The following is a 115,343-nucleotide window of genomic DNA, read 5'->3' on the forward strand; positions in this document are numbered from 1 at the left end:
AAATAACTTAAATTTTAAATTTATAAAAGATGACATATACGAAATTTTTCCAAATATTTTTATTTTTGGACCTTCTCCTATGGAAAATAACTTTGAATTTAATGACTATTTTAATGAAGAGATAAGTCTTGCTATAGATGAAGAAGGTTTAATTATAATAACTGGTTGTGCTCATAGAGGAATTGTAAATATTGTAAATCATGCAATTAATATTTTTAAAAAAAATATAAAGATTGTAATGGGTGGTTTTCATCTTTATAATGCCTCCAAAGAAAAATTGGAAAATATTGTTAAATTTTTTAATAGTATAAACATTAAAATTTTGATTCCCTGTCATTGTACAGGAGATAGAGCGGTTTTATTTTTTAAAAACAAATTTAATGGTGAATTAAAAGAGTGTTTAGCAGGTGATATATTAATTTTTTATTAAAAAGATCTTTAAATTTTAGTTCAGGATTGTATTACTTTGGTATTTAGAGCAATAATAGTTATTATGTAAATTAAAATTTAGAGAGGGTTTTAAGGAGTTTTAGTTTTTCAAGATCACCCAATTTTGCTTTTTCAACAGCAGATTTTAATATTTCAATAGATGTATCATAAGTTTTCTTATCAACTGGATAGGGATGACCATCTTTTCCTCCATGTGCAAAAGAAAATGTTACTGGATCTTTAAATGAAAGTTCTGAACCAAATATAAGATGGGAAATAAGTGCAAGTGCTCTCATAGATTTTTCACCCAATCCTTGAGTAAGAAGTAGTTCTTCAAAATTTTTTGGTTTATAATCTTTTATTTTACTTATTAAATTAATAAGTCTTTTTTCGTCATAATCTTCGTTAAAAATTGGATGATGAAAAGGAAAACTTAATTTTCTTTTATCAAGAATTTTTATTGCTTCTACACCTTTTATTTCATTTGCTACTTTTACAATATCTTCTCTTGTTTTTTCAATTTTTGAGTCAACAAGATTAAGTGGCTTAACGAAAATTTCAGATGCGATTCCTTTATGCGGATCTGAGACAAAACTTTTTATATTTTTTGAAAACCAATGATACCTCCTTGCCACTCTTTTTTCTTCATTCATTCCCTGTTCTATTACAGCCCATAAACCTTCTTTTGAATAAATAAAAAAGTGGTGATAAATTGAAAAATTGTCTTGGAGACAAACAGTATCTACTTTTGCAACAAGACGGGAATAATTTTTTAATAATTCTCCTAAATTCATTTCAATAATTCCTTTGTTAATCCAATCTTCTATCTCATTTGGAGTTTGAATTGCTCTTTTTCCTTTTCCACCAGCAAAAAATAAACCAATATTTTTTTGTTCATATTTTAAACCCTCTTTAAGAGCTTGCGTTACAGTTGTTGTTAAACCAGATGAGTGCCAATCAAATCCAAGAACACAACCAAATGCTTGAAACCAAAATGGATCTGAAATTCTATTTAAAAACTCTTTTGTTCCATATAAATAAATAATTGAAAGAGAAATTTCTCTTGCTAATTTAACCATTCTATCAAAAAGCCATTTTGGTGCTTTTCCAAAATGTAAAGGAAGATCAGCATAACCTCTTCTCATTCTGTTGATACCTCGATTATAAAATCTTCTTTTGAAAGTTCATTTAAAACATCTTTTATTTCTATATTTTGAGGTATTGATACTATAAATTCTATATTAAGCGATTTTTCATCTCTTTCAAATCTTACATTTCTTATATGAATTCCATGTTTTCCAAAAATTGTTCCAATTTTTCCAAGTTGTCCAGGTTTATCAGTTACTCTAACATTAAAAATTTTCAAGTTTTCTCCAGTTTTTCTTAATCTTTCATATTCAAAAGTTCTAACTAAAATTAAAATAAAGAAAGCAAATATTGTTGTTAAAATTGCTGGAATAAAAGAACCAATACCACAGGTTAAACCTATTGCAGATGAGATCCAAATTGTTGCGGCTGTTGTTAAACCTTTAATTGTTAAACCTTCTTTCATAATTGTTCCTGCTCCTAAAAAGCCTATTCCAGTTACAATGTTTGCAGCAACTCTAGATGGGTCAACTCCGTTTCCATAAATTTTTGAGAACTCAATTGATGATATTGTAAAAAGACAAGAGCCAAGTGAAACTAAAATATGAGTTCTTAGACCCGCAGGTCTATTCCTTCTCTCTCTTTCAAGACCAATTAAACCACCTAAAATGATAGATAAGAGAAGTTTAATAAGAATTTCTATATAATCTTTTATCATGAAAAAATTATATTATAAAATATCGAGAAAATAAATGAGGGTCTCTCTTTCTTCTTCAAGTGTAGTTGAATTACCATGACCTGGATAAATTATGTAATCCATATCACAAAGATTATTCAAAATCTTTAAAATTGAATTTTTCATTAATGTACTACTTGAATATTCAAAATCATATCTTCCAATAGTTCCTTTAAAAATTGTATCACCAGAAAAAATTAAATTTTCGATTATAAAAATTGAACTTCCAGGAGTATGACCTGGTGTATGAATTACCTTTACTTTCAATTCACCCAAATTTAACTCGTCTCCATCTTTCAATAAGATATCAGGTTCAACTTCTTCAAAATCAGGCCAAAAATTTTTATTTATTGCACTATTTGATATGAAAAAGAGATCTTTCTCATGAATTAAAATTTTCATATTATAACTTTTCTTTAAAAAGTTATCACAAAAGGTGTGATCCTCATGTCCATGGGTATTTAAAACATATTCAAATTTTATCTCTTTTAATTCATCCAATTTTCTTTTTAGTTTTTGACAATCTCCACCTGGATCTATTATTATTCCTTTATTATTTTTAAATACAAAATAACAATTTGTTTTATATGGACTAACTATTTCTCTCTCTATCTTTATCATCCGCCAATTTTCATAAGTTTTACTTTTGGTAAAAATATTGATCCATCCTTGGGCATAGTTATTTCTGTTAAATATGGAAGATAACCAGAAAGTTCAATTCTAATTTTGTATTTTTTAAGTGGAGTTAAATTTTTTATTTCAATAGGTGTGATTCCTTTAATTACATCATCAAGATAAACTGTTGCACCTTCTGGTTCAGTTTCTATTATCAATGTATGATTCAATTGAATTAAACTAAAAGAGAAAGTGTTTAATTCATTAGTAATGTCAATTGTTTTTGTCATCTCTTCATAACCAAGTGCTTTTAAAGTAATAAAATGTCTTCCTAAAGATATTTCTTTAATTTCAAGTGGTGTTTTACCTATTTCTTTTCCATCTATAATTACTGTTGCGCCTCTTGGATTTGAATTAATATATGCTTTGCTAACCCCTTTTTCCAAAATTTCTGAAATTTCAATAATATCTTCGCTTATTTCAATTTCTTTTGTGATACTCTTATACCCCTCTTTTGTTATTAAAACTTCATGTTTTCCAACTTCAATATCATAAATATCTAAAGGGGTTAAACCATAATTTTTACCATCAATATAAACAGTCGCCCCTTGAGGTTCTGTTTTAATTGATAATCCTCCAACTTTTCTTTCAAGATTTGCAATTATAATTGTTTCTCTTCCTCTTTTTATTTCAACCTCTTTTGTATAAATTTTATACCCCTCTTTTTTAACTTCTATTGTGTATTTTCCTATATTTATTTTTTTAGATAGAGGGGTGTTTCCAATATATTCACCATTTAAATAAACTTCAGAATCTGTTGGATATGAATCAACAGAAATAGTTCCTTTATTTGATATGCATGATAATGAAATTATTATCAATAAAAAAATAATTAAATAAATTAATTTTTTCATATAAATAGATTTTTGTATGGATAGATTACAATTTTTCCATTTTCAACAAGAGCAATTGATGCAATTTCTTTTCTTCTTTTTGATATATTCTCTTCCAAAACTATATCCCCTATTTGTAGTCTTTTTGGTCTTAAGTTTGTTGCAACAACAATAGCATCTTCACCGCTTTCTCTCCCTGCAATAACACTTCCTCTTAACGATCCAAAAACAAATAAACTTCCACCAGAGACTATTTCAGCATCTTCATTTACATCTCCAATTAATATTATATTTCCACTATAATTTAATGTTTGACCAGATCTTAATATTCTTTTAATCACAAGGAAATCTTTTAGAATCATCTTTTTATCTTTTTTAGAACTAACTTGTGTCTCCTCTTTTTCGAAAAACTCACAATCTATATCAAATTTATTTGACATTAAATTTTTTATTTCCAAAATTTCATTTTCAGAAAATGTCCCAGTTACTGGAAAAAATTTTATAGAACCTCCTCTAAAAAATTCTTCTCTTTCAGAAATTTTTTTCTCAAGAGCCTTAAGAATTGTATTAAATGAATATGAAAGATCAATATAGGCTATAATTCCATCTTTTGTTCCTTTAAAATTAACTGCATTTTTAGGAATTCTCAAAAATAACCTCCTTTAATTTCTTAATAAATTTTACCACAGGAAATCCAACAATAGTATAAAAACAGCCTTCAAATTTTTCTATAAGATAACTTCCCAAACCTTGAATTGCATATCCTCCAGCTTTATCAAATGGTTCATGGGTTTGAATATAGTTTAATATCTCCTCCTTTTTTAAATCTTTGAATTTAACTTTTGCAATACTATATCCCATTCCCTCTTTATTATTATAAATGAAATAAAAACCAGAACAAACTATATGCCACTTGTTTGAGAGTGTTTGAAGCATATTAAATGCATCATCTTCATTTTTAGGCTTTCCAAAAATTTTATTATCATAAACTACAACTGTATCACCTGAGACATAAATTTCATTTTGTTTTCTTTCAATAGATAAAACTTTAATTTTTGAATTTTCAATTGTTAGTTTTATATAATCTCCATCTTCTAATTCAAGACTATTTGGAGTTATTTTTTTTACTACAAAAAATTTTTTTAAAATATCAAACCTTCTTTTCGAATTTGAAACGAGATTTATTTTACCAGGGAGATTTTCTTTTTTCATCCTCATATTCTTTTAATCTTTTTAATAAAAATTTTGATATATAACCAATTATAAACCCAGAGACACCGCCAAAAATTATTAAAATTGGTAAATAATAGAAAAGATACTCGATTCTTGATATAAAATAAACCATAACGAATTGCCCAATATTATGCATAATACCGCCAATCATACTTACTCCAATGATTGAAATTTTATCTTTAAAAACTTTTTTAAAAATTATCATAAAGCAAGTCGCAAGGATTGAACCAACAAAAGATAAAATAAACTCAAGAGTAAAAAAGTTCCCTTTGATTAAAGAAACAAGAATTGGTCTTAATATACCAACTAAAAGAGAATAGGCTACATTAAAATAGTAAAGAGTAATTAATGTAGCAATGTTTGCAATTCCAATTTTAATACCAGGGGCTATGAAAAATAAAACTGGTGGTTCAATTAAATTTAATGCAATTCCACCTGCTAAAAAAAGAGATACTATTATTAAATTTCTTAATCTATTCTGATATTGCATCAATGATACCCCTTCCTTTGATTATAATAAAAACTTCATTTGGAAGACAGATAGAATATTCTCCAATATTTGAAATCCAGCCCTTTTTAATACATAATTTATCTTTACAATTAGATTCAATGACTCTTACTTTACCATTGTCAATTTCTACTTTCACTATGCCAAATTTTCCTTCACATTCTAAAATTCTTTTTTGGAACAATGAATATTCTCTTTGTCCATTTTTATCTATAATAATGAGTGTTTTATTATTAGTTTCAAATGAAAAATAAAAAATGGAAAAAAGAAGAAAAGGAATTAAAAAATATAAAATAATTTTGTCAATCTTTTTCATCTATTATCTCTTTATTTAAATTTTCATCAACAAAAAGAACTTTTATTTTTTTGAAGTAATTTTTAATAAGATCTTTCCCCTTTTCTTTTCCAAGAATAAAAAGAGTTGTTGATAAAGCATCACCATCAATTCCAGAATCTGAAACAACGCTTACCTCAATCACTCCGCTTTTTGAAGGTTTTCCTGTTTTAGGATCTATAATATGATGAAACCTAACACCATTTTTTATAAAAAAATTTTCATAATCACCTGAAGTTGAAACCATAAAGCCATCTTTTACTTCAAAAGTATAAATTATTCCTTCACCTCTTGGATTTTTTACTCCTACGTTAAAGTTTCTATTACCTATAACAAGAACATTTCCACCAAAATTTATAATTGCTTCTTTAACTTTATTTTCTTTTAAAATCTCTTTAATTTTATCAAGTGCATAACCTTTAACTATTCCTCCAAAATCAAGTGAACCAGAAATAATTTTGACTTCTTTTTTCTCTTTATCAATAAAAATATTTTCAATATTAATCTCTTTTATTAATCTGTTCAATATCTCATCATTGGGAATTTTATAATTTCCATCATAAAAACCCCATTCATTAACAATATCTCCTACTAAAGGATTAAATGCATTATTTGATATTTTGTTAAAGTAAATTGCTTTTTCAAGAACATAAATAAATTCATCATCAACCTTTACCCATTCACCTTTATTTTTGTTTATTTTTGATGTTAATGAATTTTCATTAAATCTTGAAAATTTGTTCTCAATCTCAATTATTTTTTCATTTATTTTGCTTATTACACCTTTATGATCTTTATCGACTGAAATTATTAAAAAAGTACCCATATAAAGACCCTTTGATGTATATAGACCACCTTTGCATGATATAAGTGAAATTATTAAAAAAACAAGAAAATAGATTATTACTCTTTTATATTTAAATCGAATCCACAAAACTTACATCTCCCATTAATAACATTATATTCAAGAACATCAAAACCTGCTCTTTTTATTACTAAACTTTTACAATTTGGACAATATGTATTTTCAAATGGATGTCCATAAACATTTCCAATGTAAACAAAATTTAAACCAATTTTATCTCCAATTTCTTTAATCATTTCAAGAGTTTTAATTGGTGTAGGCATAAGATGGGAAAAGTCCATATATGGATAGAATCTCGTAATATGCCATGGGGTTTTTGGTCCAAGATTTTCTTTTATCCATTTTGCAAGATTTTCCATCTCTTCAATAGAATCATTTACTGTTGGAATAACATTAGTAACCACCTCAACATGCATTCCAAGTTTTTTTGCTTCAATTGCTCTTTCAAGAATATAGTTTACTCCTTTTACATCTGTTAATTTTTTGAAACTTGAATCATAAAAAGCCTTTATATCAACTCTAAAAGCATCAAGATATGGAGATATTATATTTAAACCTTCTGAAGTTATGGTTCCATTTGTTACATAAACAGTGTATAAATTATTTTCTTTTGCAAGTTTAAAAACATCTAACGAATATTCAAACCAAATTGTTGGTTCATTATATGTAAATGATATTCCTTTTGAATTGTATGATTTAGCAAGATTTACAAGGTCTTTGGGACTAAAATATTTACTTATTGAAAAAAGTTTATCATGATATTTTTCATAAGAAATTTCCAAATTTTGACAATGTTTACATCTTAAATTGCACCCCCATGTACCTAATGAAAGAGTTTTACTTCCAGGATAAAAATGGAAAAGCGGTTTTTTTTCAATTGGATCTATCGCAATTGAAGATACAAGTCCATAAATTGTTGTAAAAAGTTTACCATCTATATTTTTTCTTACTCCACAAAAACCAAACTCATTTTCTTTTATTACACATCTTTTATAGCATAAATTACATCTAACTTTATTTTTTTCTAATTTTTCATATAATAAAGCCTCTTTTATATTTTCCAAAAAAACCTCCTAAATCAAATAGAAGCCCAAGCAAATTCCTTTTTGTAAATATATTTTTCCTTTAAATATCTATCCATATCTTGTGCTGCTTTTTTACCTGCACCCATTGCAAGAATGACAGTTGCAGCACCAGTTACAATATCACCACCTGCCCAAACTCCCTCAAGAGATGTTCTTCCATTTTCATCTGCTAAAACTACTCCATGTTTTCCAGTTTTAAGTCCGCTTGTTCTTGCAACAAGTGGGTTAGGAACAGTTCCTATCGCTACAATAACAGTGTCAACTTTAATTCTATATTCACTTCCTTTTATTGGAACAGGTCTTCTTCTTCCAGACTCATCTGGTTCTCCAAGTTCATTTTTTATAACTTCCATTTCTTTAACCCAACCATTTTCATCTCCAAAATATCTAGTTGGACATGTTAACCATAAAAATTCAACACCCTCTTCAATTGCATGATGATACTCTTCAACTCTTGCTGGCATCTCTTTTTCTGTTCTTCTATAAACAACAATTACTCTTTCAGCGCCCATTCTTAAAGCACTTCTTGCTGCATCCATTGCTACATTTCCTGCTCCTATTACTGCTACAATCTTACCTTTTTTTACAGGAGTATCATATTCAGGAAATTTATATGCTTTCATTAAATTTATTCTTGTTAAATATTCATTTGCTGAAAGTATTCCAAGTAAATTTTCACCAGGTATATTCATAAATTGAGGTGCTCCTGCACCAGTTCCTAAAAATATTGCTTTATAACCTTCGTTAAAAAGATCCTTAAGGGTAAAAGTTCTTCCAACTACAACATTTGTAACTATTTTTACTCCAAGTTTTTTAACATATTCAACTTCTCTATGGACAATAGACTTTGGTAATCTGAATTCTGGTATTCCATAAATTAAAACACCACCTGGTGCATGAAGTGATTCAAATATAGTTACATCATAACCAAATTTTGCTAAATCTGCAGCACATGTTAAACCTGCAGGACCCGCTCCAACAACAGCAACTTTTATATCATATTTTTCTTTTATCTCAGGAATAACCATACCTCTTTTTGCATCCCAATCTGCTATAAATCTTTCAAGCCTTCCAATTGCAACAGGTTCATATTTTTTACCTAAAACACATTTTTCTTCACATTGAGTTTCTTGTGGACAAACTCTTCCAGTTATTGCTGGAAGAGAGTTTGTGCTTTTCATTATTTTAATTGCTCTATCAAAATCTCTTTCTTTTATTGCTTTTATAAAACCTGGAATATCAACATTTACAGGACATCCTTCGATACATTTTGGAATTTTACATTGAAGACATCTTTCTGCTTCTAAAATTGCTTCCTCTTCAGTATAACCAAATGGAACTTCATCAAAATTTTTTATTCTCTCTTTTGGATCTTGTTCTCTCATAGGAGTTTTTTTAGGATTTATGGCCATAGAGTAACCTCCTTTTTTCTTCTAAAAAATTCATTGCAAGTTGCTCTTCACTTTTATACATTCTTAATCTTTCAAAGAGGAGATCAAAATTTACAAGATGTCCATCAAATTCAGGACCATCTTGACAAGTTAATTTTGTTTCATTGCCAACCTCTACTCTACACACTCCGCACATACCTGTTCCATCAACCATGATTGAATTTAAACTGACAATTGTTTTTATTCTATATGGTCTTGTAAGTTCTGCAACATTTTTCATCATTATTGGTGGACCAATTGCAGTAACTTGAGCAATTTTCTCCCCTCTATCAATTAATTCTTTTAATGCATCTGTTACAAATCCTTTTTTTCCATAACTACCATCATCAGTTGTTATTAGAACCTCATCTGAGATTTTACTGAATCTATCCTCCCAGAAAAGAAGATTTTTATTTCTTGCTCCTAAAATTGTAATAACTTTATTTTTAGCCTCTTTAAATCCTCTTAAAATTGGGTAGATTGGTGCAATTCCAACACCTCCTCCAACTAACACCACTGAGCCACTTTCATATTTATGTATTTCAGAAGGTGTGCCAAGAGGTCCAACAATATCATAAATTGTATCATGAGGTTCTTTATAAGACAAAAGATAAGTAGTAAGTCCAACTGTTTGGAAAACCATAGTAATTTCTTCATCATCATAATCAGCAATTGTCAATGGAATTCTTTCACCTTTTTCATAAACTCTTAATATAAAAAATTGGCCAGGCTTGGCACTTCTTGCAACATATGGGGCTTTAACTTTCATTAAAAAAATTGTGGGGCATAATTCCTCTTTGTGTGTTATTTCAAACATCTAATCCTCCTCATGAAAATCATACCTAAAATATTATAACATGAAGATATAATGATATAATTATTTTATGCAGAATCCATTTAACAATTTTTCTTGGATAGTTGAGGATTTTCTTGCTGCCTCTGAATATCCAGATAATGAATTAAAATTTAATTTTTTAAAAGAAAATAAAATTAGGTCAATTATAACTTTATCTGAAAGAAAAATACCTGAATCTTTAATTGAAAAATATAGAATGAGATATCTATATTTACCTGTTAAAGACTTTGATGTTCCTTCACTTGAACAAGTAAAAAAATTTATATATTGGATTAATTTAATGGAAGCATGGGAAGTAAGAACTTTAATTCATTGTGATGCAGGAATAGGAAGAACAGGAACTTTTGTGGCAATTTATTTTCTTTTAAAGGGTTATTCACCAAAAGAAAGCATTGAGCAATTAAAAAGAAAAAGAAATTTCGGTATAGAAACTTTAAAACAAGAAAGTTTTATATACGAATTATATGAAATTTTACCATTTTTGAAACCTAGTGAAGAGGAGTTAAATTTTAGAATATTTTTTGAGACAGTTAAAACTTTAAGAAAAGAGTGTCCATGGGATAAAGAACAAACAAGGGAATCTCTTGTAAAATATCTTGATAGTGAAGTTCAAGAACTTAAAGATGCAATTAATAGAAAAGATATTTTAAATATTTCAGAAGAACTTGGTGATGTTATGTTAGAAATTCTTTTTCAGATTATAATTGGAGAAGAGAAAGAAGAATTTACAATGAATGATGTTTTAAAAAAAGTAATTAAAAAACTAGTCTTAAGACATCCTCATGTTTTTAAAGATGAAATTGTTAATAATTCAAAAGATGTTGAGGAGAGATGGGAAGAATGGAAGAAGAGAGAGAGATTATAAGAGAGATAATTGATTTCCAGAATTATCTTAAAAATCAATATGGATTTGATTGGGATAATGCATATGGTGTTTTAGAAAAACTTGAAGAGGAGATTAAAGAATTAAGAGAAGCCATAAATAAAAATGATAATAAGAATATAGAAGAAGAGTTTGGAGACATAATAATTACAATTGTTAATTTATCAAGATTTTTAGATTTAGATATAATTGATTCTCTTAAAAAAAGTTTTGAAAAATTTAAAGATAGATTTGAAAAGATGAAAAAATTGGCAGAAGAGAAAAATCTGAATTTGAAAGAATTAAAAATCAATCAACTTGATTTGCTTTGGGAAGAATCAAAATAATTTTTTTTATATTTTTCTCAAATATTTATAAACTTCATAAAAATACTTTGAATCTTCTACAGGAAGTTTTTTGGTTTTGCCTATTATTTTTGAGAAAATTAAAGATTTTGAAAACTCTTCAAGAAGTTCTATTTTACTATAAGCATCAATTAAATTTTTACCAACTACGACAACTCCGTGATTTTCCATAAAAGATGCATCTCCATCTATTAAACTTTCACTTACTGCATTTGCAAGATCTTGAGTTCCAGGTTTTATATATTTTACAAAACCAATTTTCCCAAGATAAATTATTGTCTCAGGTAAAATTTCTCTTGTAATTTCTACATCACTTATGCAAATTGCAACAGAATAAGAGGGATGAGAGTGAATTATTGCTCCTATATCCTCTCTTTTTTTGTATATTTCTAAATGCATAAGTATTTCAGATGATGGTTTTCTTTTCCCATCTATAACTTCACCATTCATATTAATTGTAATGAGATCATCTTCTTTTAAAAAACTTTTATTTACTCCTGATGGAGTTATGAGAAGCAAGTCGCCTTGTTTTACTGATATATTTCCACCATAACCTCCAATTAATCCTCTTTTCCAAAGTAATTTAATTATTTCAATAAATTCTTTTTTATCAAACATCACATCCTCCATCAAAGAGTTTTTCTTTATTTAATAATTCCAAAATTTTTTTATAATTTCTAAAATTTATCTTTGCAACTTCATTTAATTTTTCAATCCCAAATTTTTTTACAAATTCAATACCACTTTTATCAACAATCTCTCCTCCACCTTTTGGAAAAGAAAAGCCCCATTTTCTCTCTAATATAGTTAAAGAAGTTAAAAATGAATCTCTAGCAACTATTGATGCACAAGCAATTGCAGGGTCTCTTTCTCCTTTTATAATTTCTATTCTTTCAACATTTATATTTTTATTTTTTAAAAATAGATCAATGTAATTTTTTGTTGTGAATTTATCTATCAAAATAAGAGAAACCTTTTCTATTTTAAGAAGATTTAAAATAACCTTACTATAAGCCCAAGCAAGAAAAACATTTATATTTTTAAAACTTTTATATAATTCATTAAATTTTTTTGGGGTAATAGAAACAATCTCATAAAATAAATTCTTTTTTATTTCTTTTGCTAAGAATTTTATCCTTTTATCTTCAATTTTTTTTGAATCTCTAACATTTAAATCTTTGAAGAACTCCTCTTTTGTTTTGTCAAAAATAACTCCTGCAACAACAATATTTCCAAAAAAATCTCCTTTTCCAGATTCATCTATTCCAATATATTTAGAAAAGTTCTCCAACTTCTTTTTCAACCTCTCTAATTATACTTTCATCAAAAACAACTTCTTTTACTTTTTCAATAACTCTTGTTAAATTTTCATCTTTTGTTATTGGTTGGTATATATCCCTTAAAATTTTATATGCTTCAGATGTGCCTCTTCCCAATTTCCCTCTTCTAAATGATAGTGCTTGAACTGCTGCTATAAATTCTATAGCAATTATTGTAAATAAATTGTCAACAATTTGCCTTAACTTTCTTGCTGAATTGCTTGACATACTTGTATCATCTTCTTGATCGCTTGAAACAGAAATAGAAGTAACCGATGCTGGATATGAAAGAATTTTATTTTCACTAACAAGAGACGCCGCAAGATATTGAAGTAGCATAAGACCTGTATTGAGTCCACTGTTTTCAATTAAAAAAGCAGGAAGACCATTTGATAGATTGGGATTAAGGAGTCTATTTATTCTTCTTTCAATATTATTGCTTAAAATTGTTAATTCTATTGATAGAAAATCACAATTTGTTGATATAAAAGAACCATGAAAATTTCCACCAGAAAGAATAAGATTTTCTTCAGGAAAAACAAGTGGATTATCTGATGCAGAATTAAGTTCTATTGTTAAATTTTTTTCAACAAATTTTAAGGTATTATAGATTGATCCATAAATTTGAGGTATACACCTTATTACATATGAATCTTGCACTTTTTCTTTAACTGAATTTATTAATGTACTACCTTCAAGAAGCGTATTTATTGCATAAGCAATAACTCCTTGTCCTGTTTGAGGTTTTGATTTATGAATCAATGGATGGAAAGGTGTAGTTGAAGCAAGAAGTGCCTCCATACTCAATGCACTTGAAATTATTGCATTTTTAAGTATTTGTTTTGCATCATATGTTGCAATTGAGGCTATTGCAAGAGAAAAAGAAGTTCCATTAATTAAAGAAAGAACCTCTTTTTCTAAAAATGTGAAAGGTTTAATATTCAATTTATTATGAATTTCAATTGATTTATATTCTTTTCCTTTATAAATACCCTTTCCCTCACCCATTAAAAATCCTGCAAGGGCTGCAAGAGGAATAAGATCCCCTGATGCCCCAAGAGATCCTTTTTGTGTAATATATGGTATCACATCTTCGTTTAAAAAAAGAATTATTCTTTCAATTATCTCTCTCCTTATTCCAGAATAACCTTTTGCTAGTGAATTTGCTCTAATAAGCATTGTTCCTCTAACAACCTCTTTCGAAGCAAATGGTTTTATATTTATGGTATGAGAGTGAACAATATTTTCCTGTAATTTTAATAAATTCTCTTTGCTAATTTTTATATTACATAGTTTTCCAAGACCTGTATTTATTCCATAAATAGGTTCATCCTTTTTTGATAGATTTTCAACAACTCTTCTTGCGTCATCAATTTTATCTATTGCATAGGGAGAAAGTTCAACACTTTTTCTAAATCTTGCTACAGATATAGTATCATCTATTGTTAAACTATTTCCATCAATAAGTAATTTAGCCATTATTCCTCCTTTTTAATTAACGCTCTTTCAACAAAGAAAATTACATAGATTATTAAAATTATATAAAAAATTAATTTAATTATGCTTGATACAATTCCAAAAATATGTGGAGAGGTGTAAAGAACTCTATTTAAATATAAAGAGATAAATATAAAAAATATTATTAAAAAGTTATATGCAATTTTTACTTTTATTTTAAATGTTGAGTTAGAGAAATAAATTATTAGAATTGAGAGAATAAAAAGTAAAATTAGATTTGGAATAAAATCAACTGAAATGAACAGACCTTTTGAAAGAAGAATAAAATAAATTTTTTCATTAAATATATAAATTACATTTAAAAAAACAATAATAAAAAATAAAATAGTTTTAATAAAACTTTTTGAAAGTAATAAAATAATAAAAGTAAAGAGAAGGTTTATAGTTAAAAATGTGTAGTCAATTTGTGGTAGATAAAAAGGGTTTCTTGTTGGATTTGAAATAAGAACTACAGTTAAAATAGTTAAAAAAATTATAATGTCATAAATTTTTTTCCATTCAAAATGGTGAAAAATGAAAATAAAAAGAGTTAACATAATTGAAATAAAGTATGTATTGTAAAAAATATAGTATGGTGGCGAAAAAATTATTTGACTTCCATTTAAAAGATAATAAAAAAGAGATGAAAAAAGAAAAACCAAAGAAAAGTTTAAAAGAAAACTTTTTTTGTTCATAGAAGAGAAGATAGATGCGAAAAGAAAGTATATTCCAAAAGATAAATAGATAAAAAATGGAGAAGATATTCCCAAAAAATAATTTAAAATTAAAAGAATAATAAATAAAATAGATATTACAAAAACTGGTTTTAATTTAAAATCAAATTTAATCTTTCTAAAAGAGAAATTTAATAAAATCAAAAATAGAATTACTAAAATAATTAAGTATGAAATATTTTTTCTTTCGAATTTAGAAGATGTTGAAATTGTCTTATTTTCTTTTTGAATTGCTTCGTTTTTACCTTTTATATTTAGAATATATAATCCATTAGAATCAATTACTATTTTTCCATTTTCTTCATAAAACTTAACTTTTTCATTATTTATTGGATTTATTATAGAAATATCTTCAATTGATTCAAAAACATTTTTATCAATTTTAATCTTTCCATATCCATCAAATGTTAAATAAAAATCAGGCAAATTACCAAATTGATAGATCTCACCATTTTCAATTGTTGCCACACTATTTCCCAAAAAACCTTTTACTTCAACTTTGTTTATTAAAGTATAAAAATCTTTGTATTTTGTCAAAATTTTTAATTTAGAAACATCATCCCAAATAGAAAATGGTTCATCTTTATGTTTTGAAAATGTTGGATATATTCCATAAATTAAAGAGTATTTAAAAATTTTATCAAGAGTCTCTTCATTTATTTCTTCATTTTTTAATCTAAAAGAAAAGAAAATAGGTCTATTTGGAACAAGCACTCTTTCAATTGGTAAACTATCCAAAGATTTTAAATCTTCAATTTCTTTGTATATAACATCTGAATTCATCATTAATTGGAAATATTTAGGATTAATCGAGAGAATATTTGTTTCTTTTTGTAAACTATTTAAAAAATTGTATAGATTTGCAGCATAAAATTGAGCGATCTCTCCATTAATAAAAGATTTGGGATTTTTATTGAAATGTTTTTTATCAAAATTAAAAAAATCTGAAATGTGAGAAAAATCTAACGCCAATCCATAATATTTTGCTTCATTTTCTCCTTTAATCTCAAGTTGTCTATTTAAAATTGTTATTGATATATTCAATGGATAGATATACCTTGAGTAATAAATATCAAATGAACTAATTCCTTTATTTTTAAGAAAAGAAACTTCTGGATTCAAAAAAATTATTGTGTCAATTGAATTTTCTTTATAATCTGGAATTTTTTCACCTGAAACAATTTTAAATGTTGCTTCACTCTTTTTTTCTATTTTAATTAAACTTTTATCTTTATTTTTAATAGATGATGTTAAAATTTGTATCCCTATCAATTTATTATATGGATTTTCATCAAAATAAAGCCTCTTTTCTATTTTATTTAATTCAATATTTTCAAACTTCAATTTTATTGGATCAAATAATATAAAGTTTTTTAATTGAAACTTTGCTCCTTCAAGTACTCTATCTGGAGCATACTCCTCTTTTGGATCTATAATTCTTCCTTTTACACTTAAATTTTCAATCCCAACATTGTTAACAATTGTTGTTAAAGAAATATTTGGTAAAATTAAACCATCCAAATCAACTCTTCTCTCTTTTATTCCATAAAATTTATAATAAGTCTCTATTGCATCAAAAATAGAATTTACTTCCTTTATTTTAAATTTAATAGATTCATTTTTTTCAACATAAAAATTGTAGATTATTTCGAAACCATCGTCTCTATTTTTTGTTTCAAAATAGTGAAGATCATGTGAATCAATTGAAAACATATAATATTTATTATCCTTATTTTTTAAGACATAAAATGGAGTTATAAATATTCCATTCTCTTTTGGAAAGATTTTTTCCATATTTTTAAAGAAAATTTTAAAAATAAGATCTCCCCTTCCTTTTATATTTAGATAAAAATTTTCATTTTTTTTCGAAAAGTTATAAGAGAAATTTTTAAATTTATTTTTTTCAATATTAACCAATTTTTCTTCTTTATCTTTAATAAATAAAAACTCAATATCTTTTAAAGTTTGTGATTTTAAAAATTTAACAGGTATAAATTGATTTACCAAAATTAAAAACAATAAAAATACTATAATTTTTTTCATTTAACTCTCCTTTAAAAATTATATAATAATAAAGTGAATTATAAAGAGTGAGGTTATTATATGATTAATTTAAACAAAGATAGTCTAAATATAGTTTCTATTTTATTAATAGGTATTGCACTTTCTATGGATGCCTTTGCTGTTGGATTATCATGTGGGATTACAAAAAGGAGATTTAATTTTAATTATCCATTTAAAATCTCTTTTTCATTTGGATTTTTTCAATTTGGGATGGTTGTGATTGGATATTTAATTGGAATTAGACTATTAAATTTTATAAAAGATTATGATCATTGGGTTGCTTTTTTTATATTATTTTTTGTTGGTATTAAAATGATTTATGAAAGTTTTAAGAATGAATGTGAAAAGAAAATAAATATTGATAATTTCATTACACTTCTTATTCTTTCAATCGCAACAAGTATTGATGCTTTTGCTGTAGGAATATCCTTATCGCTTCTAAAAATCAAAATTTTATTTCCATCAATTTTTATTGGAATAACAACTTTCACTCTAACTTTAATCTCAATTTATTCAGGTTTTTTTCTTGGAAAAATTTTTAAAAGAGGAGCAGAAATTTTTGGTGGATTGATATTGATTTCAATAGGTATTAAAATTTTATTAGAACATGTCTTTTAATGAAGGAGTTTTTAATGAATAAAAAGAAAGTATTATTTATATGTACCCATAATTCTGCGAGATCACAAATGGCTGAAGGAATTATGAATTCTCTTCTTAATGATAAATTTGTTGCATTTAGTGCTGGAACAAAACCAACTTCAGTTAATCCATATGCTATAAAAGTTATGGAAGAAATTGGAATTAATATTAAAAATCACAGATCAAAAAGCATTTTGGAATTCAAAGGAGAAAAATTTGATTATGTAGTTACTGTTTGTGATAGTGCTAAAGAAAATTGCCCTTTCTTTCCTGGTGCTAAAGAATATTTGCACCAAAGTTTTGAAGATCCATCTTCATTTGAAGGAAGTGAGGAGGAAAAATTAAATAAATTTAGAGAGATTAGAGATGAAATAAAAAAATTTATATTAGAAAAATTTGGAGGTTAAAATGAACAAGAAAATTTTAATTATATTTATTTTATTATTCTCAATTTTTATATGTGAGAACTCATTTTCAAAATCCTTTCCTGCAAAACCAATAAATTTAAAGGTAATTCAAGAAGATTATAAAGTTAGATTAACTTGGGAAATTGAAAAGAAAGATGAAACAATTCAATATTTTGAAATATATAAAGGGGAGAGCGAAAAAAATTTAAGTTTTTTAGGAAAAACTTATAATAAAGACCAAATGTATTTTCTAGATTACTCAATAATTCTTGATAAAACTTACTTTTATATGGTTAAATCAGTAGATAATAATGGAAACTATTCAGATCCCTCAAATGTAGTCTCAATTAAAATAGTAGATGATAAACCACCTGAATTGAGGTTAATTAAACCAGAACAAAACAATTATTACACAAATGATGAAAATCTATATCTTTTAATTGGTGTTAGAGATAGCATGAGTGGACTTAAAGATCTTCTTGTTAATGGAGTAAAAATAAATCAATGTGGTTGTTCAACTTTTGATGCAAATTATAAATTAATAGAAGGAAAAAATGAGTTTATTATAACTGCTGAGGACAATCGAGGAAATAGTTCGAAATATATTTTAGTGGTTTTTCTTGATAAAACGCCCCCAAAATTAATTACAAACATACCACTTGAAACATATGAAGATAATTTAAAAGTTGTTGGAAAGATTTATGATGAAGGGATAGGTGTAAAAACTGCATCACTTAATAATATTGAATTAAATTTAAATAAAGATGGAAATTTTGAAACATATGTACTATTAAAAGAAGGAATTAATGAATTGAAGTTTATACTTGTTGATAAATTAAATAATCAAAAGGAAGAGGTATATAAAGTAACCTATATTAAAAGAAAAATTTTAAAACTCCAAATTGGAAATAAAATTATGTATGTTAATGATTCTCCCCAAGAAATAGATGTGCCACCCCAGATAATTGAAGGAAGAACACTTCTTCCAATAAGGTGGGTAGCTGAACCATTAGGAGCAGAAGTTAACTGGGATGGAGTAGAAAAGAAAATAACTGTTAGTTTAAAGAGTAATGTAATTGAACTTTGGATTGGCAAAAACAAAGCAAGAGTTAATGGAATAGAAACTCCAATTGATCCAAATAATCCAAAAGTAGTACCTATGATTATTAAAGGAAGAACAATGCTTCCTGTAAGATTTGTAGCAGAAAATTTAGGTTGTAAAGTGGATTGGGATGGAGCAACTAAAACTATAACAATTACTTATCCAGGATATTAATTTTAAATCTTTATAGGTTTTGGTAAGGTCTCATCTTTTAATGACTCTATAAATTCAAATGCTTTCTTTACATTTTTCTCTTCACCTTCGATACCTAAAACAATTGAACCTTCATCTTCCCAAAGACCGCCTTTAGCAAGAAGAGTTGCATCAACTTCAAAAAGGATATCAAGTGCATCAATTTCTGTAAATGGAAAGGCATTAACAATGGGAAATATTGATAAAGGAAGACCCATTGATAAATCTATTTCTTCTATTTTTGCAAAATAAGATGCCTCAATAACATCTGGAATAAGTTTACCAATACTTACTGGAGAGATCCATTTTACTCCTCTTGAAAGAACTATTCCAATGTATCTTCCAACAGTTCCACCAGATTTATCTGCAACTATAACACCTATATTTCCATCAGGATCTATTGCATTTGCTCCTTTTATAAAAACATCACCTTTTCCCATTCTTTTTACAACTTCATCTGGATTTTCATCAGAAACTTTACCATCTATTAAAATAACAGGATTTAATCTATATTCTTTATCAAGAACAGAGAGTTTGCCATTGCCAATGTATCCTGCCATATACCTTTCTTTTTCAAAAATTTTTCCAAGTAATTCTTCTACTATAAAACTGTTAGTTGTACCTAAACTAATAAAAATTATTCCTTTATTTAAAACACCCATTGAATTTAAAAGTTCTTTTACACCTTTGGCAATTAATCTTTTTGACATTGATGGCCTTAAAACGACTACTCCTTTCATTTCTCCTCCTTTTATTCATTTATTAATATACTATAAATTTAGTGTATAATATTTACTATGAATTTAAAAGATTTAAATGAGATAAGGGAATTCTTCTATGAAAATTTTAAAAAGAGTTTAAATGATTCACATGTCTTTTTTTATTTTTGTTCATATATACCAGTTGAAATCATATATGCATCAAATTATAAACCAGTGAGGTTTATTACTGATTCAATTCAGTTTACTCATTCTGATGAAGTTTCTCCAAAATATATCTGTCCATATTTAAAGAGTACAATTGAATTTTTAATTAATAACAATTTAGATAGAAAAAATTTTATATTTACTGATGGATGTGATTCATCAAGAAGAATTTATGAAATTTATAAAGATTTAGGATTTTTAAATAATAGTTTTTACATAAAAATTCCATTTAATGAAAGTGAGAGTGATATAAATTTTTTAAAAATTCAATTTGAAAATCTTTTTAAAACAATTAATGGAAATATAGATAATGAGAAATTAATTAATTCAATAAATTTATATAATGAGGGAAGAAAAAAATTGAAAAGTTTAATAGTTAATTATAAAGAGGCAAGTATAAATATTTTCTATCTTAATTTGTTATTTCATATAATGGATATAAAAGAATTCTTAAATCTTAATCCAGAGTTTTATAAAGAAAGTAAAAAAGAAAAAGAAGGAAGTTTTTATTTACTTTCAACAATATTTCCGTTAAGTTTTATTGAATATCTATATTCTTTAAGATATGAAATTTATTACGATGATTCTTGTTTTGGTTATAAAAATTTAGAACTTGTAAAAGATTACTTAAAAGATCCAATTTATTCACTTGCGAAATATTATATAAAAAGAGAGGGCTGTGCAAGAAGAAGGGTTTTGGAAGAAAAAATTGATAGGATTATTCAAAGATTTAAAGAGTTTTCTTTAGATGGTGTTATTGTTTATAATTTAAAATATTGCGATCCACTAATTTTTTATCTTCCACTTATAAAAGAGAAATTAAATAGAGAAAAAATTCCCATACTTATAATTGAAGATGATTATTCTATGAATATAAAAGGACAAATTAGAACTAGAATAGAAGCATTTATGGAGATGTTAAAATGAAAATCGAAATTTCAAAAGTTTCTCCTACATTTCTTCAGAAAATTTTAAAAAAAAGGTTTATTTATCCTCTAATTTATGGTGTATTAAATCAAATTTTAAAACCTGATGAAATTGGAAAAGTTTCAATTAAGTTTTCGTTGGATCTATTAAAGAAAAACTTTAGTAAAAAAAGCAAAGTTATAATGACAAATGTTTTTACTCCAACAGAACCATTCTTTGCATTAAATACATTTCCAATTCTTCCTGAAGTTGCGTCTGCTGTTAGTGCAAATTTTGGAATAAGTAATTCAGCACTATTTGAAAGTGATGAAATTTTATTTTCAAAAGATAGTTGCAGTGTTCATAGAAATTTAATTGGCCTCATTAAAATGGGTTTTTTACCAAAACCCACATACATTGTTACTTCTGATAAACCTTGTCACTCTGCTGTTCACTCTTTTTATCTTATATCAAAAATTTTTGGTGGAGAGTATATTGTAATTGATATACCTGAAGATAATAGTGAGGAGAGTATAAATTACCTTTCTAAAAAACTTTCAGAAATATTTTTTTTACTTTCAAAAGAACTTAAGGTGAGAAATTCAATGAAAAACCTTGAAAGAGCAATTGAATTATCAAATGAGACAAGGAAATATTTAATTGAGATAAATGAGTTGAGAAAAAAGAGAGTTCTTATTGATGGAAGAAAATTTTTAGGATATGTTGGGATGATTTTTTCAGCATTTGGTTCAGAATATGGAAGAGACTTCTTTAAACTATTAAGAGATAAATTAAAATTTTTATATGAAGAAGGTTTTGAATTAAAAACAAAAAAAAGAATTTATTGGATGCATCTTGGACCATATTTCAAAGTTGATCTTTTTGATTTTTTAAATAGAAAAGGTGCTTACATAGTTTTTGAGGAAACAAGCAATGTTTATTGGGATGAATTTGATAAGAGTGATCCATTTAAATCTATTGCAAAGAAACTTATTAATTATAAAATTTTCTCTAATTTAGATGAAAGATATAAAATTGCATTAAAAAATATTGAAGAGTATAAAATTGATGGTGTTGTAATTTTTAATCAATGGGGATGTAGACAAGGGGCTGGTAGTTCATATCTATTAAGAAAAAAGTTAATAAGTTATGGAATACCAACTATAATTATTGATGGAGATTTAGTTGATGAAGCAAACTTTCCAAAGGAACAGATTAAAACAAGAGTCGAGGGCTTTTTGGAGGTGTTAGGATGAATTATTATATCGGTGTTGATATTGGTTCTGTATCAACAAAAGTAGTTCTTTTAAGAAAGGGAGGTGAAATAAATATTGTAAATTATAAAATTTCTCCTACAGGAGCAAATGGAAATAAAACCGCAAAAATTTTATTGGAGGAAATTTTAAAAGAAGAAAATCTAAAAATAAAAGATATTTATAAAATTCTTGCAACAGGTTATGGCAGAGTTAATGTTGATTTTACAGATTTAACAAAAACAGAGATAAGTTGTCATGCAAAAGGTGCTTTCTTTTTATTTCCTAAAACAAAAACAATAATTGATATTGGAGGACAAGATAGTAAAGCAATAAAACTTGCAAATAATGGTAGTGTTTTAGATTTTGTAATGAATGATAAATGTGCTGCAGGAACTGGCAGATTCCTCGAAGTTATGTCCAATGCACTTCAAATAGATTTAAAAGAGTTTGGTTCCCTTCACGAAAAATCAAAAAATTTAATTGAAATATCAAGCATTTGCACTGTTTTTGCAGAATCTGAAATTATATCTTTAATTCATGAAGGTGTTAAAAAAGAGGATATAATTAAAGGATTAAACTATTCTGTTGCAAAAAGAGCATTAACGCTTTTAAAAAGAGTAAATTATGAAGAAGAAATTACAATGACTGGCGGTGTTGCAAAAAATTTAGGTGTAGTTAAAGCACTTGAAGATTTATTAAAAGTAAAATTAAATGTTCCAGAGAATCCACAAATTATTGGTGCAATTGGTGCTGCATTATATGCAATTGAATCATAAATTAAGGAGGGAAATTTTATGGAAGAGATAATTGAAGTTAAAGGGAGAGAGATTTTAGATTCAAGGGGAAACCCAACCCTTGAAGTTGAAGTAACAACAATTTCTGGTTTTAAAGGAAACTCTCAAGTTCCTTCAGGTGCTTCAAAAGGAAAATATGAAGCAGTTGAATTAAGAGACGGAGATGAGAGATTTTTTGGAAAAGGAGTTCAAAATGCAATAAAAAACATAGAACTATGTATTGCACCTGAAATTTTAGGAATAGATGTATTAGATCAAGAAGAGATAGATAAGAGAATGATAAATTTAGATGGGACTAAAAATAAAAGTAAAATTGGAGCAAATGCTATACTTGGAGTTTCTCTTGCTGTTGCAAGAGCAGGAAGTTCATTTTTAGGTATTCCACTTTATAGATATATTGGAGGTCTTTTTGCAAATGTTCTTCCAGTTCCATATTTAAATATAATTAATGGAGGGAAACATGCTGAAAATAATCTTGATATTCAAGAGTTTATGATTGTTCCATATGGATTTTATTCTTTTAAAGACGCATTAAGAGCGAGTGCAGAAATTTATATGAAACTCAAAGAAGTTTTAAAAGAACGAGATCTTTCAGTAGGGATAGGAGATGAAGGAGGATTTTCTCCAATTTTAAAAAACAATGAAGAAGCAATTAAATTAATAATTGAGGCAGTTGAAAGTGCAAAATATAAACCACAAGAAGAAATTTTTCTTGCACTTGATGTAGCAGCATCGAGTTTCTTTAAAGATGGGAAATACCATTTTGAAGGAAAAAAGATAAATGGTGAAGATTTAATAGAATATTATATAAGATTGATAGAAAAATATCCCATAATTTCAATAGAAGATCCTTTTGATGAAGAAGATTATGATTCTTGGAAAATATTTACCAAGGAAGTTAAAGATAAAATTCAAATTGTTGGTGATGATATTTTTGTAACTAATAAAGAAAAATTTCTTTTTGGAATTGAAAATGGAATTGCTAATGCAATTTTAATTAAATTAAATCAAATTGGCACTATCACAGAAACACTAGAAGTTATTAATATTGCAAGAAAATATGGCTATAACTATATAATTTCCCATAGATCTGGTGAAACAACTGATACCTTTATTTCTGATTTTTCAGTTGCAACCCAAAGTTTTCAAATTAAAACTGGTGCCCCTGCAAGAGGTGAAAGAGTTGCAAAATATAATAGATTATTAGTAATTGAAGAAGAATTAGGAGATAAAGCAAGATATGGAAGAGAGTTTCTCAGAATTAAAAAATAAGATAAAAAATAAGGAATGTTTAATAGGTATAATTGGTTTAGGTTATGTTGGTTTGACTCTTGCAAGAACTATTTTAAATAAAGGATTTAAAGTAATAGGTTATGATATTTCTCTTGAAAAGATAAATTTACTTAAAAAAGGAAGATCATATATTGTTGATGTTAAAGATGGAGAGATTGAAACTTTTTTAAATAAAACTTTTTTTCCAACAAATAGTGTTTCAGATTTAAAAGATTTAGATATATTTATTGTTTCTGTTCCAACACCTTTAAATGAAGATGAATCTCCTGAATTAAAGTTTGTATTAAAAGCAATTAGAGATATAAGAAAAAATTTACAAGATAAAAATCTTATTATTTTTGAGAGCACTCTTCCCCCAGGAACTACTGAAGAAATTATCTATCCAAAATTAAAGAAAAGTGGTAAAAATTTTTATCTCTGTTTTTCTCCAGAAAGAATTAATCCAGGAAGTAATTATCCAGTTGATGAGATACCAAAAATTATAAGTGGAATTGATGATGATTCTCTTGCAATAGGAACCTTTTTTTATTCTCACATCTTTTTAAAAGTTATACCTGTTTCATCCACAAAAACTGCTGAATATATTAAACTTCTTGAAAATAGTTTTAGATTTATAAATATCTCATTTATTAATGAATTTGCTAAATTAACTTCAATGGATAATGTGGATATTTTTGAAGTAATAGAAGGCGCTAAAACCAAACCTTATGGTTTTGTTCCATTTTATCCAAATTGGGGAGTTGGTGGAGATTGTATTCCAACAGTTCCACTTTTTCTTGTTGAAAGAGGCAAAAAATTAGGTTTTAAATTTTCTTCTATTGAATATTCTAATATAATAAATAAAAGCATGCCGTATTTTTGGTTTGAAAAAATAAAGAAATACTTAAAAAAAGGCAAAGTTTTTGTAATAGGTGTTACATATAAAAGAGATGTGAATGATATAAGAAACTCTCAACCTTTAAAATTTATTGAATTGTTATTAAATAAAGGCATAAATGTTTCATATTTCGATCCTTTTATAGAAAAAATCAAAGTAAATAATAAAATATTAGAAAGAGAAGATATAAAAAAGACAAAACTAAAGAACTTTGATTTAATTGTTATTGGAACAAATCATTCAGGAATTGCATATGATATTCTATTAGAAATCAAAAAACCCATTCTTGATCCTTATGGAGTTCTTCCAAAAACAAAATACACTATTTCATTTTAAATGTGGTAAAATAAACTCATGATAAAAGAGGATGTAAAACTTTTACTTAAAAAAACATTAAAAGAAACATTTTCAGATGATATTGAAAAGATTATTAAAATCGATAAGAATACTTATTATGTAAATTCAAATTCATTTTTTATTTTATTAAAAACACATTCCATTATTAAAGGAATGAGCAAACATTTTAAATTTTTCAACACATATCATTTTGGTGATAAATGTATAATAATTGAAAATGATTATTTAAAAGATTTTATAAAGAAATTTGATGAATTAAAAAAGAAAAAACCAACAAAGGCATCTGTTTTATTTATTGATGAAAACAACGATATATATATGGTTTCACCATCTTTTATTCTTGAATTTAAAGAAAGATATGGAACAATAGGTAAAGGAGAAGATGGGAAAATTTTCATATTTGTGCCTACTGTTCTTTTAAATAAAATAAATAATGACATTGAAGACGAACAGGAATTAAAAGAAAAGAGAATGATTCAAATAATTCAAGACATAAATTCAATTCCTTATGAAAGTATAAATGATTATGATGACGACATAAATTTTAATTTGCCAATGATACCTGAACTTTATCTTGATACAACTTTAGAAGAGAAAAATGAATATCTTTTAAGAAAGATAGATGAACTTGAAAAGGAGATTAAAAAATTAAAAGAAAGTAAAAACAAAAGGAGGAGAAGAAATGGAAATAAAAATAGATAATGAAGATGAAAAAAAGATAATATCAGCAATAAGTTATATCCCATTTCTTTTTATAATACCACTTGTTCTTGTTAAAAATGATCCATTTGTTCATTCTCACGCAAAACAAGGATTTGTGCTTTTTATTTTCGAAGTGGCAATATGGGTACTTGGAAAGATACCTCTTATTGGATGGTTATTTAAATATTTTATAGGAGCCATTATTTTTATTATTGCACTTTATGCATTGATAGAGGCCCTACTTGGAAAATTTTGGAAAATTCCTATAATTGGTGATATTGCTGAAGAGATTAAAATTTGAATAAAAAAGAGTTTTTTAAAAAATTTAGATTTAAAAAGAGTTTAGGTCAAAATTTTTTTGTTGGTAATCGTGAAGAGTTAATAAATTTAACAAATTTTTGTGAAGATGATATTGTCATAGAAGTAGGAACAGGAACTGGAGATGTAACAAAGGAAATAGCAAAAAGGGTTAAAAAAATTATTTCATATGAAATTGATGAGAGATTAAAAGAAATAATAAATGAAAATATAATTTTTTATAAAAATATAGAAATTAAGTTTATGGATTTTTTAAAAGAGGAGAATTTTCCAGAAAAAGTGAGATTTTTTTCAAATCTACCCTATTGTTTATCAACTGAAATCTTAAAAAAATGCACAAAAATTAATGAATTAATAGATGGTTATTTTATGATTCAAAAAGAATTGGGAGAAAGGATTTTATCAAAAGAAGGTTCTAAAAGTTATGGTGCTATTTCTATATTTTTACAAACATTTTTTGATTTTAAAAATATCAAAGTTTTCAGTAAAAATAATTTTTATCCAAGGCCAGATGTAGATTCAATTTTTATCTATTTTAAAAGAAAAAGAACCTGGGAAGAAAAATTTGAAGAATATGAAAAATTTTTAAAAGAAATATTTTCAAAGAGAAGAAAAAAAATTAAGAAAGTTTTAACAGATTTAGTTGGTAATAATTTATCGATTGATTTAAACTTAAGACCTGAAAACCTTAAAGTAGAAAATTATATTGAATTATATGAAATTTTTATCAGAAGCAAAGATAAACTTAACACTTGATGTTCTCCTAAAACTCCCAGATGGGTATCACCTTATAAAAAGTCTTGTTTTAAAAGTTCCACTTTGTGATGAAATCTATTTTGAGTTTGGTAAAGATATGGTTATTTATGAAAATGTTTTAGTTGATAATGATATTATTGAAAGGACAAAAAAAAGATTTTTTGAAATAACAAAAATAAGCGATAAAATAACTATAAGAGTAAAAAAGAATATCCCAGTTGGAAGTGGTCTTGGTGGCGGAAGTTCAAATGCTGCAAGAGTCCTTCTTTCTTTAAATCAAATCTATGACTTTCCACTTGATGAACATACTCTTTTTGAAATTGGTAAAGATTTAGGATCTGATGTAAATCTTTTTTTAAGAGATGAAAAACTAATTTTAATTGAAGGTAAAGGAGAGAAAGTTTTTCCAATCTATGCAAAAGATAGAGAATTCTTTTTTTCAATTGTCTATCCGAATATTAAAATTTCAACAAAAGATGTTTATAGTGCTATAGAAAAAATTGAAAAAAGAGAGTTAATAACAGACAAGGTTTTAGACAGAATCTTATTAGGTGAAGACTTTATTCATTTTTTAAAAAATGATCTTGAAGAATTTGCTTTTAAAATAAAACCAGAGTTAAAAGAGATAAAAGAAATACTTTTAAAGCATTTTTCAATAAATGTTGTAATGTCGGGTAGTGGATCATCTTTTATTTGTTTTTTTAATTCACCGAATCATCTTTACTCTCACTTTGAATTTCTGAAGAAGTTTCACTTTCAAGTTTTTCTTTTTCATGCTTTAGGCTGGGAGAAGATTTATAGAATAGATATGCAAAAATAAATAAAACAAAAACTCCCCATTGAGATGGAGTTAAACCGAAAATAGGAGTGTGATCACCTCTTAAAAATTCTACAAAAAATGTTGAAATTCCATAAAACACTAAAAATAGAGAGAAAATCGCACCTTCAACTTTAACCCTTTTTCTTAATTTTAAAAGTACAAAAAATGTTATGAAACCTAAAATTGATAAAAGTGGTTGAGTCGGATATCTTGGAACTCCTATTGGTGCAAATGATTCTGGATCTGTGAATGTTATAGAAAAAGGAAATGGGAGACCTGTTGGTTTACCATAACAACATCCATTAAGTGTACAACCTATTCTTCCTATTCCCCACCCTAATGCTAAGGGAAGAGATGCAATATCGGTAATTTTATAGAAAAGATTTCCTCTTTTTTTCCAATAGTAATAGGAGAAAATATAACCAAATACAACTATTCCAAGATAACTTAAGCCACCTTCCCAAAAATAAAAAATTCTTAATGGATTAGAAAAGTAATAGAGAGGAGTATTAAAAAGAATATAAAATATTCTTGCACCTAAAACTCCAACGATAATTAACCAAATTACATAATCATAAAAGGTGTCATCATTTATTCCAATTTTTTTAAATTCCTTATGAGCATAAATAATTCCAACAATAACTGCAAGAGCAATCATTACTCCATACCATCTTATTGCAAAATCACCAATTCTAATAAAAATTGGATACATACCTTTATCTCCTTTTAAAAAGAAATCAAAATTAATTATACAATAAAATTTGATGTTCTAAATATTTATTATTCTTGAAAGGAATTGTTTTGCTCTTTCTGTTTTAGGATTTTTAAAAAATTCTTCAGGCTCATTCTCTTCAATAATTTCTCCTTTATCCATAAATATTATTCTATCTCCAACTTCTTTTGCAAAACCTAACTCATGTGATACAACTATCATAGTCATTCCATCTCTTGCAAGAATTTTCATAACATCAAGAACATCTTTAATGAGTTCTACATCAATAGCAGATGTAGGTTCATCAAATAACATAATTTCTGGTTGAAGAGCAAGGGCTCTAGCAATAGCGACCCTTTGCTGTTCCCCTCCAGAAAGTTGAATTGGATAGTGATACGCTCTGTCTTTAAGACCAACTTTTTCAAGATATTCAAAAGCAATTTTTTTTGCTTCTTCTTCATTTTTCTTTTTTACAACTCTGAGTGGAAGAGTAATGTTTTCAAGTGCAGTCAAATGGTGGAAAAGATTAAATCTTTGAAAAACCATTCCAATTCTTTCTCTAAGTTTATTGTAATCACTATATTTATCAATTTTTACACCATCAAAGTATATTTCACCAGATGTTGGTTCCTCAAGCCTATTTATGCATCTAATAAGTGTTGATTTTCCTGCACCTGATGGACCTATAATAACAAGAACTTCTTGTTTATGTAAATCTAAATTTATATTTTTTAAAACATCTATTTTTCCAAACTTTTTATATAAATTTCTAATTTTTAAAATTACACTATTTCCATTATATCCCACCTTTCGCCAACCTCCTTTCTAAAACATAAGCAATTCTTGTAAGTGGAAGTGTTAAAACAAGATAAATTAGTGCTGCTCCAATAAGAGGTGTCCAAACATTTGCTTTTGTTCCCATAAGTTGTCTTGCATTTCTTAAAAGTTCTGGAACAGCAATAATGGAGAGCAAAGAAGAATCTTTTAACATTGCAACAAATTCATTTGTCAATGGAGGGATAACTCTTTTAAATGCTTGAGGTAAAATAATATATCTCATTGCTTGTCCATATGTCATACCTACAGACCTTGCGGCTTCCATCTGTCCCTTTTCAATTGATTCAATTCCTGCTCTGAAAATTTCTCCACAATATGCACCTGAATTTATTGATAAAGCGAGAACTCCTGCTGTAAAATAATCAAGTTTTATATTAAATGCAGCAAGTCCATAATATGCAACCATAATATGAAGAAGAAGGGGAGTACCCCTTATTACTTCAATATAGGTACTCCCAATTGCCTTAAAAATTGGATTTTTTGAAATTTTAAGTAAGGAGGCACCAAGACCAATTATTATCCCAAAGAATATTGAAATTGTCGAAAAAAGAATCGTATATTTTGCTCCATTAATTAAAATTGGAATTGAATCAAGTAAAAGAGAAATTCTAAAATCAAGTCCTCTCATTTTATTTTATACTTCTTTACTTTTGAGGTGGTTCAACACCAAACCACTTTACATAGACCTCTCTATATTTACCACTCTCCCTTAAATTTTTAAGTGCTCTATTTATTTCATCAATTAAAGTTTGATCTTCAAGTCTTGCACAAATTCCATATTGTTCAACTGTCAAAAGTTTTCCCACAAGTTTAACATTTTTCCTTTCTTTTGCGAACCAAGCATTAACAGGTAAATCATTTAAAACAGCATCAATTCTTCCAAGTTCAAGATCCTGAAATGCTTGTTGAATATCATCATATCTTTTAATCTCTTTAATTCCTTGAATTTTTTGAGCAGTAAAATCTCCAGTTGTGTTTATTTGAACACCTACAATTTTTCCTACAAGATCGTTTTCATTATTTATTCTTGTATCATCTTTTCTAACTGCAATAATTTGTCCTGAATCATAATATGGGTCAGAAAAAAGCATCTCTTTTTTTCTATCTTCAGTTATAGTTACTGATGAAATAATTACATCAAACTTTTCAGTTTTAAGAGCAGCAAAAATTCCATCCCATGCTGTATCAATAATTTGAGCACCATTTAGTCCCATCTCTTGAGCAATTAAATTTATTAAATCTATATCAAAACCAACTGGTTTTCCATTTTCCATATATTCAAATGGAGGATATGTCACATCTGAACCAACTAATAGATAGCCTCTATTCCTTGCTTTAGTTAGTGTTGTCATTCTAAGTGTTAAATTGAGGTTATTTTCACCTTTTGATAGGTTAACAGTTTGACTAATTGGATAATATCCCTCAAAATTAACATTTAAATTATAGGCTCTTTCTTCTAAATTTTTGAATTCAAATTCTCCATTATTATTTGTAGTTGCAGAAAGTGAGTCAAGATTAACTACAACACCACTTAAAGGTTTACCATTTTCATCTTTTACAACACCTAATAAAGTTACTTCACTCCCTCTTCTACAACTAATAAAAATTACAAAAAAAGAAATTAAAAGAATCATTAATAAAAGTTTTTTAAACATCTGTAACCTCCTAAAAATGTTTTATAAATAATATTTATCTTAATTTTTCCATATGTCAATAATTTTGGCATCTTATATTTTGATATGTTAAAAATTAACTTTAAATAATTGTGAAAAGTTTTTATTTGTAATTTCAGATAATTTTTCCAAAGGTATATTAATTAATTTTGCCAAATATTCGGCAGTATAAATTAAAAATTTAGGTTCATTCCTTTTTCCTCTGAAATTTTGTGGAGCAAGATATGGAGCATCAGTTTCAAGTAATATTCTTTCAAGAGGTGCTCTTTTTATTGTTTCTCTTAAAACTTCATTTTTAGGATATGTTAATGTTCCACCAATTCCAATATAAAAACCTAAATTTATAATTTCTTTTAATTTTGATAAATCTCCACCAAAACAGTGAAATACCCCATTTATCTTTCCCTTATATTTCTTTAAAATTTCAACTGTATCCCAAAAACTATCTCTTTCATGAATAATAATTGGTAGATTCATTTCAATAGCAAATTCAATTTGATTTTTAAACACTTTAATTTGAGTCTCTTTTGGAGAAAGATTTCTATAATAATCAAGACCTATTTCGCCTATTGCGACTATTTTTTTATTTTCTTTAATCATTTTTTCAAAATCAATTAAAAAGATTTCTTTGAAATCTTTTGCATCATGTGGATGGAAGCCTAAAGATGCAAAGATAAAATTGTAATTTTTTGAGAGTTTATCTGAATTTAATGAAGATTCAAAATCATATCCAACATTAAGAAAATATTTAATATTATATAAAAAAGAATTTTCAAAAACCTTTTCTCTGTCTAAATCAAAAACTTTCATATCAAGATGGATATGTGAATCAACAAAAAAATAACTCATAATTTAATATTTTATCAAATAACTTGAAATAATGAATAAGTTTGGTATAAATAAACTTAGGTAAAGGCGGCATAGCCAAGTGGTAAGGCGACGGTCTGCAAAACCGTTATTCCCCGGTTCAAATCCGGGTGCCGCCTCCAATGCCGGAGTGGCGGAACAGGCAGACGCAAGGGACTTAAAATCCCTCGGACGATGAGTCCGTGTGGGTTCGATTCCCACCTCCGGCACCACTTTGTAACAAAAATTATTTTTCCTTTGTATAAATAGGTGGAGGTGAGGAATATGAGTAAAAAATTATTAATAACAATTCTTATTATTTTGATTTCAGGGTTAATAGTTTTAAGTGGTGTTTATGCAGGTAATTTATTTAAGGGTAAAGAAAAAGGGTTTCCACCACAATTAAAAAGATTAAATTTAACAGATGAACAAAAACAAGAAATTGAAAAAATACTTAAGGATTTAAGAGATAAAAGCGAAGAGATATTTAAGATAATAAAGGAAAATATTGAAAAAGAAAAGGAGTTACTTTCTGAAGAAGTATTAAATGAAAAAGATTTAGATGTTGTAGTTGAGTCACAAATTAAAAATTTAATAGATCTTTATTCTTTAAGAAAAGACGCATATATTAAAATTGTTTCTATTTTAAATAATGATCAAAGAAAAATATTTCCAACATTCATTGAGTTTTCGTTTATAAAATCACATTATTTTAAACCAAATTTTATAAATGAAATTATAGAAGATTTTAATGAAAGAATTAGAGATTATATAAGAATTGGTAGAAAATTAAATTTATCTGAAGAACAAAAAGAAGAACTCAAAATGTTAATAAGGGACGAAAATATTAAAAAGTATAAATTTATTTACCTTTTGGAGTTAAGATTTCTTAAAAAGATATTAAATTTAAGTGATGAACAAATTGAAAAAGTGAAAGAGATTTTCAAAAATGAAAAAGAGAAAGAAAAGGAATATTTTGAAAAAATAAGAGAGAATAATAAAAAGCAGAGAGAAATTCTTAAAAGTGAAAACTTTAATGAAGAGGAACTTACTAATTTAATTGACGAGTATATACTTATTGAAAGAGACATTTATTCCTTAAGAAAAAATCTTTATTTTGAATTTCTTAAAATATTAACTTTTGAACAAAGAAAAAATTCACCAACTTCAATATTTTTCTTAAAAGGTATATAAAAAATTAAAAAAGTGGAAGAGTACAAAACTCTTCCACTTTTTATTTTATATTAAGGATTTTTCTTAAAAGGTCACCAGTATATGATTTGTAATTTTTTGCAATTTCTTCAGGTGTTCCCTCTCCTACAATATAACCTCCTTCATCTCCACCTTCTGGTCCTAAATCAATTATGTAATCTGCAAATTTTATAACATCTGGATGATGTTCTATAACAACAACACTATTTCCTTTCTCAACTAACCTATTTAAAACATTCAAAAGTTTTTTAACATCATCAAAATGAAGTCCTGTTGTGGGCTCATCAAGAAGGTAAAGAGTGTGACCCTTAAAACTTTTTGATAATTCATATGCAAGTTTTACCCTTTGTGCTTCTCCTCCAGAAAGAGTTGGTGCTGGTTGACCAAGTTTAATATAACCAAGTCCAACATCTTTTAAAAGTTTCAACTTTCTTTTAATTGGTTCAATGTTTTCAAAAAATTCGTACGCTTCATCTACTGTCATATCCAAAACTTGAGAGATGTTTTTACCTTTCCATTCAATTTCAAGTGTTTCTCTATTATATCTTTTTCCATGACAAACTTCACATGTAACATAAACATCAGGAAGAAATTGCATTTCAATTTTTTTAATACCAGCACCTTCGCAAGCCTCGCATCTTCCACCTCTAACATTGAATGAAAATCTTCCCGGTGTATAACCCCTTTCTCTTGATTCTCTTGTTTTTGAAAAAAGTTCTCTTATAGGAGTAAAAACATTTGTATAAGTAGCAGGATTTGATCTTGGTGTTCTACCAATAGGAGATTGATCAACAAGCACTACCCTATCTATATTTTCTAAACCTTTAAACTCTTTAAATTTTCCTGGTTTTTCACTGGAATTATAAAAAATTTCCATTAATCCTTTATACAAAATATCATAAATCAAAGTTGATTTACCTGAACCAGAAACACCTGTTATACAGGTTAACGTATTTAAAGGAATTTTAACATTAATATTTTTTAAATTGTGTTCATTTGCACCAATTATTTCTAAATATTTTCCATTACCTTTTCTTCTCTTTGTGGGAATTTCTATTTTAAGTTTTTGAGAAAGATATTTTCCTGTCAATGAATTTTCATCCTTCAATATATCTTCATATTTTCCTTCAAAAACAACTTTTCCACCATTTTCTCCTGCACCTGGTCCCATATCTATAATCCAATCAGATTCTTTTATAACTTGCTCATCGTGTTCAACCACAATCAAGGTATTTCCAAGGTCTCTTAATCTTTTTAGTGAATCAAGAAGTCTTTTTGTATCTCTATAATGTAATCCAATTGTTGGTTCATCAAGAACATATAAAACGCCAGTTAAGCCTGACCCAATTTGAGTTGCAAGTCTAATTCTTTGTGCTTCTCCTCCTGAGAGAGTTCTCGATTCCCTATTTAGAGTCAAATAAGATAGTCCAACATCAATTAAAAATTTAAGTCTTCCTTTTATCTCTTTTAAAATTTGTTTTGCTATTACCTTTTGAGTTTCATTTAATTTAAGATTTTCAAAGAAATATAGACACTCTTTTATATTCATTTCTGTTATTTCAGATATATTTTTATCTCCAACTTTTACAGCAAGAGCTTCTTTTTTTAACCTTTTTCCACCACATAAAGGACAAGGAAGGAATCTCATAAATTTTTCATAATACTCTTTCATCTCATATGATTCAGTTTCTTTATATCTTCTTTCAATCATTGGAATTATTCCTTCCCAGTAGACATAACCTCTATATGAACTTCTTCTTATTTTAGTTAATGACCAATATCTACTTTTTGTACCATACAATAAAATATCTAAAACTTCTTCATCAATATCTTTAATTTTTGTATCAATATCATAGCCAAAATTTAAAAGAAGATTATCTAAAATTTCAATTGTATAACTATCTTCACTTTGGAATCCAGCAACTTTAATTGCTCCTTCTCTTATTGATAAATTTTTATTTGGAATTATTAAATCTGGATCAACAACCATTTTAAATCCTAAACCCTGACACTCTTCACATGCACCATATGGTGAATTAAAAGAGAATAATCTTGGTTCTATTTCAGGTAAAGAAATTCCACAATTTGGACATGCAAATCTTGATGAAAAAATTATCTCTTCGTCATTTTCAACATTTAAAACTTTAACTAAACCCTCAGAATATTTTAATGAAAGTTCAACTGAGTCTACCAATCTATTTTTAATATCATCTTGAATTATTAATCTATCAATAACAATTTCAATATCATGTTTTTTATTTTTGTCAAGATTAATTTCCTCTTCAAGCGTATAAATAGTTTTATCAACTCTTACTCTAACAAAACCATCTTTTTTAAGTTTTTCAAAAAGATTCCTATATTCTCCTTTTCTTCCAATTACAACAGGTGAAAGGATTATTATTTTACTATCTCTTGGAAGAGATAATATTTGATCAACAATCTCTTGGGGGGTTTGTTTTCTTATCTCTCTTCCACACTCTGGACAATGTGGGATACCAATTCTTGCAAAGAGGAGTCTTAAATAATCATAAATTTCAGTCATTGTGCCAACAGTTGATCTTGGATTATGAGTTGCTGCCTTTTGATCTATTGCAATTGCAGGTGATAAACCCTCAATAAAATCAACATCTGGTTTGTCCATAAGTTCGAGGAATTGTCTTGCATATGATGAAAGTGATTCAACATATCTTCTTTGACCTTCAGCATAAATTGTGTCAAAAGCAAGTGATGATTTTCCTGAACCAGATAAACCTGTTATCACAACCAATTTGTTTCTTGGAATTTTTACATCAATATTTTTTAAATTGTGTACTCTTGCACCTTTAACAAAAATGTAGTTATTATTCATCGGAATGGCGCGCCCAGCGGGAGTTGAACCCACAACCTGCGGATCCGTAGTCCGCCGCTCTATCCAGTTGAGCTATGGGCGCAAAATAAAGTGGCGGAGAGAGCGGGATTCGAACCCGCGAACGGAGTTTTCACTCCGTCACCTGCTTAGCAGGCAGGTGCCTTCAGCCACTCGGCCATCTCTCCGCAACTAAAATTATAAATTAATTTAATTTTAATGTAAAGTTAATTCAACTAAAAAATATTTAGTCTAAAATACCAATTTTCATTAGATCTACATAAAGAATTTTTAAAGCAGTGTTAACTGTTTTCGCAAAATTTGTGAGGTGTTTTTTAATAATTTCATCATACTCTGATTGGTATTCATTATCAGTTAGAGTTTTATACATATCTTTATTTATTGAAAAACCATTTTTACTATTAATCTCTTTTCCATAAAACTTTTCCTGTATTCTAAAAATTTTTCCACTATCTTTTCTTGCTCTAAAGGCATTTAAAACTCCTAATCTTCTTAGTGTTTTAACATTAAATGTTTCATCTGTTTTTAAGGCCTCAAGATAATCTTTTCTTAAAATATCAATTTGAACCTCCTGATAATCTTCAAGAGCATAATGGTGATTCTCTCCTATTTTAATAAGTCCGTTTAAATCTAAAATATTCTTTAAAACAATAGAGTATGGAAGAGGGAAAGAGTGAAGTGGTTGTGTTAAATCTTCAACATAATGAAGTGCCCTTGCAAAAAATCTAAAGCCCCAATAAAGATCACCTCTATCAAATGCTTTAAGGGAAAGGTTGTAAAAATATTGTGCTCTATCTGGTGCTTTTCCTAATCTTATAAGGCCAAAAAAGGTTATATAATATTGATGTCTCCAACCAGATGAACCACCGGCAAGTTTTTGAAAGGGTGATAGTTTCAAATTATCATCCATATCCCAGTCAGGTTCATCTGTATAAATTGACAAAATTGTTATTGCGTCTGTCCTGCCTCCTATTGGTCCATCTTTATATTCAATTTTAAAATCTGGGTTATAAGGTTCTGTTTCAATATCACCATAAGAATATTCTGTAATTGTTATATTTGAAAATTTATTTAGCCATTCGACATCATAAACTATTTGGTAAGTAATTTTTCCATGGCTTGACCATGCAAATGTATTTCCAATAGAACAAGAAAAAATTAAAAAGAAAATTGATAAAAACTTAATAAATTTTTTCATAAAAAACCTCCAAGAAAATTATACTTTTTTTATATTTTTATATTACATTAAAAAAATAAAATTAACAAACTTGACATTGACAAAAAAATGGTTATAATAATAGTATGAATTTTGCCGAAAAGAATATAATACTAGAAGGTGAAATAAAATCAGGTAAAAGTTATATTTTAAATTCAGTTTTAAAAAAATTAAATATAAAATATGGAGGATTTTTAACTTATCCATATTATTTGAATGAAAGAAGATTAGGATTTAAATTGAAAGATATCTTAACAAACGAAGAAAGTGTAATTGCTATTCATAATATTGATGGTAGTTTGATTATTTTTCCAGATGTTTTTGATGATTTGGGGGTTAGATCTCTTGAAAATGGATATAAAAATTGTGATTTGATCGTTATGGATGAACTTGGATTTTTAGAAGAAAATTCTTATAAATTTAAAGAGAAAGTAATTGAGATTTTAAACTCTAATAAAAGATGTTTTGTTGTTATCAAAAATAAAAAAAATACATTTTTAAAAATTGTTTCAGATTATGGTAAAGTTTTCAAAGTTAATAATGAAAATAAAGAGGAGTTGATTCAAATGATTTTAAAGGAGGTAAATCAATGGATCTTTATGAAGATCTAATTCTATCAGTTGAAAACGATTTTGAGACAAAGATAAATAAACTTTGCGTTGGAATCAGATGGATTGCTGTATTGTCTAAACGGACTGGAATTTCAATAACATACGATAATAATAAAAATCAAACTGGATTAGAAGATGCTGGAAATTTTGAAGGTAAAACAGCAGGCGAACTTCTTAAATTTCTTAAAACTTTTGATACTTTAAAAATTGGAATTGGTTTAGCAACTTTAAATTCATTAATTAATCCACCAAAAAATTTTGAAACAATAAATATTTTTGATTATTTAATTGAAATAGGAAAAGATAAAAGAATTGTTTTTATTGGACATTTTGATGATATAAAAAAACTTCAAGGTGTTGCAAAAGAGATAATTATTCTTGAAAGAAAACCAAAAGAAGATGATTATCTTGATACATTTCAAGAATATTTGATACCAGAAGGTGATATTATTGCAATAACTGGATCAACATTTGCCAATAAATCTATAAAAAGAATTTTAGAACTTTCAAGAGGTAAATATGTGATAGTTTTTGGTCCATCAACTCCCCTTTCTCCAATCTTATTTGATTATGGAGTTGATATGATAGGAGGAATTATTCCAAAAGATGATTTGAAATTGTTCAATATAATTTCACAAGGAGGAAGTATAAAAAATTTTAAAGAATATGTTGATTTTATAACAATTAAAAGGAGGCCATTATGAAAAAATTGTCTATTTTTTTGATTTTATTTATTATTTTTTCTACATTTTCATTTAAAAAAGTTTCAACACAAGAAATAAAATTTCCTGCTGAAATTTCTTTTAAAATTGATGAGAACTATTTTTATATAAATGGATATAAATTAAATTTTGATTCAAATAAAGGTGTTAAGCCAATAATAAAATATGGTAGAACTTTTGTTCCACTAAGATCAATTGTTGAAAGCATTGGTGGAGAAATTTTATGGAAACCAAAAACAAAAGAGATTGAAATAAGATATAAAGGAAATTTAATCGTTTTAACAGTTGATAAAAATACAGCATTTATTAATACAAAAGTAGTAAAAATTGATAGCGATGAGAGAGTAAAGCCTTTTATACTTTATTCAAGGACATATATACCTTTAAGATTTATAATTGAAAACCTTCAAGGAAGTATAAGTTATAATTCTTTGGAGAAAACGATTTTAATAAAAATTGATAGAGATACAAGAGAAATAATTGATTCAAATGGAAGAAAAATAATCATTCCAAAGAAAATATATAGAATTATATCTTTATATCCAATGTCAACTATAATTCTTTTTTCTCTTAAAGAAGAAGATAAACTTATAAATTCACATAAAGGTGCAAAAGTGATAAATTATGAGAATCTCAAAAAATTATATTCTGATTATGATAAACTTCCAGATGCAGGAAGTTTTAAAGATTATAACCCTGAGACAATCCTTTCTATGAAACCAGATATAGTTATTACTCCTCATTATACAAACATCAAAAAACTTGAAGAGATAAATATTCCTGTAATTCTCTTGAATCATGAATCACCAGAAGAACTTTTAAAATCAATAGAAATTCTTGGTGATGCACTTAATAAAAAAGAGGAAGCATATAAAATAGTAAGTTATTATAAGAATATTAAAGATCAAGTTGAAAAATTTCTAAAAGGTAAAGAAAAGAAAAAGGTATATGTTGCTGGTGAAACCATTTTAAAATCTTTTGGTAGTGATTTTTATCAAACATTTATGGTAGAAATTGCAGGAGGAGAGAGTGTAACAAAAATTATAAAAGGAGGAAAAATTGAAATTTCTCTTGAAGATTTACTTAAATTTAATCCAGAATATATTTTCTTTCCTCCATATTTTCTTGGAACTAAAAATGATATTCTAAATAAAAAAGAAATTCAAGAGGTTAAAGCAGTTAAAGAAAAGAGAATATATAAGTTTCCATCATTTATACTTTCATATGACCTTCCTTCAGTTGAATCAATTTTAGGAATAGTTTGGCTTGCTGAAAAGATAAATGGAGACATTTTAAAAATAGATATTGAAAAAGAGATAAAATGGTTTTATAAAAATATTTTTGATTACAATTTAAATGAAGAGGAGTTGAAGGAGATTTTAAAAGAATGAATAATAAAAAGATTATTATTAAAAATTTAAATTTTGGTTATTACGATTCTGAAATTTTTAAGGAGTTTTCTTTTGAGATTGAAAGTGGCGAAATTTTAACAATTCTTGGTCCAAATGGATCTGGTAAGACAACACTTTTAAAACTTATTCAAAAAATTCTCTCTCCAAAAGGAGGAAATATTATTGTATCAGGAAAAGATATTAATGAATATACATTTAAAGAATTAAGTAAAGAGATATCTTATGTTCCACAAATTCACACACCTAAATTTCCTTTTACTGTTTTTGATTTTGTTTTAATGGGTAGAAATCCATACATTGATAATTATTCACTTCCGACTGAAAAGGATATGGAGATTGTAGAGAATTCACTTAAAGATTTAGGGATACTTTACTTGAAGGATAGACCGTATATAGACATTAGTGGTGGGGAACTAAGACTTGTATTAATTGCAAGGGCCATTGCACAAGAAACTGATGTACTTCTTCTTGATGAACCAACAGCATTTCTTGATTTTAAAAATAAACTTTTTGTTCTTAAAAAAATAAAAGAATTAAAACAAAAAAGGAATTTAACAGTTGTTATAACATTACATGATCCAAATGAAGCGATTAACTTTTCAGATAGAATATTATTAATTAATAAAAATGAAATTGTATCTTTTGGTCCTCCAGAAATAGTTTTAAGTAAAGAGAATATTAAAAAAGTTTATTCAGTAGAAATAGAAATTTTTCAAATAAATGATAGAAAATTCATTGTCCCAAAAGAGAAAATTTAAGAATTCATTTTTATTAATTTTTATTTTTTTGATTTTTTTAAATCTTTTTTTATTTTTATTTTCTCTTTCAATTGGAAGATACTCAATTAAAATAGGTGATATTATTAAATTTTTTTTATCTTTATTTTCTCAAAAGAAGTATGATTTAGATCCAAATATAAAGTTAATTATATTTGACATTAGATTACCAAGAATTTTAATTTCAATGCTTGTTGGATCATCTCTATCAATTAGTGGATTATCACTTCAAGGAATTTTTAATAATCCTCTTATATCTCCTTATATACTTGGAATTTCAGGTGGTGCAGGATTTGGTGCAGCATTAGGTGTTTTAATTGGTAAAAACTTTTTTTATATAGAGATTTTATCATTTATTTTTGGTATTTTATCTGTATTTTTAACTATTTTTATCAGTGGGGGTATAAGAACTTTTTCAAATATAAATTTAGTTTTATCTGGATTTATTGTAGGAACTATTTTTCAATCTCTTCTTTCGCTTGTTAAATATTATTTAGATCCTCTTCAAAAACTTCCTACAATTGTTTTTTGGCTAATGGGCTCATTTAATTCAATCTCAAAAAAGGAACTTACTTTGACAATTCCTATATTTATTATGGGTATTATTTTAATATTTTTACTTAGATGGAAACTTAATATTATTTCTCTTGGAGATGAAGAAGCAATTTCTCTTGGTGAAAATCCAAAGTTACTTAAAGGAGTTATTATAGTTTTAACAACAATATTAACTGCAACATCAGTTTCAATATCAGGAATTATAGGGTGGGTTGGTCTTGCAGTTCCTCACATTGGAAGATTTTTACTCGGTTCAGACTTTAGAAAACTTGTTCCTTTTTCAATACTTTTTGGCTCATTTTATCTTCTTTTAATTGATAATATTTCAAGAACTTTAACTCCATCAGAAATTCCAATTGGAATATTGACCTCTTTAATTGGTGCACCAATTTTTATTTATGTTTTAAAAAGAAGAAAGTAGTCTTGTAATTCTATCAAGAATTACGGAACACGCAGATCTTACAGTTAAATGATTATAATTATTCTCCTTTGGAAAACCATAAATTGGTTCTAAAATATAATCATATTTAACTTTTTCAACAGCAATTCCCCAGCCTGTTCCAAAAATAATAAGAGTTGGATATTTTAAAATAATTTCCTTCAGCATTTCATAGTTTATATTATTTTCAAATCTTCTTGCGCTTGTTAAGACAATTTTGGGTTTCTCTTTTTCTTCTTTTTCAATAAATTTTACTACATCATCTAAATTTTTTTTAATAATCACAAGTTTTAAAGCCTCTTTTCTATCTTCGTTATAAAAACTACCTTTCTCTTTTGTCCAAAAATCAATTATTCTTTTAACAGTTTCTCTTTGTGCCTTAAAAGGGTGTACTATAAAATATTTTTTTACTCCGAATGTTCTTGATGCTCTACTTATATCAACAATATCATAAGGGACAATTGATGACACTATTATTTTTTTGTTTATATCATAAACTGGATAGTGTATTAATGCAATATAAAGTCTCATTCTATATTAAGTTTATTATAAAATGATAAAATTTCATTAAATATCTCTTTAAGAAGTTTTTTTTCTTCTTCTGTAAAAGTTTTTGTTAATAATAGATCTGGTCTTAACAAAAGAGTTCTTTTTAAGGACTCTTTTTTTCTAAACTTTTCAATCTCTTTATGATTTCCAGAAAGAAGAATTTGTGGTACATTTAGATTCTCGTATTCTCTAGGTCTTGTATATTGCGGATATTCAAGGAGACCATTTTCAAAACTTTCAATGAGTTTTGTATCTTCTCTTTTTAAAAAATTTGGTATTATTCTTAAAATTGTATCAATAATTATTAATGTTGGAATTTCACCACCAGAGGTTATAAAATCACCAATAGAAATTTCCTCGTCAACATAATTTTTAATTCTTTCATCAACACCTTCATAGTGTCCACATAAAAAAGTGAGAGATTTATAACAAGAGAGTTCTTTTGCTAATTTTTGATTAAATTTAATTCCTGATGGTGAAAGAAGAATAATATGAGTTTCTTTTGAAATTTCTTTTGCTCTATCTATGCTTTTTTTAAGTGGTGGAAACATAAGTAACATTCCAGGTCCACCACCATATGTATAGTCATCAACCTTTTTATGTTTATCTTCTGAATAATTTCTTGGATTTATTAAAAAATACCTTACAACACCCTTTTCAATTGCTTTTTTTGGAAGACTCAAAGAAAAATAGCATTCAAAGATTTGAGGAAAAATTGATATTATAATAAATTCCATTATAATTCTTCAACTTTTTTATTTAATTTTATATAATTTTTTTCTAAATTTATCTCTTTTATAAAAATTTTCATAAATGGAATAAGTATCTTTTCCTCATTTTTTACAACAATTACATCATTTGCAGAAGGATTTGAAATGAAATTAGTGACTTTACCTAAAAATTTATCATTTAAATCATAAACATCAAGATTCATTAATTGAAAGATGTAATACTCATCTTCTTTCAATTTTTGGAGTTCTTCTATTTTTATTACAACATATCTTCCAATATAATTTTCTAATGAATCTTTTGGTTTTTCTTTTAATTTAACAATAACTCTATCCTCATAATCAATTATTTCTAAAATCTCTATTTCTTCAGGTTCCTCATTTTCTATTTGAACTAAAATTTTATCTAAATTTTTGAATCTATTAGGATTATCTGTTTCTTTTTTAATAACAAAAGAAGGGGAGACCCCCCATAAAGAAACAATCTCCCCAATTGTTATAAATTTATTCATTCCTTATTTCTACAACCTTCCCATCCCTTAAAATAATCTCTGTTTCTTGAATCTTTTTCCAGAAATCGTCTCCAATGTTTACATCAACAAACCCTTCTACAACCCCATGAAGATAAAATTCACCATCTTTTAAAAGTTTTATATTCTCTCTTTCTTTGATTAAGTTTTCTTTTATTCTCTCTTCCTCCTCTTTTTGCTCTTTAATTTTATTTTTAACTGCTTGAAGATATGCTGGTTCAAGAGTTGGGGCTGTTAACAAAAGTTTTTTCTCTTCTGAGACGATTTCTGAAATCCTTTTTTCAGATAATTCAATTAATTTATTAAATCTTTCAATTAAGTCCTTTTTTAAATCCTCTGTAACAAAGGATTTAACAAGGACTTGCCTTTTAATTAACACTTTATTTTACCTATCCTTAAGAGAGAATTGATACTATCGTACTTTTTCCAGACTTTCTTGAAATTGCTTGAACAATTGTTCTTAATGCCTCTGCTGTTTTACCCTGTTTTCCAATAACCTTTCCAATATCCTCTTGACCAACTTTTACTTCATAAATAACTGTTGATGTACCCTCAATCTTTCTAACTTGTACTTTTTCAGGATAATCAACAATAACTTTTACAAGTTTTTCTAAAAGATTTGATGCATTTGTTGCATTTGCCATACTCTACCTCCATATTAATTTGTTTTGATGAACTTGAATGAACCCCGAAGAGCCTTATTTCTCTCCGGGGATTTTTGAAAAAGATTATCTCTCTTATTAAGAGAGAATGTTTACCATAGCATTCTTACCTGATTTACTGGCTGCTGCTCTTACTAATGTTCTTAATGCATTTGCTGTTCTTCCCTGTTTCCCAATAACTTTACCAATATCATCAGCACTAACTTTTACTTCATAAACAACAGCCTGTTCGCCCTCTACTGCTTGCACCTTTACTTCCTCTGGATGATCTACCAATGCCTTTACAATCTCTTCAAGTAAATCTTTCATTGTTTAACCTCCTTCAACTTTTTAATAAGGTTTTTAACTGATTCTGTAGGTTGAGCACCTTTGCTCAACCAATACTCCAACCGCTCCAAGTTAACTTTTAAATTATCTCCTTCGGAGCGTGGATTATAACTGCCCAAACTTTCTATATAAGAACTTTTGGGCTGTTTTCTGCTGTCAATGACAATAAGCCTATAGTATGGCTCTTTCTTCTTACCCATTCTTCTCAACTTTATCTTTACCAACCTTTTCACCTCCAAAGGAAACAGGTTATTATAAATTTTATATTATTAGAAATTTTTGTCAATATATTTTATAATTTTGATTAATCACAAAACAATGTGAGGAGGTTTATTTTGGAAAAAGAACAAAAATCTATGTTGATTAAAAACGCAAAGATTTGCAATGAAGATGAATTAAAGGATATATTAATTATTGAAAGTAAATTTAAAAAAATTGAACATCATATAGATTTTAAAGCAGATGAAATTGTTGATATTGATGGATTTATTGTAACTCCAACTTTTATTGATCCTCATTTACACATTGATAAAGCATTTACATTTAATGAAGTTATAAGAGAAGAAGATACCCTTGAAGAATCAATAAAATTAATGCATGGTATTAAAAAAAATTATACTGTAGATGATGTTAAAAGCCGCGCTTTAAAAGCAATAAAAGAATCTATAAAATATGGTGTAACAAAAATTAGAGCACATATTGACATAGACAATATTTGTGGATTAGTGGCTCTTGAAGGATGTTTACTTGCAAAAGAGGAAGTTAAAGATATTGTTGATATTCAGATTGTTGCATTTCCTCAAGAAGGTATTTTTTGTAATAAAGGAACAGATGAGTTAATGATTAAAGCAATTGAAATGGGTGCGAATGTTGTAGGTGGAATGCCTGCTGCTGAATGGATTGACGAAGATTCAAAAAAACATGTTGATTTTGTATTTGAACTTGCAAAAAAATATAATTTAGATATTGATATGCATGTTGATCAAACGAAAGACTTTTTCTCACGTTCTCTTGAGTATATAGCGTATAAAACAATAAAAGAAAATTATGAAGGAAGAGTTACTGCTGCCCATTGTACATCTTTAGCATATCAAAATGACTCTCATGCAAAAAAGGTTATGGAACTAATTAAAATTGCAGATATAAATATATGTGTTAATCCTTCTGTTCTTCTAATTATGGGTGTTGATCCTGAGCCAAGAACAAGAGGATTAACTAGAGCAAGAGAATTGATTGAAAAAGGAATCAATGTTGCAATTGCACAAGATACAATAAGCGATGGTTTTCACCTTTTTGGGACAGGCGACCCTCTTGATTATGGACTTTTATTTGCCTATGCTGCTCAATTTAATTCAACTGATAAAATTAGTAAAATTTTTGATATGATAACCTATAATGGAGCAAAAATTATGAAAATCGAAAATTACGGAATTAAAGAGAATAATCCTGCAGATTTTAATATTATTTTTTGTAAAAAAGAGAGTGAATGTTTAAGATTAAGGCCAGGAAGAATGGTTTTTAAAAATGGAAAACTGATATCAAAAATTGAGAAAAACGAAGAGATTTATTTTTAAAAAAATTTATAATATAATTTAATAGTATTTAATTTTTAAGGAGGTGTAGTACATGAAAAGATCAAAGATTTTAATGGGGGTTATGTTAATTTTAGTGTTATCTTTATTCTTTACTGCATCATGTAAAAAAGTTGAAGAACAGAAACCTGTTTATAAATTAGCAACTGTAATGCCAGGTTCAATTCAAGATGCAGATTACAACACTTTGGGTTACATTGCAACTCAAGAAATTGGAAAAGAGTTTAATATTGATGTTGCTTATTCTGAAAAAGTTGCAGTACCAGATGTTGAAAGAGTAATGAGAGAGTATATAGCAGATGGTTTTAACATCATTTGGGTACATGGAGGACAATTTAATTCTGCAGCATTAAAACTTGCAGATGAAAATCCAAATGTTACATTTGTAATTGAAGTTGATAGTGAACCAAGTGATAAAAAACCAAATGTATGGTATTTCCATAGAAATTTCCATACAGGTTTTTATGTTTTGGGTGCACTTGCTGCACTTAAAACAGAAACAGGAAAGATAGGTTATATTGGTGGACTTGAATTACCATTTACACATGGTGAAATAAATGCAGTAAAACAAGCAATAAAAGATTTAGGCTCAAATGCAACTCTTGACTATGTATATGCAGGAGATTTTAACGATCCTCTTAAAGCAAGACAAGCTGCAGAAAGTTTAATTGCAAAAGGTGTAGATGTTATTTTGAGTTCTGTAAACCTTGGAAATTATGGAATTTACAATGCTCTTGATGAAGCAAAAAGACCAGTTTATATAACAGTTAAATATACTGATAAGTATTCCCAGGCCCCACAAAATTATCTAACAGCAGACCTTTTTGATTTTAGAGTTCCTTTAAGAGAAGTTGTAAGTAGAGTTTTAAAAGGTGAGAAAGGTGGATTTTTAATGCTTGAATATGGTGAAGGTAAGGCTCGTTATACGCAATTTCCTATTAAAAATGTAACAGATGAGATTAATGCAAAAGTTAAACAAATTGCAGATGATGTTGCCTCAGGAAAAATTAAAGTAATTGAAAAACTTGACGTTATAAATCCATAAGTTATAAATTATTTCATTAAAGGGGAGGATATGTCCTCCCCTGTTTTTATTAATTATGAGAGAAATATTTGTTGAATTAAAAAATATAAGAAAAGTTTTTGGTGAAGTTATAGCATTAGATAATGTTAATTTTTCAGTTTTTAAAGGAGAAATTCATGGACTTTTGGGTGAAAATGGCGCTGGAAAATCAACTTTGATGAACATTCTTTATGGTTTATACTCTCCAGATGAGGGAGAAATTTATATTGAGGGAAAAAAAGTTAAAATTTCGTCTCCATTTGATTCAATAAAACTTGGTATAGGAATGGTTCATCAAGTCTCAACTCTTGTCCCTCAATTTAATGCACTTGAAAATATAATTCTTGGAACAGAATATGATAAATATAAACTTAATTATGAAAAAGAGAAAGAAAAAATAATTAAAATTTCAAAAGAACTTAATTTTGAATTTCCACTTGAAATTAAAGTTAAGGATCTCCCTGCTGGTATAAAGCAAAAGATAGAAATTGTTAGATCTCTCTTCAGAGGAGCTAAACTTTTAATTTTAGATGAACCAACAACATCTCTTGTTGAAAGTGAATTTCAACAACTTTTAAAAACTTTAAAAACTCTTGTCGAAAAAGGTGTAACAATAATTTTTATAACTCATAAGATGAGAGAAGTTTTACTTGCTTGTGATAGAGTAACGATTTTAAGAAAAGGAAAAGTTCAAGGCACTCTTACTAAAGAAGAAATGACAACTGAAGCAATTGTTAAACTTATGTTTCAAGAAAAAGATCTTAAAGTAACAGAAAGTGCACTTCCTAAAGTTGAGTTGCCACCGCAAAAAAGAAAAAGTGAAAAACCAATTCTTATTTTAAAAAATGTTTATGTTGAACCAACAGAAAAATCTGTAGGTTTAAAGAATGTGTCTTTTGAACTATTTGGTGGAGAAATTTTAGGTGTCGCATCAGTTTCAGGAAATGGAGAGAAAGAACTTGCTCAAGTAATTGTTAACCCTAAACTTATGAAAGACGGAGATATTATTTTTAATGGTGAATCAATTAAAGATTTATCAACAATTGAGGTTTTTGAAAAAGGTCTTTTTTATACGCCAGAGGATAGAATAAAAGAAGGTATTTTACCAGATGGATCTATAGTTGAGAATGTTTTATTAGGACACCATTTTGAAGATAGGTTTCTTGATAGAAGAGTTTTTGTAAAATGGAATGAAGTAAAAGAAATTACAAAAGATGTAATTAGAAAATTTAACGTTTATACTCCCTCTGAAGATTTACAAATAAGAAGACTATCTGGAGGAAATATACAAAAAGTGATAATTGGAAGATCATTTGTTAATCCAATAAAAGTTCTTATAACTCATAACCCAACATCGGGTCTTGATTTCTCTACAGTCGAATTTATTTTTAGAAAACTTGTTGAAACAAGAGAAAATGGAAGTGGAGTTCTTTGGATTGGAGAAGATTTGGATGAATTACTTATTCTTTGTGATAGAATAATTGTCTTACATAAGGGAGAGGTTAAAGGAATTTTTGAAAGGAAAGATTTTGATAAATTTAAGATGGGTCTTCTTATGATTGGAGGAGAAGCATGAAAGATAGTAAAAAATTTCTAAGAACCTTTTTCATATATTTAATCTCAATTATTCTTGCATTTATAGTTATCTCAATAGTTACAATTCTTTTTGGATATAATGTTTTAGGAGTTTTAAGAACTTTGCTTACGACTTCTTTTAAATCATGGTTTGGTTTTCAAGAAACAATTAAAAAAACAATTCCTCTTATTTTTACAACTTATGCATTTACAATTCCATTTATGATTAAATTTTTTAATATAGGAGCATTTGGTCAGATGTTATTTGGTGGAACAGTAACATCTATAATTGGATTAACTCTTTCAAATCAACTTGGAATTAATCTACCTTCATTTATTATGATTCCTCTTCTTATTATCTCAGGAATTTTGTCTGGAGGACTATTTGCTCTAATAGCAGGTTACCTTACAGCAAAATTTGATATAAATCCAATTATTTCAACAATCATGCTTAACTTTGTTGCAATGCAATTTTTAAATTTTATTGCAACAAATCCTCTATATAGAGATCCATATGAGGGTCATCCAATTTCACTTCCGCTACCAAAATCAGGAACTTTAGGATTTTTTTATGGAATTCCATACTCAATATTTTTTGCAATTTTTGTAATAATTTTTGTTTATTTTTTAATTACAAAAACAAGACTTGGATATGAAATTAAAGCAATTGGTTATAATTTAGATGCAGCACAAACATATGGAATAAATTTTCATAAAACTATTCTTATAACCTTTTTTATCTCTGGTGCACTTGCTGGCCTTGGTGGAACTCTTGAAATTATAAATATTCATAAAAAGTTAATTGAAGGTTTTGCTCAAACAAGTGGTGCTCAATATGGAATTTTTGGAATTTTAACAAGTTTAATAGTTTCAGGAAATCCTATTGGTGTCCCTATTGCTTCTTTTTTAATGTCTGTATTACTTGTTGGAGCAGATGCACTTCAAAGAACAATGCAAATTCCAGTTGAAATGGTTTTTGTTGCTCAAGCATTAATTGTTCTTTTTATTGTAGTTTTTAGAGAAGCATTTGAAAGGAGGAAAAAAATAAAATGATTGCTGCTATAAATTCTTTCATATCACAAACAATAACATATGCTGTTGTATACACATTAACTAGTCTTGGAATAGTGATTGCTGGAAGAGCAGGTATTTTTAATGTATCAGGAGAAGGTATAATGCTCGCTTCTGCTTCATTAGGTTTTATAGTTAGTTTCCTTTCACAAAATTCAATTTTAGGATTCATTGTCGGAGCAATTTTAGGTGGAATTTTTGGTTTAATTCTCTCTTCACTTCATGAAAGGTTTAAAGTAAATCAATTTGTTCTTGGTATTTCTCTTGTAATTTTAGGAACAGGACTTTCTGATCTATTTTATAAATTGATAATTGGAATAAGACTTACTGCACCAAGGGCGCCAAAGACACCAACAATTTCTATACCATTTTTAAATAAAGTTCCAATTATTTCTGCATTTTTAAATCAAGACATAATTGTTTACTTCCTTTACATTGTAATTATTTTTGCATGGTGGTTTTATTACAAAACAAAAATTGGTCTTGAAACAAGAGCAATTGGAGAAAATCCCAAGGCAGCAGATGTTGTTGGTGTTAATGTAACAAGAAGAAGAATTTTATCAACAACAATTGGTTCAATTTTAATTGGAATTTCTGGTGCATATTTACCAATAGTTATTACTGGAACATACACTCCTGATATTTCAGCAGGTAGGGGTTTTATGGCTGTAGGTATTGCAATATTTGCAAGTTGGAGACCTCAAAGAGCAATTCTTGGTGGATTTTTATTTGCTGCAATTGAAGTTTTAGCATTTAGATTACAGGTACTATCCCAAAGAATTCCATATCAATTTTTCTTAATGCTTCCATTTATTTCAGTTTTACTTGTAATGATGTTATTTAAGAAACAAATTGAATTTCCAGCATCAGTTGGTAAACCTTACAGTAGAGAGTAGTTAAATTATTAATTTGATTTTGTCACCTTTCTTTAATTTTGTTATATGAATTAAATTTCTATTTTTACTTAATGGAAAAATTAAATCTCCTTCTCTTGTCAATTTGCCAATAAAATACAAATTTAATTTATCAATTTCTTTTTCATTATTATTAATTGGAATTTTCAAAATTTTATTATTATTTAATTTTATAATTGCTTTATCATAATTTATAATTATATCTTTTATTTCATAATATCTTTCTTTAGGAACCTTATTTGAATACTTTACTTTACCAATAAATTTTGGAATTTTTTCTATATTTTTATATTTAAAAAGATCAAAATTATATTGAATAATTCTTGATATTGTTAATGGTTTTTTAAGAAAAACTTCGAAGGCAAGTTCATTTATATTAAACTTTTTCTTTTTCATCAAATCTATGAGATATTTAGAGAATTTGGATATTGAAGGAGGTCTTATTGGAGAAAGAGTTTTCATTAAAAATTTTTCTATATTATTTAAATTAAATTCATTTTTTTCAAATTTTTTTAAATAATTTATCCTTGACTCTAATTTTTTTAGTTCCTTTATTTTATTTTCTATTTCTTTGACTTTGCCACCTTTTTTTAGATTCTTTATATGTTTTTTTACCCCTTTAATTTTTATTTTAAGTTCATTTAACTCATTAAATCTTCCATAATTTATAATTTCTTGAGTCCCTTTTACCATATCTTGAAAAGTTAAATCAATGTCTTCTGGTATTTTAACAAAAATTGTTTTTAAAATTTTCTCTGGATTTAATGGATAAAAATATTTTTTCTTTGTTTTTTCTATATTTATTTCATCTACAAAATTTCCATCAATACTATTGATTTTTAAAAATAATTTATCAACCCCTTTTCCAACTATATAATATTCATAATCCTCAACTTCAAAAATAAGATTTCCAAAAGAAAGAGTCTCTTCAATTAATTTTTTAAATCCCTTTTTTGTTCTTAAAAATTTTGTTTCAACATCAAAAATAGAATTTGGTGGTTCAATTCCAAAATAAAAAAAGTCAAAGAGAATTGTTTTAAATATTGAAGAAACTGCCCTTGAGTGTGTATATAAATTTATATCATTTGCACCCTTTCTTGTTTCAGATAAGGCATTTTCCATAAAAAACTTTGATATTTTAAAAATTTCTTCTCTATTTAAGTTAAATATATAATAATCTAATAAATTTAAAAATTTTATTCTGAGCAAATCAATTTTTTTGAGTTCTAATTTTTTAAGATTTAAGAAAAAATCAGAAATATAAACTGAATAAAATGGTTGTTTTCCTCTATTTGGTGGATTTGATGAATCTAACCTATCACATATTTGTAGCATCTTTATAAAAAAGTTTTTGTCAAATCTTTTACATTTATCAATATATTTACATCTTTCACATCCATGATGAGAACAGATAAAATTTATTGGTGATATATCTTCTAATAGATCTGAAAAAGAAAAAAAGATTTTATTTAATGGTGTTCTTAAAAATTTATTTAGATTTTCTGGAATTTTATCCTCAAGAATAAGAATTGCATGTTGATCTTTTACATTTAAATCTCTATCTTTTGAAATTAAAAAATGAGATGAAATTTTTCCTATATCGTGAAAAAAAGATGAGATTTCAAGATATTTAATGAATTCACTTAAATTTTTTATATCCATTTATTTTGGTGGAGGCGGCGGGAATTGAACCCGCGTCCATGGAATCTCAGTTTAAACCTTCTACAGGTTTAGCCTGTTTTTTCTTTCTCCTCCTCTCTCTTCTGAACAGGCACAGAAGAGAGAAGCGTATCCTCATTTCTTTTTACCTTTATCCCTGAGGATGAGGATAAAGGCGAGTCTCCTTTTCGCCTCAGTTTGAGAGACCAAGGAGACAAGAATCTCTCAAACTGGCAGTAGACCTTATGCTACTGCAAAAGCATAATTTGTGTTGGCATTTTAAATCTTTTGAGAGTTTTAGGGTCCTCTCAAACCCACCTGCTGGTTTAAACCTCCATTCCATGTCGAACTCCTTTCGCCCCCGCTTTATTTATTATACCATAATTTTTTTCAAAAAAGAGTTGCCATATTTTGTCTTTAAACCAAAAATATCTCCTATTGTTGCTCCCAAATCTGAAAATTTATTAATATTAATATAATTGTCTTTTTTAATACTCTTTCCATATATAAAAATTGGGACATTCTCTCTTGTGTGATCTGTATGTTTTAAAAATGTTGGATCATTACCATGATCTGCTGTTATTATTAAAATATCTTCATCTTTTAACCATCTTAAATAATTTCCAAGAAATCCATCAAATTCAAGAAGTGCATTTGCAAAACCCCACAAATCTCTTCTATGTCCATAATTCATATCAAAATCAACAAGATTTGTAAAAATTATAGAGTAATCATTTTTTTCTATTGTTATCTTTAAAAGTTGAGCCATATTTTCAGTGTTGTTTTCAATGTGGATTGTATCTGTAAAACCTCTTTTTGCAAAAATATCATAAACTTTTCCAATTCCAAGAGTTTTATAACCATTTTTAATCATAATATCTAAAAGAGTATCTTCTGGTGGTTCAAGTGAATAATCTTTTCTATCAGGTGTTCTATAAAATTTACCAACTTCTCCTGCAAATGGTCTTGCTATAACTCTTGCAACAGCGTGTTCACCTTTTAATATCTCTCTTGCAATTTCACACATTTTATATAGTTCATTTAAAGGAATAACATCTATGTGTGCTGCTATTTGAAAAACAGAGTCAGCAGAAGTATAAACAATTGGATAGCCAGTTTTTATATGTTCTTCACCTAATTTTTTTATAATTTCTGTTCCAGATGCAGGTTTATTCCATAATACCTTTCTTTTTATTCTTTTTTCAAATTCTTTTATAATTTCATCTGGAAATCCATCTGGGTAAACTGGAAAAGGTTTTGATAATTTTACTCCCATAAGTTCCCAATGTCCTGTTGTTGTGTCTTTTCCGGGAGATTCCTCTTCTAAAACACCAAAACTCGTTTCTGTTTTATGATTTAAATTATAAAGTAAATTTAATAAACCAAAATTTGTTAAATTTGGAAATTTTATTCCCGTTTTTTCAATTACATGTAGTAAAGTATTACTATTTTCATCTCCATAACTTTTTGCATCTTTTGCACCACCAATACCTACTCCATCAAGAATTACTAAAATCACTCTTTTTATCATTTTTCCTCCACAAAGGATGTGTGTTTAAATATATTTCTCTCAAATAATCTTTTGTGAGATGAGTATAAATTTGTGTTGTTGATATATCAACATGACCTAAAAGTTCTTGAACACTTCTTAAATCTGCACCTCTTTCAAGAAGGTGTGTTGCAAATGAATGCCTTAACATATGAGGATGAACCCTTTTCTTTAGTTTTGCTTTTTTTGAATATCTTTTTAATATGTTGTTTATATGCTGCCTTAATAATTTTTCACCTTTTTTATTTATAAACAAAAACTCACTCTCTATTTTTAATTTTTTTCTCTCCTCAAGATAATCAACTATATAAGTTTTTGCTAATTCTCCAAATGGGACAATTCTTTCTTTACTTCCTTTTCCAAAACATTTTAAATAATTATTTTCAAAATCAAGATCAGAAACCTTTAAATTTATAATTTCCGAAACCCTTAAACCAGAACTATATAAAAGTTCAACAATTGCTCTGTCTCTTTTTCCTTTTAAGGTTTTATTATCTATTACATTGATTAATTTTTCTATTTCTTCAACTGTTAACACTTGAGGAAGTTTTTTCTCATTTTTTGGAAAAACTAAATCTTGAGTTGGATCTGTTAGAATTAACTCTTCTCTAATTAAAAATTTATAAAAAGATCTTATTGCAGATATTTTTCTTCTCAATGAAGATGGTTTTAGTTTCTTTTTTGAAAGAAAAATTAAATAATTAAAGGCATCCTTCTTATCAATTTCATAAATATCTTTTTTTATTAACTCAAGATATTCTTTAAAATCATCAAGATCATTTTTATAAGATAAAATTGTATTTTTAGAAAATTCTTTTTCAAATTCAAGATATGAAATGAATGTTTCAAATAGATCTAATGTTTTCATAGGCATAAAGTATCGAAAAAGCAGTTTTTAAATCTTCTATTTCTCCTTTAAGAATGAGTTTATATGCTTCTTCTATTGTTAAAAAAACTACTTTTTCTATTTCTCCTTCATGTTTAAATTTATCTGAAACAAAATATGAATTTTTACATAAAAAAATATGTATTATTTCATTTGAAAAACCAGGAGAAGAGGCAAATGAGCCTATTTTTTCAAAATCTCCTGAAAATCCAGTTTCTTCTAAAAGTTCTCTTTTAGCACATTCAAGAGGGTCCTCACCCTTTTTTAATTTACCTGCTGGAATTTCTAAAAGAATTTTTTCAAGAGGAGATCTAAATTGCTTTACAAGTATCAAGTTTTTTTCTTTCGTTATAGGAATAATTCCTACTGCCCCTGGATGAAGAACAATTTCTCTAAATGACTCTTTTGTATCATTTACTAAAATTTTCCTTTGAATGACTTTTATCAGTTTTCCATCAAATACTATATCTTCTTTTATCTTTTTTTCCATTAATTCTCGAAGTAGAAATCGATTATTCTTTCAACAACATCAATACTCTTCATTAAATCTTCAATTCTTATATACTCTTCCTTTGTATGAACATTCATCATTCCACAAGAAAGAACTATAGTTTTTATTCCTTTTTCATGAAATATATTTGAATCAGAACCACCCATTGTAGGTCTTACGATTGGCTTTATGTTTAAAGAATCAAAGACTCTTTTTATTAAAACAATCAATTTATCATCTTCAGAAAACTTGTATCCATTATATTCTCTATTTAAATAGTAATCTAATTTTCCTCCTCCTCCTTTTTCTGTCTCTTCAATAAATATTTTTATAATTTCATCTGTTAATTTTAAAAGTTTGTTTTCGTCTCTACTTCTTGCTTCACCATGAACTTCAACAAAATCTGGAACAACATTTGTTGCATTTCCACCCTTAATAATTCCTATATTTGCAGTAGTCTCTTCATCAATTTTTCCTAATTTAATTCTTCCTATTGCTCTTGATGCAAGCAGTATTGCATTTATTCCTTTTTCTGGCTCTGCTCCAGCATGTGATGCTTTTCCATAAATAAAAAATTTAAAAGTATTATGATATGGAGACTCACTAACAATTTCACCAGGAGGATTATGCATATCAAAAACAAATCCCTCTTTTGCATCTATATAGGAAAGATTAACATTCTTTGCCCCTTTAAGTCCTGTTTCTTCTTCAACAGTTAAGACTATATCAACAACTCCATTGAGTTTATCTTTTTTCCTTTTTACGCCTTCAAGAATTGCAATTACACCAGATTTATCATCTGCACCTAAAATTGTTTTTCCGTCTGTTTTAATTATTCCATTTTCAATAATTACATTTATAGAATCACCATCAATAGGGACTGTATCTATGTGAGCATTAAGTAAAAGTGCTTTGTTCCCTTTACCAACTTTAAGATACATATTTCCCAAGTCATCAATTTTCCATTCACCAAGATCTTTATAAAGTGTAAGTATCTTTTCTCTTACCTTTTCCTCATGACCAGAAGGAGAAGGAATTTTACAAAGTTCAATGAAATTTTTTATTGCATTATCCATCATTGACCACTCTCTTCTTTAACTTCTTTTTTCACCTCTTCTTCTATTTTTTTAACCTCCTCCTCTTTAATGCCTTTTTGAGATCTTATTTTTTCAATCTCTTCTTCTTTTTCTTTTATTTCATTCTCTATTTTTTTGATCTCCTCAAAAATTGATTGAACTGCCTCAAAAATTTCATCTTTTGATTTTCCTTGCTTGTATAAATCATAAACTTTTGTTCCAAGTTCCTTTAATTTTCCTCCTTTTTTACCTTCTAAAACAAGAATTGAACCTTTTAAATTTGCAATTTCAGCAAACTCTTTTGTTTTTTCTGCACTTACCTTTAATCCCTTTTTAATTTTTTCCCAAAATGATCCATTCATCTTTTTTACCTCCTTTTAATATATTTAAAATTTAACATGTTTTCTTATATCATTTATATCAAGATTTATATAATTTGGTTCACCTGTACTTTTAATTGCAGATTCAATATCTTTTAATCCATTACCTGAAACTATTACAACAATTTTTTCGTTTTCATCTATTTTTCCTTCTTTTTTCATTTTAATTAAGCCAGCAAGGGGTGTTACGCCAGCAGGTTCACCAAATATGCCTGTAAGTTTTCCAAGAAGTGGTATTGCACTAAGAATTTCTTCATCAGAAACAGAAATAAAATTTCCATTATATTCTCTTGCAAGTTTCAAGGCCATATTTCCATTTCTTGGATATCCTACACATATTGAATCTGCGACTGTTTTTGGATTATCAATTGGTTCAACTCTCTCTTTATTTTCAATAAATGCTTTAACAATAGGAGATGCACCCTCTGCTTGTACCCCAATTACTTGAGGAATTTTATTAATCAAGTTTAATTTATATAAATCATAAAAACCTTTATAAACTCCACTATAAATAACTCCATCACCAACAGAAACAAAAATTTTATCTGGCACTTCAAAATTCATTTGTTCCCATATTTCAAAAGAGACACTTTTCTTACCTTCAATTGTATATGGATTATAAGCGGTATTTCTATTATACCAGCCAAACTCATCACTTGCTTTAATGCAAAGATCAAAACATTCATCATAACTTCCCTTTACAGCAAAAACATTTGCACCAAAAGCAAGAAGTTGTGCAATTTTTGCTTTTGGAGCAGTTTCTGGAACAAAAATATATGTTTTTATTCCAACACTTGCTGCAATTCCTGCAAGAGATGATGCTGCATTTCCTGTTGATGCTGTTGTAATTGAGTTAAACCCAAGTTCCATTGCTTTTTTAACAACTATAAAAGATGCTCTATCTTTAAAGGAGGCTGTTGGGTTTCTACCGTCATCTTTAATCAATAAGTTGTTAAGTTTAAGATATTCATTTAATCTTTTTGATTTATAAAGTGGAGTCATTCCAACATTTAGAGGTGGAGAGTTTTGTATATCTTCTATTGGAAAAAGTTCATGGTATCTTAAAATATTGTTTGGTCTATCTTTTAAGTTTTCTTTTTTGAAGTTTAAATTTTTATAATCAAGTTCTACAAAAAGAATTCCATCTTTTCCGCACTTTGGGCAAGTATATTTTACTTCACTTTCTTCATATTCACTTCCGCAAAGAATACATTTTAAAAATTTAATTTTTTTCATGATTTTATTATAATACTAAAAACATTCCAATTGAAGCAATTATTCCCATAATTCCACCAAAAATAAATGTTGCTTGTGGAGAAATAAATTGCCAAAGTAAACCACCAATTAAAGATGCAGGGAAAAGTCCTATTCCAACGAGGGTTGCATGGAGTCCAATTAAACTACCTTTTATTTCATCTGGTGAAATATCTGCTACAAGGGCTTTCTCAACTCCCTCAGTAAAAGCAGAGTATAAACCATAAATTGAAAATAGAATATATATAAGAAGAGTGCTTTTAGCGAATGCGTAAGAAAGGTAAACTATTCCATAAATTAAATAACCTATAACAATTATCCATTTTCTTCCAATTTTGTCAGATAATCTACCTAATGGATATGAAAAAAGTGCATAAGTTATATTGTAGACAAGATATAGAGAGAGAACTGAAATAATCGAAAATCCTATACTTTTTGCTTTTAATAAAAGAAATTGATTTGATGAATTACCAAATGTAAAAATAAGAGTTATGAGAAGAAATCCCTTCAATTTTTTTGGTATAATTTTTAAATTTAAAATTAACTTTTTTCCAAGAGGCAACCCTTTCGCTGTCTCCTTAACAAAAAATAAAATAAATACACCCAAAATTCCAGGAATTATACTAAATAAAATAATGTACCTAAAAATAGGTAAATAATTAGCAACAATATTCGCTCCTTTTTCAATTGATAAAAGTTCAAATCTTTTAATTAAATATAAAGAGATTAAAACACCAAAAAATGCACCAAGTGTATCCATAGTTCTATGTATTCCAAATGCTCTTCCTCTTCTTTCATTTACAGATTCTGCAATTAATGCATCTCTTGGAGCAGTTCTAATACCTTTACCTATTCTGTCAATAACTCTTCCTAAAAAAACTCCTCCCCAACTTTGGGCAAAATACATAAAAATTTTTCCAATTACTGAAAATGAATAACCAAAAATTGCAAGTGGTTTTCTTTTTTTAATGATATCTGATAAATTTCCTGAAAATACTTTAAGTAAACTTGCTAAACTTTCAGCAATTCCTTCAATTAAACCAATAATTTGAGGTCCTCCTCCAAGAGCAACAATATAAAGAGAGAGTAAAGGATAAAACATTTCTGTGCTAATGTCTACTAAAAAAGAGGTTAAGCCAGTTAAAATAACATTAAACATAAAAACCTCCTAACTTTTTATCATTATTATTATTTTAGTCTAAAAAGTAAAAATCAATATATGATGATATTGTATTAATTTCGATAAAAATTTTATTTTTCCCTCCTTCCAAATAGTATATATTATGGTTTTTCTTTTTAAATCCTAAATCAATTAAATTAGATGTTATATTTTTTGATTTTAAATTCAATTCTACATTATAAATTTTTCTTAAACCAATTTTAATAAAAGATGGTTTAACATTTATTTTTATGAATAATTCATTTTGATTTTTTGGTAATTTTATTTCAATAAATGAAGACTCCGAATTTAAAAAAAACTCTTTTAATAAAATATTTGAAAAATCAAGTTCATAATTTAATGATTTACCTTTTATATTTAAATTTAAAATTTTATTCTCATTAACAATTAAATTGTATTCATCAGAATTATTAATATATCTTTTTATAACATTTTGTAATAAAAAGTAATTGGTTTTATCTTTTAAAATTTCACTGTATAGGTAAATCTTTTTATATGATGTATAATCAAAAATAAAATCTTCATTTATTTTTTCACCAAATATTTTAAAATATCCTGACTCAATTTTTAAATTTATATTTAAAAGTTTATTTAAACTCTCTTTTTTAAATGTCTCAGAAAATAAAATTCTTTTTTCAAGAAAATTTGGATAAATGTAAAAATAAAAAATGGTTGCTATTAAAGTTATTATAAGAAGAATGAATTTTCCTCTTTTTAAAATTGAATTTAAAATTAAATAAAAAGAGAAAATTAGTATAAGTTGAATTTTATAAATTTTAAAAAAACTTAACAAATCAATGGTTATAAAAAAATAAAAAATTATAAAAATGAAAATAAAAAAGATTATTAATTTAATTTTTTTCACTTCGTATGGAACTCAACAATGTCTTTATCTTGTAATATATAATCTCTATTTACTTGTTGACCTTCAAATCTACTTGAGCCCCAAAGTCGAGCATATTTTAAATTTTTTGCAATCTCTTTATGTAATTTATAAGCAGCATCTAAAACAGTTGATCCCTTTTTTAAAATTAGCGGATCTGTCATATCAGGTGGTTTACCAGGTTCTTTTGTATAAACTCTTATAATATTTAATCCTTCAAAGATTTTTTTCATAACAACTTCAATATTTATTATTGATTCACATGACCCAAAAGTAATAGGAATAGAAGTATTTAAATTTTTTAAAATATTATCAATTTCATCTTGAGTTAATAAATCAGATTTATTAATAAAAATTAATCCTCTTTTATTTAATGGACCAAAGAGATGATCTTCGCTTAATCCCTCACCAAGAATTTTTATTCCTTTATCACTAAGAATTTTTAAAATTTTATCTAATTCTTCATTTAAATTCATTTCAAATGATAAGACTATTAAAATAAGATCTGAATTTCTAATAATGTCAAAAATTGTATAATCACTATCTTGATCAATTGGTGGTAGATCAATAAATTGAATTTTTATATCCTCAAAAGGAACCATACCCACAACGGGTGTTTTTGTTGTAAAAGGGTAATCCCCTATTTCAGATGGAACAGAGGATAGAAGATAAAAAAGTGTTGATTTTCCTGAATTTGGTGGACCAACAAGTGTAACTTGTCCTGCACCCTCTCTCTCAATATAAAAAGAACTTCTCTTACCTTTATTTTTTCTTTGATATTCTAACTCTTCTTTTAATTTTGATATTTTTGCCTTAATCTCTGCTTGTAATTTATCTGTCCCTTTATGTTTTGGCATTATTGCATACATTTTTTTAAGAATTTCAATTTTTTCTTGAATTGTTTTTTTCTCTCTATATTCTCTTTCTAATTCATAAAATTGAGGTGGTAAATTAGCAGGCATATAAAAAATGGCGGATGGGGCGGGATTCGAACCCGCGAGGCAGGGTTTACCCACCTACCGCATTTCAAGTGCGGTGCCTTCAACCACTCGGCCACCCATCCAAATTAGAGGGGATTTCTCCCCTCAAAAAATAAAAAATTACTCCAATGTAATTGCTCCGGTTGGACAAGCGTCAACACAGAGCCCACATTCAATACATGCTTCTGGGTGAACAACATATGATTTTCTATTTTCACCTTCTCCTCTCATTTCAAAAACATTTGGATCTGCTGGACATACATTGTAACACTCTTCATCACCATTGCACTTCTCATGGTCAATAATTGGTCCAGGCATTATTCACCTCCTAAAAAATATCTATTGTTATTTTATCATATTTTATAATATAATTAAGAAAACTATTGATCTTTGAGGTTTATGATGAAAAAATATTTAAATTTTATATTAATTTTTCTAATATCAAATTTTTTAGTTTTGCTGTTTTTTTACATTTTTAAATATTCATATATTACTCACTTATTAATTGAGTTCTTCGCAATCTTTATGCAAATTTCATTATTCTTAATTCTTATTATCTTACCAAGATCAAGAATAACTCCGCTTATAGAAATATTAGGTATGGCATGTTTGAGTGGAGGTATTTTAGATATTTTTCATACAATTTATTATCCAGGTGGTCCTTCTAATATAAGTAATATTCAACTCTCTGTTGCATATTGGATGCTTGCTCGATTGATTCAATCTGTTTCTTTCTTTTCAAGCATCTTTTTTATAAAATATAAAACTATAAGATGGAAATTATTATATTTTAACATGATAACAATAACAATAATAGCAATTTTCTTACCACATTATCTACCAAAAAATATATTTTATGTTGAGGGAACAGGTACAACTATTTTAAAAAACATGTTAGAAATAATTTATGGTTTACTATTTATCTCTTCTGCTATTTATCTAATAAGATATCCATATATATTTTTTGGAAGACTATCTTTGGGTTTATCAGAATTCTGTTTCATAGGATATATTACTGGATTTGAGCCAATTGTATGGCTCGGTCATAGTTTAAAATTTACAGGTTTTTTATTAATTGCAATTTTTAGATACAAAGAGTTTTTATTTGAACCTTTAAAATCTATTAAAGAGATTGAAGAGAAATATATAAAAGAAGATATTGAATCAAAAGTTAATTTAAAAGAGATAACAGAATTAATAGAGTTAAATCTAAAAATAAGAGATGAGATTATAAAATATCAAGATTTAGATAGTATCTACAAAACTCTTGAAAAATATTATAGTAATTATTTTAAATCTATACCTTGTGCTTTATTTGAAAACAAAAATTTAATTTATAAGAGTGTTTCAGAATTACCAAATAATTATTTTGAATATAATAATAGCAATGAATTTAATAAATTAGAATTTGATGAATTAACTATTTTTTCAACAAAAATTGACGATAAAATAAAAGAAAATCTTCTTTTATCTTTGTTTAAGTTTATTTTGGTATATATTAAAAAATTAAAACTAATAGATGAATTGGAAAAAACTAAAAGTGAATTGATTAAAGTTGATGAATATAGAAAATTTTTTATAAGATCTTTTTCACATGATATTAGAACACCATTGAATGTTGTTTATGGTTATGTGCAACTTTTATTAAGCGGTTTTTATGGAGAAATTTCTAAAGATATTTTAGAAATCTTTAATAATATTAACTTTTCTTTGAAAAATGCTTTAAATTTTGTAGAAGATATATTAAATTTAACAAAACTTGAAACTGGAGATTTAAAATTAAAAATAAAAGAGATAAATATAAAAAATTTATTTAATAATATAATATATGAATTGAGTCATCTTGCAAAAGAAAAAGAACTCTATTTAAATCATAAATTTATAGGTAAAGAGATTGTTTTTACTGATGAGTATGCAATAAAATCAATATTGACAAATTTGATATCAAATTCAATAAAATTTACTAATACTGGCGGAGTTGATATTTTAGTTGAGGTTAAAGAAGATGAATTAATAATTAATGTAAAGGATACAGGTGTGGGAATTGAAAAAGATAAAATAAATGATATATTTAAACCATTTGTAAAGTTAACAGAAAATGGAAGAGGTTTTGGTTTGGGTTTAAGTTTAGTAAAACATTATGTAGATTTATTGAATGGAACTATTAATGTTGAAAGTGAAGTTGGAAAGGGTTCAATGTTTGTTGTAACTATTCCAATAAGAGTAATTGAAACAAAAGAAATTGAATTTAAAGAGAAAAAAGATATTTTAATAATTGATGAAAATGAATTAACAAGAATTTATTTAAAAAATATTTTAAGAAAATACAATATTATTGAAGCAAGTAATTATAAAGAAGGTATAATAAAAGCATATGAGTCATATCCCAATATTATGATTATTCATTATAATTTACCAGAATTAAATGGATTAGAACTAATAAGATATTTTAAAACACAAGAAGAGTTTAAAGATACAAAATTTATTTTATTTACAGTATCAAAAGAAATAGAAACTGATGAAGCAATAATTATCGATAAAGGGACAAATCCAAATGATATTTTGGAAATTATAAATAATTTAATTGGAGGAAAAAGTTGATATGAAAATATTAATCGTTGAAGATGATCCTTTAACGAGAAAAATGATGGAAAATATGATCAATTTGTTAAAATATGATTTTGAATCTGTTTCAAATGGAGTTGAGGCTATTAATGCTGTTAAAGAAAGAGATTTTGACATAATTTTGATGGATATAAATATGCCTTTAATGGATGGTATAAAAGCAACTGAAGAGATAAGAAAATTAGAGAAAGAGTGCTTTATTATTATGTTAACTTCTTATGGAGATGAAGAAATGATGAAAGATGCTGCATTAAAGGGCGCAGATGATTATATAATAAAACCAGTTGAATTAAATATATTAAAAACAAAAATTGAACTTGCAAGAAAAACCTATATTTTTTATAAATATAAACACGAATTTTTAAAAGAGACAACAAAAAAATTGACATTAAAAGAAGAAGAGATCGAAAAGTTAATAAATGAAAATAGTAAACTAACCTTTGAACTTTTAGAAAAATTATCAAAGATTTCTGAATATAGAGATGATGAAACATTTGAACATACACAAAGAGTAGGAACATTATCTTTTGAAATTTCATTGAAATTAAATCTTCCATATGATTTTTGTTATTATATTAAATATGCATCACCTTTGCATGATATTGGAAAAATTGGAATTCCAGATAGAATTTTATTAAAACCTGCAAAACTTACAGATAGTGAATTTGAAATTATGAAACAACATACAATAATAGGTGCTGAAATTTTAAAAGGTTCAACATCAGCAATATTAAAAATGGCAGAAACAATTGCTTTAACACATCATGAAAGATGGGATGGTAATGGTTATCCCAATAAACTCAAAGGATTGGAGATTCCTTTAGGAGGGAGAATAGTAAATATAATTGATTCAATTGATGCTATGGCAACGAAAAGACCTTATAAAGAAAAATATAGTGAAGAAAGGGTTTTAGATGAGATTAAAAATAATAAAGAAAAGAGATATGACCCACTTTTAGTTGATTTAGTTATAAACTTTTGGGATGAAATAAGAGAGAATTACTATTAAGGAGGTTAATATGTACACAAGAACACTTGAAGAATACTTAAACCTTTTATCTTCTCCTTCACCAACTCCTGGAGGTGGTAGTGTAGGTGATTTGATGCTTTCATTTTCAGCAAGTCTTCTTTCTATGGTATGTGGATTATCAAAAGGAGTTGAAACTTATATTGAAGATTTAAAAAAACTAAGAGATGAATTTTATAATTTATCAATTGAAGATGAGGAGTCATTTAATTTAGTAATGAATGCTTATAAATTGCCAAAAGAGAGTGATGAAGAAAAGAAAATTAGAAAAGAAAAGATACAGGAAGCACTAAAAAAGGCAACAGAGACCCCTTTTAAAAGTTTAAAACTTGCTAAAAATTTAATTCCATTTATTGAAATTTTATTGAAGGAAGGTAATAAAAATGCAATTTCTGATATTGGTGTTGCTATACTTTCATTAAAAAGTGGTGCTTTATCTTCATATTTAAATGTAAAGATAAATTTAAATTCTATTAAAGATGATAATTTTGTAAATGAAATTAGTAATGAATGTGAAAAAATAAAAAATGAGATTTTAGAATTTGCCGAAAGAAGTTTTAAAGAAGTCTTAAATATTTTAAATCAATAATAAACCCTATCTCCTCCTAAAGATTTTGAAAAGTAAGCATATTTATCTGCTTTTTCTAAAAGTTCTATTGAATTAATTGCATCTTCTGGATATGTAGATATGCCAATGCTAGCAGTTATTTTTACACCTTCAATTTCACTTGCATTTATTTCCTCTTTTAATCTATCTGCAATTTTTTTTGCACCTTCTTTATCTGTCATAGGCAAAACTATTACAAATTCATCTCCACCATATCTAAATGCATAATCTGATTTCCTTATAATTCTTTGAACTATTCTTGCAATATTAACAAGAATTAAACTACCAACTTGATGGCCTTTTGTATCGTTGATTCTTTTAAAATTATCAAGGTCAAAAAATATAATAGATAAAGGTAAATTATATCTTTTTGCCTTTTCAAACTCCTTTTCAACTGTTTCTTTTAAAAATCTAAAATTTCCTAATCCAGTTAACTCATCAATTAAACTTAACTTTTTTGTTTCCTCATAAAGTTTTGCATTTATTATTGCAACACCTATAGTATTGGAAAGTGTTTCAATTAAAAGAACATCACTTTCTGTAAATCTATTATAAACTTTTGATTCAATATTAATAACACCAATTGGTTCATTTTCATAAAATATAGGAACTGCAAGTTCAGATTTTGTGCCTAAATCTTCTATATAATCAGGATCTTTTGACACATCATTAACAACAATTGTTTTTCTTTCTCTAAACGCCTTTGTTATTATGCCTTTTGGATAATCTATATCTATTTCAAAATTTTTTATATGGAATCCAAAATTTACCAATTCTTTCAATTTATTATCAACTTTGAGCAAAATACCAACCTTTTCATAACCAAAATTATTAACGAGAACATATACAATTTTCTCTAAAAGATCAATCGTATTTAATGATGAAAGAAAATAATTTGATATTTGATTTATTATATTAATTAATTTTAATTTTTCTTCAATCTCTTTTATTGAATAAATTCTCTCGATAGATATATTTAAAAGATTTCCAATTGTAAGTAATGAATCAATTTCAGTTTTACTCAAACTTTTTTCACTCTCAACCCCCAAAACCCCCTTAATTTTATTTTTTATGAATATTGGATAAACAAATTCAGATTTAATGTTCTCAACAACTTTTAAATAAGTTTTTTCTTTTGTTACATCATCTATATAAATCCAATTTTTTGTTTCAAAAACTTTAGATAAAATACCTTCTCCAAGTTTTATCCTTCTTTTGTCAATTTCGTATGTTCTTAAGTTATAAGTTCCCTTTAACACAAGTTCATTAGTCTCTTCATCAAGAAAATAAATAAAAACATTTTTAAAACCAAGAATTTTATAAATATAATCTGAAATTTTAATTAATAATTTGTCTAAATCAGTTTCTTTTATTGTTAATTCTGATAATTTATAGATATTTTTAATTTTATTCTCATAAAACTCTATTTTTAGAGCAATAATATTCTTAAAAAAAATAAAAATAATTAAAAAAATTAATATAAAAATTAAACTAATTAATAAAATTTGCATTTTACTTCCTTAAATAAAATTATTCAAAATAATTTTCAACTATTTTCATTATACTATATTTTATGGCTTCATAAAAAAGTCCACCTTGTAGATACCCAATATAAGGCTCTTTTAGTGGTGCATCAAAAGAAAATTCGATAGATGAGCCTTGTGTAAATGTTCCTGCTGCCATAATTACTTCATAATTGAAGAAATCTTCTTTTATTGGTTCTAAAAAAACATCTGAATCTATTGGTGAAAATTTTTGAACAAGTTGTGCAAATTTTATTAATTTATCTCTACTTTCAAATTTGATTCCAAGAAGTGTATCTCCTCTTTTTTCATACCATTGCGGGAAAACCTCAAAATTATATTTTTTTAATAAATTTGATGCAAATGTTATTCCTTTAAGTGTTTCACATACAATATGAGGTGCAAAATATAAACCTAAATAAGCAAATCTTTTAAAGTTTATTTGAGCACCTCCATATTTTCCAATGCCAGGAGATGTTAAAAGAGAAGCACATTTTTCAATAAGTTTACCTTTTCCAGCAATATAACCTCCAAATGGCGTTATTCCTCCTCCAGGATTTTTTGTCATTGAGCCAGCAATAAGATCTGCTCCATATGTGGTTGGTTCTTTTTCTTCAACAAATTCACCATAACAATTATCAACAAAAACTATAATATCTTCCTTTATTTCTCTAATTTTTTTAATATATTCACCAATCTCTTCATTTGTTAAAGTTCTTCTATTTCCACTATAACCCATAGATTTTTGAATAAAAACCATCTTTGTTTTTTTAGAAATAACTTTTTTTAAATCTTGTGGATTATTTATTAAATCAATTTCTTTGTAAAGAACATTCATATCTTTTAATGAAAGAGGAGATTTTTTAATTCCAATAATTCTTTGTATTGTGTCGTATGGTTCTCCTGTTATTGTTAAAAGCTCATCATCGGGTTTTAATAAGGAGAATAGAACAATAGAAATTGCATGAGATCCAGATGAAATTTGAGATCTAACAAGAGAATCTTCAGCATCAAAGACTTTAGCAAATACTCTTTCAAGTTTTTCTCTTCCAATATCACCAAATCCATAACCAGTTGAATCACAAAAATCGCTCTCTCTAACCTTAAATTCTCTAAATGCTTCAATCACCTTTATAAAATTTTTTTCTTTTATTTTTTCATATTCTTTTATCTTATTTTGAATTTCATCTTCAACCTTTTTTATGATATCTTCCATCTATTCCTCACAATTTCTAAAATCTCATCAACAACTTTTTCACTATCTTTATTCTCAATATTAATAAAAATTATATCTTTTTCTTTTCTTAACCATATAATCTGTTTTCTTGCATATTCTTTTGTTTTTTTAATAATCTCATTTTTACATGTTGTAATATTTATTTCTCCTTTTAAATATTTTAAAACTTCTTCATAACCTATTGCTTTAATTGATGTTTTGGAAAAACCAAATTTTTCATTTATATATTTAACTTCTTCAACAAAACCTCTTTCAAACATTCTTTCAACTCTATCTTTTATTTTCTCATAAAGAAGTTTTCTATCCATTATTAAGGCAATTTTTATTGAATCAAATCTTTCTATCATATTTTGAAAAGTTGAAAAAGGTTTATTGTAAATATAAAAAACTTCTAACGCTCTAACAATTCTCTTTTTATCATTTTTTGAGATTTTATTTGCATACTCTGGATCAACTCTTTTTAATTCTTCATAAAGAGAATCTAAGCCCTCTTTATTTACTCTTTCTAATAAATTTTTTCTTATTGTATCATCTTTTTCAGGTGGATCAAAATATAAAAGAGTTCTTAAATATAAGCCTGTTCCCCCAACAATTATTGGCATTTTTCCTTTATTTATAATCTCATCAATCTTTTTCAATGCAATCTCTTTATATAAGCCACTTGAAAACTCTTCATTTGGATCAATTATGTCAATAAGGTGATGAGGTATACCTTCCATCTCATCTTTTTTTATTTTATTTGTTCCAATATTCATATATTTATACACTTGAAAGGCATCACAAGAGATAATTTCTCCATTAATTTTTTTTGCGAGTTTTACTCCTATTTCACTTTTTCCTACTCCTGTAGGACCTCCAATATATATTACCTTTTTCATCTATTTTATAATACAATGAATTTAAGAGATATGAAATGGCCAGATGATCTTAAAAAAGTACCCTCTGCTTCTGGAGTTTACATTTTTTACAATGATAAAAATGAAGTAATTTATGTTGGAAAAGCAACCTCATTGAAAGAGAGGTTAAGAAGTTACCTTGACACTAAGAGTGTTATTTTTCCAAAAGATAAAATTTTAAGAGAATCAATTTCTAATTTTGATTACATTGTAACATCTTCACCCTCAGAAGCACTTCTTCTTGAAGCAAATTTAATTAAAAAACATAAACCAAAATATAATATAAGATTAAAAGATGATAAATCTTATCCATATTTAAAAATTGTTATGGATGATTTTCCATATATTGAAGTTAAAAGAGGATTAAAACAAGATAACGCTCTTTATTTTGGTCCTTTTGTTGATGTTAAATCATTAAGAAGAGTTGTTTCTTTGGGAAGGAAGATATTTAAATTAAGAAGGTGCATAAAAAAACTTCCAAATAAAAAATGTATCTATTTTGATATTGGGGAATGTAGTGCACCATGTATAGGAAATATATCAAAAGAAGATTATCAAAAGAAAGTTAAAGATTTTATTTTATTTATTAAAAATGATTATAAAAAATTAAAAGATTCTCTTATAACACAGATGAATGAATATGTTAAAAAACTTCAATTTGAAAAAGCAGCAGTAATAAGAGATTCAATAAAGGCAATTGATAAAGTTTTTTATTCTCAAAGAGTATTAACAAATGAAGATATATCATTTGATGTAATTTATCTAATAAAAGAAAAAGATAGAGTTTTAATTGAGTATTTAGAAATAAGAAATGGAAGGCTTATATTTGAAAAACCTTATGAGATGATAGGAAATAGTGAATCAAAAGAAATTATTTCAACATTTATTTCATTATTTTATTCAAGAAAAATTGATGCTCCAGATTTAATAATTACAAATTATAAATTAGCCAAAAAAGATGAAATAAAGAAATTTTTACAAGAGAAGTTTAGAAAAGATATTGTCATAAGGTTACCTAAAAGTGATTTTGAAAAGAGTGTAGTTGAATTTGCGAGTGAAAATGCAAAAGAACATCTAATGAAATTAATTTCACCAATTAAAGATGAAACACTTAAAAAAATAAAGGAACTATTAAAATTAAATAAAATTCCAGAATATATTGAAGGTTATGATATCTCAAATATTAGAGGAAAATATGCAGTTGGATCTCTTGTTGTTTTTCAAAATGGAGTTCCAAAAAAAGATTTTTATAGAAAATTTAAAATAAAGTTCACAAAAGGACCAGATGATTATGGAATGCTTAAGGAGGTTTTTTTAAGAAGATTTTCTCATATTGGTGATAAGAAATTTTCTTGGGAACCAGATTTAATTTTGATAGACGGAGGTAAAGGACAACTAAATATTGCTCTTGAAGTTAAAAAAGAACTAAATTTACCCTATAAATTTATTTCAATTGCAAAAGAAAATGAAATTCTCTTTTTTGAAGATTTTGATTATGAGATTGTTCTTCCAAAAAATAGTGATGTTCTTCAACTCTTTCAAAAAATAAGAGATGAGGCTCATAGATTTGCTAAAAATTATTTTAAAAAACTTTTAAGAAAAGGTGAGTTAGATAGTTAATATTTAAAAGAACCATCTCCAATAAATTCTCTTAAAATTGATGTTTTGGGAACATCTGTTGGTTGTAGAGGCACAAAATGATCTAAAAAATTTAAAAGAATATTTGCTTTTACATATTCATCATCTTTTTCATCTATACTTAAAAGATTTCTCTCTGCATAATACTTTAATATTGGAAGTTCATATAAAAGAGAGGAGTTAAACATAACATCTACACTTTCTTGAAATGGAAATATATATTTCTCTTCACCCTGAATTACATTTTTCCACTGCTTTATAGTTTCTTTTGGTGAAATTTTTCTAAAAACTGCGTCTCTAACTATCCTTCTAATTAATCTTAAATCTCTTGTTGGGATTCTATTTAAATTATCAAAATTTATTTGAGTTAAAGCAGAGATATAAATTTTAAATTTTAATTTTTCATCAATCTCCTCAGTTAAAATAGGATTAAGAGAATGAAGTCCTTCAACTAAAATAATCATTCCATCTTGTGGCTCTATTTCATAACCTTTGACTCTTTTTCCAGTAGCAAAATTAAATTTAGGAGAATGAATTTTTTTTCCATTTAATAATTCACTTATATTTTTTTGAAGAAATTTATAATCAATAGAGGCTATTGATTCATAATCAGGTTCACCATACTCATTTAAAGGAGTTTTCTCTCTATCAAGAAAATAATCATCAGTAGAAATGGTAATTGGTTTAAAGCCAATTACTCTAAGATAAATTCCAAGTTTTTTTGTAAATGTTGTTTTACCAGATGATGTAGGACCAGCAATTAAAACTAACTTACTTTTTCTTTCATAAATCAAATCACCAATCTCTTTTATCTTTTTTTCATGAAGCACCTCTTGAATTAAAATCAGTTCTAAAATTTCATTTTTAATTATTTTTTCATTTAAATCACCAACAAATTTTACACCAAGAGTATTTATCCAGTTTTGAGACTCTTCAAATGTATTGAAAAGTTTTTCTCTTTTATCTATATCTCCAACTCTATATTTATCTTTTTTGTCTGGCAAAAGAATTAAAAAACCATTTCTATAGGGTTTAATGTCAAAAACTTTTATCATACCTGTTCTTGGAAGGAGAGGGCCTAAAAAATATGAATAATAATCATCAATTGAATAAACAGTTATTATATCTTTTGAAAGATATTTAAATAGTTTTGGTTCAAAATTTCCTCTTTTGATTGAGAGAAGTTTTATTGCATCTTCTTTTCTTAAGTCAAATTTCTTTAAGTAAACATCATTTTTTATTAGTTTTATTAATTCATTTTTTATTATTGGTACAAGATCTTTTATTTCTTTACTTTCTATAACTTCACCATAAATTCCATCGCCATATGAGTATTTAATTTGGACTGTGAGATTAAAAAGAGAATTAAATAGATATGAAATAAGAAAAGTTATAGTTCTTTCATAGGTTCTCATTCCCTCCATATCTTGAATATCAATAAGTTTAAAGGTTGAATTTTCTTCTATTTCATCTAAAAAACCAACTCTTCTATTATTTACTATTGCTGAAGTATAAGGATAATCTATGTCGCTAATTAAGTCTATTAACCTTATTCTCATCTATTTAATTTTAACATTTATGTTGTAAAATTATTAAGAGTCATAATTTTATGGAGGATAAAATGGTTGAATTTTTAAAGAAAGTGGATCCTGAAATTTTTGATGCAATTTACAAAGAAATAGAAAGAGAACATTCAAATCTTGAACTTATAGCATCAGAAAATTTTGTAAGTTATGGAGTTCTTGCAGCACTTGGTTCTCCACTAACTAATAAATATGCAGAAGGTTATCCAGGAAAGAGATATTATGGTGGTTGTGAATTCGTTGATATAGCAGAAGAATTGGCTATAAATAGAGCAAAGATGCTTTTTAATGCAGAACATGCAAATGTTCAACCACATTCTGGGACTCAGGCAAATATGGCAGTTTATTTTACTGTTCTAAATCCAGGAGATACTATTTTATCAATGGAACTTTCTCATGGCGGACACCTTTCTCATGGAAGCCCTGTTTCTTTTTCTGGAAGATACTACAGGGTTATTTATTATGGAGTAAAAAAAGATGATGAAACAATTGATTTCGATATGGTAAGAGATCTTGCTTTAAAAGAAAGACCTAAACTTATTGTTACAGGCTATTCTGCTTATCCAAGAAAAATTGATTTTGAGAAATTTAGAGAAATTGCGAATGAAGTAAATGCTTATCTTATGGCAGATATTGCTCATATTGCAGGATTAGTTGCAACTGGATTTCACCCATCTCCTGTTCAATATGCAGATTTTGTAACTTCAACAACACACAAAACTTTAAGAGGACCAAGAGGTGCATTTATATTAACAAAAGAGATCTATAAAAAAGATTTAGATAAAAATGTTTTTCCAGGAATTCAAGGTGGCCCATTAATGCATGTAATTGCAGCAAAAGCAGTTTGTTTTAAAGAAGCAATGAGTGAAGATTTTAAAAAGTATCAAGAGAGAATTGTTAAAAATGCAAAAAAATTAGCAGAAACATTAAAAAATGAAGGCGCTCGTCTTGTTTCAGATGGCACAGATACACATCTTATGTTAGTTGATTTAAGACCTTTTAAAATTACAGGAAAAGATGCTGAAAGAATTTTAGGAAGTGTGAATATAACAGTTAACAAAAATACAATTCCATTTGATCCTGAAAAACCATTTATTGCAAGTGGAATAAGACTTGGAACTCCTGCATTAACAACAAGAGGAATGGGAGAAGAAGAAATGGAAATTATTGGAAAATTAATAGCAAAAGTTCTTAAAAATCCAAATGATGATAATGTTTTAAATGAGGTTAGAAAAGAAGTTAAAGAACTTTGTGAAAGATTTCCTCTATATAAGGAATTAAGAGAGGAGTTTAAAAAATATCTTTAATTTGATAAAATTAAAAAAACATTTTAGGAGGGTGTAATGATTCAAGACTTCAATTTAATTAAAGAAAAATTAGTAAATTTAAAAGAAAGAGACAAAACAATTGAAACATTAATTGTTGTAAGCAAGGATGGTTTACCAATTTCATCAACACTTGAAACTGAGGACGAAGAAAAATTAGCAGCACTTTCTGCCTCTTTAATTATGTTAGGAGAGAGAGCAATTGAAGATTTTAATAAAGGGGAATTTGAAGAGATTTTAGCAAAAGGGAAAAATGGTTATATTGCAATTTATAATCTTGAACAAGGAATGGCTCTTGTTGCAACATTAAATAATGAAGCAAAACTTGGTTTAATAAGACTCGAATTAAAGAGTTTAGTAAAAGATTTAAATCAATTAATTCAAGGTTATTAAAATAAAATGTGAGGTAAATTTAAATCTTTAGTAGTATATAAACCAGGTTCCTTACTTAATAAAATTGGTATGTAATTACTTACAACTGCAGCAGTTCCAAGATCTCCTTGTATTCCATTTTTTATAATCAGTTCTACATTTGGCTTTCCAAATATCTTTACTCTATCAAAACTCTCTTTTTCATTTAAAGCCATAATTAAAATCAATTCTATTACTTTCCCATCTTTAGAAATTCCTTGAACCTTTTGATATTGTCCTCTTACTAATCCCTTTTTTACTTCCAAATATTCTGTTTTTATGTCTTCTTCTGCAATTAATGGTTCAAGGATTTCATTAAATTCTAATATTTCTAAGTTTAAAGTGTCAAAAATAAAGAAAAGAGATTCAAGAAGTCCAACATGTCCTATTTTATTTTCATTTTTTAATTTATTAAACTCCTCAACTGTCAAACCTGAACCTATTTTTATTTGAAGTTGTTTTCTTCTTTTACTTGCATCAAGGACTCTTTCAGCAGAAATTTTTTCTATTTGTGTTGAAAGAGTAGTTATAAAAACGACAAGAGTATCAAGAATAAAGCCAGGGTTTATTCCTGTCCCAAGAATTCTTACACCATTTTCTTTAGCAATTTTATTTAACTCCTCTGCTTCTTTTTTATGAAAATAATATGGATAAAAAAGTTCTTCGCAAGTAGAAATAATATTATATCCATTAGATAATAAAAATTTAAATTGTTCAAAAGTATCAGAGATTCTTGAGCCAGTTGAGTGAATGACAATATCACATTTTTCAAATTCTTTTATATCTTTTTTAATATACAAATTTAATTTTCCATAGCCTATTAATTCCCCAATATCTTTATTTAATAGTTCATCTTTAATATCCACAGCGCCAACCAATTTAAAATTTTTATTATTTAAAAGAACTTTTAAAATTTCAAGACCAATTGTTCCAAGACCATAGGATATAAATTTAATCATTTTTTACCTCCTTTTTGTCTAACTTTTTGAATCACATACACTAATGCGCCAATACCGATACCAATTAAATCTGTTTTTAAACCAGGAACAATTAATAAAATAGATGATAAAAATAACAAAACTCTTTCTAAAAAATTTAATTTGGTTACAAAATATCCAATTGATGATGCACCAAGAAAGATAACTCCAATAATGGCAGTTATATATGCAATAATTGCTTCACTCCATACAAAATTTACTCCAAGTAAAATTGGATTGTAAACAAAAACAAAAGGGACCAAAAAACCTGCAAGTGCTAATTTGAATGCTGTGAAACCTGTTTTAAATGGATTTGAACCTGCAATTCCTGCACCTGCATAAGCAGCAAGTGCAACTGGCGGTGTTACATCAGCAAGAATTCCATAATAAAAAACAAACATGTGTGCAATTAACATTCTTGTTGTTGGGTCGTATTTGGTTAGAAATGGAAAAAGTGCTGGTGCTGTAATAATTGCCATTATAATATAATTTCCTGTAGTTGGAATTCCCATTCCTAAAATTAAACATGCTATAACAGTAAAAATAAGAGTAAATGGCATTGGAGTATCAATTTTTATAAATGGCAAAAACTTAGCAAAAATTGAGTTAAAGAAATCTTTTACACTTGTTGCTAATGATACTACAGCAGTTGCAAATCTTAAGGCAAGACCTGTTAAAGTTGACATTCCTGCAATAAATCCTGCAGAAGCACATGCTGCAACAACTGATAGAGAGGTATATGCTCCTTCCTCAAAACCCTCAAGTGTTAAAAGAAGAGTATTTTTAAAAACTTTTATAATTCTATCTATAAAAATTTTATTTTTATTTTCATATTTAACTACAGATTTTAAAATAAATATTAAATAACAAAAAACTATAGATAAAAGCGCAGTTAAGAATGCTAAATAAATAATATTAATTGAACTTAAAAAGAAAAATATAAAAAAGAATATTAAAGGAATATAAATTGATATATATAGAAATAAAACTTTATTCCTTTCGTCAAAATCTTGTGTTACAGTTTTTGCAATTTCTGAGAGTAGACTTGTAAGAATTACAGAAATGATTGAAACAAATGCGGCCTCCATAACTGTGAAACCTGCCATAAGTTTGTAAACTAAAACTATAAATGGTGTTAATATATATCCTTTATATGTTAATTCATAAATTAAATTTGGTATCTCCTCCTTTCTTAAGCCTCTTAAACCTAATCTTTTTGCTTCAAAATGGAGAGAGAAGTATACACCCATAAAATATAAAATTGCCGGAACAATTGCTGCAAAAATTATTCTTACATAAGGAACCCCAATAAATTCAGCCATAATAAATGCTGCTGCTCCCATAACAGGAGGCATAATTTGCCCACCAGTTGATGCTGCTGCTTCTACTGCACCTGCAAAGTAATCTTTATATCCAGTTTTTTTCATAAGTGGAATATTAAATACGCCATCTGTTACAACATTTGCAACTGAACTTCCACTAACTGTTCCTAATGCAGCACTTGTTATTACAGAGATTTTTGCAGGACCTCCTGGTGCTTTTCCTGCAATTGCACGTGCAATATTAACAATAAGTTCTGAAACTCCTGTTCTCTCAGCAAGCGCACCAAAAAGTATAAAAGCATAAACAAATTTTGTTGAAACAGAAATAGGTATTCCAAAAATACCATCAAGAGTGTAAAATAAATGATCAACAACTCTTGTAATTGTAAATCCTCTATGAGCAAAAATTCCAGGAATTGATTTCCCAAATATAGCATATAAAACAAAAAGCAAAGCAATAATCATTAAAGGTAAACCAACAACCCTTCTTGTTCCTTCAAGAATTAAAATTATAGCAATTAAACCTATTACAATATCAATTTGAGTAGGAACTCCTGCTCTATATATGAGTTGTTCATAAAAAATTATTGGATAGAGAAAAACAATAACAACTAGTATGGAAATTACCCAATCATATAAAGGAATTTTATCTTTTTTCTCTTTTGATGTTGGTGGTATTAATAAATAGATAAGCAAAAATGCAAATCCAACATGAAGAGGTCTTTGGATCTGAGGAGGGAAAAATTTAAACCCGATTGTATAAAATTGAAATATTGAAAAAGCAATTGCAACTATTTTAACTAAATAAAGTTCAAAGCCTTTTAACTTTCTTCTTTTTCCACTTACTTCATACTTTTCAAGAATCTCTTTACCTTTTAATATTTCTTCTTCTCTTAACTCGCTCATCAAAGCCTCCTAATTTCGATTTTTAAAAATCTGTTCCCAAAAAGATTAGATAAATTAAATGTTTTATTTTTATATACTAAAGTAAAAGAGCCTTTTTCATAAATACCATAAATTATTTTTTCAAATTCTCTTTTCATATTTTTTAATTTAAATACACCATTTTCAAGAATTAAGGTTTCGTTCTCTTGTGCTTCTGTTGGAAGACCTGCACATTGATCATAAAAATGAAATTCATATAATAAAATTTTTCCATTTTTTATTTTATAAAACTCATAAACTTTAGTTAATGCAACAGAATGGATATAAGTTATACAAAATGTATCATTTTCTTTAATTAAAAAAGAGAAAAGATTTTTATTTGACTTATAATCAATAAAGTTTAAAATATATAAATTTTCAGAAAATAGGTATGAAGAGTTTAAAATAAAAATTAATATCAAAATTAAAGTTAAAAATAATTTCTTTAACATACTTAAAAGGGGTGGCATATCAACCACCCCTTAAATAAAAATCTATTTACTTTATTAATCCTAATTCTTTGAAATATTTTTCTGCTCCAGGATGAAATGGAATTGCTACTCCTTTTACTGCATTTTCAGGTGTTATATCTTTTCCTTTAGCATGTACTTTCTCAAGGTCTGCTTTATGTTCAAAAACTGCTTTTACAATATGATAAACAACTTCTGGATCAAGAGTTTCATCACAAACCCATTGAGCAAGACATGTTACTGTTTGAACATCTTTTTCCATTCCTTTATATGTTTCTTTTGGAATAACAAATTTTGAGTAATATGGAACTTTTTGAATAAGTTCATTTATTTTATCATCAGTAATTTCTACAATTGTTATCTCTTTAGTAGTTGAAAGTTCAACTATACTTGCTGTTGGTATTCCTGCGGTTGTGAATAATGCATCAATTCTCTCATCTTTTAAAGCATCTGCTGCTTCAGCAAATGACATAAATTGTTCTTCAATGTCATCATATGTTATTCCATGTAATGAAAGAATTGTTCTCGCATCTATTTCAGTTCCACTTCCTTTATCGCCAACTGCGACTTTTTTACCTTTCAAATCAAATACAGTTTTAATTCCAGATTTTTTAAGTGCTACAATTTGAATTGTCTCTGGATAAAGTGACATAATTACTCTTAAATTTTTCATTGGTGGTTTATCTTTAAAGGCTTCTGTTCCTGTATATGCCCAATAAACAACATTATTTTGAGCAAAACCAGTTTCAATTTCCTTATTTGTGATCATATTTACATTAGCAACTGAGGCTCCAGATGTTTGTGCTGTTGCAACAATATCCACTTTACCTTGTGGTGTTTCATAATCTGCAAAATTTGAAATAATTGAAGCAATTGCTCCTCCAACAGGGAAATAGGTCCCACCAGTTCCACCAGTTGCAATTCCAATAAAGACTTTTGTTGGGCCAACTGGTTTTTCTTCTGGTTTTTTACAAGATACAATACTAAAAGAAATTAAAATAATAATTAAAACTAAAATGAGAATAAATTTTTTAAAATACATATTAAACCTCCTTTTTAAAATTTTTTTCATTTTATTAAATTGTATAATATTTGTCAATAATTTAATATAACTTGACAAATATAAAACTTACTAATAGAATAAATTTGAAAATCCCGCTAATTTAAGGAGGTGTAAAGTGAGTAAAAAATTTATTTTTTTAGGGGTTTTAATTTTAATCGCACTTCTAATTTTCACTGCATGTGCAAAGAAGGAAGAAAAACCAGTGGAAGAAAAAAAGATTAAAGTTGTTGGAGTTTATGCTACTCCTCTTGAGGAACCATGGCCAAATGTTATTCACCAAGCATTGCTTAAGGCAAAAGAAACACTTGGAATTGAGTATGAATGGGTAGAGAGTGTAGGTTATACTGACTTTGAGAGAGTTTTAAGAGAAATTGCAGACACAAAGAAACCAGATATTATAATGGGAGATGCTTTTGGAAATGAAGAACCTGCAAGAAGAGTTGCAAAGGATTATCCAAACATTGCTTTTGCTTTTGGTTCAGGTGGTGGACCAATGAATCCAAATTTTGCAGTTTTTGACAACTGGATTCATGAGCCAGCATATTTATGTGGATTAATTGCTGGCAAGTTAACAAAAACAAATGTTGTTGGTGTTGTAGGAGGTTATCCAGTTCCAGAAGTGAATAGAATTGTTAATGCATTTATTCAAGGTGTAAAAGAGGCAAACCCAAATGCAAAAGTAAAAGTAACATTTATAGGAAGTTGGTTTGATCCACCAAAAGCAAAAGAGGCTGCAATTGCACAAATTGAGGCAGGGGCAGATGTAATGTATGCAGAAAGATATGGTGTAATAGATGCATGTAAAGAGAGAAATATTCCATGTTTTGGTAGTTTGTTAGACCAATGGGAACTTGCACCAGATTTAGTAATTACAGGTCCAGTTTGGGATATGTATCCAACAGTTGAATATGTTGTTGAACAAGTTAAAAAGGGCACTTTTGAAGCAATTGATCTTAAAGATTTTTCTATGATGGCAAAAGGTGGAGCAAAACTTGCACCATATCATAATTGGGAAACAAAACTTCCACAAGAAATAAAAGATTTAGTTGAAAAGAGAAAACAAGAGATACTTTCAGGTGTATTTAGAGTAGATGTTAATGAAGGAGTTCCAAAATCTGATTAATTTTTAATTTTTTAAAACATATGGGGGCTTTTGCGCCCCCATTTTTTAAATAAATCTATATTTATACAAGGTGTGATGATATGGAAGAATATATTGTTTTAATGAAAGATATTAAGAAAAGATTTCCAGGTGTTAATGCAAATGATGGAATAACATTTTATGCAAAAAGAGGAGAAATTGTTTCTCTACTTGGTGAAAATGGTGCAGGTAAAACAACTTTAATGAAAATTTTATATGGTTTATATAGAAAAGATTCAGGAGAAATATATATAAAAGGAAAAAAAGTTGAAATAAATTCACCAAAAGATGCAATAAAGCAAGGAATTGGTATGGTTCATCAACATTTCACTCTTGTTAATCCATTTACAGTGACAGAAAACATTATTTTAGGATTAGAAGATAATAAATTTGTTTTGGATATTAAAAAGGCAAAAGATAAAGTTTTAGAAATAATGAAAAGATATGAATTATATGTTGATCCAGATGCAAAAATAAATGAATTATCTGTTGGAGAAAAACAAAAGGTAGAAATTTTAAAAATTTTATTTAGAAACATAGATATTTTAATTCTTGATGAACCAACAGCAGTACTTACACCTCAAGAGGTTAGAGAACTATTTAAAACCTTAAAAATTTTAAAAGAAGAAGGAAAAACAATAATATTTATCTCTCATAAGTTAGATGAGGTTCTTGAAATAAGTGATAGAATCGTCATTTTAAGAAATGGAAAAGTTTCTGGAGAAAGAGATCCAAAAAATACAAATAAGAAGGAACTTGCATCGCTTATGGTTGGAAAAGAAGTTTTTGACATATTTGACCTAATACCAACAAAACAAGAGGAAATTATATTAAAAATCGAAAATTTAAAAGCAATAAGTGATAGAGGTCACATTGCTTTAAAAAATTTAAACTTTAATGTTAAAAGAGGAGAAATAGTTGGACTTGCAGGTGTTTCTGGTAATGGACAAAAAGAATTAGAAGAAATTATAAGTGGAGTAAGGTTTCCTTTAGAAGGGAGAGTTATTTATAAAGGTGTAGATATAACTTACCTTACACCAAAAGAGAGAATTAATAGAGGAATGGGAAGAATTCCTGAGGATAGAATGGAAATGGGTCTTGTTTTAGATTTACCTGTTTTTGAAAATTTAATAATTGAATATTTTGACAAAAGCCCATTATCAAAAGGAACATTTTTAAATTATAAAGAAATTTTTAATTATTGCGACAATTTGATTAAAACTTATGATATTAAAACACCAAACCAATTGGTAACAACAAAAAAACTTTCTGGAGGGAATTTACAAAAGTGCATTCTTGCAAGAATTCTTTCAATGAATCCAGATTTTGTTCTTGCATCTCAACCAACAAGAGGACTTGATGTTGGAGCAACAGAATTTATTCACAAAAAACTTATTGAATTAAGAGAAAAAGGTGCTGGCATTCTTTTAATCTCTGAGGATTTAGATGAGATATTAAATCTTTCAGATAGAATTTTAGTAATTTATAATGGTGAAATTATGGGAGAGATTAAAAGAGGAGAACTTACAAGAGAAGAGATTGGTTTGATGATGACTGGTACAAAAAAGGAGGATTTACATGCCTTTGCCTAAATTTAGATTGGTTAAACGAGAAAAAATTTCGCCAATATTTAGAATTGTTTTACCATTTATTGCAATTGGAGTTTCTTTTATTTTTTCTTCTATAATTATTTTATTAGCAGGAAGAAATCCAATTATTGCAATTTATAGTATATTTTATGGTGCACTTGGTACAAGGCTTGGTTTATTAGAAACAATTGTAAAAGCAATTCCATTAATTTTAACAGGTATAGCAGTTGCTCTTGCTTTCACTGGAAAATTTTGGAATATTGGTGCAGAGGGTCAATTTTATGCAGGTGCTCTTGCAGCAACATATATTGGAATAAGTTATCTTAATCTTCCTAAATTTTTATATATACCTCTTTTATTATTAGTTGGTTTTCTTGCAGGAGGACTTTGGGCACTTTTGCCAGGTTTTTTAAAAACATATTTAAAGGCAGATGATGTGGTTACAACACTTTTATTGAATTACATAATGATTTATTTTGTTACTGCTATTCTTGAAGGACCATGGAGAGATCCTGAAACAATGTGGCCACAATCGATAAGAATTTCTGATAATGCTATATTTCCTAAACTAATAGAGAGATCTCGAGTCCATTTTGGATTAATAATTTCAATTTTAGTTGTTTTTGTAGTTTATATATTAATTAAATATACAAAACTTGGATTTAGTATAAGAGCAACTGGGGCAAATCCAAAGGCAAGTAATTTTTTAGGTATTGATATTAAAAAAACAATTTTAATTACATCAATTATTAGTGGTGGAATTGCTGGTCTTGCAGGAGTAGGAGAAGTAGCAGGTTTACATTATCGTCTTACAGAAAATATTTCTCCTGGTTATGGTTATACAGGAATTGTTGTTGCAATGCTTGGTGGATTACATCCTTTTGGGGTTCTTTTATCTGCTTTCTTTTTTGCAATAATTATAACAGGTGCACAATATATGAGTAGGGCTACAGGAGTTACTATGTTTATGGCTGATGTTATACAAGGAATTACACTTTTAGTTTTGCTCGCTATGTTAATTTTCTATGAATATGAAATAAGGAGGGCAAAATGAAAGACATATTAACAATTGGTTTTTTAATAGGTCTTCTTTCAGCAACAATAAGAATGGCAACCCCCCTAATACTTGCAACTTTAGGAGAAGTTATATGCGAAAGAAGTGGTGTTTTAAATCTTGGAATTGAAGGCATTATGCTTTATTCATCTCTTATTGCTTACTTAACTGTCTATTTTACAAATAATCTATGGTTAGGTGTAGTTACAGCAATAATTGTTGGGATTCTTTTTGGTATTCTTATGGCATTTTTTTCTGTTTCATTAGGTGTTTCTCAACATGTTAGTGGTCTTGGAATTACTCTTTTTGCTACTGGTCTCTCATTGTTTACATATAGACAAATAATTGGTGCTCCAACAATTCCCCCAACAATTGAAACTTTTAAAACCCTAACAATACCAATTCTTTCAAACATTCCAATTTTAGGTCCTATTTTATTTGATCAATATATTTTAACTTATATTGCTTTAATTCTTGTTCCTCTTTTTTCTTTTCTTTTATATAAAACAAATTTTGGTTTGTCTTTAAGAGCGGTAGGTGAAAATCCTGAAGCAGCAGACGCTTTAGGAATCAATGTTTATAAAACAAGATACATTGCTTTAATAATTGGTGGTGCTCTTATGGGGCTTTCTGGTTCTTTTTTTACTTTAGCATATTTCAATATGTTTTTATATGGAATAGTTGGTGGAAGAGGTTGGGTTTCAATTGCTCTTACAATTTTTGCAAATTGGGATCCAAAGAGAGTGCTTTTAGGTGCACTTTTGTTTGGAGGAATTGATGCATTCCAGTTAAGACTTCAAGCAATAGGATTTAATATACCTTATCAATTTTTCTTAATGATGCCATATGTTTTAACAATAATTGTTCTTGTTCTGGTTGCAAGAAATGCTTTAGCACCATCATCTCTTCTTAAGCCATATAAAAGAGAGTGAATATAGAAAAAATAATTGAAAAGTTAAGAGAGTTTTATAAATCAAATAATAAAACATTAATGGATAAAGTTTCTCAAAGAGAAGACCCATTTAAGGTTCTTATTGCTTGTATAATTTCCCAAAGAACAAAAGATGAAACAACAGATAAAATTGTAGATAATCTTTTTAGAATAATTAAAAATCCTTATGATCTACAAAAATTTGAATTAGAAGAATTAGAAAAATTAATTTATCCATCAGGATTTTATAGAGTTAAAGCTAAAAGATTAAAAGAACTTTCGAAAGTCTTAATTGAGAAATATGGTGGATTGGTTCCAGATAGTATTGATGAACTTTTAAAACTTCCTCAAGTTGGAAGAAAAACTGCAAATATTGTTATTACAAAAGGTTATAAAAAACCAGGAATTGCAGTTGATACTCATGTTCATAGAATTGCTAATAGAATTGGAATAGTAAAAACAAAAAAACCAGAAGAAACAGAGTTTAAACTAAGAGAGATTGTTCCAAAAAAATATTGGATAGAATTAAATGATTATCTGGTTAAATTTGGAAAAAATATTTGCACTCCAATATCCCCAAAATGTTCCATTTGTCCAATTGAAATGTATTGTCAAAAAGTAAATGTGAAAAAATTTAGATAAATTTAAAACTCATCAAGTAATTTTTTATTAAAATTAGATTTGTGATTTTTGAAACTCCATGAGGTACTGGTGTAATTCCAAGGCACTTTTCTAAAACAGAATTTAAATCTACATCTCCAACAATTTTTCCATCAGCCCTTTTGTTTATTCCTATGTCAATAATAATTGAATTTTCTTTTATCATATCTTTTTTTATTAATTCTGGAACTCCTGCACAAGCAAAAATAATATCTCCAAGAATTAAAAAATCTTTTAAATTTTTAACTTTAGAGTGTAAGTTTAAAGGAACAAGATTATTCATAAGAGAGATAATGTAAAGTGGTCTTCCAACACCTATGCTTCTTCCAACAATTACTGCTAACTTTCCTGTAAGATAATTTAAATCATTAAATTTTTTTAAAACAAAATCCTTTAAAATTTCAAAAGATGCAAGAACAACCGATGGAATAAATTTAGGTTTAAATGAGAAAAGTTTTCCAAGATTAATATATGTTAAACAATCTATATCTTTATTTGGATCTATTGAAGAAAAAACATTAAATTCATTTAAATCTTCTCTTAATGGTCTAATTGGTAAAATTCCCATTGCATTTTTGTCATTATTTAATTTTTCTATTTCATTTATTATCTCTTTCTCATCCATATCATAAAAATTAAAATTTTTATAATTTAAAGAGAAGGAATCAAATAGTTCATTTAATCCTTTTAAAAATAATATTGCATCATGTCTTTTTGTAAAAATCAAAAAAGAGATAAATTTATTTTTTGTATCTAACCTTTTTAATTCTAATTTTATTTCATTTTCTAATCTTATCTTTAATTCATCAATATTTATAATTTCGCCCATCTATTTTAAACCAAATACATTTCCATTTTCATCAATATCAATATATCTCCCAATTGGATCTGATGGAAGAGAGGGCATTGTGCTTATTTCTTGAGTATATGCTACAACAAATCCTGCTCCATTTGATATTTTTAAATCTATTATAGGAATCACAAAGTCTCTTGGTCTTCCCTTTAAAGTTGGGTCTGAAGAAAGAGAGAGATGAGTTTTTGCCATACATATTGGTAAAGAAGAGAATCCTAAATTTTCAAAAAGTTCAATTTTTTTCTTTGCTTCAGAAGAAAATGAAACATCTTTTGCTCCATAAATTTTTGTTGAAATTATTTTTATTTTTTCTTCAATTGATAAATTTAGATCGTATAAAAAGTTAAAATTAATAGAATTGTCTTCAGTTAATTTAATAATTGATTTAGCAAGTGAGATTCCACCATCTCCTCCTTTCTGATATACTTCAGAGATAACAAAATCATCTGCTCCATTTTCAATAGATATTTTTCTTAACAATTCAATTTCCTCTAAATCATCATTATCAAATAAATTAAGATTAACTATAACTTTAACTCCATGTAATTTTAAATTTTCAATATGTTTTTTAAGATTTTCTGCTCCCTTTAACACTGCATCAATATTTTTCTCAATTAACTCTTTTGGAAGAGGTTTTCCAGGTGCTACTTTTATATTTTCTCCATGCATTTTTATAGCCCTTATACTAACTACTAATACAGCCAAATGTGGTTTTAAATTTGAATATCTACATTTTATGTTAAAAAATTTTTCTGCACCAAGATCAGTTCCAAAACCTGCTTCTGTTATTAAATAATCAGAAAGTTTTATACCAATTAAATCTGCAATTATAGACGAATTTCCATGAGCAATATTTCCAAATGGTCCTGTATGAACAAAAACAGGTGAATTCTCAATTGTTTGAATTAAATTTGGCATTAATGCATCTTTTGTTAAAAGTGCTAAACTTCCAGCAACTTTTAAATCTTCTGCAAAAACTGGTTTTTTATCAAAGGTAAAGCCCACTATGATTTTTCCTAATCTCTCTCTTAAATCTTTAAGGTTTTTTGAGAGAGCAAGAATTGCCATAATCTCTGATGCAGATGTTATTTCAAAACCACTTTCATGAAGAACAAAATTTTCATTTACACCACCTATAATTTTTCTTAAACTTCTATCAGAGATATCTATTACTCTTTTTATATTGATTGAATTTAAATCTATATGTAATGGGTTTTTATGATAAATAGAGTTGTATAAAAAGGAGACAAGCAAATTGTGGGCAGTATAAACAGCATAATTATCTCCTGTAAAATGTGTATTAAATTCAACCATTGGATAAACTTGAGAATATCCTCCACCATGTGCTCCACCTTTTATTCCAAAAACTGGACCTAATGATGGTTGTCTTATTGTAATAATTCCTGCTTTTCCAAGTTTTTTGAATGCTTGTCCCAATCCAATTGTTGTAGTTGTTTTTCCTTCTCCAAGTGGTGTTGGATTTATTCCAGTTATTAAAATATATTTTCCATCTTTTTTATCTTTTATTTTTTCTAAAACAGAAAGTTTTATTTTTGCAATATAATCTCCATATTTTATTAAATCGTCTTGTTCTAATCCAATACTTTCTGCAATTTCTTCAATTTTTTTTGGTTTACATTCTCTATTTATTTCTATATCACTCTTCATACTCTTCTCCTTTCAAAGAGAATATAACAAGATTTTCACTATCAATACACGGAACATCAATTTCATTATTAATAGACCAAGGAATTTTGCCATCCATTCTTAAAACCTGAATCCAGGGATAAAGAACATAAAAAGCATGCATACATATACCAAATGGTACATGAATATCATCTTTTATTTCCCAACTATCATTAACATTATGATTGGCTGCGCAAAATCCTTTTTTACTTTTAACCTTTATAATAACTTTCCTCATAAAATGCTGCTCCTTTTATTTAAAATATAGAACCCTCAATTTTCCATCCATCATCATAAAGAATTAAAATATAAGCGCCTCTGTACTCAACATCTTTTCCATTCTCATTTATTGTTAAAACAAAATGAACTCTTGCTCTTTTTTTATCTGTTGACATTACAACATCTTCAACTCTAACTCTTGTAATTTTTCTATTATTTTTTTTCATCAATTCGAATGAATTTTTAAAATCTTCAAGAGTCCCCTTTTCTTTTAACATATCACCAGATAAAAGTTTATATGCTTCTTCATAATTTTCTCTCATTATAAGTTTAAAATATCTAATTAAAGTTCCCTCTGGTGTTTTTGTACTTGTACAAGAAATAAAAATCAATGAGATTAAAGTAAACAAGATAAAAGTTAAAATAATTCTTTTTTTCATAATTTCACCTCTTTTCTTCAATTCTATAACATTATAATATATAATTATAAAATTTTTAATGATAAAATTTATTTGATGAACAAAACAAAAGATTTTGTTATAATTACAGGTGTTTCTGGTGCAGGAAAAACTAAAGCATCTGAATTTTTAGAAGATATTGGTTATTTTTGTATAGATAATTTGCCATTAAATTTAATTGAAAAATTTGTTGAAATTTTTAAAAAAGGAGGCTCTCAAATAAAAAGGGTTTCAATTACTCTTGATTTAAGAGAAAGTGAATTTGAAAAAAAATTTCCTATAATTATTGAAAAATTAAAAAGGGATGGAATTAATCCATTTATAATTTTTCTTGAAGCAGACCAAGAGACACTTATAAAAAGATATAAAGAGACAAGAAGAAAACATCCTTTATATTCAGAAGAAGGACTTTTATCTTCAATTAAAACTGAAAAAGAGAAATTAAGTATTATAAGAGATTTAAGCGATGTAATAATTGATACAACAGAAATGTCACTTTCAGATTTAAAGAGAAAATTAACAGAAACTCTTTTAGAGACAAAAGAGTCAATATTTTCGATAACAATAATAACTTTTGGTTATAAATATGGTATTCCAATAGATTCTGATTTAATTTTCGATGTAAGATTTTTACCAAATCCATTTTATTTAGATAAATTAAGGAATACAACTGGTCTTGATGATGAGGTTAAAAATTTTGTTTTATCACATGAAACAACAAAAGGATTTATATCAAGATTTAAAGATTTAATTCTATTTTTAATACCAGAATATATTAAAGAAGGAAAAGTCTCACTTATTATATCATTTGGATGCACAGGTGGAAAACATAGATCTGTTGTTATTGGAGAAGAAGTTAAAAAAATATTAGAAAATTATGGTTATAAATCAACAATTTTTCATAGGGACATAAGGAAAGAATGAAAGAGAAAATTAAAAGTTTTTTAAAGTGGTTTTATCCAGGAATGAATATAAAAAGATGGATCCTACTAATGATCCTTGGACTTGTTCTTCTTGCTCTTGGTTTGATGGTAATAATAGATTTTACAACTCTTGGTGCAATAAAAAGGCTAATTATTAATTTCATAATTGTTTTTATGAAAGGAAACTTTACATTTCCAAATTGGCTTGTTAAATTAATTGCTCTTCTTTATTTCTTTGTTGGTATATTTTGTATAATTTTTGGTTTTCAAAGATTACTTAACTCTCTTTTTACTGCATTACTTAAAGAAAAAAGAAGTGAAGTTGTAAATATTGTTCATAAATATAGATTTAAAGAGAAGTTAAAGAGAGTTGTAACAATTGGTGGTGGAACTGGAATGTCAACAATATTAAGAGGTCTTAAAGAGTATCCATTTTATCCTATTGCAATTGTGACAGTAACAGATGATGGAGGAAGTTCAGGTAGATTGAGAGAAGAATTGGGTATACCACCACCTGGAGATATTAGAAACTGTATTGTATCTCTCTCAGAAAGTGAAGAATTTCTAAAAGAACTTTTCCAATATAGATTTAAAGAAGGCGAATCACTTCAGGGCCACTCGATGGGTAATTTATTAATTGCAGGTTCAATTAAATTAAAAGATAGTTTACTTTATGGAATAAAAAAACTTGAAGAAGCGTTAAATATTTATGGTAAAGTCATACCAGTATCTGAAAGTTTTCTTACTTTAAAAGGAGAGTTTGAAGATGGAGATGTTCTTTATGGTGAAACAAATATTAGAAATAAAAAAGGAAAAATAAAAAAGATATCATTTGAACCTTTTTATGCAAAACCAACATATGAAGCAATTGAAGAAATTCAAAATGCTGATTTAATAGTGATTGGTCCAGGTAGTTTATTTACATCAATCATTCCTCCTTTACTTTTTTCACATATTGTTGAAGCGATTAAAAATTCAAAAGCAAAGAAAATCTATATTTTAAATTTAATGACAGAAAATGGTGAAACTGATAATTTTACTGCATCAATGCATGTTGAAAAGATTTATGAATATACAAATCAAAAATTATTTGATTACATAATAGTAAACACTGGAAAAATAAGCGATTATTATCTTAATAAATATAAAGAGTATAACTCTTATCCTGTTGTTATAGATGAAGATAAATTAAGAAAATTAAATTTAAAAATAATAAAAGATGACTATGTATATGTTGAAAGTGGATATTTAAGACACAATCCTAAAAAAATATATGAAACTCTTAAAAAGTTATTGAAATGGAAAATTTAGATCTCTACTCAATTACTGTTAAAAGAGACTTATTAAGAACAAAAATAAATGATTATAATGAAGTTATTGCTGAAATTCAAGGTTTTTTAATTACTTGTGGGAAAGTAATTTTAAGCAAAGATTATACTAAAATTGTTTTTCTTCTATCTTCACCAGAAATATCAAGAAGGGTTATTACTGATTCTAATAAAATTTTTAAAACAAAAAAAGATATAAAACTAGTCAAAAAGAGAGGAAAAAATTTTATTGAGATTTCTTATGAAATTAAATTAGATGATTTAATAAAATCTGAAATTATTGATGAAAATGATCTTAAAGTTCATTTTAAACCAAAGGGTGAAAATGCTGTAAAGAGTTTCTTGAGAGGTGCTTTTTTAGGTTCAGGTGTAATAAGAAATCCTAAAAAGGGTTATTATCTTGAAATAAGATTTAATAAAGAATCTTCATATTATGAGTTTTATGAAATAACAAAAATATTTCATTTTAATTTTAAAGAAAGAGAGAAAGATGGTTATAATATTTTATATTTACAAAACAAAGATGATATTAAGGAGTTTTTATTATTTATTGGTGCATCCTACTCATATTTTTCTCTTTTTGAAAATTTAATTATGAAAGATATGAAAAATGAATTAACAAAAAACTTAAATTTTGAATTAAAAAATTTAAAGAAAACAGTTGATGCTTATGTGAAAGCAAGAGATGCTATAATTTATATAAAAGAAAAAGGTTATTATAAAAAATTAACTCCTGCACTTAAAGAGATTGTAGATTTGAGATTAAAGTATCCTGAGTTAAGTTTAAGAGAACTTGCATTAAAACTTGGAGTATCAAAATCTTGTGTTAATCATAGATTAAGGAGAATTATTGAAATTGCAGGAAAATTAAAGAATGAAAAGTAAAGGAGAGTTAAGGAATTTAATAAAATTATCACAAAATTTATATTTAAAACAGAACTTAATTCAGTTGATGAATATTCTTTATTATCCTGCAATTGAATTAAGAGAAATTTTGGTTAATAAATATGAAGAAAACCCTTTTTTAGAAATTGAAAATATGGATTTTGATGAATTACCAGAAGATATTGATTTTGAGGATATAGAGGATGGTAATTCAGGTGGGTTTTTAGAAAGTTTTATAAAAGAAGAAAAGAAATTTAAAGACTATCTTGAAGAACAGTTAATTTTATTTGATTTTGATGAAGTTGAAAATAAGATTGCAAAATATCTTATTTGGAATATAGATGAGAGAGGACTTTTAAAAATTAATCTAAATGAAATAGAAAAAGATTTGAATATTAAAAAAGAAAAAATTTTAAAAGTTTTGAATATTTTAAAAAATGAACTTCATCCTCCAGGGGTTCTCGCATTTAACGAAAAGGAGAGCATTTTAATTCAATTGTTAAGAAACAAACTTATTAAGAAGAATGAAATTGATGAATGGGAAAAAGTTATTGATAAATATTTAAAAAATGAGGAGATAGAGGAAAAGTACTTTAAAAAACTTTCTAAAGTTTATATTTATCCAACTAAAATTTTTGAGAAAAGTTTAATTATGTATATTTCACCTGAACTCTACTTAGAAAAAGAGGATGGCTCTTTGAAAGTTGTGTATAATAATTCTATAATTCCAAAAGTTAAATTTAACATTAATCTTTATAATAACATGAAATCGAGAATATTTGAGTTAACAAAAGAGGAGAGAGAGTTTTTTAAAAATAAAGTTAAAGATGCTAAAGATTTGATTTATTTAATTTCAGAAAGAGAGGAGAAAATATTAAAGGTTGCAAATTTTTTAATTGAGAGGCAAAAAGATTTCTTTTTGAATAATGGTTATCTTGAGAGTATAACACTAAAAGAAATTGCTCGTGAATTAAAAATTTCTATATCAACAGTTTCAAGAATTTTAAATGAAAAGTATATAGAGACTCCAAAAGGAGTTTTTCCTTTAAAATTCTTTTTAGGTAAGGAGAAATTAAAGAAGGGGGTTTTTGGAACAAAAATAAAAATGATTATTAAAGAGTTAATAGATAAAGAAAATAAAGAAAAACCTCTTTCAGATTCTGAAATTGCAAAAATTTTAAATGAAAAAGGGATTTTTATAAAAAGGAGAACTGTTGCTAAATATAGAGAAGAGTTAAAAATTCCACCTAAAAATAAAAGAAAGACAAAATGATTTTAAAATTAGTAAATAATCTGATATATTTAATAAAAAGAAAGGAGGAATTAAATGAGAGTAGCAATTAATGGTTTTGGAAGAATTGGGAGACAAGTCTTAAAAGCGCTCAAGAAAAAATATAATGGGATTGAAATTGTTGCTGTAAATGATCTTTTTGATTTAGATATGTTGGCTTATTTATTAAAGTATGACTCAAATTATGGTACTTATAATGTTGATTTTCAAATTAAAGATAATAAATTGATTTTAGATAATAAAGAGATATTATTTTTTAAAGAGAAAAATATTGAAAATTTACCTTGGAAAGATTTAAATATTGATATTGTTATTGAATCAACAGGTGTTTATACAGATGGTGAAAAAGCAAGATTTCATCTTAATGCAGGTGCAAAAAAGGTTATAATTACAGCACCTGCAAAAAATGAGGATATAACTATTGTTTTAGGAGTTAATGAAGAACTATATGATCCTAAAAAACATAATATAATTTCAAACGCATCTTGTACAACAAATTCACTTGCACCAGTTGTTAAGGTTTTACATAAAAATTTCATTATTGAAAAAGGTTTAATGACAACTGTACATTCATATACAAATGACCAAATGCTCCTTGATGCTCCTCATAAAAAGGATCCAAGAAGGGCAAGAAGTGCTGCAACAAATATTATACCAACTACAACTGGTGCAGCAAAAGCAGTGGCAACTGTTATACCAGAACTTAAAGGAAGATTAAATGGAATTGCTTTAAGAGTTCCTACACCTACTGTTTCAATAACAGATTTTACATGTGTTGTTAAAAAACAAACAACACCTGAAGAGGTAAATAAAGTATTAAAAGAAGCATCTGAAACTTATCTATTTGGAATTCTTGGATACACAGAAGATCCAGTTGTCTCTTCTGATTTTAAAGGAAGTGAATATTCAGGAATAATTGATGCATCATTAACAGATGTAATTGATGGAAATCTTGTTAAAGTATTTTCATGGTATGACAATGAATGGGGATATGCAGTAAGGGTTGCTGATCTTACAAAATTTATTTTTGATAAGGGGGTTTAAGATGAAATTAAGAACACTAAAAGATATAGATTTAAAAGGAAAAAGAGTTCTTTATAGAGTTGATTATAATGTTCCATTAACAGATGATTTAAAAGTAAGAGATGATACAAGAATTAAAGAGACACTTCCCACAATTGAGTACATGAGAAATAATGGCGCAATAATAATAATTCTTACACATTTAGGAAGACCAAAAGGTGAGAGAAAAAAAGAACTATCTTTAAAACCTGTTAGAGATAAATTAAGTGAATTGCTGAATTTAGATGTTAAATTAATTGATGATATTTTCAGTAATGATGCTAAAACTCAAGTTTTATCTCTTAAAGAAGGTGATATTGTTATGTTTGAAAATTTAAGATTCTATCCCGAAGAAGAGAAAAATGTTGAATCTTTTGCAGAATTATTAGCAGAATTTGGAGATATATATGTAAGTGATGCTTTTGCTGTTTCGCATAGAGAAAATACATCGGTTTTTCTTTTACCAAGTATGTTACCTTCATATGCTGGATTTTTAATGGAAAAAGAGGTAAATACTTTATCAAAACTTATTGAAAATCCAGAAAGACCTTATGTAATTATTATTGGTGGTGCAAAAGTATCTGATAAAATTGGTGTATTAAAAAATCTTGTTAATAAAGTTAATTCGATTTTAATTGGTGGTGGTTCAGCATTTACATTTCTTAAAGCAGAAGGATATAATATTGGATCTTCTATTTATGAAAGAGATATGGAAAATGTTGCAAAAGATATAATTGAACTTGCTTCTAAGAAAAATGTAAAATTTTTACTTCCTGTAGACATTCATGCAACTGAAGAATTAAAAGAGGGAAGAGATCATATGATTGTTCCAATTGAAAAAATTCCATATGATTGGTATGGAGTAGATATTGGTCCTAAAACTATTGAAATTTTTAAAGAAGAGATAAAAAATGCAAAGACTATTTTTTGGAGTGGTCCTCTTGGAGTTTATGAAATGGAATTATATTCTACTGGAACAAAAGAGATTGCAAAAGCTGTCAGCGAAACAGAAGGAATCAAAGTTGTTGGTGGTGGTGATACTATTTCAGCGTTAAATAAATTTGGTTTATTGGATAAAATGACTCATGTTTCAACTGGAGGTGGTGCTCTTCTTGAATTTTTAGAGGGAAAAATATTGCCAGGAATAAAAGTTTTAATGGAGGAGTAATTTATGTATGATTTAATAATAATAGGTGGAGGACCAGCAGGTCTTACTGCTTCAATCTATGCAAAGAGATTTGGTTTAGAAACTTTACTTATTGAAAAACTTGGAACTGGTGGTCAAGTGCCACTAACAGATTTAATTGAAAATTATCCAGGTTTTCCTCAAGGTATTTCTGGTGTTGAACTTGCAACAAATATTACTGAACAAGCAAAAAAATTTAATGTTGAAATAATAAATGATGAAGTTGTTAATGTTGAATTTAATGAAATAAAAAAGGTAAAAACAACTTTTGATGTTTACGAATCAAGAGGAGTTATTATAGCAACTGGAGCATCTCCAAAAAAACTTAATATTCCAGGAGAAAAAGAGTTTACTGGAAGAGGTGTATCTTATTGTGCAGTTTGTGATGCTTATTTTTATAAAAATAGAGATGTTGTAGTAGTTGGTGGTGGAGATTCAGCATTAACTGAGGCTCTTTATCTTACAACATTTGTAAATAAACTTTATCTTGTTCATAGAAGAGATAAATTTCGTGCTGCCCAATATTTACAGGAGAAGGTCTTTAATAATAAAAAAATAGAAATTATTCTTAATTCAGAATTAAAAGAGATTAAAGGCTATAAGAGAGTTGAGAAAGTTTTGATTTATAATAAAGAAAAGGGTGAAAATATTGAATTAAATGTGAGTGGGGTTTTTATTTATATAGGTTTAACCCCTAATACTGAATTGTTTAGAAATAAAATAAATCTTGATGAAAATGGTTTTATTATTACTGATGAGGATATGAGAACAAATATAAGATTTGTTTATGCTGCTGGAGATGTTAGAAGAAAAAGTCTAAGACAGATTATAACAGCATGTAGTGATGGAGCAATAGCAGCAAATACATTTTGTATAGACTCTTGTGATTAAATGTTAAAATTTGTTGGAGTTTACAAATTTTATGGAGAAAAAGAGGCTTTATCAAATATTAGTTTTGAGATAGAAAAGGGTGAGTTTGTATTTATTGCTGGTCCAACTGGTGCTGGTAAGACGACATTACTTAAACTTGTAAGAAAAGAGATTGAGCCAACAAGAGGTGAGATATTTTTTAAAAATAAATCATTAAAAAATATAAAAAATGTTTATGAATTAAGAAGAGAAATTGGAACGGTTTTTCAAGATTATAAACTTTTTCCAAAAAAAACAGTTTATGAAAATGTATCTTTTCCACTTGAAATTCTTGGTATACCAAATAGTGTAATAAGGAAAAAAGTTTATGAGGTTTTAAAAGAGGTTAATTTACTTGATAAAAGAAATCAATTTCCACATACTCTTTCAGGGGGTGAAAAACAAAGAGTTGCTATTGCAAGAGCAATTGTAAATGAACCAGATCTTCTTATTGCAGATGAACCAACTGGAAATCTTGATTGGAAAACTTCATTTTCAATAGTTGATCTTTTTGTTGAAATTAATTTAAAAGGTACAACAATTATTATGTCAACCCACAATGAAGAGATAATAAAAAGATATAATAAAAGAGTTATATATTTAAGAGATGGTAAAAAGGTTCATGAAAAGTATCCTCATATTTATTAGAGAATTAAAAGAAGCCTTAATAAATATAAGGAGATCAATTTTCTTAACACTTATTTATTTTATTGCTATTGTAGTTTCTCTTTACTCAATTGGAATGATCTTTTTCTTTCTTGATTATTCAAATGGTATTAAAAAGGGTGTTGAGAGTAAAATTGAAATATCGTTTTATTTAAAAAGAGATACAACTCAAGAAAGAATAAATGAAATTGAAAATGAAATTAAAATATTAAAAGGCGTTGAAAGTGTTAGATACATTTCTCCAGATATGGCTCTTGAAAATTTAATTAAAGAATATCCTGAATATGAAAATATTTTAAAAGATCTTAATAAAAATCCATTACCTCCTACTTTTTTTGTTAAGCCTGATTCTGTGTATTCTGTTAAAAACATAATTGATGCAATTTCAAAAATTCCTGAAATACAAGAATTTTTTTATTCAAAAGATTTAGTTGATAAAATATTATTTTCAATAAAAACTTTTTCTTTTTTAAGTATAGTCCTCTTTGCAATCTTTATTGGAATATTTATTTTCTTTTTATCATCAACAATCTCCCTTTCACTTTATGCAAGAAGAGAAGATATTGAGATTATGAGGTTAATTGGAACACAACCTTCATATATTAAAATGCCTTTTTATTACGAGGGAATAATTTTAAGTATTTTTGGAAGTATTATATCTTCTATTTTATTAAACAAATCTTATATTGAATTAAATAGACTCTTAAATCTTATTCTTCCATTTTTTGAAGTTGAAAGTTTTGTCAATAAATATGGGATTTTGCCATATATTTATTTGAATATATTAAGTATAATAATATCAATAATAGTTTCTTATTTTGTATTAAGAAGATATCTTAAGGAGATATATACATGAAAAAATTAATTCTTATTTTACTTTTAATTTTTTTACTCTTATCTCCATCTTTAATAAAGGCAGATGACGATTTAGAAAAAGAGAAGAAAATATTAAACAATTTAAAATCAACGCTTGAGTTATTTCAAAAAAAATTAAATGAAACAGTTTCTTATAAAAAAACAATTTTGGGTGAAATTGATGAAATTGAATCAAGGATAAAAGAAGTTAGTTTAAAAATAGCAAATTTAGAAAAAAATATAAATGATACAAAAAATAAAATTGAAATTTTAGAAAATAATATTCTTTTAACACAAATTGAAATTAATAAAGATAAAGAAATAATTGGTGATAAACTATTCTTAATTTATAAAATAAAAAATGAACTTCCAATTGATATTTATTTCTCTTCAAAAACAATAGGAGAACTTTTTACAAGAATTAATTTTTTAAATATTCTTATTAGATCAAATAGAGAATCTTTAGAAGAACTAAGAAAAAAGGAAGAGGCATTAAGAAAAGAAAAAGAGAATTTAGAAAAAGAAAAGAAGAATTTAGAATCTTTTTTAAAAGAAAATGAAATTTTAAAAAACTCCTTAACTCAAGAAGAGAAAAAGAGAGATGTTTTACTTAAAACTCTTTTAACAAAAGAAGAGGAATATAAAAAAGAGATAGAGATATATAAAAAGAAAATAGAGGAACAGGAAGAAAAAATTCAGGAAATAATAAGAAGAGCAGAACTTGCAAAAAGGTTGCCTGAAGTTGGAAATATAATTTGGCCTGTAAAAGGTTCAATTGTATCTCCTTTTGGAATGAGGATACATCCTATATATAAAGTTTGGGCATTTCATTCTGGAGTTGACATTGATGCTTCTACTGGAACACCAATTAAAGCGGTCGCTGATGGAATCGTAATTTATGCTGGATGGCTTGGCTCTTATGGTATTGTTGTATTTATAAAACATGGAGGAAATATCACAACAGTTTATGCTCATATGCAATATTTTACTGTTGAATTAAATCAATATATTAAACAAGGAGATATAATTGGATATGTTGATAATACTGGGTTATCAACTGGTCCACATCTTCATTTTGAAATAAGAATAGATGGGAAACCAGTTGATCCTCAAAAATGGCTACCATAAAAAGAGGTGAATTATGAGAAAAATTTACTTTATTTTTTTAATTTTGATTGTTTTATCTTTTATATTTGGCTTCTCTTTATCTTATTTAATTTTTAATAAACCAATAATTCCTATAGCAACAAATAAATTCGAACTATTAAATGAAGTTAGTGATCTTATTGTAAAAAATTATGTTGATGAAAAAAATGAGATTGATTTATGTAAAGGACTTGTCTCTTCATTAAATGATCCATATTCAAACTTTTTCACACCAGAGGAGTATTCAAAATTTAAAGAAGATATTTCTGGTGAATATGTTGGAATAGGAGTTTTAATTGGAATGAGAGACAATAAAATAAAAATTCTCCAAGTTTTTAAAAATTCTCCTGCTTTTGAGGCAGGCCTTCCAGTTGGTTCTTACATAATTGAAGTTGACGGAGTAAAAACTGAAAATTTGTCGCTTGATGAAGTTGCAAATATGGTCAGAGGAAAAGAGGGTACATTTGTGAATATTAAAGTTGAAAAAAATAGCGAAATTTTATCATTTAAAATACAAAGAAGAAAAATAGTTGCAGAAACAGTTAGTTATAAAATTATAGAAAATAATATCGGATATTTGAAAATTTTAACATTTACAGATAGCACTCCTAATGAAGTTGTAGACGCTCTAACAGAATTTAATAAAGAAAATATAAAAGGACTAATATTAGATTTAAGGGATAACCCTGGAGGATTACTTTCTTCTCTTAAAAAAGTTGCTGACTATTTACTTCCAGAAGGAACTCTTTTTTATATAGAAAAAAAGGGTGAAAAAATAGAAGTCAAAACTTATGGTAAAGGTCTTAATTTTCCTTTGGTTGTTTTGGTTAATGAAAATAGCGCCTCTGCAAGCGAAATTCTTGCTGGAGCAATTAAAGATAGAAATTTAGGAACTTTAATAGGAACAAAAACATATGGGAAGGGATTAATCCAAACTATTTATAATTTAAAAGGAGGATATGGTTTAGAATTAACAACTGAAAGATATTTAACTCCCAGTTTATATGCCCTTAATGGAAAAGGAATTGAACCAGATATTGTTATAGAATTTGAAGAAAATAAAGAAGATCCTTTTATGGATTCTCAAATGGTTAAAGCAATCGAATATTTAAAGAAGTTAATTAAATAAGAGATATAATTTAATTATGCTTATTGTAATTTCTGGACCATCTGGCTCTGGAAAGGGAACAATAATAAAAGAGGTTTTAAAGATAAGACCTGAATTAGTTTATTCAGTATCTTACACAACAAGACCAAAAAGAGAAGGAGAAGTTCATGGGAAAGATTACTATTTTATAAGTACAAGTGAATTTGAAGATTTAATAAAGAAAAATTTTTTTCTTGAATGGGCAAAAGTTTATAATTTCTATTATGGTACAAGCAAAGAATTTGTAATGGAAAATTTAAGAAAAAATAAAGATGTAATACTCGAAATAGAGATTCAAGGTGCAAGAAAAATAAGAGAAATTTTTGACAAACAAAATGCAGTTTTTATATTTATTGCTCCACCTGATTTTGAAGAACTTAAGAGAAGAATTCTCGAACGAAAAAGAGGAGAAACAGAAGATGAGATAAAAGAACGACTTAACTTTGCTGTTCAAGAACTTGAGGAAAGTAAAAAATATGATTATATTATTATTAATGACTCAGTAGAAAAAGCAGTTAAAGAAGTTATAGATATTATTGAAAAAGAAAGGAGGAAGTTTTATGGCGTTTAATTTTGATAGAGCAATTAAAAGAACAAAAGGAAATAAATATATTTTTACAATTGGAGTAATTAAGAGAGCAAAAGAACTATTTTCATTATATCCCTCACCTCAAAAATCTCCAGCCTCTTTTATTGATTTAGCAGCAAAAGATATAGAGGAAGAAAGAGTTGAGGTTATTAAATAATAAAAAAGTTTTAATAGGAATTACAGGTGGTATTGCTGCTTATAAAGTTCCAAATCTTATCAGAGATTTAATAAAATTAAATTGTGAAGTAAAAGTAATTCTAAGTGAAAGTGCATTAAATTTTTTAACTCCTTACACTTTAAAAATTTTAACTAAAAACGATGTTTTAATTGATCAATTTGAAACATATGATAAAGGAAAAATTATTCACACATCACTTGCAAATTGGCCAGATTTATATGTAATTGTTCCTGCAACTGCAAATACAATTGCAAAAATTAGAAATGGTATAGCAGATAATCTTATAACCCTCTTTCCACTTTCCTCAACAACCAAAATTCTAATTGTTCCATCAATGCATACAAATATGTATGAAAATAAGATAACTCAGGAAAATCTAAGTGTTTTAAAAGAGAGAGGTTTTTTTATTTTAGAACCAGAAATTGGTGTTCTTGCTGGGGGTGATATTGGGAAAGGAAGATTACCTGAAAATGAAAGAATTTTGTTTGAAATAATTTATTTACTTTATAAAAAACCTCTTAAAAATAAAAAGGTATTAATTACTGCAGGACCAACAAGAGAATTTATAGATAAAGTAAGATTTATTTCAAATCCTTCAAGTGGGAAAATGGGTTTTGAACTTGCAATTGAGAGCGTATTAAGAGGTGGAGATACAACTTTAATTTCTGGACCTGTTAATTTATTACCACCCCCAAGATTAAATTATATAGGTGTAAATTCTGCCTATGAGATGTTTAATGAAGTTTCTAAATATTTTGATAAGATAGATTATTTAATTATGTCATCTGCTGTTTGTGACTTTAAGCCTAAGGAAACTTATAAAGAAAAAATAAAAAAAGAAAATTTTTCTTATAATCTTCAACTTGAAGAAACAATTGATATCTTAAAAGAAGTTGGAAAAAGAAAAAAGCATCAAAAATTAATTGGATTTGCTCTTGAAACAGAAAATATTTTTGAGAATGCAAAAAAGAAACTTATTGAAAAAAATCTTGATATGATTGTAATAAATACAATATCAGAAGAGAGTGGTTTTGAGGTTGAAACAAATAAAATATCAATAATGAAAAAAGATGATAATAAAATATATTCTTTTCCTGTTTTACCAAAAAGTGAGGTTGCAAAAATAATTTTTGACTTTATGGAGGAGTTATGAACTGGGTTTATATTGAAGATTTAAAAGATTATGTTGGAAAGGATGTTGAAATAAGAGGATGGTTATACAATTCAAGGTTTTCAGGAAAGATAATTTTTTTAATTTTAAGAGATGGAACTGGTTTTGCACAATGTGTAGTTTCTCTTGGAGATGTGGGTGAAGAGATTTTTGAAAGAGCAAAAAAATTAACACTTGAATCTTCTTTAATTCTTAGAGGAGTTGTAAGAGAAGAGAAAAGAGCAATTGGTGGTTATGAAATTTTAACAAAAGATATTGAAATAATTCAGATTGTGGAAAATTATCCAATTGGACCAAAAGAGCATGGTATTGAATTTTTAATGGAAAATAGACATCTTTGGCTTCGATCAAGAAAACAATGGGCAATACAAAGAATAAGAAATGAACTTATAAAAAGTATCAGAGATTTCTTTTATGAAAACAAATTTTTACTTTTTGATTCTCCAATTTTAACACCATCTGCATGTGAGGGAACAACTACTCTTTTCGAAATAGATTATTTTGGTGAGAAAGCATTTCTTTCTCAAAGTGGTCAATTATATAATGAGATTGGTGCTGCAGCATTTGGTAAAGTTTATTGTTTTGGACCAACATTTAGAGCAGAAAAATCAAAGACAAGAAGACATCTTATGGAATTTTGGATGGTTGAACCAGAGGTTGCCTTTTTAGATCTTGAAGGAAATATGAAATTAATTGAAGATTTTGTTTCTTATATAGTACAAAGAGTTATTGAGAGAAAAAAAGAGGAATTAAAAATTCTTGAAAGAGATACTTCAAAACTTGAAAAGGTAAAACCTCCTTTTCCAAGGATAACATATACAGAAGCACTTGAAATATTAAAAAGGAAAGGGAAAGAGATACCTTGGGGTGATGATTTTGGAGGAGATGAGGAGACAGCAATATCAGAAGAGTTTGAAAAACCTGTAATGGTCTATAAATATCCAAAAAAATGTAAAGCGTTTTATATGAAAGAGGATCCAGAAAATCCTGATCTTTCACTTTCTGTTGATCTACTTGCTCCTGAAGGATACGGAGAAATTGTTGGTGGTGGACAAAGAGAGGATAGTTATGAAAAACTACTAAAAAGAATGGAAGAATTGAATATTCCAATTGGACCATATGAATGGTATCTTGAATTAAGAAAATATGGTACATTTCCTCATTCTGGATTTGGTCTTGGCGTTGAAAGAACTTTAGCATGGATTTGTGGAATACACCATGTTAGAGAGACAATACCTCTTCCAAGATTACTTGAAAGAATTTATCCATAAATTGTGTTAGAATTAAATTGATAAATTTTTTCAAAAAGGAGATTTTGATATGTATGTATATTTAAATAATGCAGCTACAACAAAAGTTGATGGAAGAGTTTTATTTAAAATGAGTAAATATTTTTCTGAACTTTATGAAAATCCAATGACTTCAAACTATTCTCCTCTTGCAAAGAATGTTGAAGATGAGATGGATAAAGCGAGAGAGTCTATTGCAAAATTACTCAATTGTAAACCAAATGAGATATATTTCACTTCAGGTGGTACTGAATCTGATAATTGGGCAATAAAAGGTATTTGTTTAAGAAATTGGGATAAAAAAGGAGAAATTATCTCAACTCCAATTGAGCATATGGCAATTATTGCAACTCTTAAAACTGTTGAAAAGTGGGGATTTAAAGTAAAATTTTTACCTGTGAATAAATACGGTATGGTTGATCCAGATGATTTAAAAAAGTTAATAACAAAAGATACTCTTCTTGTTTCAGTTATGCATGCAAATAATGAAATAGGAACTATTGAACCAATTGAAGAGATTGGAAAAATTTGTAGAGAAAAAGGAATTGTTTTTCATACAGATGCAGTTCAAACTGCGTGTCATATTGATATTGATGTTAAAAAAATGAATATTGATTTACTATCGCTTTCTGCACATAAATTTTATGGACCAAAAGGAGTTGGTGCACTTTTTATAAGAGAAGGAGTTGAAATAGATCCATTTATGGATGGCGGACATCAAGAGAAAGGTTTAAGATCTGGTACACACAACTCTCCATCAATTATTGGAATGGGAGAAGCAGTTAATATTGCTTTAAAAGAGATGGAAGAAGAAAGAAAAAATGTACTTTATATGAGAAATATGATAGAAGAAAAAATTAAAAATCTTGAAGGTGTTTATATAAATGGAGATCCTTATAAAAGATTACCAAATAATTTAAGTATATCAATTGAGGGTGTAAAAGCAGAATCTCTTTTAGTTTATCTTGCATTAAATGGAATAATTGTCTCTGCTGGTGCTGCATGCAGTGCAAAAGAAAAAGAGGTTTCACATGTATTAAAAGCAATTGGTCTTCCAGAAGATCTTGCTTACAATACAATAAGAATTTCACTTGGAAAATTTAATTATCCAAAAGAAATTGAATATTTTAATGAAGTTTTAGAAACAGGTATTAAAAAGTTAAGAGAATTAGCACCAAGATAAGGACATTCTAATGTATTTATTTGGAGAAAAATTTGTAGATCACTTTTTAAATCCAAGAAATGTTGGAGAGATTGAGAATCCAGATTCTATTGGTATAGTAGAAGAGGAAAAAGGCGGAGGCAAAATTATTTTTTATATAAAGGTTAATGGAGATAGAATTATTGATATTAAGTATAAAATTTTAGGATGTCCATCAGCAATCAGTAGTGCGAGTTTAATTTCAGAAAGTTTTATAGGAGCGACATTAGAAGAGTGTTTAAAAATTGATATAAATTTTTTAAAAAATAATTTTGGAGATTTATCTCAAGACGTTCTTTATTGTGGAAATTTATCAATTGAAGCATTTAAGAATGCAATTATTAATTTCTTAAAAAAGGAGGAAAAGAATGATTGATAGAGAAAAAGTAATTGAAGTTTTAAAAGGAATATATGATCCAGAGATACCAATAAATATTTGGGATCTTGGACTTGTATATAAACTTGATATAAATGAAAATAACGATATTTATATTTTAATGACACTTACATTTGCAGGTTGTCCTATTGGAAGTTATCTTATAAATAAGGTTGAAGAAGAGTTGAAAAAAATTGAAAATGTTAACAATGTAAAAGTTGAATTAACATTTGATCCTCCATGGACACCAGATAGAATAAATGAAGAGGTAAAAAAAGAGTTAGGAATTTAATGTTTATGAAAAGAATATATCTTGATAATGCAACAACAACAAGGGTTGATGATGAGGTTTTAAAAGAGATAAACTATTATTATACAGAGATTTATGGTGTTCCATCTTCAATTTTTAGTCATAGAGAAGGTCTTTTGGCAAAAGAAAAAGTGGAAAGCACAAGAGAGTTAATTTCAAAAAAGATAAATAAAAAAGAGGGTGAAATAATTTTCACTTCAGGTGGAACTGAAGGAAATAATATTATTATAAAAGGAGTGAGTAATAAACTTAAAGAAAAGGGAAATCACTTGATAACCTCTCCGATAGAACACCTTTCAGTTTTAAATGTAATGAAGTTCCTTGAAAAGAAAGGATTTCAAATTTCATATGTTAGAGTTGACAAAAATGGTTTTGTAGATTTAGATGAATTAAAAAAACTAATTAAAAAAGATACCATTTTAATTTCAATTCAACATGTAAATCAAGAAACAGGTGTCATTCAAAATATTGAAGAGATTGGAAAAATTGCAAAAGAAAAAGAAGTTTTATTTCATGTTGATAGTTCTCTTGGTTTTCCATTTTTAGATGTTGATGTAGAGAAAATGAATATCGATTTTTTAACTATTACAGCCCATAAATTTCATGGTCCAAAAGGAGTTGGGGCAATTTACATAAGAGATTTGAATAAACTTAAACCTATTATGCATGGTGGATACAATGAATTTAACTTAAGACCAGGAACAGAAAATGTGCCTTTGATTGCTGGTTTAGGAAAAGCAATAGAAATCTTTAATAAAGAAGATTATAAAAGAATTAATGAGTTAAGATTATATTTACTTGAAAAAATTAAAAATGAAATTTCAGATATAAGGATTAATACACCAATTGAAAAATCTCATTCAGGAATTTTAAATATAACATTTTATTTTGTTGAAGGAGAATCTATTGTTTTACGAATGGATATGGTGGGAGTTTCTCTTATAACTGGTTCTGCATGTTATAGTAAATCTCTTGAAGCAAGCCATGTTTTACTTGCTATGGGTTTATCACATGAAGATGCACATGGTTCAATTAGATTTTCTCTTTCAAAATACAATACAAAAGAAGAAATTGATTATGTGGTTGAAGAATTGAAAAAAACAATTAAATTTTTAAGAGACCTTAGTCCTCTTAAAAGGGAGAATTAACCATGTCAATGCCATATTCTAAAAAAGTTATTGAACTTTTTTTAAACCCAAAAAATGTTGGTGAAATAGAAAATCCAGATGGTTTTGCAACAGAAGGTAGTCCTGCATGTGGAGATATGGTTTCTGTATATATAAAAGTTGATAAAGAAACTCAAAGAATTGTAGATATAAAGTTTAAATCTTTTGGATGTGCATCAAATATAGCAACTGCATCAATTGTAACTGAGATGGTTAAAGGTAAAACTATTGAAGAAGCAAAGAAAATAACATGGAAAGAAGTTGTTGATGAGTTAGGTGGTCTCCCACCCATTAAACTTCATTGTTCAATACTTGCAGTTGATGCACTTCAAGCAGCAATAACAAATTATGAAGAGAAAATGGGAATTCAGAAAGAAAAGGTTCCAACAGATGAAAATTTAATTAGAAAAAGACTTAGACATGTTATTGACCCAAATACTGGGAAAGAAATTATTGGTAGTGGAGTTGTTAAAAAAATTGAGATAAAAGATGGAATTATAAATATCGAACTCAATATGAGCGAATTAAATCAATTTGCTAATTCAATAAAAGAAGAGATTCAAGAAAAATTAAAATATAGATGGGATGTAAAGGAGGTAAATGTAAAATTTTCAGATTAAAATGCTGGAGTTTATTTTAGCAACAAATTTAAAAAAAGATCTACTTGAGATTCTTGATGAAGTTGAAAAAGGAAGATCATATCTCATTGTTAAAAAGGGTAAACCTTCTGCTGTTCTTCTTAATGTAGAATATTATGAAAGTCTAATTGAAACTGTAAAACTTCTTAAAGATAAAGAATTTTTAAAAGAATATTTAAAAATTGAAGAAGATTAGACTCCTTTTAGATAATTACTACTTGTCAAACGAAGATGTTTACAAAAATGGAAAAGTTATCTATTCTACAAAAATTAATTTTAATTATTTCAAATTTTCTTTAATAATCCTTTCAGCAAGAAAGTTTGATAAAGAGAAAATTTTAAAAATTTTAAATTCATTTAATCAAAAAGAAATTTATGAATATATCTTTGTTGTAGGAAAAAAGGAGGACAAAGAGTGGTTAATTAAAAATTTAAATATATTGAATGGAAAAGTCATTTTAAATCCCAATCCACATGATGTATTGTATACATCAATTAAACTCTCATTAAGAGCAATAAGTGAAAGAATAGATTATATCTGTTTTCATTTTTCAGTTTTGTCAGAAATTAAAAAAGAGACTGTTAAATATTTAATTGAAAGAGTTATAAAAAGTGATAAAGATATTTTTATTCCTATTTATCTTTCAAAAAGAGGACATCCTATCATTTTTAAAAAGGAAATGAAGAAAATTTTAAGTTCATTAAGAAAAGAAAAAGGACTTCCTTATATTTTAAAAAATTTCAAAGATAGAATAGAAGAGATTGATGTTAGTGATGTAGGAATTTTAAAATGAGAATTGCAACATGGAATATAAATTCAATAAAATTAAGAATTGAATATTTAATTAAATTGATAAAAGATTATCAAATAGATGTAATTTGTCTTCAAGAAACAAAAATTAGTGACGAAAATTTTCCAATTGAACCTTTTGAAAAAGAGAATCTTTTTGTTTCTTATTCTGGTGAAGGTGGAAGAAATGGAGTTGCAATTATATCTAAATTAAAGCCAAAGTTCGAAAGAATTGGTTTTTTGGATGGAGAGGAGGATACTGAGAGAAGATTAATTGCTGTTAAAATAGAAGATAAATATTTTGTTAGTGTTTATGTGCCTCTTGGAGGACCAAAATCTTCAGAAAGATTTTTTTATAAATTAAGATTTTTTGATAGATTAAAAAGATATTTTAATAGATTCCACAAAAACGATGAAAAAATATTTCTTTGTGGAGATTTTAATGTAGCACTTGAAGAGATAGATGTGTATAACCCACAAGAACTTGAAGGAGAGATTGGATTTTTAAAAGAAGAGAGAGAAAAACTTAAAGAATTTTTGGATTGGGGATTTTATGATTCATTTAGGTTTATTTATCCAGATAAAAAAGAATTTTCTTGGTGGGATTATAGATGGAATTCATATGAAAAAAATCGAGGAATGAGACTTGATTATATATTTATAACACAAACCCTTATAGAAAATTTAGTGGATGTAATTTTATTAAAAAACTATAGAGAAATTGAAAAGCCATCAGATCACATTCCGGTTATAGTAAGTATAAAATGAAATTATAATATCTAAAAATTTGTTTTGATTAAATTTCTTTTTAAATTTATTTCATAACTTTTTTTAAAATGATAACCATAAATTGTTAATGTGATGTAAGTTATTATTGATTTTGGATTTTTTATAATAGTTTTTATAAAGGTTTTCCAATAATAAAATCTTGAATTTTCAATTAGTCCCAATTTAAATGTTGATTTTAAAAAGGCTAAAAAAGCGGGATAAATTTCAGATAAACAAATTTTATGTTTATTTTTTGGTTTATAATTTTTTATAAAATTCCAAACTCTTTGATAAAATTCTTTATAAGAATATAAATCATTGATTATGTTTTTATATCCTTCAATCAATTTTTCCTTACTTAACCTTTTAGGAATAAAATTAACAAGAAAATCTGTATTATTACCACTACTTATATTTAAAATTCTATTTTCTTTCCTTAATCTATAAAAAAGTTTTGTTTCTGGAAGAACATTCAAAATTCCTACCATCGCTGTTACTATACCACTTTTTTGAACAAATTTTTTCATTTTATCAAAAATTGAAACATCATCATTATCAAAACCAATTATAAACCCACCCATAACCTCAAATCCTCTTTTTTGTAAAATTTTTATATCATCAATTAAATTTCTTTTAGTATTTTGTATTTTATTAGCCTCTTTTAAACTTTCCTCATCAGGTGTTTCAATTCCAATAAAAACTTTATTAAAATTTGCTTCAATCATTAAATCCATAAGTTCATTATCATCAGTAAGATTAATTGATGTTTCAGTAAAAAGATTGAAAGGGAAATGTTTTTCCTTTTGCCAATCTATTAAATACTTAAGCATTTCTTTAACATTTTTTTTATTTCCTATAAAGTTATCATCAACAATAAAAACTGAGCCTCTCCACTTTTTTTCATATAATACATCAAACTCCTTTATCATCTGTTCAGGTGTTTTTGTTCTTGGTATTCTTCCGTTTATTAAAACAATATCGCAAAATTCACAATCAAATGGACATCCTCTTGAATATTGAATTGACATTGATGCATAATTTTTAAAATTAATTAAATCCCATTTTGGCAATGGAACAAACCTTAAATCAGGTTTTTCTTCTTGTTTATAAATGTGTTTAAGTTCATTATTTAAGATATCTTGAATTAATTGTGGCATAATTAATTCCCCCTCACCTATTACAATTGAATCTATATCTGGATAATCAACAAAGGCAGTTGTAAAAAGTGGACCTCCTGCAACTATTTTTTTATTAAATTTTTTAATCCTCTTTAATATACTATCTAAGGAATCTTTTTGAACAAGCATAGCACTTATAAAAATAAAATCTGCTATTATAAGAGTTATATTTTTCTTAAATGTTACATATGATAATATATACATTAGAATGGAATTTATTGATATTGAAAATATTTTTGGATTTGAAAAAGATTTTAAAGATTTAGAAGTTAAAGAGGATAAGTTCAAAAATTTTTATTTTAAAAAAGTAAAATTTAGAAGCACTCTTCAATCAATGTATGATGAAAATAATTTTATATATGGTTATATATTTTATCCAGAAAAAAATTATAATGGAATAAATATAATTGCAATTCATCCTGTTCATGAAGCATATCCAGCATTTGAGTATGCTTGTGTTTACTATTTTACAAAAAGGTGTTATAAAGTTTCTTATATTTCACTTCCATATCATAGAGAAAGAACTCCCAAAGGAAAAAAATGCGGTGAACTTTTCTTTAGCAATGAAGATGAAGATTATTTCTTTTCAATGAGACAAAGTGTTGTTGATTTAAGGCACTTTATATATTTTTTAAAAACTTATGAGAATGATTTAAACTTTTATGGAATTGGACTTTCCTTGGGAGCAATTTTATTAAATATTTTAATGGGAGTAGATAATGAAATTAAAAAAGGAGTTTCAATTATGGGAGGAGGAAATATTTTAAGATTAACTTGGGAGGGCCTTTATGGAATTTCATCAAGAAGATATTATAAAAGCAAAGGTTTAAACTATGAAACATATAAGAAGGAGTTAAAAGAATATTTAAATTATATTGAAAAAGTTAAAAAAGAGAAAAAATTAATAAAAACAGATAAATTATGGTATCTTGTGGATCCATTAACTTACTCATCTTTTAATAATCCAAGAAATGTTCTTTTTATTAACGGAATTTTTGATTTTGTGGTTGTGAAAAGTTCTGTAATTGAACTTTGGAAAAATTTGGGAAAACCAAAATTAATTTGGATTCCATCAAGTCACTATTTTATACCTGTTTTTTTCCCATTTGTTCTTTATCTCTCAGAAATGTTTTTTAAAAGTTAAAACATTTTTATGAAATTTTGCTAATTTTAAAAATTTATTATATAATTTAAACTTGTGAATTTTATTTAGGAGGAGTGAGTTTTATGGCAAGAAGATGTGATATTTGTGGAAAAGGGCCAATGAGTGGAAACAATGTTTCCCACTCAAATAGAAAAACAAGAAGAGTTTGGAGACCAAACTTACATAAAGTTACTAAATTGGTAAATGGAAAACTTCTTAGACTTAATGTTTGTTCAAAATGTTATAAGAAACTTGATGAACTTATAGCGACTCGCTTATAGCAAGGAGAAGGCCTTCATCAAATTGAACTTCTCCTTCTTTTCCAATGAATTCATTACTTAGTGTTATTGAACTTCCTAAGTAAATATTTTTACTATCAAGTTCATATTTAAAATTTTTGATCTTTAAATTTTTTATTTCAAAAGTTAAAGGATAAAAAGAGACAATTCCACAATTTCTTTTTTGAAATTTATAATATTTATTAATTATAAAAATAAAACAAGGAGGGTGAAAGATTAATCCTTTCCCACCCTCCTTGTGAATTTTTATTAGAAGAGAAATGTTGAATAGAGTATGATCAATTCTTTCTCCAATAGCACCCCAAAATTCAATTTCTTTAAAACCTCTTTCAATTAAATAATCAACAGCAAGTTCAGAATCACTTTTATCTTTTTCTTTTGGAAAAATTATTTTATTTTTAAATTCAACCTCATTTATAGAATCAAGATCTCCAATTATTAAATCTGGTTCAATATTAAGTTTAATAGAATTTAAATAACCACCATTGCATGTAACTATAAATGGTCTATTTTTTACTCTTTTTTTATATTCATCATATTGAGTAGATAGATTTCCATTTAAGATAACAATTGCTCTTTTTAAATTCTCCAAATTTCTTTTCTTCTCCTTAATAGATATAATACAAGAATTGCAACAATAGTTCCAGGTATAAGATGAGATAGTATATAAGATGCTACATAAAAGTGGACATTCATTCCTTTAGGCGCAAATTGAGTAAAATATAGAATTCCTGAAATATAATGGAAAATAAATCTTCCAAATGCACCAACAATTACTCCTAAAATCCAATATCTATTTTTAAAAACAGAAAGTCCTGCTAAACCCAGAGCCATATGAGCAAATGGATAATCAAGTAAAAGTTGGAATGGATGAATAACAAAATAATCTGTCAATAATAAAAGGAACCCTACTATTGCTCCTAAAATTATTCCACTTTTAATGCCTCTTTTAAGGGACAAAAAGAAAACAGGTATCATATCAAGGCCAATATTTCCACCCTGTGGCATTTGAAAGAAAATTTTACTTAAATATGCAAGAAGTAAACCTAATGCACTCAAAATTCCTATTTCAGTTATTTCTTTAATAGACAAAAATTTAACTTTCATTTAATTCCCCCCTAATTTTATGCTGTTTGTTTTAAAATTTCTACTAATCTCTCTCCAGCCAGTTTAAAAACTATAATTGAAATTATAATTTCTGGAGCAATATATGAGATATTATAAATAAAAGAATAATATGCTGGATTCCAACCTTCTGGTGCATATTGAGCAAAGTAAATAATACCTGAAATAAAATGCATTAAAAATCTTCCTAAAAGTCCAATTGTAATACCTAAAATTTTGTTTTTTGGGAAAAATCCACATAAACCAACCATTCCAAAAGCAATTGGATAATCAAGTAAAAGTTGAATTGGGTGAACAACATAAGGACCAATTATTAATTGTATTAAACCGTGAATAATTGCAACAGTTAATCCAATTTTTCCTCCATATCTAAATGCAATAATCATAATTGGAACAAGAGATGCAGCCGTTACAGATCCACCTTGTGCCCAAAACCCAGAAATTTTAATCTCTGAAAGAATTGTTGATAATGCTAGAGCAAGACCAATTTCTGCAATTTGTCTTGAAGTTAATCTTTCTTTTCTTCTTAAAACAATTCCTAAAAAAAGAGCTGAAAGAATGATCATAATAACCATAATAATTGTGTGAACAGTTGGATTTGAAAAAAATTCATTAAATGCTTCGAAAAAGTTTTGCATAAAACGCCTCCCTCTTTTAAAATTTAGCCAAGGGAAGCGGGGGAAATGTTTAGCACTTCCTCCGCTGGCATTACCCAGTTCAGGTTCAAAGGGTTGGGAAAGATTAACTCTTTCCCTCTCAGCCGCCTAAACCAAGGCAGCACCCCTGGCCAGTATTAATTATACCATTTTCTTGACATTAAATTAAGTTAAAATATAATAAAATTATAAAATTTTTAATAATAGGAGGATTTAGCAATGAGAAAGAATCCACCCGAGAAGGTTAGTGAAGATAAGGTATGTTTTGATGTTTCTGAAATAGAACCAATATTATCTGGGCCATCTCTTCATCTCAAACCATGGATACCAAAAGCAATTAAACTTTCAACTGGAGAAATGATGTTAATAAGAGAGGCAAAATTAGAAGAGGCACCACTTCTTTTAAGTTATCTTAGAAAATTTTTAGATATTGATCATGATTTTTATGATATTGTTGGAGCAAGAGTTTATGCAGAAGTTCTTGGTTGGTATAGAAACAGATTAAAGGATCCATATACTCTTCTTGGAATTATTGATGGAAAAGTTGTTGGTTTTGCAAATGGAAGGTTAATGAATAAAGATATTAATATTTCACTTCACACAATGGCATTTAGACGTGGAGGAAAAATTGGTGCTATAATGTATTACGCAAAAACCTGGTATGCTTTTGAAATTTTAGGAAATAAAGAGTTTTGGGCCACATATGAAAGTTATAATGGATGGAAAAGATGGGGAGTTGGTATGGCACAACCTTCTTATCCTTGGCCAGAATATCAACATGAATTAGGTGGTGCAAGAGTTTACTATGTAACAAAAGAATATTGGGACGCAGTTGTTAAAAATTACATTAGAGATATGGTTGGCGCAGATTTTGAAGAGCCAACAGAAGAATTGATTAAAAAGAATGAAAAAATTTACATGCCAGAAACTCTTGAAGAGTAAAAATTGATCTTTTTTATTTGCCCCCTTATTTAATAAGGGGGCTTTTTTATTTTTAATAGTAATTTAATGTTATAATAAAACAATGAAAGGATTAAGACCTGAGAAACTCAAAAAGATGGTTAAAGAAGAAGTATCACTCATTTTAAGAGAAAAGATACAAGATCCAAGGCTAAGAGAAAAATATTTGACTGTAACAGATGTTGAATTTTCATCTGATTTAAAACATGTAAACATATATATTTATGTTCATAATAAAGATGAAGTAGAGATTGTTTTTTCTGGATTAAAATCTGCAGCAAAATTTATTCAAGAAGAGATTGGTAAAGATTTAAAATTAAGATATACACCAATTGTTCATTTTAAAGAAGATAAAACTCTTGATAGAGGAATGAAAGTAATCGAGATTCTTAATAAGATAAAAGATGAAGAAGATAATAGAGACAATAAAGAATCATAAAAGATTTTTGCTTATATCTCATGAAAATCCAGATGGTGATGCTGTAGGTTCTATTTTAGGACTCTATTTTGGTTTAAAAAAACTTAAAAAGTTTGTTATTCCTGTATTACCAGATCCAGTTCCAAAAATTTACTCATTTTTAAATGGTGCTAATGATATAAAAAATGATTTTGAATTAGATGAAATTGAAGTTGCAATAGTTCTTGATTGTGCTGATATTGGTAGGGTAGAAAACCTTAAAAAAAAATTAATGATGATTCCTTACAAGATTAATATTGATCATCATCCCTCAAATTTTTCATTTGGTGAAATAAATTATATTGACCCAAAATCTTCGTCAACATCTGAGATTGTCTTGAAATTATTAACAAGATTAAAAGTTGAAATAGATAAAGATATATCTTTTGCACTTTACACTGGTCTATTAACAGATACTGGTGGATTTAGATTTGCAAATACAAATTTAAAAACTTTAAAAGCAGCAACTTTTCTTGTTAAAAATGGCGCAGATCCTTTTTATATCTCAGAAATGGTTTATAGTATGAAACCTTTAAAGGCACTTAAACTTCTTGGAAGAGCACTTGAAAAACTTAAAAAGGAAAATGGAATAGTTTATTCAATATTAACTCTTGAGGATTTTAAAGAATTTGGTGCAGAAGAAGAAGATGCAGAAGGTATAGTTGAATATTTAAATAAATCAAATGAAGCAAATATTGCTATTTTATTTAAACAAAAATTTAATGGCTCTTACAAAGTAAGTTTAAGAAGCAAAGGTGATATAGATGTTAAGGATATTGCTTTAAAATTTGGAGGGGGTGGGCATATGAATGCTGCTGGATTTGATGTTAAAGATGAACCATTGAATGTAATTAATAAAATTTTATTGGAGTTAAAAATTAAATGAAAGAGTTATTTTCTGGAATAATAAACTCTTTTAAACCACCAGGTATTACATCTTTTCAATTTATGAGTATTATAAAAAAGTTGTGTAAATTTAAAAAAGTTGGTCATGGCGGAATTTTAGATTTTATGGCTCAAGGTGTTTTACCAATTCTTGTTGGTGAAGCAACAAAACTCACACCACTTCTTTTTTTGCTACCTAAGGAGTATGAAGGAGAAATAACTTTTGGAATTAAAACAGATAGCGATGATATTTGGGGAAATGTTTTAGAGGAGCGTGATTCCTCATATCTCACAATAAGAGAAATTGAAAAGATAAAAGGTGAATTTATAGGAAGAATATTTCAAGTTCCACCACAATTTTCAGCAAAAAGAATTTCAGGCGAAAGAGCATATGAAATTGCAAGGAGAGGAGAAGTTGTTCCATTAAAAGAACAAGAAGTTGAAATTTATCAATTTGAAATTATAGATTTTATGGAAGGTAAATATCCAAAATTGAAATTTAAAATACTTTGTTCTTCAGGCACTTACATGAGAAGTTTAGCAAGAGATATGGGCGAAAAACTTGGCACTTTTGGAATTTTATCTTATTTAATAAGATCTGCTGTTGGAAAACTCGAAGTAAAAGATAGTTTTCATTTAGATGAAATAGAAGATTATGTTTTAAATAATAAAATTGATAATTTAATAATTTCTATAAGCAATTTTCTTGATTTTATACCAAAAGTTCAACTTCCTCAAAGAAAATTAACACTATTTATAAATGGATCACAAATTAAATACGAACATCCATTTTTAAAAGGAGGGTATGTTCTAGTAGTTAATGGATTACAAGAGGCAGTTGGAATTGGAAAATATATTGAAGATAGAGGAATTTTAAAACCAGTAAGAATATTAAAATCAAATGAAAATTTATAGAGAATTCCAAAAATTAGATGAACAAATAACTATTTCGATAGGGACATATGATGCAATTCATTGTGGTCACATAGAAATTATTCAAAAAATGAAGGATTTTGGTTTAAAAACATGTATTATTTCTTTTTATCCACCTCCATTTATACATTT

Annotated in this window: 125 protein-coding genes, 5 tRNA genes, 1 other RNA gene and 1 riboswitch (2 of these 132 only partly in view); of the genes, 69 read left to right on the forward strand and 62 right to left on the reverse strand. The window is 26.9% G+C overall.

Annotated elements, in window-relative coordinates:
* Nucleotides 1-430, forward strand: the 3' portion of a protein-coding gene (locus QMD25_04110; GenBank protein MDI6861185.1) for an MBL fold metallo-hydrolase. It extends 329 nt beyond the left edge of the window; 430 of the gene's 759 nt are visible here — the last part of the coding sequence; its start codon lies off the left edge, out of view; its stop codon occupies nucleotides 428-430.
* A 70-nt stretch (nucleotides 431-500) separates the two neighbouring features.
* On the opposite strand, the gene QMD25_04115 is transcribed toward QMD25_04110, so the two are convergent.
* From QMD25_04115 to QMD25_04170, 12 genes are read right to left on the reverse strand one after another with little or no spacing between them, the layout of a single operon-like run.
* The gene (locus QMD25_04115; protein ID MDI6861186.1) at nucleotides 501-1,574 is read right to left on the reverse strand and encodes a DUF763 domain-containing protein; all 1,074 of its coding nucleotides are present in this window, start codon (nucleotides 1,572-1,574) and stop codon (nucleotides 501-503) included.
* Nucleotides 1,571-2,233, reverse strand: a complete 663-nt coding sequence (locus QMD25_04120; protein MDI6861187.1) for an MgtC/SapB family protein — start codon at nucleotides 2,231-2,233, stop codon at nucleotides 1,571-1,573. Before QMD25_04120 ends, QMD25_04115 begins: the two co-directional genes overlap by 4 nt.
* 12 nt (nucleotides 2,234-2,245) lie before the next feature.
* Nucleotides 2,246-2,872 (reverse strand): MBL fold metallo-hydrolase, encoded by a 627-nt coding sequence (locus QMD25_04125; protein MDI6861188.1) that lies wholly within the window; start codon nucleotides 2,870-2,872, stop codon nucleotides 2,246-2,248.
* On the reverse strand, nucleotides 2,869-3,780 hold the full coding sequence (locus tag QMD25_04130) for a PEGA domain-containing protein (protein ID MDI6861189.1): 912 nt from the start codon (nucleotides 3,778-3,780) through the stop codon (nucleotides 2,869-2,871). Before QMD25_04130 ends, QMD25_04125 begins: the two co-directional genes overlap by 4 nt.
* Nucleotides 3,777-4,409, reverse strand: coding sequence for a septum site-determining protein MinC (locus tag QMD25_04135; GenBank protein ID MDI6861190.1), 633 nt, complete (start codon nucleotides 4,407-4,409; stop codon nucleotides 3,777-3,779). The genes QMD25_04130 and QMD25_04135 overlap by 4 nt, the downstream gene beginning before the upstream one ends.
* Nucleotides 4,396-4,971 (reverse strand): Maf family protein, encoded by a 576-nt coding sequence (locus QMD25_04140; GenBank protein MDI6861191.1) that lies wholly within the window; start codon nucleotides 4,969-4,971, stop codon nucleotides 4,396-4,398. Before QMD25_04140 ends, QMD25_04135 begins: the two co-directional genes overlap by 14 nt.
* Nucleotides 4,946-5,482 carry a Gx transporter family protein gene (locus QMD25_04145; protein ID MDI6861192.1) on the reverse strand — a complete coding sequence of 179 codons (537 nt, stop codon included), beginning with the start codon at nucleotides 5,480-5,482 and terminating at the stop codon, nucleotides 4,946-4,948. The genes QMD25_04140 and QMD25_04145 overlap by 26 nt, the downstream gene beginning before the upstream one ends.
* On the reverse strand, nucleotides 5,466-5,816 hold the full coding sequence (locus tag QMD25_04150) for a NusG domain II-containing protein (protein ID MDI6861193.1): 351 nt from the start codon (nucleotides 5,814-5,816) through the stop codon (nucleotides 5,466-5,468). Before QMD25_04150 ends, QMD25_04145 begins: the two co-directional genes overlap by 17 nt.
* Nucleotides 5,803-6,768 (reverse strand): FAD:protein FMN transferase, encoded by a 966-nt coding sequence (locus QMD25_04155; GenBank protein MDI6861194.1) that lies wholly within the window; start codon nucleotides 6,766-6,768, stop codon nucleotides 5,803-5,805. Before QMD25_04155 ends, QMD25_04150 begins: the two co-directional genes overlap by 14 nt.
* Nucleotides 6,738-7,754 carry an AmmeMemoRadiSam system radical SAM enzyme gene (gene amrS / locus QMD25_04160; protein MDI6861195.1) on the reverse strand — a complete coding sequence of 339 codons (1,017 nt, stop codon included), beginning with the start codon at nucleotides 7,752-7,754 and terminating at the stop codon, nucleotides 6,738-6,740. The genes QMD25_04155 and amrS overlap by 31 nt, the downstream gene beginning before the upstream one ends.
* 23 nt (nucleotides 7,755-7,777) lie before the next feature.
* Nucleotides 7,778-9,196, reverse strand: coding sequence for an NADPH-dependent glutamate synthase (gene gltA / locus QMD25_04165; GenBank protein ID MDI6861196.1), 1,419 nt, complete (start codon nucleotides 9,194-9,196; stop codon nucleotides 7,778-7,780).
* The gene (locus QMD25_04170; GenBank protein ID MDI6861197.1) at nucleotides 9,180-10,031 is read right to left on the reverse strand and encodes a sulfide/dihydroorotate dehydrogenase-like FAD/NAD-binding protein; all 852 of its coding nucleotides are present in this window, start codon (nucleotides 10,029-10,031) and stop codon (nucleotides 9,180-9,182) included. Before QMD25_04170 ends, gltA begins: the two co-directional genes overlap by 17 nt.
* A 67-nt stretch (nucleotides 10,032-10,098) precedes the next feature.
* Between QMD25_04170 and QMD25_04175 the strand changes: the two genes are divergently transcribed.
* The gene (locus QMD25_04175; GenBank protein MDI6861198.1) at nucleotides 10,099-10,935 is read left to right on the forward strand and encodes a MazG nucleotide pyrophosphohydrolase domain-containing protein; all 837 of its coding nucleotides are present in this window, start codon (nucleotides 10,099-10,101) and stop codon (nucleotides 10,933-10,935) included.
* Nucleotides 10,911-11,279 (forward strand): MazG nucleotide pyrophosphohydrolase domain-containing protein, encoded by a 369-nt coding sequence (locus QMD25_04180; GenBank protein MDI6861199.1) that lies wholly within the window; start codon nucleotides 10,911-10,913, stop codon nucleotides 11,277-11,279. The genes QMD25_04175 and QMD25_04180 overlap by 25 nt, the downstream gene beginning before the upstream one ends.
* Nucleotides 11,280-11,285: 6 nt before the next feature.
* On the opposite strand, the gene QMD25_04185 is transcribed toward QMD25_04180, so the two are convergent.
* From QMD25_04185 to QMD25_04200, 4 genes are read right to left on the reverse strand one after another with little or no spacing between them, the layout of a single operon-like run.
* On the reverse strand, nucleotides 11,286-11,915 hold the full coding sequence (locus QMD25_04185; GenBank protein MDI6861200.1) for a class II aldolase/adducin family protein: 630 nt from the start codon (nucleotides 11,913-11,915) through the stop codon (nucleotides 11,286-11,288).
* Complete coding sequence (gene rnhC / locus QMD25_04190) at nucleotides 11,908-12,588, reverse strand: ribonuclease HIII (GenBank protein MDI6861201.1); 681 nt, start codon at nucleotides 12,586-12,588, stop codon at nucleotides 11,908-11,910. Before rnhC ends, QMD25_04185 begins: the two co-directional genes overlap by 8 nt.
* A complete protein-coding gene (hutH, locus tag QMD25_04195) occupies nucleotides 12,572-14,095 on the reverse strand; it encodes a histidine ammonia-lyase (GenBank protein MDI6861202.1) in 1,524 nt (507 codons plus the stop codon). Before hutH ends, rnhC begins: the two co-directional genes overlap by 17 nt.
* Entirely contained in the window at nucleotides 14,095-16,890 is a 2,796-nt protein-coding gene (locus tag QMD25_04200; protein MDI6861203.1) for a hypothetical protein, read from the reverse strand. The genes hutH and QMD25_04200 overlap by 1 nt, the downstream gene beginning before the upstream one ends.
* A gap of 60 nt (nucleotides 16,891-16,950) precedes the next feature.
* Here QMD25_04200 and QMD25_04205 point away from each other — a divergent pair, with 60 nt between their 5' ends.
* The 3 genes from QMD25_04205 to QMD25_04215 are packed head-to-tail and all read left to right on the forward strand — an operon-like array spanning nucleotide 16,951 to nucleotide 19,233.
* On the forward strand, nucleotides 16,951-17,529 hold the full coding sequence (locus tag QMD25_04205; protein ID MDI6861204.1) for a manganese efflux pump MntP family protein: 579 nt from the start codon (nucleotides 16,951-16,953) through the stop codon (nucleotides 17,527-17,529).
* Nucleotides 17,530-17,543: 14 nt separating this feature from the next.
* Nucleotides 17,544-17,957 (forward strand): arsenate reductase ArsC, encoded by a 414-nt coding sequence (locus QMD25_04210; protein ID MDI6861205.1) that lies wholly within the window; start codon nucleotides 17,544-17,546, stop codon nucleotides 17,955-17,957.
* 1 nt (nucleotide 17,958) lies between these two features.
* Nucleotides 17,959-19,233: a stalk domain-containing protein gene (locus tag QMD25_04215; protein MDI6861206.1), complete on the forward strand. Its 1,275-nt coding sequence runs from the start codon at nucleotides 17,959-17,961 to the stop codon at nucleotides 19,231-19,233.
* 2 nt (nucleotides 19,234-19,235) lie between these two features.
* On the opposite strand, the gene QMD25_04220 is transcribed toward QMD25_04215, so the two are convergent.
* The gene (locus QMD25_04220; GenBank protein MDI6861207.1) at nucleotides 19,236-19,991 is read right to left on the reverse strand and encodes a hypothetical protein; all 756 of its coding nucleotides are present in this window, start codon (nucleotides 19,989-19,991) and stop codon (nucleotides 19,236-19,238) included.
* A gap of 57 nt (nucleotides 19,992-20,048) precedes the next feature.
* Here QMD25_04220 and QMD25_04225 point away from each other — a divergent pair, with 57 nt between their 5' ends.
* Genes QMD25_04225 through ispE form a run of 9 tightly spaced genes read left to right on the forward strand, consistent with a single transcriptional unit; the run spans nucleotide 20,049 to nucleotide 28,256 of the window.
* Entirely contained in the window at nucleotides 20,049-21,104 is a 1,056-nt protein-coding gene (locus QMD25_04225) for a 2-hydroxyacyl-CoA dehydratase family protein (protein ID MDI6861208.1), read from the forward strand.
* Entirely contained in the window at nucleotides 21,101-22,339 is a 1,239-nt protein-coding gene (locus QMD25_04230; protein MDI6861209.1) for a 2-hydroxyacyl-CoA dehydratase family protein, read from the forward strand. The genes QMD25_04225 and QMD25_04230 overlap by 4 nt, the downstream gene beginning before the upstream one ends.
* Entirely contained in the window at nucleotides 22,336-23,115 is a 780-nt protein-coding gene (locus tag QMD25_04235; GenBank protein ID MDI6861210.1) for an acyl-CoA dehydratase activase, read from the forward strand. The genes QMD25_04230 and QMD25_04235 overlap by 4 nt, the downstream gene beginning before the upstream one ends.
* Before the next feature lie 18 nt (nucleotides 23,116-23,133).
* On the forward strand, nucleotides 23,134-24,405 hold the full coding sequence (eno, locus tag QMD25_04240; GenBank protein ID MDI6861211.1) for a phosphopyruvate hydratase: 1,272 nt from the start codon (nucleotides 23,134-23,136) through the stop codon (nucleotides 24,403-24,405).
* A complete protein-coding gene (locus tag QMD25_04245) occupies nucleotides 24,374-25,639 on the forward strand; it encodes a nucleotide sugar dehydrogenase (GenBank protein ID MDI6861212.1) in 1,266 nt (421 codons plus the stop codon). Before eno ends, QMD25_04245 begins: the two co-directional genes overlap by 32 nt.
* Nucleotides 25,640-25,657: 18 nt before the next feature.
* Nucleotides 25,658-26,362 carry a hypothetical protein gene (locus tag QMD25_04250; protein MDI6861213.1) on the forward strand — a complete coding sequence of 235 codons (705 nt, stop codon included), beginning with the start codon at nucleotides 25,658-25,660 and terminating at the stop codon, nucleotides 26,360-26,362.
* Nucleotides 26,343-26,663, forward strand: a complete 321-nt coding sequence (locus QMD25_04255; GenBank protein MDI6861214.1) for a hypothetical protein — start codon at nucleotides 26,343-26,345, stop codon at nucleotides 26,661-26,663. Before QMD25_04250 ends, QMD25_04255 begins: the two co-directional genes overlap by 20 nt.
* Complete coding sequence (gene rsmA / locus QMD25_04260) at nucleotides 26,660-27,436, forward strand: 16S rRNA (adenine(1518)-N(6)/adenine(1519)-N(6))-dimethyltransferase RsmA (protein ID MDI6861215.1); 777 nt, start codon at nucleotides 26,660-26,662, stop codon at nucleotides 27,434-27,436. The genes QMD25_04255 and rsmA overlap by 4 nt, the downstream gene beginning before the upstream one ends.
* Complete coding sequence (gene ispE / locus QMD25_04265) at nucleotides 27,396-28,256, forward strand: 4-(cytidine 5'-diphospho)-2-C-methyl-D-erythritol kinase (protein MDI6861216.1); 861 nt, start codon at nucleotides 27,396-27,398, stop codon at nucleotides 28,254-28,256. The genes rsmA and ispE overlap by 41 nt, the downstream gene beginning before the upstream one ends.
* On the opposite strand, the gene lgt is transcribed toward ispE, so the two are convergent.
* The 5 genes from lgt to QMD25_04290 all read right to left on the reverse strand — a co-directional run bounded on the left by lgt (nucleotide 28,138) and on the right by QMD25_04290 (nucleotide 32,327).
* Entirely contained in the window at nucleotides 28,138-28,968 is an 831-nt protein-coding gene (gene lgt / locus QMD25_04270) for a prolipoprotein diacylglyceryl transferase (GenBank protein ID MDI6861217.1), read from the reverse strand. The genes ispE and lgt overlap by 119 nt on opposite strands.
* A 57-nt stretch (nucleotides 28,969-29,025) precedes the next feature.
* Nucleotides 29,026-29,751: an amino acid ABC transporter ATP-binding protein gene (locus tag QMD25_04275; protein MDI6861218.1), complete on the reverse strand. Its 726-nt coding sequence runs from the start codon at nucleotides 29,749-29,751 to the stop codon at nucleotides 29,026-29,028.
* A gap of 13 nt (nucleotides 29,752-29,764) precedes the next feature.
* On the reverse strand, nucleotides 29,765-30,433 hold the full coding sequence (locus QMD25_04280) for an amino acid ABC transporter permease (GenBank protein ID MDI6861219.1): 669 nt from the start codon (nucleotides 30,431-30,433) through the stop codon (nucleotides 29,765-29,767).
* A gap of 16 nt (nucleotides 30,434-30,449) precedes the next feature.
* Nucleotides 30,450-31,460 carry a transporter substrate-binding domain-containing protein gene (locus QMD25_04285; GenBank protein ID MDI6861220.1) on the reverse strand — a complete coding sequence of 337 codons (1,011 nt, stop codon included), beginning with the start codon at nucleotides 31,458-31,460 and terminating at the stop codon, nucleotides 30,450-30,452.
* Between the two features lie 87 nt (nucleotides 31,461-31,547).
* Nucleotides 31,548-32,327: a TatD family hydrolase gene (locus QMD25_04290; protein MDI6861221.1), complete on the reverse strand. Its 780-nt coding sequence runs from the start codon at nucleotides 32,325-32,327 to the stop codon at nucleotides 31,548-31,550.
* Nucleotides 32,328-32,392: 65 nt separating this feature from the next.
* Between QMD25_04290 and QMD25_04295 the strand changes: the two genes are divergently transcribed.
* The 3 genes from QMD25_04295 to QMD25_04305 all read left to right on the forward strand — a co-directional run bounded on the left by QMD25_04295 (nucleotide 32,393) and on the right by QMD25_04305 (nucleotide 33,518).
* Nucleotides 32,393-32,467: transfer RNA gene (locus tag QMD25_04295), tRNA-Cys, on the forward strand.
* Between the two features lie 2 nt (nucleotides 32,468-32,469).
* Nucleotides 32,470-32,557, forward strand: a tRNA-Leu gene (locus QMD25_04300).
* Nucleotides 32,558-32,609: 52 nt separating this feature from the next.
* Nucleotides 32,610-33,518 carry a Spy/CpxP family protein refolding chaperone gene (locus QMD25_04305; GenBank protein MDI6861222.1) on the forward strand — a complete coding sequence of 303 codons (909 nt, stop codon included), beginning with the start codon at nucleotides 32,610-32,612 and terminating at the stop codon, nucleotides 33,516-33,518.
* A 40-nt stretch (nucleotides 33,519-33,558) separates the two neighbouring features.
* Here the strand turns inward: QMD25_04305 and uvrA are convergent, their stop codons facing one another.
* From uvrA to QMD25_04325, 4 genes are all read right to left on the reverse strand, one after another.
* The gene (gene uvrA / locus QMD25_04310; GenBank protein ID MDI6861223.1) at nucleotides 33,559-36,384 is read right to left on the reverse strand and encodes an excinuclease ABC subunit UvrA; all 2,826 of its coding nucleotides are present in this window, start codon (nucleotides 36,382-36,384) and stop codon (nucleotides 33,559-33,561) included.
* Nucleotides 36,385-36,389: 5 nt separating this feature from the next.
* Nucleotides 36,390-36,466 (reverse strand) — tRNA-Arg (locus QMD25_04315).
* Between the two features lie 9 nt (nucleotides 36,467-36,475).
* Nucleotides 36,476-36,569: transfer RNA gene (locus QMD25_04320), tRNA-Ser, on the reverse strand.
* A gap of 59 nt (nucleotides 36,570-36,628) precedes the next feature.
* Nucleotides 36,629-37,600, reverse strand: a complete 972-nt coding sequence (locus tag QMD25_04325; protein MDI6861224.1) for a hypothetical protein — start codon at nucleotides 37,598-37,600, stop codon at nucleotides 36,629-36,631.
* Between the two features lie 104 nt (nucleotides 37,601-37,704).
* Here QMD25_04325 and QMD25_04330 point away from each other — a divergent pair, with 104 nt between their 5' ends.
* Genes QMD25_04330 through QMD25_04350 form a run of 5 tightly spaced genes read left to right on the forward strand, consistent with a single transcriptional unit; the run spans nucleotide 37,705 to nucleotide 42,115 of the window.
* Entirely contained in the window at nucleotides 37,705-38,229 is a 525-nt protein-coding gene (locus QMD25_04330) for a nucleoside-triphosphatase (protein MDI6861225.1), read from the forward strand.
* Nucleotides 38,208-38,933 (forward strand): DUF364 domain-containing protein, encoded by a 726-nt coding sequence (locus QMD25_04335; GenBank protein ID MDI6861226.1) that lies wholly within the window; start codon nucleotides 38,208-38,210, stop codon nucleotides 38,931-38,933. The genes QMD25_04330 and QMD25_04335 overlap by 22 nt, the downstream gene beginning before the upstream one ends.
* Entirely contained in the window at nucleotides 38,930-40,342 is a 1,413-nt protein-coding gene (locus tag QMD25_04340) for a stalk domain-containing protein (protein ID MDI6861227.1), read from the forward strand. The genes QMD25_04335 and QMD25_04340 overlap by 4 nt, the downstream gene beginning before the upstream one ends.
* A complete protein-coding gene (locus tag QMD25_04345; protein MDI6861228.1) occupies nucleotides 40,339-41,121 on the forward strand; it encodes an ABC transporter ATP-binding protein in 783 nt (260 codons plus the stop codon). Before QMD25_04340 ends, QMD25_04345 begins: the two co-directional genes overlap by 4 nt.
* Nucleotides 41,084-42,115, forward strand: coding sequence for an iron ABC transporter permease (locus QMD25_04350; protein ID MDI6861229.1), 1,032 nt, complete (start codon nucleotides 41,084-41,086; stop codon nucleotides 42,113-42,115). Before QMD25_04345 ends, QMD25_04350 begins: the two co-directional genes overlap by 38 nt.
* On the opposite strand, the gene QMD25_04355 is transcribed toward QMD25_04350, so the two are convergent.
* The 7 genes from QMD25_04355 to rpsP form a co-directional block, all read right to left on the reverse strand.
* Nucleotides 42,098-42,664, reverse strand: a complete 567-nt coding sequence (locus QMD25_04355; GenBank protein MDI6861230.1) for an RNA methyltransferase — start codon at nucleotides 42,662-42,664, stop codon at nucleotides 42,098-42,100. The genes QMD25_04350 and QMD25_04355 overlap by 18 nt on opposite strands.
* Nucleotides 42,661-43,419, reverse strand: a complete 759-nt coding sequence (trmD, locus tag QMD25_04360) for a tRNA (guanosine(37)-N1)-methyltransferase TrmD (GenBank protein MDI6861231.1) — start codon at nucleotides 43,417-43,419, stop codon at nucleotides 42,661-42,663. The genes QMD25_04355 and trmD overlap by 4 nt, the downstream gene beginning before the upstream one ends.
* Nucleotides 43,419-43,922 carry a ribosome maturation factor RimM gene (gene rimM, locus QMD25_04365; protein ID MDI6861232.1) on the reverse strand — a complete coding sequence of 168 codons (504 nt, stop codon included), beginning with the start codon at nucleotides 43,920-43,922 and terminating at the stop codon, nucleotides 43,419-43,421. Before rimM ends, trmD begins: the two co-directional genes overlap by 1 nt.
* The gene (locus tag QMD25_04370; protein MDI6861233.1) at nucleotides 43,915-44,319 is read right to left on the reverse strand and encodes a YlqD family protein; all 405 of its coding nucleotides are present in this window, start codon (nucleotides 44,317-44,319) and stop codon (nucleotides 43,915-43,917) included. The genes rimM and QMD25_04370 overlap by 8 nt, the downstream gene beginning before the upstream one ends.
* Nucleotides 44,320-44,335: 16 nt before the next feature.
* Nucleotides 44,336-44,584, reverse strand: coding sequence for a KH domain-containing protein (locus QMD25_04375; protein MDI6861234.1), 249 nt, complete (start codon nucleotides 44,582-44,584; stop codon nucleotides 44,336-44,338).
* A 96-nt stretch (nucleotides 44,585-44,680) separates the two neighbouring features.
* Complete coding sequence (locus QMD25_04380; protein MDI6861235.1) at nucleotides 44,681-44,911, reverse strand: KH domain-containing protein; 231 nt, start codon at nucleotides 44,909-44,911, stop codon at nucleotides 44,681-44,683.
* Complete coding sequence (gene rpsP, locus QMD25_04385; GenBank protein ID MDI6861236.1) at nucleotides 44,908-45,153, reverse strand: 30S ribosomal protein S16; 246 nt, start codon at nucleotides 45,151-45,153, stop codon at nucleotides 44,908-44,910. Before rpsP ends, QMD25_04380 begins: the two co-directional genes overlap by 4 nt.
* A gap of 111 nt (nucleotides 45,154-45,264) precedes the next feature.
* Here rpsP and QMD25_04390 point away from each other — a divergent pair, with 111 nt between their 5' ends.
* From QMD25_04390 to QMD25_04410, 5 genes are read left to right on the forward strand one after another with little or no spacing between them, the layout of a single operon-like run.
* Complete coding sequence (locus tag QMD25_04390) at nucleotides 45,265-46,503, forward strand: amidohydrolase family protein (GenBank protein MDI6861237.1); 1,239 nt, start codon at nucleotides 45,265-45,267, stop codon at nucleotides 46,501-46,503.
* A gap of 52 nt (nucleotides 46,504-46,555) precedes the next feature.
* A complete protein-coding gene (locus tag QMD25_04395; protein MDI6861238.1) occupies nucleotides 46,556-47,566 on the forward strand; it encodes a BMP family protein in 1,011 nt (336 codons plus the stop codon).
* A 55-nt stretch (nucleotides 47,567-47,621) separates the two neighbouring features.
* Nucleotides 47,622-49,160, forward strand: coding sequence for an ABC transporter ATP-binding protein (locus tag QMD25_04400; protein MDI6861239.1), 1,539 nt, complete (start codon nucleotides 47,622-47,624; stop codon nucleotides 49,158-49,160).
* A complete protein-coding gene (locus QMD25_04405) occupies nucleotides 49,157-50,212 on the forward strand; it encodes an ABC transporter permease (GenBank protein ID MDI6861240.1) in 1,056 nt (351 codons plus the stop codon). Before QMD25_04400 ends, QMD25_04405 begins: the two co-directional genes overlap by 4 nt.
* On the forward strand, nucleotides 50,209-51,126 hold the full coding sequence (locus QMD25_04410; protein MDI6861241.1) for an ABC transporter permease: 918 nt from the start codon (nucleotides 50,209-50,211) through the stop codon (nucleotides 51,124-51,126). The genes QMD25_04405 and QMD25_04410 overlap by 4 nt, the downstream gene beginning before the upstream one ends.
* Here the strand turns inward: QMD25_04410 and QMD25_04415 are convergent, their stop codons facing one another.
* From QMD25_04415 to QMD25_04475, 13 genes are all read right to left on the reverse strand, one after another.
* Nucleotides 51,127-52,806 (reverse strand): hypothetical protein, encoded by a 1,680-nt coding sequence (locus QMD25_04415; GenBank protein ID MDI6861242.1) that lies wholly within the window; start codon nucleotides 52,804-52,806, stop codon nucleotides 51,127-51,129. It lies immediately after the preceding gene.
* Nucleotides 52,807-52,812: 6 nt separating this feature from the next.
* Nucleotides 52,813-53,166: a transfer-messenger RNA gene (ssrA, locus tag QMD25_04420) on the reverse strand.
* Between the two features lie 10 nt (nucleotides 53,167-53,176).
* Entirely contained in the window at nucleotides 53,177-54,334 is a 1,158-nt protein-coding gene (locus tag QMD25_04425; GenBank protein MDI6861243.1) for a phosphopentomutase, read from the reverse strand.
* Nucleotides 54,303-55,220, reverse strand: coding sequence for a site-specific tyrosine recombinase XerD (gene xerD, locus QMD25_04430; GenBank protein MDI6861244.1), 918 nt, complete (start codon nucleotides 55,218-55,220; stop codon nucleotides 54,303-54,305). Before xerD ends, QMD25_04425 begins: the two co-directional genes overlap by 32 nt.
* Nucleotides 55,198-55,728 (reverse strand): NUDIX hydrolase, encoded by a 531-nt coding sequence (locus QMD25_04435; protein ID MDI6861245.1) that lies wholly within the window; start codon nucleotides 55,726-55,728, stop codon nucleotides 55,198-55,200. Before QMD25_04435 ends, xerD begins: the two co-directional genes overlap by 23 nt.
* Nucleotides 55,728-56,804, reverse strand: a complete 1,077-nt coding sequence (locus QMD25_04440) for a M20/M25/M40 family metallo-hydrolase (protein ID MDI6861246.1) — start codon at nucleotides 56,802-56,804, stop codon at nucleotides 55,728-55,730. The genes QMD25_04435 and QMD25_04440 overlap by 1 nt, the downstream gene beginning before the upstream one ends.
* Nucleotides 56,804-57,166 carry a hypothetical protein gene (locus QMD25_04445; protein MDI6861247.1) on the reverse strand — a complete coding sequence of 121 codons (363 nt, stop codon included), beginning with the start codon at nucleotides 57,164-57,166 and terminating at the stop codon, nucleotides 56,804-56,806. Before QMD25_04445 ends, QMD25_04440 begins: the two co-directional genes overlap by 1 nt.
* 24 nt (nucleotides 57,167-57,190) lie before the next feature.
* The gene (gene thrC, locus QMD25_04450) at nucleotides 57,191-58,420 is read right to left on the reverse strand and encodes a threonine synthase (GenBank protein MDI6861248.1); all 1,230 of its coding nucleotides are present in this window, start codon (nucleotides 58,418-58,420) and stop codon (nucleotides 57,191-57,193) included.
* Between the two features lie 7 nt (nucleotides 58,421-58,427).
* Nucleotides 58,428-59,597: an MFS transporter gene (locus QMD25_04455; GenBank protein MDI6861249.1), complete on the reverse strand. Its 1,170-nt coding sequence runs from the start codon at nucleotides 59,595-59,597 to the stop codon at nucleotides 58,428-58,430.
* Between the two features lie 34 nt (nucleotides 59,598-59,631).
* Nucleotides 59,632-60,483, reverse strand: coding sequence for a hypothetical protein (locus QMD25_04460; protein ID MDI6861250.1), 852 nt, complete (start codon nucleotides 60,481-60,483; stop codon nucleotides 59,632-59,634).
* The gene (locus QMD25_04465; GenBank protein ID MDI6861251.1) at nucleotides 60,480-61,463 is read right to left on the reverse strand and encodes a TGS domain-containing protein; all 984 of its coding nucleotides are present in this window, start codon (nucleotides 61,461-61,463) and stop codon (nucleotides 60,480-60,482) included. Before QMD25_04465 ends, QMD25_04460 begins: the two co-directional genes overlap by 4 nt.
* 8 nt (nucleotides 61,464-61,471) lie before the next feature.
* Nucleotides 61,472-61,564 (reverse strand) — tRNA-Ser (locus QMD25_04470).
* 37 nt (nucleotides 61,565-61,601) lie between these two features.
* Nucleotides 61,602-61,799 (reverse strand): ferredoxin family protein, encoded by a 198-nt coding sequence (locus QMD25_04475; GenBank protein ID MDI6861252.1) that lies wholly within the window; start codon nucleotides 61,797-61,799, stop codon nucleotides 61,602-61,604.
* A gap of 84 nt (nucleotides 61,800-61,883) precedes the next feature.
* On the opposite strand from QMD25_04475, the gene QMD25_04480 reads away from it, so the two are divergent.
* Genes QMD25_04480 through QMD25_04490 form a run of 3 tightly spaced genes read left to right on the forward strand, consistent with a single transcriptional unit; the run spans nucleotide 61,884 to nucleotide 65,722 of the window.
* Nucleotides 61,884-64,082 carry an MASE3 domain-containing protein gene (locus tag QMD25_04480; protein ID MDI6861253.1) on the forward strand — a complete coding sequence of 733 codons (2,199 nt, stop codon included), beginning with the start codon at nucleotides 61,884-61,886 and terminating at the stop codon, nucleotides 64,080-64,082.
* 1 nt (nucleotide 64,083) lies between these two features.
* The gene (locus tag QMD25_04485; GenBank protein ID MDI6861254.1) at nucleotides 64,084-65,115 is read left to right on the forward strand and encodes a response regulator; all 1,032 of its coding nucleotides are present in this window, start codon (nucleotides 64,084-64,086) and stop codon (nucleotides 65,113-65,115) included.
* 10 nt (nucleotides 65,116-65,125) lie between these two features.
* Entirely contained in the window at nucleotides 65,126-65,722 is a 597-nt protein-coding gene (locus QMD25_04490; protein MDI6861255.1) for a cyclodeaminase/cyclohydrolase family protein, read from the forward strand.
* Here QMD25_04490 and QMD25_04495 read toward each other — a convergent pair.
* From QMD25_04495 to miaA, 3 genes are read right to left on the reverse strand one after another with little or no spacing between them, the layout of a single operon-like run.
* A complete protein-coding gene (locus QMD25_04495) occupies nucleotides 65,716-67,251 on the reverse strand; it encodes a sensor domain-containing diguanylate cyclase (GenBank protein MDI6861256.1) in 1,536 nt (511 codons plus the stop codon). The genes QMD25_04490 and QMD25_04495 overlap by 7 nt on opposite strands.
* Nucleotides 67,252-67,270: 19 nt before the next feature.
* The gene (locus tag QMD25_04500; GenBank protein ID MDI6861257.1) at nucleotides 67,271-68,479 is read right to left on the reverse strand and encodes a methionine gamma-lyase family protein; all 1,209 of its coding nucleotides are present in this window, start codon (nucleotides 68,477-68,479) and stop codon (nucleotides 67,271-67,273) included.
* Nucleotides 68,464-69,378, reverse strand: coding sequence for a tRNA (adenosine(37)-N6)-dimethylallyltransferase MiaA (miaA, locus tag QMD25_04505; GenBank protein ID MDI6861258.1), 915 nt, complete (start codon nucleotides 69,376-69,378; stop codon nucleotides 68,464-68,466). Before miaA ends, QMD25_04500 begins: the two co-directional genes overlap by 16 nt.
* A 30-nt stretch (nucleotides 69,379-69,408) precedes the next feature.
* On the opposite strand from miaA, the gene uvrC reads away from it, so the two are divergent.
* Complete coding sequence (gene uvrC / locus QMD25_04510) at nucleotides 69,409-71,016, forward strand: excinuclease ABC subunit UvrC (GenBank protein ID MDI6861259.1); 1,608 nt, start codon at nucleotides 69,409-69,411, stop codon at nucleotides 71,014-71,016.
* On the opposite strand, the gene QMD25_04515 is transcribed toward uvrC, so the two are convergent.
* Nucleotides 71,013-72,593, reverse strand: coding sequence for a nucleoside kinase (locus QMD25_04515; protein ID MDI6861260.1), 1,581 nt, complete (start codon nucleotides 72,591-72,593; stop codon nucleotides 71,013-71,015). The genes uvrC and QMD25_04515 overlap by 4 nt on opposite strands.
* 62 nt (nucleotides 72,594-72,655) lie before the next feature.
* Between QMD25_04515 and glyA the strand changes: the two genes are divergently transcribed.
* Entirely contained in the window at nucleotides 72,656-73,924 is a 1,269-nt protein-coding gene (gene glyA / locus QMD25_04520; GenBank protein ID MDI6861261.1) for a serine hydroxymethyltransferase, read from the forward strand.
* A gap of 36 nt (nucleotides 73,925-73,960) precedes the next feature.
* Nucleotides 73,961-74,335, forward strand: a complete 375-nt coding sequence (locus QMD25_04525; protein ID MDI6861262.1) for a roadblock/LC7 domain-containing protein — start codon at nucleotides 73,961-73,963, stop codon at nucleotides 74,333-74,335.
* Here QMD25_04525 and QMD25_04530 read toward each other — a convergent pair.
* The 4 genes from QMD25_04530 to QMD25_04545 are packed head-to-tail and all read right to left on the reverse strand — an operon-like array spanning nucleotide 74,332 to nucleotide 79,088.
* Nucleotides 74,332-75,312 carry a hypothetical protein gene (locus QMD25_04530; protein ID MDI6861263.1) on the reverse strand — a complete coding sequence of 327 codons (981 nt, stop codon included), beginning with the start codon at nucleotides 75,310-75,312 and terminating at the stop codon, nucleotides 74,332-74,334. The two genes, QMD25_04525 and QMD25_04530, sit on opposite strands and share 4 nt — an antisense overlap.
* Nucleotides 75,309-77,558 (reverse strand): TRAP transporter permease, encoded by a 2,250-nt coding sequence (locus tag QMD25_04535; GenBank protein ID MDI6861264.1) that lies wholly within the window; start codon nucleotides 77,556-77,558, stop codon nucleotides 75,309-75,311. The genes QMD25_04530 and QMD25_04535 overlap by 4 nt, the downstream gene beginning before the upstream one ends.
* The gene (locus QMD25_04540; GenBank protein MDI6861265.1) at nucleotides 77,558-78,046 is read right to left on the reverse strand and encodes a DUF1850 domain-containing protein; all 489 of its coding nucleotides are present in this window, start codon (nucleotides 78,044-78,046) and stop codon (nucleotides 77,558-77,560) included. Before QMD25_04540 ends, QMD25_04535 begins: the two co-directional genes overlap by 1 nt.
* A 28-nt stretch (nucleotides 78,047-78,074) precedes the next feature.
* The gene (locus QMD25_04545) at nucleotides 78,075-79,088 is read right to left on the reverse strand and encodes a TAXI family TRAP transporter solute-binding subunit (GenBank protein MDI6861266.1); all 1,014 of its coding nucleotides are present in this window, start codon (nucleotides 79,086-79,088) and stop codon (nucleotides 78,075-78,077) included.
* A gap of 136 nt (nucleotides 79,089-79,224) precedes the next feature.
* Here QMD25_04545 and QMD25_04550 point away from each other — a divergent pair, with 136 nt between their 5' ends.
* The 5 genes from QMD25_04550 to nth all read left to right on the forward strand — a co-directional run bounded on the left by QMD25_04550 (nucleotide 79,225) and on the right by nth (nucleotide 84,466).
* A complete protein-coding gene (locus QMD25_04550) occupies nucleotides 79,225-80,232 on the forward strand; it encodes a BMP family protein (GenBank protein ID MDI6861267.1) in 1,008 nt (335 codons plus the stop codon).
* A gap of 80 nt (nucleotides 80,233-80,312) precedes the next feature.
* Entirely contained in the window at nucleotides 80,313-81,842 is a 1,530-nt protein-coding gene (locus tag QMD25_04555; GenBank protein MDI6861268.1) for an ABC transporter ATP-binding protein, read from the forward strand.
* Nucleotides 81,829-82,893, forward strand: coding sequence for an ABC transporter permease (locus QMD25_04560; GenBank protein MDI6861269.1), 1,065 nt, complete (start codon nucleotides 81,829-81,831; stop codon nucleotides 82,891-82,893). The genes QMD25_04555 and QMD25_04560 overlap by 14 nt, the downstream gene beginning before the upstream one ends.
* The gene (locus QMD25_04565; GenBank protein MDI6861270.1) at nucleotides 82,890-83,825 is read left to right on the forward strand and encodes an ABC transporter permease; all 936 of its coding nucleotides are present in this window, start codon (nucleotides 82,890-82,892) and stop codon (nucleotides 83,823-83,825) included. The genes QMD25_04560 and QMD25_04565 overlap by 4 nt, the downstream gene beginning before the upstream one ends.
* The gene (nth, locus tag QMD25_04570) at nucleotides 83,822-84,466 is read left to right on the forward strand and encodes an endonuclease III (protein ID MDI6861271.1); all 645 of its coding nucleotides are present in this window, start codon (nucleotides 83,822-83,824) and stop codon (nucleotides 84,464-84,466) included. The genes QMD25_04565 and nth overlap by 4 nt, the downstream gene beginning before the upstream one ends.
* Here the strand turns inward: nth and QMD25_04575 are convergent.
* Genes QMD25_04575 through QMD25_04590 form a run of 4 tightly spaced genes read right to left on the reverse strand, consistent with a single transcriptional unit; the run spans nucleotide 84,459 to nucleotide 87,682 of the window.
* Nucleotides 84,459-85,313 (reverse strand): bifunctional 5,10-methylenetetrahydrofolate dehydrogenase/5,10-methenyltetrahydrofolate cyclohydrolase, encoded by an 855-nt coding sequence (locus tag QMD25_04575; protein ID MDI6861272.1) that lies wholly within the window; start codon nucleotides 85,311-85,313, stop codon nucleotides 84,459-84,461. The genes nth and QMD25_04575 overlap by 8 nt on opposite strands.
* The gene (locus QMD25_04580; GenBank protein MDI6861273.1) at nucleotides 85,314-87,005 is read right to left on the reverse strand and encodes a formate--tetrahydrofolate ligase; all 1,692 of its coding nucleotides are present in this window, start codon (nucleotides 87,003-87,005) and stop codon (nucleotides 85,314-85,316) included.
* Nucleotides 86,995-87,261, reverse strand: a complete 267-nt coding sequence (locus QMD25_04585; protein MDI6861274.1) for a TIGR04076 family protein — start codon at nucleotides 87,259-87,261, stop codon at nucleotides 86,995-86,997. Before QMD25_04585 ends, QMD25_04580 begins: the two co-directional genes overlap by 11 nt.
* Nucleotides 87,262-87,280: 19 nt before the next feature.
* Nucleotides 87,281-87,682 carry a hypothetical protein gene (locus tag QMD25_04590; protein MDI6861275.1) on the reverse strand — a complete coding sequence of 134 codons (402 nt, stop codon included), beginning with the start codon at nucleotides 87,680-87,682 and terminating at the stop codon, nucleotides 87,281-87,283.
* Between the two features lie 75 nt (nucleotides 87,683-87,757).
* Between QMD25_04590 and rapZ the strand changes: the two genes are divergently transcribed.
* From rapZ to xth, 23 genes are read left to right on the forward strand one after another with little or no spacing between them, the layout of a single operon-like run.
* The gene (gene rapZ / locus QMD25_04595; GenBank protein MDI6861276.1) at nucleotides 87,758-88,624 is read left to right on the forward strand and encodes an RNase adapter RapZ; all 867 of its coding nucleotides are present in this window, start codon (nucleotides 87,758-87,760) and stop codon (nucleotides 88,622-88,624) included.
* A complete protein-coding gene (locus QMD25_04600; GenBank protein MDI6861277.1) occupies nucleotides 88,621-89,934 on the forward strand; it encodes a YvcK family protein in 1,314 nt (437 codons plus the stop codon). The genes rapZ and QMD25_04600 overlap by 4 nt, the downstream gene beginning before the upstream one ends.
* Entirely contained in the window at nucleotides 89,922-90,836 is a 915-nt protein-coding gene (whiA, locus tag QMD25_04605; GenBank protein ID MDI6861278.1) for a DNA-binding protein WhiA, read from the forward strand. The genes QMD25_04600 and whiA overlap by 13 nt, the downstream gene beginning before the upstream one ends.
* On the forward strand, nucleotides 90,826-92,109 hold the full coding sequence (gene rpoN / locus QMD25_04610; GenBank protein ID MDI6861279.1) for an RNA polymerase factor sigma-54: 1,284 nt from the start codon (nucleotides 90,826-90,828) through the stop codon (nucleotides 92,107-92,109). The genes whiA and rpoN overlap by 11 nt, the downstream gene beginning before the upstream one ends.
* A 54-nt stretch (nucleotides 92,110-92,163) precedes the next feature.
* Nucleotides 92,164-93,171 carry a type I glyceraldehyde-3-phosphate dehydrogenase gene (gap, locus tag QMD25_04615; protein MDI6861280.1) on the forward strand — a complete coding sequence of 336 codons (1,008 nt, stop codon included), beginning with the start codon at nucleotides 92,164-92,166 and terminating at the stop codon, nucleotides 93,169-93,171.
* A 1-nt stretch (nucleotide 93,172) separates the two neighbouring features.
* Entirely contained in the window at nucleotides 93,173-94,357 is a 1,185-nt protein-coding gene (locus QMD25_04620) for a phosphoglycerate kinase (protein MDI6861281.1), read from the forward strand.
* 3 nt (nucleotides 94,358-94,360) lie between these two features.
* The gene (trxB, locus tag QMD25_04625) at nucleotides 94,361-95,266 is read left to right on the forward strand and encodes a thioredoxin-disulfide reductase (GenBank protein ID MDI6861282.1); all 906 of its coding nucleotides are present in this window, start codon (nucleotides 94,361-94,363) and stop codon (nucleotides 95,264-95,266) included.
* Nucleotides 95,267-95,932 (forward strand): ATP-binding cassette domain-containing protein, encoded by a 666-nt coding sequence (locus QMD25_04630; protein ID MDI6861283.1) that lies wholly within the window; start codon nucleotides 95,267-95,269, stop codon nucleotides 95,930-95,932.
* The gene (locus QMD25_04635; GenBank protein ID MDI6861284.1) at nucleotides 95,907-96,806 is read left to right on the forward strand and encodes a permease-like cell division protein FtsX; all 900 of its coding nucleotides are present in this window, start codon (nucleotides 95,907-95,909) and stop codon (nucleotides 96,804-96,806) included. Before QMD25_04630 ends, QMD25_04635 begins: the two co-directional genes overlap by 26 nt.
* A complete protein-coding gene (locus QMD25_04640) occupies nucleotides 96,803-97,933 on the forward strand; it encodes a peptidoglycan DD-metalloendopeptidase family protein (protein MDI6861285.1) in 1,131 nt (376 codons plus the stop codon). Before QMD25_04635 ends, QMD25_04640 begins: the two co-directional genes overlap by 4 nt.
* Nucleotides 97,934-97,946: 13 nt before the next feature.
* Nucleotides 97,947-99,080: a S41 family peptidase gene (locus QMD25_04645; protein MDI6861286.1), complete on the forward strand. Its 1,134-nt coding sequence runs from the start codon at nucleotides 97,947-97,949 to the stop codon at nucleotides 99,078-99,080.
* Between the two features lie 16 nt (nucleotides 99,081-99,096).
* The gene (gene gmk, locus QMD25_04650; protein ID MDI6861287.1) at nucleotides 99,097-99,669 is read left to right on the forward strand and encodes a guanylate kinase; all 573 of its coding nucleotides are present in this window, start codon (nucleotides 99,097-99,099) and stop codon (nucleotides 99,667-99,669) included.
* Nucleotides 99,659-99,844 carry a hypothetical protein gene (locus QMD25_04655; protein ID MDI6861288.1) on the forward strand — a complete coding sequence of 62 codons (186 nt, stop codon included), beginning with the start codon at nucleotides 99,659-99,661 and terminating at the stop codon, nucleotides 99,842-99,844. Before gmk ends, QMD25_04655 begins: the two co-directional genes overlap by 11 nt.
* Entirely contained in the window at nucleotides 99,828-101,018 is a 1,191-nt protein-coding gene (gene coaBC, locus QMD25_04660; protein ID MDI6861289.1) for a bifunctional phosphopantothenoylcysteine decarboxylase/phosphopantothenate--cysteine ligase CoaBC, read from the forward strand. Before QMD25_04655 ends, coaBC begins: the two co-directional genes overlap by 17 nt.
* Complete coding sequence (gene asnS, locus QMD25_04665; protein ID MDI6861290.1) at nucleotides 101,015-102,307, forward strand: asparagine--tRNA ligase; 1,293 nt, start codon at nucleotides 101,015-101,017, stop codon at nucleotides 102,305-102,307. The genes coaBC and asnS overlap by 4 nt, the downstream gene beginning before the upstream one ends.
* A 49-nt stretch (nucleotides 102,308-102,356) precedes the next feature.
* On the forward strand, nucleotides 102,357-103,508 hold the full coding sequence (locus QMD25_04670) for a cysteine desulfurase family protein (protein MDI6861291.1): 1,152 nt from the start codon (nucleotides 102,357-102,359) through the stop codon (nucleotides 103,506-103,508).
* A 10-nt stretch (nucleotides 103,509-103,518) separates the two neighbouring features.
* Complete coding sequence (locus QMD25_04675) at nucleotides 103,519-103,902, forward strand: iron-sulfur cluster assembly scaffold protein (GenBank protein MDI6861292.1); 384 nt, start codon at nucleotides 103,519-103,521, stop codon at nucleotides 103,900-103,902.
* A complete protein-coding gene (locus tag QMD25_04680) occupies nucleotides 103,895-104,194 on the forward strand; it encodes an iron-sulfur cluster assembly protein (GenBank protein ID MDI6861293.1) in 300 nt (99 codons plus the stop codon). Before QMD25_04675 ends, QMD25_04680 begins: the two co-directional genes overlap by 8 nt.
* Before the next feature lie 5 nt (nucleotides 104,195-104,199).
* Nucleotides 104,200-105,360, forward strand: a complete 1,161-nt coding sequence (locus QMD25_04685; protein MDI6861294.1) for a cysteine desulfurase family protein — start codon at nucleotides 104,200-104,202, stop codon at nucleotides 105,358-105,360.
* Between the two features lie 2 nt (nucleotides 105,361-105,362).
* Nucleotides 105,363-105,998, forward strand: coding sequence for an iron-sulfur cluster assembly scaffold protein (locus QMD25_04690; GenBank protein MDI6861295.1), 636 nt, complete (start codon nucleotides 105,363-105,365; stop codon nucleotides 105,996-105,998).
* A gap of 1 nt (nucleotide 105,999) precedes the next feature.
* On the forward strand, nucleotides 106,000-106,212 hold the full coding sequence (locus QMD25_04695) for a type II toxin-antitoxin system prevent-host-death family antitoxin (GenBank protein MDI6861296.1): 213 nt from the start codon (nucleotides 106,000-106,002) through the stop codon (nucleotides 106,210-106,212).
* Entirely contained in the window at nucleotides 106,199-106,810 is a 612-nt protein-coding gene (locus QMD25_04700) for an NTP transferase domain-containing protein (GenBank protein ID MDI6861297.1), read from the forward strand. The genes QMD25_04695 and QMD25_04700 overlap by 14 nt, the downstream gene beginning before the upstream one ends.
* A complete protein-coding gene (xth, locus tag QMD25_04705; protein ID MDI6861298.1) occupies nucleotides 106,807-107,574 on the forward strand; it encodes an exodeoxyribonuclease III in 768 nt (255 codons plus the stop codon). The genes QMD25_04700 and xth overlap by 4 nt, the downstream gene beginning before the upstream one ends.
* 11 nt (nucleotides 107,575-107,585) lie before the next feature.
* Here the strand turns inward: xth and QMD25_04710 are convergent, their stop codons facing one another.
* Entirely contained in the window at nucleotides 107,586-108,956 is a 1,371-nt protein-coding gene (locus QMD25_04710) for a DUF4070 domain-containing protein (GenBank protein MDI6861299.1), read from the reverse strand.
* A 4-nt stretch (nucleotides 108,957-108,960) separates the two neighbouring features.
* On the opposite strand from QMD25_04710, the gene QMD25_04715 reads away from it, so the two are divergent.
* Both QMD25_04715 and rpmB read left to right on the forward strand, forming a co-directional pair.
* Entirely contained in the window at nucleotides 108,961-109,896 is a 936-nt protein-coding gene (locus QMD25_04715) for a hypothetical protein (GenBank protein MDI6861300.1), read from the forward strand.
* 83 nt (nucleotides 109,897-109,979) lie between these two features.
* Entirely contained in the window at nucleotides 109,980-110,177 is a 198-nt protein-coding gene (gene rpmB / locus QMD25_04720; protein ID MDI6861301.1) for a 50S ribosomal protein L28, read from the forward strand.
* Here the strand turns inward: rpmB and QMD25_04725 are convergent.
* Genes QMD25_04725 through thiT (QMD25_04735) form a run of 3 tightly spaced genes read right to left on the reverse strand, consistent with a single transcriptional unit; the run spans nucleotide 110,158 to nucleotide 111,958 of the window.
* Nucleotides 110,158-110,787, reverse strand: coding sequence for a thiamine diphosphokinase (locus QMD25_04725; protein MDI6861302.1), 630 nt, complete (start codon nucleotides 110,785-110,787; stop codon nucleotides 110,158-110,160). The genes rpmB and QMD25_04725 overlap by 20 nt on opposite strands.
* Nucleotides 110,775-111,302, reverse strand: coding sequence for an energy-coupled thiamine transporter ThiT (thiT, locus tag QMD25_04730; GenBank protein ID MDI6861303.1), 528 nt, complete (start codon nucleotides 111,300-111,302; stop codon nucleotides 110,775-110,777). The genes QMD25_04725 and thiT (QMD25_04730) overlap by 13 nt, the downstream gene beginning before the upstream one ends.
* 17 nt (nucleotides 111,303-111,319) lie before the next feature.
* The gene (thiT, locus tag QMD25_04735) at nucleotides 111,320-111,958 is read right to left on the reverse strand and encodes an energy-coupled thiamine transporter ThiT (protein MDI6861304.1); all 639 of its coding nucleotides are present in this window, start codon (nucleotides 111,956-111,958) and stop codon (nucleotides 111,320-111,322) included.
* 38 nt (nucleotides 111,959-111,996) lie between these two features.
* Nucleotides 111,997-112,115: riboswitch (TPP riboswitch) on the reverse strand.
* A gap of 80 nt (nucleotides 112,116-112,195) precedes the next feature.
* On the opposite strand from thiT (QMD25_04735), the gene QMD25_04740 reads away from it, so the two are divergent.
* The 5 genes from QMD25_04740 to QMD25_04760 form a co-directional block, all read left to right on the forward strand.
* Nucleotides 112,196-112,918, forward strand: coding sequence for an N-acetyltransferase (locus QMD25_04740; protein MDI6861305.1), 723 nt, complete (start codon nucleotides 112,196-112,198; stop codon nucleotides 112,916-112,918).
* Nucleotides 112,919-113,000: 82 nt separating this feature from the next.
* Nucleotides 113,001-113,375 (forward strand): 30S ribosome-binding factor RbfA, encoded by a 375-nt coding sequence (rbfA, locus tag QMD25_04745; GenBank protein ID MDI6861306.1) that lies wholly within the window; start codon nucleotides 113,001-113,003, stop codon nucleotides 113,373-113,375.
* Nucleotides 113,341-114,279: a bifunctional oligoribonuclease/PAP phosphatase NrnA gene (locus QMD25_04750; GenBank protein ID MDI6861307.1), complete on the forward strand. Its 939-nt coding sequence runs from the start codon at nucleotides 113,341-113,343 to the stop codon at nucleotides 114,277-114,279. Before rbfA ends, QMD25_04750 begins: the two co-directional genes overlap by 35 nt.
* Complete coding sequence (gene truB / locus QMD25_04755; GenBank protein MDI6861308.1) at nucleotides 114,276-115,193, forward strand: tRNA pseudouridine(55) synthase TruB; 918 nt, start codon at nucleotides 114,276-114,278, stop codon at nucleotides 115,191-115,193. Before QMD25_04750 ends, truB begins: the two co-directional genes overlap by 4 nt.
* On the forward strand, nucleotides 115,180-115,343 hold the 5' end (the start) of the coding sequence (locus QMD25_04760) for an FAD synthetase family protein (protein ID MDI6861309.1). 565 nt of this gene lie beyond the right edge of the window; the window shows 164 of its 729 coding nt (coding positions 1-164); the start codon lies at nucleotides 115,180-115,182; its stop codon lies off the right edge, out of view. The genes truB and QMD25_04760 overlap by 14 nt, the downstream gene beginning before the upstream one ends.

The organism is Caldisericia bacterium (assembly GCA_030018355.1).
In the GTDB taxonomy this organism is placed as follows: domain Bacteria; phylum Caldisericota; class Caldisericia; order B22-G15; family B22-G15; genus JAAYUH01.

Bases quoted from the DNA above. Each gene is read 5' to 3' on its own strand.
- QMD25_04115 (MDI6861186.1), bottom strand. From the start codon at position 1,574: ATGAGAAGAGGTTATGCTGATCTTCCTTTACATTTTGGAAAAGCACCA.
- QMD25_04120 (MDI6861187.1), bottom strand. From the start codon at position 2,233: ATGATAAAAGATTATATAGAAATTCTTATTAAACTTCTCTTATCTATC.
- QMD25_04125 (MDI6861188.1), bottom strand. From the start codon at position 2,872: ATGATAAAGATAGAGAGAGAAATAGTTAGTCCATATAAAACAAATTGT.
- QMD25_04130 (MDI6861189.1), bottom strand. From the start codon at position 3,780: ATGAAAAAATTAATTTATTTAATTATTTTTTTATTGATAATAATTTCA.
- QMD25_04140 (MDI6861191.1), bottom strand. From the start codon at position 4,971: ATGAAAAAAGAAAATCTCCCTGGTAAAATAAATCTCGTTTCAAATTCG.
- QMD25_04145 (MDI6861192.1), bottom strand. From the start codon at position 5,482: ATGCAATATCAGAATAGATTAAGAAATTTAATAATAGTATCTCTTTTT.
- QMD25_04150 (MDI6861193.1), bottom strand. From the start codon at position 5,816: ATGAAAAAGATTGACAAAATTATTTTATATTTTTTAATTCCTTTTCTT.
- gltA (MDI6861196.1), bottom strand. From the start codon at position 9,196: ATGGCCATAAATCCTAAAAAAACTCCTATGAGAGAACAAGATCCAAAA.
- QMD25_04170 (MDI6861197.1), bottom strand. From the start codon at position 10,031: ATGTTTGAAATAACACACAAAGAGGAATTATGCCCCACAATTTTTTTA.
- QMD25_04175 (MDI6861198.1), top strand. From the start codon at position 10,099: ATGCAGAATCCATTTAACAATTTTTCTTGGATAGTTGAGGATTTTCTT.
- QMD25_04180 (MDI6861199.1), top strand. From the start codon at position 10,911: ATGGAAGAAGAGAGAGAGATTATAAGAGAGATAATTGATTTCCAGAAT.
- QMD25_04185 (MDI6861200.1), bottom strand. From the start codon at position 11,915: ATGTTTGATAAAAAAGAATTTATTGAAATAATTAAATTACTTTGGAAA.
- hutH (MDI6861202.1), bottom strand. From the start codon at position 14,095: ATGGCTAAATTACTTATTGATGGAAATAGTTTAACAATAGATGATACT.
- QMD25_04200 (MDI6861203.1), bottom strand. From the start codon at position 16,890: ATGAAAAAAATTATAGTATTTTTATTGTTTTTAATTTTGGTAAATCAA.
- QMD25_04205 (MDI6861204.1), top strand. From the start codon at position 16,951: ATGATTAATTTAAACAAAGATAGTCTAAATATAGTTTCTATTTTATTA.
- QMD25_04210 (MDI6861205.1), top strand. From the start codon at position 17,544: ATGAATAAAAAGAAAGTATTATTTATATGTACCCATAATTCTGCGAGA.
- QMD25_04215 (MDI6861206.1), top strand. From the start codon at position 17,959: ATGAACAAGAAAATTTTAATTATATTTATTTTATTATTCTCAATTTTT.
- QMD25_04220 (MDI6861207.1), bottom strand. From the start codon at position 19,991: ATGAAAGGAGTAGTCGTTTTAAGGCCATCAATGTCAAAAAGATTAATT.
- QMD25_04225 (MDI6861208.1), top strand. From the start codon at position 20,049: ATGAATTTAAAAGATTTAAATGAGATAAGGGAATTCTTCTATGAAAAT.
- QMD25_04230 (MDI6861209.1), top strand. From the start codon at position 21,101: ATGAAAATCGAAATTTCAAAAGTTTCTCCTACATTTCTTCAGAAAATT.
- QMD25_04235 (MDI6861210.1), top strand. From the start codon at position 22,336: ATGAATTATTATATCGGTGTTGATATTGGTTCTGTATCAACAAAAGTA.
- eno (MDI6861211.1), top strand. From the start codon at position 23,134: ATGGAAGAGATAATTGAAGTTAAAGGGAGAGAGATTTTAGATTCAAGG.
- QMD25_04245 (MDI6861212.1), top strand. From the start codon at position 24,374: ATGGAAGAGAGTTTCTCAGAATTAAAAAATAAGATAAAAAATAAGGAA.
- QMD25_04250 (MDI6861213.1), top strand. From the start codon at position 25,658: ATGATAAAAGAGGATGTAAAACTTTTACTTAAAAAAACATTAAAAGAA.
- QMD25_04255 (MDI6861214.1), top strand. From the start codon at position 26,343: ATGGAAATAAAAATAGATAATGAAGATGAAAAAAAGATAATATCAGCA.
- ispE (MDI6861216.1), top strand. From the start codon at position 27,396: ATGAAATTTTTATCAGAAGCAAAGATAAACTTAACACTTGATGTTCTC.
- lgt (MDI6861217.1), bottom strand. From the start codon at position 28,968: ATGTATCCAATTTTTATTAGAATTGGTGATTTTGCAATAAGATGGTAT.
- QMD25_04280 (MDI6861219.1), bottom strand. From the start codon at position 30,433: ATGAGAGGACTTGATTTTAGAATTTCTCTTTTACTTGATTCAATTCCA.
- QMD25_04285 (MDI6861220.1), bottom strand. From the start codon at position 31,460: ATGTTTAAAAAACTTTTATTAATGATTCTTTTAATTTCTTTTTTTGTA.
- QMD25_04290 (MDI6861221.1), bottom strand. From the start codon at position 32,327: ATGAGTTATTTTTTTGTTGATTCACATATCCATCTTGATATGAAAGTT.
- QMD25_04305 (MDI6861222.1), top strand. From the start codon at position 32,610: ATGAGTAAAAAATTATTAATAACAATTCTTATTATTTTGATTTCAGGG.
- uvrA (MDI6861223.1), bottom strand. From the start codon at position 36,384: ATGAATAATAACTACATTTTTGTTAAAGGTGCAAGAGTACACAATTTA.
- QMD25_04325 (MDI6861224.1), bottom strand. From the start codon at position 37,600: ATGAAAAAATTTATTAAGTTTTTATCAATTTTCTTTTTAATTTTTTCT.
- QMD25_04330 (MDI6861225.1), top strand. From the start codon at position 37,705: ATGAATTTTGCCGAAAAGAATATAATACTAGAAGGTGAAATAAAATCA.
- QMD25_04335 (MDI6861226.1), top strand. From the start codon at position 38,208: ATGGATCTTTATGAAGATCTAATTCTATCAGTTGAAAACGATTTTGAG.
- QMD25_04340 (MDI6861227.1), top strand. From the start codon at position 38,930: ATGAAAAAATTGTCTATTTTTTTGATTTTATTTATTATTTTTTCTACA.
- QMD25_04345 (MDI6861228.1), top strand. From the start codon at position 40,339: ATGAATAATAAAAAGATTATTATTAAAAATTTAAATTTTGGTTATTAC.
- QMD25_04350 (MDI6861229.1), top strand. From the start codon at position 41,084: ATGATAGAAAATTCATTGTCCCAAAAGAGAAAATTTAAGAATTCATTT.
- QMD25_04355 (MDI6861230.1), bottom strand. From the start codon at position 42,664: ATGAGACTTTATATTGCATTAATACACTATCCAGTTTATGATATAAAC.
- trmD (MDI6861231.1), bottom strand. From the start codon at position 43,419: ATGGAATTTATTATAATATCAATTTTTCCTCAAATCTTTGAATGCTAT.
- rimM (MDI6861232.1), bottom strand. From the start codon at position 43,922: ATGAATAAATTTATAACAATTGGGGAGATTGTTTCTTTATGGGGGGTC.
- QMD25_04375 (MDI6861234.1), bottom strand. From the start codon at position 44,584: ATGGCAAATGCAACAAATGCATCAAATCTTTTAGAAAAACTTGTAAAA.
- QMD25_04380 (MDI6861235.1), bottom strand. From the start codon at position 44,911: ATGAAAGATTTACTTGAAGAGATTGTAAAGGCATTGGTAGATCATCCA.
- QMD25_04395 (MDI6861238.1), top strand. From the start codon at position 46,556: ATGAAAAGATCAAAGATTTTAATGGGGGTTATGTTAATTTTAGTGTTA.
- QMD25_04400 (MDI6861239.1), top strand. From the start codon at position 47,622: ATGAGAGAAATATTTGTTGAATTAAAAAATATAAGAAAAGTTTTTGGT.
- QMD25_04405 (MDI6861240.1), top strand. From the start codon at position 49,157: ATGAAAGATAGTAAAAAATTTCTAAGAACCTTTTTCATATATTTAATC.
- QMD25_04410 (MDI6861241.1), top strand. From the start codon at position 50,209: ATGATTGCTGCTATAAATTCTTTCATATCACAAACAATAACATATGCT.
- QMD25_04415 (MDI6861242.1), bottom strand. From the start codon at position 52,806: ATGGATATAAAAAATTTAAGTGAATTCATTAAATATCTTGAAATCTCA.
- QMD25_04425 (MDI6861243.1), bottom strand. From the start codon at position 54,334: ATGATAAAAAGAGTGATTTTAGTAATTCTTGATGGAGTAGGTATTGGT.
- xerD (MDI6861244.1), bottom strand. From the start codon at position 55,220: ATGAAAACATTAGATCTATTTGAAACATTCATTTCATATCTTGAATTT.
- QMD25_04435 (MDI6861245.1), bottom strand. From the start codon at position 55,728: ATGGAAAAAAAGATAAAAGAAGATATAGTATTTGATGGAAAACTGATA.
- QMD25_04440 (MDI6861246.1), bottom strand. From the start codon at position 56,804: ATGGATAATGCAATAAAAAATTTCATTGAACTTTGTAAAATTCCTTCT.
- QMD25_04445 (MDI6861247.1), bottom strand. From the start codon at position 57,166: ATGAATGGATCATTTTGGGAAAAAATTAAAAAGGGATTAAAGGTAAGT.
- thrC (MDI6861248.1), bottom strand. From the start codon at position 58,420: ATGAAAAAAATTAAATTTTTAAAATGTATTCTTTGCGGAAGTGAATAT.
- QMD25_04455 (MDI6861249.1), bottom strand. From the start codon at position 59,597: ATGTTTAATGTTATTTTAACTGGCTTAACCTCTTTTTTAGTAGACATT.
- QMD25_04465 (MDI6861251.1), bottom strand. From the start codon at position 61,463: ATGCCTGCTAATTTACCACCTCAATTTTATGAATTAGAAAGAGAATAT.
- QMD25_04475 (MDI6861252.1), bottom strand. From the start codon at position 61,799: ATGCCTGGACCAATTATTGACCATGAGAAGTGCAATGGTGATGAAGAG.
- QMD25_04480 (MDI6861253.1), top strand. From the start codon at position 61,884: ATGAAAAAATATTTAAATTTTATATTAATTTTTCTAATATCAAATTTT.
- QMD25_04485 (MDI6861254.1), top strand. From the start codon at position 64,084: ATGAAAATATTAATCGTTGAAGATGATCCTTTAACGAGAAAAATGATG.
- QMD25_04490 (MDI6861255.1), top strand. From the start codon at position 65,126: ATGTACACAAGAACACTTGAAGAATACTTAAACCTTTTATCTTCTCCT.
- QMD25_04495 (MDI6861256.1), bottom strand. From the start codon at position 67,251: ATGCAAATTTTATTAATTAGTTTAATTTTTATATTAATTTTTTTAATT.
- QMD25_04500 (MDI6861257.1), bottom strand. From the start codon at position 68,479: ATGGAAGATATCATAAAAAAGGTTGAAGATGAAATTCAAAATAAGATA.
- miaA (MDI6861258.1), bottom strand. From the start codon at position 69,378: ATGAAAAAGGTAATATATATTGGAGGTCCTACAGGAGTAGGAAAAAGT.
- uvrC (MDI6861259.1), top strand. From the start codon at position 69,409: ATGAAATGGCCAGATGATCTTAAAAAAGTACCCTCTGCTTCTGGAGTT.
- QMD25_04515 (MDI6861260.1), bottom strand. From the start codon at position 72,593: ATGAGAATAAGGTTAATAGACTTAATTAGCGACATAGATTATCCTTAT.
- glyA (MDI6861261.1), top strand. From the start codon at position 72,656: ATGGTTGAATTTTTAAAGAAAGTGGATCCTGAAATTTTTGATGCAATT.
- QMD25_04525 (MDI6861262.1), top strand. From the start codon at position 73,961: ATGATTCAAGACTTCAATTTAATTAAAGAAAAATTAGTAAATTTAAAA.
- QMD25_04530 (MDI6861263.1), bottom strand. From the start codon at position 75,312: ATGATTAAATTTATATCCTATGGTCTTGGAACAATTGGTCTTGAAATT.
- QMD25_04535 (MDI6861264.1), bottom strand. From the start codon at position 77,558: ATGAGCGAGTTAAGAGAAGAAGAAATATTAAAAGGTAAAGAGATTCTT.
- QMD25_04540 (MDI6861265.1), bottom strand. From the start codon at position 78,046: ATGCCACCCCTTTTAAGTATGTTAAAGAAATTATTTTTAACTTTAATT.
- QMD25_04545 (MDI6861266.1), bottom strand. From the start codon at position 79,088: ATGTATTTTAAAAAATTTATTCTCATTTTAGTTTTAATTATTATTTTA.
- QMD25_04555 (MDI6861268.1), top strand. From the start codon at position 80,313: ATGGAAGAATATATTGTTTTAATGAAAGATATTAAGAAAAGATTTCCA.
- QMD25_04560 (MDI6861269.1), top strand. From the start codon at position 81,829: ATGCCTTTGCCTAAATTTAGATTGGTTAAACGAGAAAAAATTTCGCCA.
- QMD25_04565 (MDI6861270.1), top strand. From the start codon at position 82,890: ATGAAAGACATATTAACAATTGGTTTTTTAATAGGTCTTCTTTCAGCA.
- QMD25_04575 (MDI6861272.1), bottom strand. From the start codon at position 85,313: ATGGGCGAAATTATAAATATTGATGAATTAAAGATAAGATTAGAAAAT.
- QMD25_04580 (MDI6861273.1), bottom strand. From the start codon at position 87,005: ATGAAGAGTGATATAGAAATAAATAGAGAATGTAAACCAAAAAAAATT.
- QMD25_04585 (MDI6861274.1), bottom strand. From the start codon at position 87,261: ATGAGGAAAGTTATTATAAAGGTTAAAAGTAAAAAAGGATTTTGCGCA.
- QMD25_04590 (MDI6861275.1), bottom strand. From the start codon at position 87,682: ATGAAAAAAAGAATTATTTTAACTTTTATCTTGTTTACTTTAATCTCA.
- rapZ (MDI6861276.1), top strand. From the start codon at position 87,758: ATGAACAAAACAAAAGATTTTGTTATAATTACAGGTGTTTCTGGTGCA.
- QMD25_04600 (MDI6861277.1), top strand. From the start codon at position 88,621: ATGAAAGAGAAAATTAAAAGTTTTTTAAAGTGGTTTTATCCAGGAATG.
- whiA (MDI6861278.1), top strand. From the start codon at position 89,922: ATGGAAAATTTAGATCTCTACTCAATTACTGTTAAAAGAGACTTATTA.
- rpoN (MDI6861279.1), top strand. From the start codon at position 90,826: ATGAAAAGTAAAGGAGAGTTAAGGAATTTAATAAAATTATCACAAAAT.
- gap (MDI6861280.1), top strand. From the start codon at position 92,164: ATGAGAGTAGCAATTAATGGTTTTGGAAGAATTGGGAGACAAGTCTTA.
- QMD25_04620 (MDI6861281.1), top strand. From the start codon at position 93,173: ATGAAATTAAGAACACTAAAAGATATAGATTTAAAAGGAAAAAGAGTT.
- trxB (MDI6861282.1), top strand. From the start codon at position 94,361: ATGTATGATTTAATAATAATAGGTGGAGGACCAGCAGGTCTTACTGCT.
- QMD25_04630 (MDI6861283.1), top strand. From the start codon at position 95,267: ATGTTAAAATTTGTTGGAGTTTACAAATTTTATGGAGAAAAAGAGGCT.
- QMD25_04635 (MDI6861284.1), top strand. From the start codon at position 95,907: ATGAAAAGTATCCTCATATTTATTAGAGAATTAAAAGAAGCCTTAATA.
- QMD25_04640 (MDI6861285.1), top strand. From the start codon at position 96,803: ATGAAAAAATTAATTCTTATTTTACTTTTAATTTTTTTACTCTTATCT.
- QMD25_04645 (MDI6861286.1), top strand. From the start codon at position 97,947: ATGAGAAAAATTTACTTTATTTTTTTAATTTTGATTGTTTTATCTTTT.
- gmk (MDI6861287.1), top strand. From the start codon at position 99,097: ATGCTTATTGTAATTTCTGGACCATCTGGCTCTGGAAAGGGAACAATA.
- QMD25_04655 (MDI6861288.1), top strand. From the start codon at position 99,659: ATGGCGTTTAATTTTGATAGAGCAATTAAAAGAACAAAAGGAAATAAA.
- asnS (MDI6861290.1), top strand. From the start codon at position 101,015: ATGAACTGGGTTTATATTGAAGATTTAAAAGATTATGTTGGAAAGGAT.
- QMD25_04670 (MDI6861291.1), top strand. From the start codon at position 102,357: ATGTATGTATATTTAAATAATGCAGCTACAACAAAAGTTGATGGAAGA.
- QMD25_04675 (MDI6861292.1), top strand. From the start codon at position 103,519: ATGTATTTATTTGGAGAAAAATTTGTAGATCACTTTTTAAATCCAAGA.
- QMD25_04680 (MDI6861293.1), top strand. From the start codon at position 103,895: ATGATTGATAGAGAAAAAGTAATTGAAGTTTTAAAAGGAATATATGAT.
- QMD25_04685 (MDI6861294.1), top strand. From the start codon at position 104,200: ATGAAAAGAATATATCTTGATAATGCAACAACAACAAGGGTTGATGAT.
- QMD25_04690 (MDI6861295.1), top strand. From the start codon at position 105,363: ATGTCAATGCCATATTCTAAAAAAGTTATTGAACTTTTTTTAAACCCA.
- QMD25_04695 (MDI6861296.1), top strand. From the start codon at position 106,000: ATGCTGGAGTTTATTTTAGCAACAAATTTAAAAAAAGATCTACTTGAG.
- xth (MDI6861298.1), top strand. From the start codon at position 106,807: ATGAGAATTGCAACATGGAATATAAATTCAATAAAATTAAGAATTGAA.
- QMD25_04710 (MDI6861299.1), bottom strand. From the start codon at position 108,956: ATGTATATATTATCATATGTAACATTTAAGAAAAATATAACTCTTATA.
- QMD25_04715 (MDI6861300.1), top strand. From the start codon at position 108,961: ATGGAATTTATTGATATTGAAAATATTTTTGGATTTGAAAAAGATTTT.
- rpmB (MDI6861301.1), top strand. From the start codon at position 109,980: ATGGCAAGAAGATGTGATATTTGTGGAAAAGGGCCAATGAGTGGAAAC.
- thiT (MDI6861303.1), bottom strand. From the start codon at position 111,302: ATGAAAGTTAAATTTTTGTCTATTAAAGAAATAACTGAAATAGGAATT.
- thiT (MDI6861304.1), bottom strand. From the start codon at position 111,958: ATGCAAAACTTTTTCGAAGCATTTAATGAATTTTTTTCAAATCCAACT.
- QMD25_04740 (MDI6861305.1), top strand. From the start codon at position 112,196: ATGAGAAAGAATCCACCCGAGAAGGTTAGTGAAGATAAGGTATGTTTT.
- rbfA (MDI6861306.1), top strand. From the start codon at position 113,001: ATGAAAGGATTAAGACCTGAGAAACTCAAAAAGATGGTTAAAGAAGAA.
- QMD25_04750 (MDI6861307.1), top strand. From the start codon at position 113,341: ATGAAGAAGATAATAGAGACAATAAAGAATCATAAAAGATTTTTGCTT.
- truB (MDI6861308.1), top strand. From the start codon at position 114,276: ATGAAAGAGTTATTTTCTGGAATAATAAACTCTTTTAAACCACCAGGT.